112 protein-coding genes and 3 pseudogenes (1 of these 115 running past the window's edge) are annotated in these 115,343 nt (G+C 37.8%); 79 read left to right on the top strand and 36 right to left on the bottom strand.

Annotation, left to right across the window (positions count from 1 at the left end):
- The 19 genes and pseudogenes from ACI3E5_RS09040 to ACI3E5_RS08950 form a co-directional block, all read left to right on the top strand.
- Positions 1-791 carry the 3' portion of a hypothetical protein gene (locus tag ACI3E5_RS09040; RefSeq protein ID WP_498821422.1) on the top strand. The gene continues 601 nt to the left of window position 1, outside the view, so only the last 791 of its 1,392 coding nucleotides appear in the window; its start codon lies beyond the left edge, outside the window; the stop codon is at positions 789-791.
- The gene (locus tag ACI3E5_RS09035) at positions 778-2,610 is read left to right on the top strand and encodes an ATP-binding protein (protein WP_498821423.1); all 1,833 of its coding nucleotides are present in this window, start codon (positions 778-780) and stop codon (positions 2,608-2,610) included. The genes ACI3E5_RS09040 and ACI3E5_RS09035 overlap by 14 nt, the downstream gene beginning before the upstream one ends.
- Before the next feature lie 89 nt (positions 2,611-2,699).
- Positions 2,700-3,132: pseudogene (locus ACI3E5_RS09030) on the top strand (transcriptional regulator); the annotation flags it as partial.
- 126 nt (positions 3,133-3,258) lie between these two features.
- A complete protein-coding gene (locus ACI3E5_RS09025) occupies positions 3,259-3,597 on the top strand; it encodes a hypothetical protein (protein ID WP_498821424.1) in 339 nt (112 codons plus the stop codon).
- Between the two features lie 146 nt (positions 3,598-3,743).
- Positions 3,744-5,324 carry a hypothetical protein gene (locus tag ACI3E5_RS09020; protein WP_498821426.1) on the top strand — a complete coding sequence of 527 codons (1,581 nt, stop codon included), beginning with the start codon at positions 3,744-3,746 and terminating at the stop codon, positions 5,322-5,324.
- A gap of 97 nt (positions 5,325-5,421) precedes the next feature.
- Positions 5,422-8,646: a fibrinogen-binding MSCRAMM adhesin Fss3 gene (gene fss3, locus ACI3E5_RS09015; RefSeq protein ID WP_498821427.1), complete on the top strand. Its 3,225-nt coding sequence runs from the start codon at positions 5,422-5,424 to the stop codon at positions 8,644-8,646.
- 111 nt (positions 8,647-8,757) lie between these two features.
- Positions 8,758-9,072 carry a YdcP family protein gene (locus ACI3E5_RS09010; RefSeq protein ID WP_498821429.1) on the top strand — a complete coding sequence of 105 codons (315 nt, stop codon included), beginning with the start codon at positions 8,758-8,760 and terminating at the stop codon, positions 9,070-9,072.
- A 12-nt stretch (positions 9,073-9,084) separates the two neighbouring features.
- Positions 9,085-9,459, top strand: a complete 375-nt coding sequence (locus ACI3E5_RS09005; RefSeq protein WP_002335604.1) for a YdcP family protein — start codon at positions 9,085-9,087, stop codon at positions 9,457-9,459.
- Positions 9,460-9,813: a hypothetical protein gene (locus tag ACI3E5_RS09000; RefSeq protein ID WP_498821430.1), complete on the top strand. Its 354-nt coding sequence runs from the start codon at positions 9,460-9,462 to the stop codon at positions 9,811-9,813.
- 33 nt (positions 9,814-9,846) lie between these two features.
- Positions 9,847-11,187 carry an FtsK/SpoIIIE domain-containing protein gene (locus ACI3E5_RS08995; protein WP_498821432.1) on the top strand — a complete coding sequence of 447 codons (1,341 nt, stop codon included), beginning with the start codon at positions 9,847-9,849 and terminating at the stop codon, positions 11,185-11,187.
- Positions 11,188-11,265: 78 nt separating this feature from the next.
- Positions 11,266-11,940 (top strand): zeta toxin family protein, encoded by a 675-nt coding sequence (locus ACI3E5_RS08990; RefSeq protein WP_498821433.1) that lies wholly within the window; start codon positions 11,266-11,268, stop codon positions 11,938-11,940.
- The gene (locus ACI3E5_RS08985; protein WP_498821435.1) at positions 11,933-12,097 is read left to right on the top strand and encodes a hypothetical protein; all 165 of its coding nucleotides are present in this window, start codon (positions 11,933-11,935) and stop codon (positions 12,095-12,097) included. Before ACI3E5_RS08990 ends, ACI3E5_RS08985 begins: the two co-directional genes overlap by 8 nt.
- A 77-nt stretch (positions 12,098-12,174) precedes the next feature.
- Positions 12,175-13,317, top strand: coding sequence for a DNA cytosine methyltransferase (locus tag ACI3E5_RS08980; RefSeq protein WP_498821436.1), 1,143 nt, complete (start codon positions 12,175-12,177; stop codon positions 13,315-13,317).
- Complete coding sequence (locus ACI3E5_RS08975; protein WP_498821438.1) at positions 13,307-13,597, top strand: hypothetical protein; 291 nt, start codon at positions 13,307-13,309, stop codon at positions 13,595-13,597. The genes ACI3E5_RS08980 and ACI3E5_RS08975 overlap by 11 nt, the downstream gene beginning before the upstream one ends.
- A gap of 255 nt (positions 13,598-13,852) precedes the next feature.
- Positions 13,853-15,037 (top strand): MobT family relaxase, encoded by a 1,185-nt coding sequence (mobT, locus tag ACI3E5_RS08970; protein ID WP_498821439.1) that lies wholly within the window; start codon positions 13,853-13,855, stop codon positions 15,035-15,037.
- Entirely contained in the window at positions 15,034-15,168 is a 135-nt protein-coding gene (locus tag ACI3E5_RS08965) for a DUF3789 domain-containing protein (RefSeq protein ID WP_498855863.1), read from the top strand. The genes mobT and ACI3E5_RS08965 overlap by 4 nt, the downstream gene beginning before the upstream one ends.
- Positions 15,169-15,172: 4 nt before the next feature.
- Entirely contained in the window at positions 15,173-15,394 is a 222-nt protein-coding gene (locus ACI3E5_RS08960) for a hypothetical protein (protein WP_002298822.1), read from the top strand.
- 72 nt (positions 15,395-15,466) lie between these two features.
- Positions 15,467-16,345, top strand: a complete 879-nt coding sequence (locus ACI3E5_RS08955; RefSeq protein ID WP_498821443.1) for a toll/interleukin-1 receptor domain-containing protein — start codon at positions 15,467-15,469, stop codon at positions 16,343-16,345.
- A 61-nt stretch (positions 16,346-16,406) separates the two neighbouring features.
- Positions 16,407-16,911, top strand: a pseudogene (locus ACI3E5_RS08950) (antirestriction protein ArdA).
- 34 nt (positions 16,912-16,945) lie between these two features.
- Here ACI3E5_RS08950 and ACI3E5_RS08945 read toward each other — a convergent pair.
- Both ACI3E5_RS08945 and ACI3E5_RS08940 read right to left on the bottom strand, forming a co-directional pair.
- Complete coding sequence (locus ACI3E5_RS08945; RefSeq protein ID WP_498821447.1) at positions 16,946-17,518, bottom strand: hypothetical protein; 573 nt, start codon at positions 17,516-17,518, stop codon at positions 16,946-16,948.
- A gap of 15 nt (positions 17,519-17,533) precedes the next feature.
- Positions 17,534-18,148, bottom strand: coding sequence for a hypothetical protein (locus ACI3E5_RS08940; protein WP_498821449.1), 615 nt, complete (start codon positions 18,146-18,148; stop codon positions 17,534-17,536).
- Between the two features lie 76 nt (positions 18,149-18,224).
- Between ACI3E5_RS08940 and ACI3E5_RS08935 the strand changes: the two genes are divergently transcribed.
- The 26 genes from ACI3E5_RS08935 to ACI3E5_RS08810 all read left to right on the top strand — a co-directional run bounded on the left by ACI3E5_RS08935 (position 18,225) and on the right by ACI3E5_RS08810 (position 55,726).
- Entirely contained in the window at positions 18,225-18,614 is a 390-nt protein-coding gene (locus ACI3E5_RS08935; RefSeq protein ID WP_498821451.1) for a conjugal transfer protein, read from the top strand.
- The gene (tcpF, locus tag ACI3E5_RS08930; RefSeq protein WP_498855865.1) at positions 18,598-21,048 is read left to right on the top strand and encodes a conjugal transfer ATPase TcpF; all 2,451 of its coding nucleotides are present in this window, start codon (positions 18,598-18,600) and stop codon (positions 21,046-21,048) included. The genes ACI3E5_RS08935 and tcpF overlap by 17 nt, the downstream gene beginning before the upstream one ends.
- Positions 21,049-21,052: 4 nt before the next feature.
- Entirely contained in the window at positions 21,053-23,176 is a 2,124-nt protein-coding gene (locus tag ACI3E5_RS08925) for an FUSC family protein (protein WP_498821454.1), read from the top strand.
- Entirely contained in the window at positions 23,173-24,123 is a 951-nt protein-coding gene (locus ACI3E5_RS08920; RefSeq protein WP_498821456.1) for a bifunctional lytic transglycosylase/C40 family peptidase, read from the top strand. The genes ACI3E5_RS08925 and ACI3E5_RS08920 overlap by 4 nt, the downstream gene beginning before the upstream one ends.
- Positions 24,124-24,836: 713 nt before the next feature.
- A complete protein-coding gene (gene ltrA / locus ACI3E5_RS08915) occupies positions 24,837-26,666 on the top strand; it encodes a group II intron reverse transcriptase/maturase (RefSeq protein WP_002335621.1) in 1,830 nt (609 codons plus the stop codon).
- A gap of 176 nt (positions 26,667-26,842) precedes the next feature.
- Entirely contained in the window at positions 26,843-27,754 is a 912-nt protein-coding gene (locus tag ACI3E5_RS08910) for a conjugal transfer protein (RefSeq protein WP_498821459.1), read from the top strand.
- A 422-nt stretch (positions 27,755-28,176) separates the two neighbouring features.
- Positions 28,177-28,872 carry a WxL domain-containing protein gene (locus ACI3E5_RS08905; protein WP_498821461.1) on the top strand — a complete coding sequence of 232 codons (696 nt, stop codon included), beginning with the start codon at positions 28,177-28,179 and terminating at the stop codon, positions 28,870-28,872.
- Positions 28,873-29,025: 153 nt separating this feature from the next.
- On the top strand, positions 29,026-30,054 hold the full coding sequence (locus ACI3E5_RS08900; protein ID WP_498821463.1) for a WxLIP family cell surface protein: 1,029 nt from the start codon (positions 29,026-29,028) through the stop codon (positions 30,052-30,054).
- 1 nt (position 30,055) lies between these two features.
- Positions 30,056-30,424, top strand: coding sequence for an LPXTG cell wall anchor domain-containing protein (locus tag ACI3E5_RS08895; RefSeq protein ID WP_498821465.1), 369 nt, complete (start codon positions 30,056-30,058; stop codon positions 30,422-30,424).
- Between the two features lie 252 nt (positions 30,425-30,676).
- Positions 30,677-33,127: a BspA family leucine-rich repeat surface protein gene (locus ACI3E5_RS08890; RefSeq protein WP_498821467.1), complete on the top strand. Its 2,451-nt coding sequence runs from the start codon at positions 30,677-30,679 to the stop codon at positions 33,125-33,127.
- Positions 33,128-33,409: 282 nt separating this feature from the next.
- Entirely contained in the window at positions 33,410-34,828 is a 1,419-nt protein-coding gene (locus ACI3E5_RS08885; protein WP_498821468.1) for a helix-turn-helix domain-containing protein, read from the top strand.
- A gap of 372 nt (positions 34,829-35,200) precedes the next feature.
- A complete protein-coding gene (locus tag ACI3E5_RS08880) occupies positions 35,201-35,995 on the top strand; it encodes a hypothetical protein (RefSeq protein WP_498821469.1) in 795 nt (264 codons plus the stop codon).
- A gap of 1,508 nt (positions 35,996-37,503) precedes the next feature.
- Positions 37,504-37,899 carry a sigma-70 family RNA polymerase sigma factor gene (locus ACI3E5_RS08875; protein WP_498821471.1) on the top strand — a complete coding sequence of 132 codons (396 nt, stop codon included), beginning with the start codon at positions 37,504-37,506 and terminating at the stop codon, positions 37,897-37,899.
- 79 nt (positions 37,900-37,978) lie between these two features.
- Positions 37,979-38,170: a helix-turn-helix domain-containing protein gene (locus ACI3E5_RS08870; protein WP_498821473.1), complete on the top strand. Its 192-nt coding sequence runs from the start codon at positions 37,979-37,981 to the stop codon at positions 38,168-38,170.
- A gap of 156 nt (positions 38,171-38,326) precedes the next feature.
- The gene (locus ACI3E5_RS08865; RefSeq protein WP_498821474.1) at positions 38,327-38,440 is read left to right on the top strand and encodes a DUF3789 domain-containing protein; all 114 of its coding nucleotides are present in this window, start codon (positions 38,327-38,329) and stop codon (positions 38,438-38,440) included.
- A 641-nt stretch (positions 38,441-39,081) separates the two neighbouring features.
- Positions 39,082-40,926: a DNA/RNA helicase domain-containing protein gene (locus ACI3E5_RS08860; protein ID WP_498821476.1), complete on the top strand. Its 1,845-nt coding sequence runs from the start codon at positions 39,082-39,084 to the stop codon at positions 40,924-40,926.
- A gap of 12 nt (positions 40,927-40,938) precedes the next feature.
- The gene (locus ACI3E5_RS08855) at positions 40,939-41,274 is read left to right on the top strand and encodes a nucleotide pyrophosphohydrolase (protein ID WP_498821478.1); all 336 of its coding nucleotides are present in this window, start codon (positions 40,939-40,941) and stop codon (positions 41,272-41,274) included.
- Between the two features lie 50 nt (positions 41,275-41,324).
- A complete protein-coding gene (locus ACI3E5_RS08850; RefSeq protein ID WP_498821480.1) occupies positions 41,325-43,067 on the top strand; it encodes a DUF2075 domain-containing protein in 1,743 nt (580 codons plus the stop codon).
- A 102-nt stretch (positions 43,068-43,169) separates the two neighbouring features.
- Positions 43,170-43,535 (top strand): hypothetical protein, encoded by a 366-nt coding sequence (locus ACI3E5_RS08845; protein ID WP_498821482.1) that lies wholly within the window; start codon positions 43,170-43,172, stop codon positions 43,533-43,535.
- A gap of 262 nt (positions 43,536-43,797) precedes the next feature.
- Entirely contained in the window at positions 43,798-44,853 is a 1,056-nt protein-coding gene (locus ACI3E5_RS08840) for a DUF4238 domain-containing protein (RefSeq protein ID WP_498821484.1), read from the top strand.
- 254 nt (positions 44,854-45,107) lie between these two features.
- Positions 45,108-50,126, top strand: coding sequence for a sacsin N-terminal ATP-binding-like domain-containing protein (locus ACI3E5_RS08835; RefSeq protein WP_498821486.1), 5,019 nt, complete (start codon positions 45,108-45,110; stop codon positions 50,124-50,126).
- Between the two features lie 250 nt (positions 50,127-50,376).
- On the top strand, positions 50,377-52,092 hold the full coding sequence (locus tag ACI3E5_RS08830) for an ATP-dependent nuclease (RefSeq protein ID WP_498821488.1): 1,716 nt from the start codon (positions 50,377-50,379) through the stop codon (positions 52,090-52,092).
- Between the two features lie 501 nt (positions 52,093-52,593).
- Entirely contained in the window at positions 52,594-52,785 is a 192-nt protein-coding gene (locus ACI3E5_RS08825) for a DUF3173 domain-containing protein (protein WP_498821490.1), read from the top strand.
- Complete coding sequence (locus ACI3E5_RS08820; protein WP_498821492.1) at positions 52,785-53,933, top strand: site-specific integrase; 1,149 nt, start codon at positions 52,785-52,787, stop codon at positions 53,931-53,933. The genes ACI3E5_RS08825 and ACI3E5_RS08820 overlap by 1 nt, the downstream gene beginning before the upstream one ends.
- 318 nt (positions 53,934-54,251) lie before the next feature.
- Entirely contained in the window at positions 54,252-55,202 is a 951-nt protein-coding gene (locus ACI3E5_RS08815; protein WP_375853319.1) for a zinc-binding dehydrogenase, read from the top strand.
- Positions 55,203-55,474: 272 nt separating this feature from the next.
- On the top strand, positions 55,475-55,726 hold the full coding sequence (locus ACI3E5_RS08810) for a hypothetical protein (RefSeq protein WP_015509648.1): 252 nt from the start codon (positions 55,475-55,477) through the stop codon (positions 55,724-55,726).
- A 213-nt stretch (positions 55,727-55,939) separates the two neighbouring features.
- Here ACI3E5_RS08810 and ACI3E5_RS08805 read toward each other — a convergent pair whose 3' ends face one another.
- Genes ACI3E5_RS08805 through ACI3E5_RS08795 form a run of 3 tightly spaced genes read right to left on the bottom strand, consistent with a single transcriptional unit; the run spans position 55,940 to position 56,889 of the window.
- Positions 55,940-56,335, bottom strand: coding sequence for a hypothetical protein (locus ACI3E5_RS08805; RefSeq protein ID WP_221928418.1), 396 nt, complete (start codon positions 56,333-56,335; stop codon positions 55,940-55,942).
- Positions 56,332-56,445 carry an AAA family ATPase gene (locus ACI3E5_RS08800; RefSeq protein ID WP_221928419.1) on the bottom strand — a complete coding sequence of 38 codons (114 nt, stop codon included), beginning with the start codon at positions 56,443-56,445 and terminating at the stop codon, positions 56,332-56,334. The genes ACI3E5_RS08805 and ACI3E5_RS08800 overlap by 4 nt, the downstream gene beginning before the upstream one ends.
- Positions 56,446-56,484: 39 nt before the next feature.
- Complete coding sequence (locus ACI3E5_RS08795) at positions 56,485-56,889, bottom strand: hypothetical protein (RefSeq protein ID WP_118215235.1); 405 nt, start codon at positions 56,887-56,889, stop codon at positions 56,485-56,487.
- Between the two features lie 406 nt (positions 56,890-57,295).
- On the opposite strand from ACI3E5_RS08795, the gene ACI3E5_RS08790 reads away from it, so the two are divergent.
- The 4 genes from ACI3E5_RS08790 (at position 57,296) to ACI3E5_RS08775 (ending at position 62,716) form a co-directional block, all read left to right on the top strand.
- Positions 57,296-59,359, top strand: coding sequence for a glycosyl hydrolase 115 family protein (locus ACI3E5_RS08790; protein WP_438781322.1), 2,064 nt, complete (start codon positions 57,296-57,298; stop codon positions 59,357-59,359).
- 374 nt (positions 59,360-59,733) lie between these two features.
- Positions 59,734-60,837 carry a hypothetical protein gene (locus ACI3E5_RS08785; protein WP_194185378.1) on the top strand — a complete coding sequence of 368 codons (1,104 nt, stop codon included), beginning with the start codon at positions 59,734-59,736 and terminating at the stop codon, positions 60,835-60,837.
- Positions 60,834-62,033, top strand: a complete 1,200-nt coding sequence (locus tag ACI3E5_RS08780) for a Tat pathway signal sequence domain protein (protein WP_194185379.1) — start codon at positions 60,834-60,836, stop codon at positions 62,031-62,033. Before ACI3E5_RS08785 ends, ACI3E5_RS08780 begins: the two co-directional genes overlap by 4 nt.
- Positions 62,027-62,716: an ABC transporter ATP-binding protein gene (locus ACI3E5_RS08775; RefSeq protein WP_194185380.1), complete on the top strand. Its 690-nt coding sequence runs from the start codon at positions 62,027-62,029 to the stop codon at positions 62,714-62,716. The genes ACI3E5_RS08780 and ACI3E5_RS08775 overlap by 7 nt, the downstream gene beginning before the upstream one ends.
- A gap of 174 nt (positions 62,717-62,890) precedes the next feature.
- Here the strand turns inward: ACI3E5_RS08775 and ACI3E5_RS08770 are convergent, their stop codons facing one another.
- Positions 62,891-63,391: a hypothetical protein gene (locus ACI3E5_RS08770; RefSeq protein WP_005226030.1), complete on the bottom strand. Its 501-nt coding sequence runs from the start codon at positions 63,389-63,391 to the stop codon at positions 62,891-62,893.
- Between the two features lie 331 nt (positions 63,392-63,722).
- A complete protein-coding gene (locus ACI3E5_RS08765; protein WP_194185381.1) occupies positions 63,723-64,652 on the bottom strand; it encodes a LysR family transcriptional regulator in 930 nt (309 codons plus the stop codon).
- Positions 64,653-64,800: 148 nt separating this feature from the next.
- Between ACI3E5_RS08765 and ACI3E5_RS08760 the strand changes: the two genes are divergently transcribed.
- The 5 genes from ACI3E5_RS08760 (at position 64,801) to ACI3E5_RS08740 (ending at position 68,850) form a co-directional block, all read left to right on the top strand.
- The gene (locus ACI3E5_RS08760; protein ID WP_194185382.1) at positions 64,801-65,985 is read left to right on the top strand and encodes a M20 family metallopeptidase; all 1,185 of its coding nucleotides are present in this window, start codon (positions 64,801-64,803) and stop codon (positions 65,983-65,985) included.
- A gap of 18 nt (positions 65,986-66,003) precedes the next feature.
- A complete protein-coding gene (locus ACI3E5_RS08755; RefSeq protein WP_010748307.1) occupies positions 66,004-66,645 on the top strand; it encodes a nucleoside recognition domain-containing protein in 642 nt (213 codons plus the stop codon).
- A complete protein-coding gene (locus ACI3E5_RS08750) occupies positions 66,642-67,136 on the top strand; it encodes a nucleoside recognition domain-containing protein (RefSeq protein ID WP_194185383.1) in 495 nt (164 codons plus the stop codon). The genes ACI3E5_RS08755 and ACI3E5_RS08750 overlap by 4 nt, the downstream gene beginning before the upstream one ends.
- A gap of 83 nt (positions 67,137-67,219) precedes the next feature.
- A complete protein-coding gene (locus ACI3E5_RS08745; protein ID WP_194185384.1) occupies positions 67,220-68,608 on the top strand; it encodes a tryptophanase in 1,389 nt (462 codons plus the stop codon).
- A 26-nt stretch (positions 68,609-68,634) separates the two neighbouring features.
- On the top strand, positions 68,635-68,850 hold the full coding sequence (locus ACI3E5_RS08740; protein ID WP_411814121.1) for a Rid family hydrolase: 216 nt from the start codon (positions 68,635-68,637) through the stop codon (positions 68,848-68,850).
- On the opposite strand, the gene ACI3E5_RS08735 is transcribed toward ACI3E5_RS08740, so the two are convergent.
- Together ACI3E5_RS08735 and ACI3E5_RS08730 are read right to left on the bottom strand one after the other, a co-directional pair.
- On the bottom strand, positions 68,847-69,155 hold the full coding sequence (locus ACI3E5_RS08735) for a hypothetical protein (protein ID WP_034695606.1): 309 nt from the start codon (positions 69,153-69,155) through the stop codon (positions 68,847-68,849). The two genes, ACI3E5_RS08740 and ACI3E5_RS08735, sit on opposite strands and share 4 nt — an antisense overlap.
- 142 nt (positions 69,156-69,297) lie before the next feature.
- Positions 69,298-70,287 carry an AraC family transcriptional regulator gene (locus tag ACI3E5_RS08730; RefSeq protein WP_194185385.1) on the bottom strand — a complete coding sequence of 330 codons (990 nt, stop codon included), beginning with the start codon at positions 70,285-70,287 and terminating at the stop codon, positions 69,298-69,300.
- 176 nt (positions 70,288-70,463) lie between these two features.
- Here ACI3E5_RS08730 and ACI3E5_RS08725 point away from each other — a divergent pair, with 176 nt between their 5' ends.
- The 4 genes from ACI3E5_RS08725 to ACI3E5_RS08710 all read left to right on the top strand — a co-directional run bounded on the left by ACI3E5_RS08725 (position 70,464) and on the right by ACI3E5_RS08710 (position 76,526).
- Positions 70,464-71,741 (top strand): PTS sugar transporter subunit IIC, encoded by a 1,278-nt coding sequence (locus ACI3E5_RS08725; RefSeq protein WP_194185386.1) that lies wholly within the window; start codon positions 70,464-70,466, stop codon positions 71,739-71,741.
- Between the two features lie 73 nt (positions 71,742-71,814).
- Positions 71,815-73,281 carry a glycoside hydrolase family 43 protein gene (locus tag ACI3E5_RS08720; RefSeq protein WP_194185387.1) on the top strand — a complete coding sequence of 489 codons (1,467 nt, stop codon included), beginning with the start codon at positions 71,815-71,817 and terminating at the stop codon, positions 73,279-73,281.
- Positions 73,274-75,517: a beta-glucosidase BglX gene (bglX, locus tag ACI3E5_RS08715; RefSeq protein ID WP_322743854.1), complete on the top strand. Its 2,244-nt coding sequence runs from the start codon at positions 73,274-73,276 to the stop codon at positions 75,515-75,517. Before ACI3E5_RS08720 ends, bglX begins: the two co-directional genes overlap by 8 nt.
- Before the next feature lie 304 nt (positions 75,518-75,821).
- Positions 75,822-76,526: a flavodoxin gene (locus ACI3E5_RS08710; protein ID WP_194185389.1), complete on the top strand. Its 705-nt coding sequence runs from the start codon at positions 75,822-75,824 to the stop codon at positions 76,524-76,526.
- A 212-nt stretch (positions 76,527-76,738) separates the two neighbouring features.
- Here the strand turns inward: ACI3E5_RS08710 and ACI3E5_RS08705 are convergent, their stop codons facing one another.
- Entirely contained in the window at positions 76,739-76,927 is a 189-nt protein-coding gene (locus tag ACI3E5_RS08705; RefSeq protein ID WP_074535879.1) for a hypothetical protein, read from the bottom strand.
- Between the two features lie 289 nt (positions 76,928-77,216).
- On the opposite strand from ACI3E5_RS08705, the gene ACI3E5_RS08700 reads away from it, so the two are divergent.
- The 5 genes and pseudogenes from ACI3E5_RS08700 to ACI3E5_RS08680 all read left to right on the top strand — a co-directional run bounded on the left by ACI3E5_RS08700 (position 77,217) and on the right by ACI3E5_RS08680 (position 79,564).
- Entirely contained in the window at positions 77,217-78,098 is an 882-nt protein-coding gene (locus ACI3E5_RS08700) for a LysR family transcriptional regulator (protein ID WP_194185390.1), read from the top strand.
- 166 nt (positions 78,099-78,264) lie between these two features.
- Positions 78,265-78,546, top strand: coding sequence for an NADPH-dependent FMN reductase family protein (locus tag ACI3E5_RS08695; RefSeq protein WP_228077365.1), 282 nt, complete (start codon positions 78,265-78,267; stop codon positions 78,544-78,546).
- Positions 78,547-78,558: 12 nt separating this feature from the next.
- Positions 78,559-78,786: pseudogene (locus ACI3E5_RS08690) on the top strand (flavodoxin); the annotation flags it as partial.
- A gap of 13 nt (positions 78,787-78,799) precedes the next feature.
- A complete protein-coding gene (locus tag ACI3E5_RS08685) occupies positions 78,800-79,144 on the top strand; it encodes a carboxymuconolactone decarboxylase family protein (protein WP_005226045.1) in 345 nt (114 codons plus the stop codon).
- A complete protein-coding gene (locus ACI3E5_RS08680; RefSeq protein WP_325845198.1) occupies positions 79,145-79,564 on the top strand; it encodes a cupin domain-containing protein in 420 nt (139 codons plus the stop codon).
- 213 nt (positions 79,565-79,777) lie between these two features.
- Here ACI3E5_RS08680 and ACI3E5_RS08675 read toward each other — a convergent pair whose 3' ends face one another.
- Positions 79,778-80,632 carry a LysR family transcriptional regulator gene (locus tag ACI3E5_RS08675; RefSeq protein ID WP_010748320.1) on the bottom strand — a complete coding sequence of 285 codons (855 nt, stop codon included), beginning with the start codon at positions 80,630-80,632 and terminating at the stop codon, positions 79,778-79,780.
- A 117-nt stretch (positions 80,633-80,749) separates the two neighbouring features.
- Between ACI3E5_RS08675 and ACI3E5_RS08670 the strand changes: the two genes are divergently transcribed.
- From ACI3E5_RS08670 to ACI3E5_RS08635, 8 genes are all read left to right on the top strand, one after another.
- On the top strand, positions 80,750-81,664 hold the full coding sequence (locus ACI3E5_RS08670; RefSeq protein WP_498821501.1) for an ACP S-malonyltransferase: 915 nt from the start codon (positions 80,750-80,752) through the stop codon (positions 81,662-81,664).
- Positions 81,665-81,669: 5 nt separating this feature from the next.
- Positions 81,670-83,316, top strand: a complete 1,647-nt coding sequence (gene mdcA, locus ACI3E5_RS08665; RefSeq protein ID WP_194185392.1) for a malonate decarboxylase subunit alpha — start codon at positions 81,670-81,672, stop codon at positions 83,314-83,316.
- A 25-nt stretch (positions 83,317-83,341) separates the two neighbouring features.
- Positions 83,342-83,641 carry a malonate decarboxylase subunit delta gene (locus ACI3E5_RS08660; RefSeq protein WP_005226050.1) on the top strand — a complete coding sequence of 100 codons (300 nt, stop codon included), beginning with the start codon at positions 83,342-83,344 and terminating at the stop codon, positions 83,639-83,641.
- A complete protein-coding gene (mdcD, locus tag ACI3E5_RS08655) occupies positions 83,631-85,313 on the top strand; it encodes a biotin-independent malonate decarboxylase subunit beta (RefSeq protein ID WP_498821504.1) in 1,683 nt (560 codons plus the stop codon). The genes ACI3E5_RS08660 and mdcD overlap by 11 nt, the downstream gene beginning before the upstream one ends.
- Positions 85,314-85,316: 3 nt before the next feature.
- Positions 85,317-85,910: a malonate decarboxylase holo-ACP synthase gene (locus ACI3E5_RS08650; protein ID WP_194185394.1), complete on the top strand. Its 594-nt coding sequence runs from the start codon at positions 85,317-85,319 to the stop codon at positions 85,908-85,910.
- Positions 85,911-85,934: 24 nt separating this feature from the next.
- Positions 85,935-87,020, top strand: a complete 1,086-nt coding sequence (locus ACI3E5_RS08645; protein WP_194185395.1) for an acyltransferase family protein — start codon at positions 85,935-85,937, stop codon at positions 87,018-87,020.
- Positions 87,021-87,032: 12 nt separating this feature from the next.
- Positions 87,033-87,890, top strand: a complete 858-nt coding sequence (locus ACI3E5_RS08640; protein ID WP_194185396.1) for a triphosphoribosyl-dephospho-CoA synthase — start codon at positions 87,033-87,035, stop codon at positions 87,888-87,890.
- 172 nt (positions 87,891-88,062) lie between these two features.
- Positions 88,063-89,112, top strand: coding sequence for an AI-2E family transporter (locus ACI3E5_RS08635; protein WP_194185397.1), 1,050 nt, complete (start codon positions 88,063-88,065; stop codon positions 89,110-89,112).
- A gap of 65 nt (positions 89,113-89,177) precedes the next feature.
- Here ACI3E5_RS08635 and ACI3E5_RS08630 read toward each other — a convergent pair whose 3' ends face one another.
- The 4 genes from ACI3E5_RS08630 to ACI3E5_RS08615 all read right to left on the bottom strand — a co-directional run bounded on the left by ACI3E5_RS08630 (position 89,178) and on the right by ACI3E5_RS08615 (position 92,070).
- Complete coding sequence (locus ACI3E5_RS08630) at positions 89,178-89,654, bottom strand: GNAT family N-acetyltransferase (protein WP_194185398.1); 477 nt, start codon at positions 89,652-89,654, stop codon at positions 89,178-89,180.
- A gap of 177 nt (positions 89,655-89,831) precedes the next feature.
- Positions 89,832-90,056 (bottom strand): hypothetical protein, encoded by a 225-nt coding sequence (locus tag ACI3E5_RS08625; protein WP_005226057.1) that lies wholly within the window; start codon positions 90,054-90,056, stop codon positions 89,832-89,834.
- Between the two features lie 158 nt (positions 90,057-90,214).
- Positions 90,215-91,180 (bottom strand): Gfo/Idh/MocA family protein, encoded by a 966-nt coding sequence (locus tag ACI3E5_RS08620; RefSeq protein WP_121261370.1) that lies wholly within the window; start codon positions 91,178-91,180, stop codon positions 90,215-90,217.
- A 23-nt stretch (positions 91,181-91,203) separates the two neighbouring features.
- Complete coding sequence (locus ACI3E5_RS08615; RefSeq protein ID WP_194185399.1) at positions 91,204-92,070, bottom strand: MurR/RpiR family transcriptional regulator; 867 nt, start codon at positions 92,068-92,070, stop codon at positions 91,204-91,206.
- Positions 92,071-92,274: 204 nt separating this feature from the next.
- Here ACI3E5_RS08615 and ACI3E5_RS08610 point away from each other — a divergent pair, with 204 nt between their 5' ends.
- The 3 genes from ACI3E5_RS08610 to ACI3E5_RS08600 all read left to right on the top strand — a co-directional run bounded on the left by ACI3E5_RS08610 (position 92,275) and on the right by ACI3E5_RS08600 (position 94,814).
- Positions 92,275-93,300, top strand: a complete 1,026-nt coding sequence (locus tag ACI3E5_RS08610) for a Gfo/Idh/MocA family oxidoreductase (RefSeq protein ID WP_194185400.1) — start codon at positions 92,275-92,277, stop codon at positions 93,298-93,300.
- A 72-nt stretch (positions 93,301-93,372) separates the two neighbouring features.
- Positions 93,373-93,813, top strand: a complete 441-nt coding sequence (locus ACI3E5_RS08605; RefSeq protein WP_498855864.1) for a heme-binding protein — start codon at positions 93,373-93,375, stop codon at positions 93,811-93,813.
- A gap of 23 nt (positions 93,814-93,836) precedes the next feature.
- Entirely contained in the window at positions 93,837-94,814 is a 978-nt protein-coding gene (locus ACI3E5_RS08600; protein ID WP_194185401.1) for a Gfo/Idh/MocA family protein, read from the top strand.
- 62 nt (positions 94,815-94,876) lie between these two features.
- Here the strand turns inward: ACI3E5_RS08600 and ACI3E5_RS08595 are convergent, their stop codons facing one another.
- The gene (locus ACI3E5_RS08595; RefSeq protein ID WP_016609355.1) at positions 94,877-95,065 is read right to left on the bottom strand and encodes a hypothetical protein; all 189 of its coding nucleotides are present in this window, start codon (positions 95,063-95,065) and stop codon (positions 94,877-94,879) included.
- A gap of 183 nt (positions 95,066-95,248) precedes the next feature.
- Between ACI3E5_RS08595 and ACI3E5_RS08590 the strand changes: the two genes are divergently transcribed.
- Positions 95,249-96,574, top strand: a complete 1,326-nt coding sequence (locus ACI3E5_RS08590) for a dihydrolipoyl dehydrogenase family protein (RefSeq protein ID WP_194185402.1) — start codon at positions 95,249-95,251, stop codon at positions 96,572-96,574.
- Between the two features lie 242 nt (positions 96,575-96,816).
- On the opposite strand, the gene ACI3E5_RS08585 is transcribed toward ACI3E5_RS08590, so the two are convergent.
- The 5 genes from ACI3E5_RS08585 to ACI3E5_RS08565 form a co-directional block, all read right to left on the bottom strand.
- On the bottom strand, positions 96,817-96,984 hold the full coding sequence (locus ACI3E5_RS08585; RefSeq protein WP_194185403.1) for a hypothetical protein: 168 nt from the start codon (positions 96,982-96,984) through the stop codon (positions 96,817-96,819).
- Between the two features lie 307 nt (positions 96,985-97,291).
- A complete protein-coding gene (locus tag ACI3E5_RS08580) occupies positions 97,292-98,086 on the bottom strand; it encodes a hypothetical protein (protein ID WP_194185404.1) in 795 nt (264 codons plus the stop codon).
- Positions 98,076-98,615 (bottom strand): sigma-70 family RNA polymerase sigma factor, encoded by a 540-nt coding sequence (locus tag ACI3E5_RS08575; protein WP_498855862.1) that lies wholly within the window; start codon positions 98,613-98,615, stop codon positions 98,076-98,078. The genes ACI3E5_RS08580 and ACI3E5_RS08575 overlap by 11 nt, the downstream gene beginning before the upstream one ends.
- A gap of 61 nt (positions 98,616-98,676) precedes the next feature.
- Entirely contained in the window at positions 98,677-99,069 is a 393-nt protein-coding gene (locus ACI3E5_RS08570) for a hypothetical protein (protein ID WP_194185406.1), read from the bottom strand.
- A gap of 302 nt (positions 99,070-99,371) precedes the next feature.
- The gene (locus ACI3E5_RS08565; RefSeq protein ID WP_194185407.1) at positions 99,372-99,857 is read right to left on the bottom strand and encodes an AmiS/UreI family transporter; all 486 of its coding nucleotides are present in this window, start codon (positions 99,855-99,857) and stop codon (positions 99,372-99,374) included.
- Between the two features lie 340 nt (positions 99,858-100,197).
- Here ACI3E5_RS08565 and ACI3E5_RS08560 point away from each other — a divergent pair, with 340 nt between their 5' ends.
- On the top strand, positions 100,198-100,476 hold the full coding sequence (locus ACI3E5_RS08560) for a LexA family protein (protein WP_005226072.1): 279 nt from the start codon (positions 100,198-100,200) through the stop codon (positions 100,474-100,476).
- A gap of 34 nt (positions 100,477-100,510) precedes the next feature.
- On the opposite strand, the gene ACI3E5_RS08555 is transcribed toward ACI3E5_RS08560, so the two are convergent.
- Positions 100,511-101,497, bottom strand: coding sequence for a DNA/RNA non-specific endonuclease (locus tag ACI3E5_RS08555; RefSeq protein ID WP_194185408.1), 987 nt, complete (start codon positions 101,495-101,497; stop codon positions 100,511-100,513).
- 408 nt (positions 101,498-101,905) lie between these two features.
- Here ACI3E5_RS08555 and mgtE point away from each other — a divergent pair, with 408 nt between their 5' ends.
- Positions 101,906-103,270: a magnesium transporter gene (gene mgtE, locus ACI3E5_RS08550; protein ID WP_010748340.1), complete on the top strand. Its 1,365-nt coding sequence runs from the start codon at positions 101,906-101,908 to the stop codon at positions 103,268-103,270.
- A 152-nt stretch (positions 103,271-103,422) separates the two neighbouring features.
- Positions 103,423-104,364 (top strand): ribosome small subunit-dependent GTPase A, encoded by a 942-nt coding sequence (rsgA, locus tag ACI3E5_RS08545; RefSeq protein ID WP_015509693.1) that lies wholly within the window; start codon positions 103,423-103,425, stop codon positions 104,362-104,364.
- A gap of 315 nt (positions 104,365-104,679) precedes the next feature.
- Here the strand turns inward: rsgA and ACI3E5_RS08540 are convergent, their stop codons facing one another.
- The 4 genes from ACI3E5_RS08540 to ACI3E5_RS08525 form a co-directional block, all read right to left on the bottom strand.
- Positions 104,680-105,033, bottom strand: a complete 354-nt coding sequence (locus tag ACI3E5_RS08540; RefSeq protein WP_015509694.1) for a DUF2200 domain-containing protein — start codon at positions 105,031-105,033, stop codon at positions 104,680-104,682.
- Positions 105,034-105,128: 95 nt separating this feature from the next.
- The gene (locus ACI3E5_RS08535) at positions 105,129-105,416 is read right to left on the bottom strand and encodes a hypothetical protein (protein ID WP_005226077.1); all 288 of its coding nucleotides are present in this window, start codon (positions 105,414-105,416) and stop codon (positions 105,129-105,131) included.
- Complete coding sequence (locus ACI3E5_RS08530) at positions 105,413-105,691, bottom strand: hypothetical protein (protein WP_015509696.1); 279 nt, start codon at positions 105,689-105,691, stop codon at positions 105,413-105,415. Before ACI3E5_RS08530 ends, ACI3E5_RS08535 begins: the two co-directional genes overlap by 4 nt.
- 36 nt (positions 105,692-105,727) lie before the next feature.
- The gene (locus ACI3E5_RS08525; RefSeq protein WP_015509697.1) at positions 105,728-106,096 is read right to left on the bottom strand and encodes a hypothetical protein; all 369 of its coding nucleotides are present in this window, start codon (positions 106,094-106,096) and stop codon (positions 105,728-105,730) included.
- Positions 106,097-106,309: 213 nt separating this feature from the next.
- Between ACI3E5_RS08525 and ACI3E5_RS08520 the strand changes: the two genes are divergently transcribed.
- A complete protein-coding gene (locus tag ACI3E5_RS08520) occupies positions 106,310-106,696 on the top strand; it encodes a hypothetical protein (protein WP_128431961.1) in 387 nt (128 codons plus the stop codon).
- 157 nt (positions 106,697-106,853) lie between these two features.
- Here ACI3E5_RS08520 and ACI3E5_RS08515 read toward each other — a convergent pair whose 3' ends face one another.
- The 10 genes from ACI3E5_RS08515 to ACI3E5_RS08470 all read right to left on the bottom strand — a co-directional run bounded on the left by ACI3E5_RS08515 (position 106,854) and on the right by ACI3E5_RS08470 (position 115,142).
- Positions 106,854-107,264 carry a hypothetical protein gene (locus ACI3E5_RS08515; protein ID WP_194185409.1) on the bottom strand — a complete coding sequence of 137 codons (411 nt, stop codon included), beginning with the start codon at positions 107,262-107,264 and terminating at the stop codon, positions 106,854-106,856.
- Positions 107,265-107,404: 140 nt separating this feature from the next.
- A complete protein-coding gene (locus ACI3E5_RS08510; RefSeq protein WP_086338210.1) occupies positions 107,405-107,962 on the bottom strand; it encodes a restriction endonuclease in 558 nt (185 codons plus the stop codon).
- A gap of 662 nt (positions 107,963-108,624) precedes the next feature.
- Positions 108,625-108,777 (bottom strand): hypothetical protein, encoded by a 153-nt coding sequence (locus tag ACI3E5_RS08505; RefSeq protein ID WP_010748347.1) that lies wholly within the window; start codon positions 108,775-108,777, stop codon positions 108,625-108,627.
- A 120-nt stretch (positions 108,778-108,897) separates the two neighbouring features.
- Positions 108,898-109,746 (bottom strand): sce7725 family protein, encoded by an 849-nt coding sequence (locus tag ACI3E5_RS08500; protein ID WP_325845194.1) that lies wholly within the window; start codon positions 109,744-109,746, stop codon positions 108,898-108,900.
- 15 nt (positions 109,747-109,761) lie between these two features.
- Positions 109,762-110,430, bottom strand: a complete 669-nt coding sequence (locus ACI3E5_RS08495) for a hypothetical protein (protein ID WP_498821519.1) — start codon at positions 110,428-110,430, stop codon at positions 109,762-109,764.
- A 211-nt stretch (positions 110,431-110,641) separates the two neighbouring features.
- Complete coding sequence (locus ACI3E5_RS08490) at positions 110,642-111,157, bottom strand: hypothetical protein (protein WP_325845193.1); 516 nt, start codon at positions 111,155-111,157, stop codon at positions 110,642-110,644.
- 137 nt (positions 111,158-111,294) lie between these two features.
- Entirely contained in the window at positions 111,295-113,562 is a 2,268-nt protein-coding gene (locus ACI3E5_RS08485) for an AAA family ATPase (protein WP_498821521.1), read from the bottom strand.
- Positions 113,563-113,580: 18 nt separating this feature from the next.
- A complete protein-coding gene (locus ACI3E5_RS08480; protein ID WP_005235941.1) occupies positions 113,581-114,060 on the bottom strand; it encodes a DUF6530 family protein in 480 nt (159 codons plus the stop codon).
- A gap of 289 nt (positions 114,061-114,349) precedes the next feature.
- The gene (locus ACI3E5_RS08475; protein ID WP_213357119.1) at positions 114,350-114,607 is read right to left on the bottom strand and encodes a TfoX/Sxy family DNA transformation protein; all 258 of its coding nucleotides are present in this window, start codon (positions 114,605-114,607) and stop codon (positions 114,350-114,352) included.
- Positions 114,600-115,142: a GNAT family N-acetyltransferase gene (locus tag ACI3E5_RS08470; RefSeq protein WP_325845190.1), complete on the bottom strand. Its 543-nt coding sequence runs from the start codon at positions 115,140-115,142 to the stop codon at positions 114,600-114,602. Before ACI3E5_RS08470 ends, ACI3E5_RS08475 begins: the two co-directional genes overlap by 8 nt.
- Between the last annotated feature and the right edge of the window lie 201 nt (positions 115,143-115,343).

Raw genomic sequence — 115,343 nt, 5'->3', positions numbered from 1 at the left:
GAGTGCTTGTTGACAATAGTCTTTTAGGTACTATTGAAACTGCTAAAGAATCAGAAAAAATTTGGTCTGAACTTCAAGGGGATATAACTCAAGATACAACTTACTTCTTGCCTTTTAGTGTTGAAATGTTGAAGGATGTCGTATTAGGTAGACCTACTGATGAATTTCTTGGTACATCTACGGATGAATCTATTGATTTAATTAATTATTTTGGTGATAAGTATTATGATAAATTACAAAGTATAAGTGAAAAAATTAGTGAAATACAGATTGTTTTGCCTACAAAAAGAAAATTTCAGTCTACTCTAATGGAAGAACAATATTTCAATATGCTGAGATTCCTATCTTATGAGCTTGAGAAGGAACAATCTGTTTTAATAGCATTTGGTTTTTCATTTTTAGATGAGCATATAACAGATATTGTCCAAAGATCTTTAAATAATCCAAATTTATTGGTATTCATTTTCTGTTATAAAGATGGTACTAAAGGTGAAATAATAAATCAATTTAGCTTTGGAACCAATGCAATCCCATCCAATATTGTGTTTATAACACCTTCAGATTTCATTATGGAACAAACTGAAATCGAAGAAGAGAATCCCTTACAGTTAGAAAAAAATCAAATTAGATCTAATGATGGTACTATTGTCGCTTATTCTGAAGAAGTATCAGTTTACGATAATAAATATGCTGTTATAGATTTTGAATCTTTTAACAGGATTATCGAAGGAAATCTTTCTGAAAAGTATATTGATAGTCAATATACGGAGGTAGAAGATGATGACGAATAATTCTAATATAGAGGTTGCTTTAGTTGTTGAGGTGAACGGAATCAGGTGTAAAGCAGTTACTTTCGATGATATGAACCAAGCGACATATATTAATAATGGTGAAGTGATAAAAAACTTAAGTGTAAATAGTTTTGTAGTTATTCGTCAAAACTTTATTAAAATAATAGGCCGAGTCAATTCTGAATCAATTTGGGATACTCAAAATAATAAGCAAAATTATCAGTTGGATAACAGATTCAGTAAGAATACCATCAAAAGAATTCTTGATATCCAAATTATTGGATATATTTTAGAAGACTGTTTCACTACTGGTACAACATATATTCCAATGATTGGAAATATTTGTTCAATTCCGACATCTGAAGAAACACAAATTATCTATGTAAATAGCTTCGATCATTTTAATGGAGATCAAACAATTCAAATTGGGAAAAGTTTAAATGAGCAAATGGAGGTTAATTTACCAATAAGTTCCTTTTTTGCGTCACATATTGGTATTTTTGGAAATACTGGTAGTGGCAAGTCAAATACGCTTCACAAATTGTACTTCGAGCTATTTAAACAACCGTTCCCAATGCTAAGAGAGAAAAGTAGATTTGTTGTCATAGACTTTAACGGTGAGTACGTGCATGATAACTCATTTGGTGTACCTAGGAGCGAAAAAAATATATATGAATTAACTACTAGAATCGTTTCAAATAAAAAGTTACAGATTAAAAGGGATGTCTTTTTTAGTTCTGAGATCTTGTCTATTCTTTTTTCAGCGACTCAACAAACTCAAAAACCTTTTTTGGAACGTGTTCTTAAAGGGATAAATAAGTTTGGTTTTGGTGAAGGGACCCTTCAAAGGTGGATAAGTTCTTTACTTCGAGAAATATTTACGACTTTTCCCAACAAGGATTTAAAAAATAGACTTGTTAATATTTTGGATGAATTTTATGATTTTGATGGAATTTTAGAGCCAATAAAACAAGCGTGGGTGTATACTGGCAATGATTCTGCAAAATTCGTTGTAAGTAATATTTATTTTGATGGAAATTGGGAGTCCAGACACATTCAAGTGGTTAATCTTGTTCAAATTGAAACTATGATTTTGGGGAGTAAATTGGATATATTCAAAGAATTTGAACTTAGATGTAAATTACAATTAGTCAAGGATTTACTATATCGAAACGTTATATCTGATCATATTGATCCGCTTCTAAAGCGAATTGATAGCCGCATTGATGATTTCCAAAAGTATATTGAGATAGTGGAACAGATTGACAACGTCAAATTTCTTGAGATAATTTCTTTGCGTGATTTGAATCAAGAAGCTAAACAAATTGTAGCGATGTTAACTTCAAAAATGTTTTTTGATGAGCAGAAAACGGGTAAAGATAAGGTTAGTTTCCATCTTATTATCGATGAAGCACATAACATTTTGTCTGATCAATCAAGAAACGACAATACGTCATGGAAGGACTATAGACTTTCTACTTTTGAGGAAATTATTAAAGAAGGTCGAAAATTTGGCTTTTTCCTTACTTTATCAAGTCAAAGACCGGCGGATATTTCACCCACACTTCTCTCACAAGTTCATAATTTTTTTCTGCACAAGCTAGTGAATGAGCGAGATCTTCAAATAATTGATAATTCTTTATCAACTTTAGATAGAGTTTCTAAATCAATGCTTCCAGGTCTATCACAAGGAATCTGTATTATCACTGGAACAGCTTTGTCCTTACCAATGATTGTGAATGTTGATTTTATAAATGACAAAACTTTGCGTCCACAAAGTGATACTGTGGATTTAGTGGAAGCTTGGGTGAATGAATAACATAAATTTTTACGATGAGATCTTCAAAAATTGAAGGTCTTTTTTATATTCAAAGTGAAAAGAGATTTTTATGAATAAATGTAAGATAGAAAATTATCTCGCTTCATACTGATGATGGCAAAGAAATTTTTATGGATATAAAACAGGATGATGGTTCGTTTAAATTCCCCATTGTCGATAAAATAGAGATGGGAAAAAGGCACAAATGTTGCCTATCTTGGGAAAGTGGCTGTCCCTTATATTTTGTATGGAGAGACTTTTAGCAAGATGTTGAAAAGGGGAAATACGATTAACCAATTTGAAAAGTTGGATCCTTTCCGAATGGGACTAAGATTCAGGAAGATTAGAAGGGATTATCGTTTAGAAAGAGAAGACTTTGGAAAATTTTTTTCACCCTCGATTACGAAATGGTCGATGGACAAATACGAGAATGGGAAAGATATCCCAAATACCGATCGCATTATTCAGTATACCTATATAGGAAAAGTCTCTTTGGAGTTTTTGATATACGGTGTTAATTAGCTTCTTAAAAGAATAGTTTGTTTGTATATGAGCTATTTATTTATTGAATGGCTCTTTTAACTGTTCTCATTTTTATGTACTATAATGTAGTAGAAAGCGGTTTCTTTTTTGGGGGAGGTGAGAGAGATGGGGAAATATACAGATGATGAAATTCGTTCTATGCCAAAAATAACTATTAAAATTGCTGCTGACTTTTTAGGTATATCATCAAATATGTTGACTATGGGAATGAGGAATAATCTGTTACCAATTGGTTTTGCAATAAAATCTGACGATAGCTATCGTGCTAGTTGGTCTTATTCAATCGTACCTGAACGATTGATTGCATATAACCATGGTAAAATAAATAGCATTCAAGTAGAGAACATTGAGAATGGGATAAATAAAATCGTGGAACAATTTGAAGAGATTAAAAATGACTTGGTTTTTCTATTAAGCGAAAGCGAAGAATCGGAGGAATCATAAATTTCAGAGCGATAGTCAATGAGACTAATCCCAAACTAGCTGAAATTATACTTCCTAAATTACGAGAAAAAAATAATTCTGATGTTTTCGCAATAGAAGATCGAATAGTCGAGAAAAGCAATTTGGGTGGAAAGAGGGTGATTACTATGGAAAATGTTATCAAACATACTACTACGAGAAAAAAGTTATATGATGAAATATGGGATATTTCTGCTGCTGCGACCGCTAGAAAATATGATATTCCTTATCAACAATTTCTTGCTCAATTAAAAGAAGCAGAGATTCCTACACCACCTTCAGGATATTGGGCTAAGTTAAGTAGCGGTAAAGAAGTGACTGTGATTGAACTAACAGGAGAATTTAATAAAAAAATCGAGTTGTTTGAAAGAGTCAAAAATATTTCTTACGAAGAGAAAAAAATAGATCTTACAGCAATTAAAATAAGTGACAATGAAAAATTAGAAAAAGAGGTTGTCGATTCTCCAGATTTGATTGATATGCGTGAAACTGGATATAACTATTATGATCGTGAAGGACTTTATAAAGAAGTTTGGTCAGACCCAGTAACTGAAGTTGCAAAAAAATATCATGTGTCAGACAATGCAATCAGAAAAGTATGTAAATCATTGAATATTCCCACACCACCAGCTGGATATTGGGCAAAAGTTAGAACGGGCTCTAAAATAAAAAGACCTCCTCTTCCTAAAGGAAATTATCCTAAAGGGAAGTCTGGACTTCGGAATAATAAATGGATTGAACCAGAAAAACAACTTGCTATTGAGGAAAAATTGAACTTTTTAGGAAAAGAGACTTTAGCTGCAATTCTTTCTATAGCAGAACAAATATCGTTATCTGATGAGAATCAAAAGTTTAGTCCTACTGTGTTGAAACAGAAAAAAAGTATTACTAAATGGCAGAAAGAATATCAAAAAAATCTTGCGAAAGGATGGGGAAAACATAATCTCGAAGATCCACCAATGAATGCGGATAATTTATCTGAAGAATGTGTACAAAGAAGAAGTAGAATTCTTGATTCTATAATAAGAGCAATTGAACCTTATGGATGTCAATTATTATCGGATAAAGAAGCTTTTTTAATTAATGATGAGATTGTTTCATTTACTTTTTCTGAAGCCAAGGATAAAATCCCTCATGTTTTAACGAAAAAAGAAAATATGGAAATGTTGGAATATCAGGAAGACAAGAAACGTGGTAGGTATGCTTACGAACCTAGAGTAAGAAAATATGACTATCCTTTCAATGGTAGACTGAGTCTGCGATTATGTAATAATCGTATTTTCAGAGATAGTAAAAGCTATCAATTAGAAGAAAGACTAGGAGAAATTTTAGTTGCATTATACGAAGCATCTGAATCAGTCAGAGTAGATAGACTGGCTCATGAGGAAGCTGAAAGAAAGAGAGAAGAAGAAAGAATTCTTCGAAGAAAGAAAATTGATCGATACAATGAAGAAGTTGAACAAACATTATTTTTATTAAACGAGGCAATTGATTTTGAGAATGCTGAACGTATTCGAAAGTATGTCGAAGCAGCCAGAATCTCTGATAATACGAATAAATACTCCGATGAATGGATTGACTGGGCTAAGAAAAAAGCTGACTGGCTTGATCCCACTGTTGCAGCATCAGATGAGTTTTTTGGAGAAAGAGAGCATTTTAAAAATGAAGAAGCAAAAGTAATTAAAGAAAAAAATTCTTTTTGGTATTAAACTCTTTATATTTCTTTAACTAAATAGCATTAACTAAAAGATGTTCGAATTATCGAATGTCTTTTTTTATTTTTAAAAACGAAAGGAGATTATTTATATGAAAAAATCGAGATTTAAAAATTTGCGATTATTTGCGACTTTAGCTCTGTTGGGTCAAACAATTGGCGGAGCGATTGGTCCAGCTGTTGCCCTTGCTGATGAGGTTATTCACCCTCAGGAAGTAACGATTCACTATGATGTAAGTAAACTTTATGAAGTTGATGGAACCTTTAGTGATGGTAGTAAGCTCTCAGAACGTACTACACCACTATATGCTGAATACAATGGTGAGAAACAAACAGTATTTTGCATAGAACCGGGAGTTAGGATTCCAACAGAAGTCACTCCGGGCTATGAAAAAAATCCATTACCGGCAATGTCTGAAAAAGCGAAGCTAGTTTCAGTTCTTTGGAAAAAAGTAGGAACAGATATGGATACCAATATGGTGGCACAAAAGATGATTTGGGAAGAAGTAAACGGTTATACCCTTCATTCTATAAAACGATTAGGAGGTGCAACAGTTGATATAAAATCGATTGAAGGAAAAATTAACAAGGCAATTGAAGATTATCAAAAAAAGCCGAGTTTTCATGATAGCACGGTAAAAACAATTTTAGGTCAATCGACAACTTTAACAGATAAAAATGAATTAAATTTATCCGAGTTTGATAAAGTGGTTCAAAATACGGCAAATATTGATTACCAAGTAAGTGGGAATCAACTTATACTTACACCGAATCCTAACTCCAAGTCAGGTACATTAACATTAAAAAAATCAGCCGATACTGGAACTCCAGTCGCCTATAAGAAAGCGGGAGTTCAAACAGTCATGGCTGGTGCAATTGATAAACCTAATAGCTATACGATTAAAATTGACGTAGAAACTGAGGGTTCTTTGAAGATAAAAAAAGTCGATAAAGAATCAGGTGATGTTGTCCCAGGGACAATTTTCCATTTAGATTTTGGGAAAACTTTACCCGCAAAAGATGTGACTACCGATAAAGAAGGCATTGCTACATTGGATGGGATTCCCCATGGTACAAAGGTAACCATTACCGAAAAATCGGTACCGGCGCCTTATACGATTGATACTACACCCATGACTGCTACGATTAAAGCGGGCGAAACCATTTCTGTGACTTCAAAAAATACGCGAGAAAAAGGTCAAATCATTCTGGATAAAACTGGGATTGAAACAGGGAGTGATCTTTGGAATGACAACTACTCTTTAGCTGGCAATACGTTTGCCATTCGCAAAGATAGCCCAACCGGTGAAATCGTCCAAGAAATGACCACGGATGAAAAAGGTCATGCGGAAACACCAAAAGAGATTGCTAACGCGTTGGAATTGGGAACCTACTATGTAACAGAGTCAAAAGCATCTAATGGTTTTGTGAATACTTTCAAACCACTAAAAGTCGAATTGAAGTATGCCAATCAAACCGTAGCTCTTGTTACCAGTAATGTCAAAGGGCAAAACCAAGAAATTACTGGGGAAACCACTTTGACAAAAGAAGACAAAGATACTGGAGATAAAACACAGGGTAAAGCAGTCTTCGAGGGAGCTGAATACACCTTGTTTACTGCTAGGGATGGAAAAGCTGTTAAATGGAGTGAAACTTTTAAACCAGAATTAGTGAAAGGAACGCAAGCTTCTGATGAAACCGTGACTTTGACTTTGGATGAAGAGAATCAAGTTGCCGTTAAACATTTAGCCATCAACGAGTATTACTGGCAAGAAACAAAGGCACCAGAAGGATATAGTTTAGATCAAACCAAATACACTGTATCCATCAAAAAGGTTGATGATAACGAAAAAAATGCCGTGATTACCCGAGATGTTACGGCAAAGGAACAAGTGATTCGCTTTGGTTTTGATTTCTTTAAATTTGCCGGTTCAGCTGCTGGGACTACGGAAACTGGCTTCAATGATTTAACTTTTAAACTAACACTATTAGAAGGGACTAGTGAAATTACTGGAGCTGAAGATGAAGTCACCACAGCCTATAATGAGCAATTAGGTTTTGATGGTTATGGTAAGTTCGAAAATCTTCCTTATGGTGATTATTTATTTGAAGAAGTAGAAGCTCCAGAAGGATTCCAGAAGATTACACCACTAGAAATCCGCTCTACTTTTAATGAAAACAAAGAAGACTACACCAAGAGTGAGTATGTCTTTACCATTACCGAACAAGGTCAAAAACAACCGATTAAGACGGTGACCGTTCCTTACGAGAAACTGACTAATAAAGAATTTTCTGTTAGTTTGAACCGTTTGATGCTTTATGATTTGCCTGAGGAAGAAGACAGTGTGACTTCCCTTGCGACTTGGAAAGACGGAGGCAAAGAATTGACTACCCTTGATTCTACTGAGTTAGTTGATAAATTGAGCTATAACTTACATGAAATCAAAGAAGACTGGTATGTGGTAGCTCAAGCCATTGACGTGGAAGCCACTAAAGCTGCCCAAGAAAAAGATGAAAAAGCCAACCCAGTGGTAATTGCCGAAACAACCGCAATTTTGGCGAACAAAGAGAAAACAGGAACTTGGGAAATTCTGCATAAATTGACCGCCGAACAAGTTTTAGACAAAAGCATCGTCTTATTCAACTATGTGTATGAAAACAAAGAAGCCTTTGAAGCGGGCGATGAACCAGTAGCGAAGGATGCTAGTTTGAATAATCAAGCCCAAACTGTCAATTGTACAGTGGAACGTCATGTTTCCATCCAAACAAAAGCGCACTTAGAAGACGGTTCGCAAACTTTCACGCATGGTGATGTGGTAGATATGTTTGATGATGTGTCCATTACCCATGATGTACTAGATGGCTCAAAAGAAGCCTTCGAAACAATTCTGTATGCTTTATTGCCAGATGGTACGAACAAAGAAATTTGGAAATCCGGCAAGATTGAATATGAAGTGAATGACAAAGAATTTACTAAAACCGTGCTTGCGGAAAAAGTAGATACAAGTAAATATCAAGAAGGAACCAAGTTTACTTTTGCGGAAATCAATTATGATAAAGACGGAAATATCAATGGAAAACACAATGAAAATCTAAAAGAAAAAGATCAAACCTTAACTCCAAAAAAAGTTCCAACCACACCAAGTACGCCGGAACAACCAGAAACACCAACTGTTCCAAGTGGCTCTAAAGAATCTAGTCCTACAGTGAAGACCTTCCCTCAAACTGGGGAGAAAAATTCTAATGTGTTACTGTTCATTGGCTTTAGTTTGATCTTTGTGACGGCTGGGTATTACTTCTGGAATCGCCGCAACTAAGGTAATGAGATGAAACAAGTAAATCCTAAGAACTAACATGCGCGACCGCCTCCTAAAAAGTGGTCGCGCTATTTTTGTATCCAAAACTAACAATGAAAAGAGGAAAAAAATATGGAATTGAAATTTGTTGTGCCAGATATGGTCGAGACGTTCGGAAAACTAACATATGGTGGTGAAGGTGAAGTTCTATCGGAAGGGTATGGTCGAAATACTACAATTGTTGGTCGAAGTTACCATCTGTTTTCAAGTAAGCAACGGGCCGATGATATTGAGGTGGTAGTAGCTGCGGAAGCCGGCGAAAAGGATTTTGATCAAGACCAACCGCTAAAAACTGTGAATCCCCACTTGGTTGCCAAAGGCTATGAGATTGAGAATCGTGGGTTTACCGATTACGTGTTGTATGTTGATGATTTAGTGAAAGCATAGGAGGAAAAGAAGATGAGATTAACAGAAGGTATTGTCGTAGATTCAGGATTAACATTTGGGAAATTACGTTTTTCCGCATTACGTAGAGAAGTGCGCAAGCAAAATGAGGACGGAACGGTTAGTAACGAAGTAAAAGAACGGACATATAATTTGAAATCCTCCGCGCAAGGTCGAATGATCCAAGTTAGTATCCCAGCAAATGTACCCTTACGCGAGTTTGCCTATGACGCAGAGGTAGAGTTGGTCAATCCAATCGTGGATACGGTTGCCAATTATGTTTTCCGAGAAGGAACTACTGTCAATTGGTTCATTAAGGCAGATGATTTAGTCTTAAAACGACAACCAAATCAGGGAAATCCTACGAACCAAAATGAAGGAAAGAAATAGGTGAAGAATATGGAAATTAATGTGGAACATATTTTAGATTGTATCAATCAATATGGAAAAGGTGAGCTAACGGAGGAACAACTCACTAACGCATTAACCTATGATGAAAAAATGTTTCTGATTATGCATCAAGGGTTACTGGAAGTAGGTAACGATGCCAAAGAAGACTTTGATGTACTGGATTGGTTAGGGGAAGAAGAGTCCTTCTTTATGGTTGTCGAGGTAAATGAAAGTTTATGTCGTCAAGCAGAATCAGTCTTAGAAGAAATCGGTGTGGAGATGCCGGACGCCATTGAAAGTTTTTTAACGCAATTGGTTGAAAAAAAACAACTCCCCGTAGCAGTAAATGACTAATATAATTTTTGATTGGAGGTGGAAACCATCAAAATGTACAAAGGGCATCGCATACGTGCAGGAGATCAGCACTTAATTTATCACTTTGTTCTTGGCTGGCTAATCGCTTTGTTCATTGGTTGGATGAGCATCTTTTATTTTCAAAAGCTTAGACAATTTGAGATTTCCAAGGTGTCACTTTCTACTATTGAAATCGTTTGGTCCAAGAAAGATTTAATCTGTTTACTAGGAAGTCTCGCTCTTTCAGGAGCTATGATGTTGCTTTATATTCATTTTGTTCCTGAACATTGGCGAAGTCTGTGGCATCGACAAAAGCTAGCCCGGATGATTCTAGAAAACCATTGGTATGAAGTGAAACAAACTCAAAGTGAAGGTTTTTTCAAAGATTTGAATAGGAGTCGAACCAAAGAGACCATCAGTTACTTTCCCAAAATCTATTATCGAATGAAGGATGGCTTACTTTCTATTCGCGTTCAAATTTCACTGGGAAAATATCAAGATCAACTATTGAAGCTAGAAAAAAAGTTAGAAAGTGGGTTGTATTGTGAGTTAATAGAAAAAGAACTCAAAGACTCCTATGTGGAATATACCTTGTTATACGATATGATTGCCAATCGAATTGGGATAGACGAAGTAGTGGCAGTAAATGGGACTCTGCGATTGATGAAAAATCAAGTATGGGCTTATGATTCTTTCCCCCATATGTTAATCGCTGGTGGTACAGGCGGTGGGAAGACTTACTTTTTATTCACCATCATCGAGGCTTTATTGAAATCTGATGCCGAGCTTTTTGTTCTTGATCCCAAAAATGCGGATCTCTCCGATTTAGGTACGGTAATGCCCCATGTTTATTCCCAAAAAGAGGAAATCTCTGCTTGTGTGGAAGATTTTTACGAACGCATGATGGCTCGTAGTAGGACAATGAAAGAAATGCCCAACTACAAAATAGGAGAGAATTATGCCTATCTTGGACTTCCACCAAACTTTTTAATCTTTGATGAATACGTGGCTTATATGGAAATGTTAACAACGAAGGAAAGTGCGGTGATTTTGAATAAGCTCAAGCAAATTGTCATGCTAGGTCGTCAGTCTGGTTTCTTTCTAATTCTGGCTTGTCAAAGACCGGATGCGAAATATCTAGGAGATGGGATTCGCGATCAATTTAATTTCCGGGTGGCTTTAGGTCGCATGAGTGAGCTTGGGTATTCCATGATGTTTGGTGAGGTTGATAAAAATTTCTTCATGAAACGCATCAAAGGTCGAGGCTATGTAGATACAGGTGGCAGTGTGATTAGTGAGTTTTATACTCCGCTCGTTCCGAAGGGGTATGATTTTTTAGACTCAATTAATAAATTAGGAAAGATGAATGATTGAGTGACCTTCAAATGCTGACTTTATACTGATAGTAACGTATAATACTTTTATATAGTAGAAAGAAAGGGGATAACTAATATGGAAAGTAATGATTCTTATTTAGAATATGCAAAAGCAAATAAGGATAAGTTTATTTCTCATATTATCAAAGGAAAATCCCCCGAAGTTGGACGAGACGCAGTCTTTATGGCAGGGAGTCCTGGGGCTGGAAAGTCAGAGGTTGCAATGGGGTTAGCTGAGAATTATGATAATCACGTGATTATTGATGCGGATTACTTTCGCACCCAGTTTCCTGATTATAATGGAAAAAACTCTAGTCTCTTTCAAAAAGCATCTTCTTGGTTGGTAGAGCAGGCATTTAAATATGTCTTGAATCAGGGGTACTCTTTTATTTTGGATGCAACTTTTGCTATATTAAGTGCTGAAAAAAATATTTCACGAGCGCTGAAAAATCATTTTCGAGTGACGATTTTCTATGTTTACCAAGATCCTAAAGTTGCTTGGAGTTTTACACAAAAACGTGAACTTGCGGAAGGACGTCATGTACCGAAAAAGGCATTCATTAACACGTTTTTCAAATCAAGAGAAAATATTGCAAAAGTAAAGAGTAAACATCCAGATGTGCTACTTCATATTATTATAAAAGATTATATAAATAACATTTCCGAAGTTCATTATGCTACGGATAATTTGGATTTGTTTTTGCCATTACAGTACGATAAGGAAGATTTGGAGGTTCAATTACATGACTGAGAAAGAACAAGTAACGAAAATTGTAAAAAAGTATAATAAGAGCATTGCGGATTTGTCGGAGAATGCTACTGCAAAAGAGTTCAAAACGGTGATTAAATATGCTGCCGATCAGGCCAATGAAAAACAACGGAAATTAGTTGGGTTAGATAAAAAATAGTAGGACAAATTAATAATGTATGAGCCAAGAGCAAAAAATGTTCTTGGCTTTTTTCTTTGCAATGAATGAGGTGATGTATGACATTTTTAGATTTATTCGCCGGGATTGGTGGTTTTCGCATAGGTATGGAACAAGCGGGTCACCAGTGTATCGGCTTTTGTGAAATTGATGAATTTGCTCGAAGGAGTTATAAGGCAATCCATAATACAAGTAAGGAGGTGGAGATGCATGACATCACAAGGGTATCAGATGAGTTTATTCAATCCCTCGGACCAGTGGACATCCTTTGCGGCGGATTTCCGTGCCAAGCTTTTTCAATTGCGGGAAAGCGGCAAGGATTTTCCGATACTCGAGGTACTTTATTCTTTGAAATCGCTCGGTTCGCCACTCTTCTCCGACCTAAGCTTTTATTCCTTGAGAATGTCCGAGGATTGCTCAATCACGAAAGAGGGGCTACGTTCGAGACGATCCTCCGAACGCTGGATGGATTGGGGTATGATGTGGAATGGCAGGTGCTTAACTCAAAGGCCTACGTTCCCCAAAGCCGCGAGCGGGTCTTCCTTATCGGACATTCTCGAAATGCATGTACCGAACAAGTATTTCCTATCATTGGATTGTCTCCAACATCTGATCAAAACATCCGAAACTTGGTGAATATCAATCCTTCCAATCGAGGAATGGGTGGACAAGTCTATGGTTCAGATGGCGTAGCGCCAACCTTAACAGGTGATGAAGGAATCAAAATCGCCTTACCAGTAAAGGATGGAATTTCTGTAGCCGGCAGGTTACCGGGAAATTTTGAACAAGGCAATCGGATTTATGAGGTAACCGGAACAGCTCCCACTTTGTCAACAAAACAAGGGGGAACGAAGATTATGATTCGGAAAAATGAAACAGAATATCAAGAGGTGAAGCCAGGGGACAGTGTGAACCTGGCTTTTCCTAATTCCACAAGTCGGCGAGGCCGTCTGGGAAAGCAAAGTGCGCATACCTTATTAACAGGAGACCAACAAGCAGTCGTCACAGATCAATCTCAGATTCGGAAACTTACGCCAAGGGAGTGCTGGCGTCTTCAGGGCTTTCCCGATTGGGCCTTTGACCGGGCCTCTCAAGTCAATTCAGATAGTCAGTTGTATAAACAGGCCGGAAACTCAGTAACTGTTCCGGTCATTTTTGATATTGCCAGAAGATTAAAGGAGGTGGATAGGCATGATTTATGATGAATTGATTGGGGAAATCTACTGGGTGATTGACAAGATTCAGTCTGATTCGGAACTGGAAGAAGAACTGTACCGGCTCAATTTTGATATTCGCAAAAATGGGGTGAAGGTCCCTGGTGATTCGTATGTACTGGACGAGGAAACGGATGCTCGTATTGAGCTGAGTCAAGTCATAAGTGAATTGGAACGGATTGCAGACCTTGCCAAAGAACCAGATATCCGCCAATACTTGTTTGAGATAAAAGCAGAATTGGAAATTGAGGGTATTACCGCGGAGTAACAGCCAAATATACCACTGATAGGCGCTGACCGCGGAGGATTTGCGGAGCAGAAATCCTCCGTGGTGCTGTGCCTGTTCATGGACGGCGCTAGCCGGCCATGATGTCTCACCCCCCGTATCTAACAGGGGGGTACAAAAACACAAAAAATAAGCGAGCAACGATTAAGAATGCTTGTTGTATCAAGGATGGTAAGTGATTTGTTTAGGTGTTAACTCATTTGAAAAAGTTAACACTTTGAATTTGGAGGTGAGAACTTGGCACAACGGAATTTAGATTATCGGTTATTAAAGGATCGACGCAATGAATATGGTGTTTCGCAAAATAAATTGGCTACGGCTTGTGGACTTAGCCGTCCGTATCTAAATCAGATAGAAAATGGTGGCGTAACTGCCTCTACAAAGACCATGAGGAAAATTTTTGATCAACTGGAAAGTTTCAATCCCGATTTACCTTTAACGTTACTGTTTGACTATGTAAGGATTCGTTTTCCCACAACGGATGCACGAAAAATTATTCAAGAAATTCTCCATTTAAAATTTGAGTATATGCTCCATGAAGATTACGCCTTTTATTCCTATCAGGAACAATATGTTATGGGAGATATTGTGGTAATGTTGTCTCACGAAAAAGATAAGGGCGTCCTTTTAGAATTAAAGGGTCGTGGGTGCCGGCAGTTTGAAACTTTTTTGCTCGCTCAAAAGCGTAGCTGGTACGACTTTTTCGAGGATTGTCTTAAAGCCGGTGGCGTGATGAAACGCTTGGATTTGGCAATCAATGATCGAGTCGGCTTATTGGATATTTCGAAGTTAACGAAAAAATGTCAGAAGGAAGAATGTATCTCCTTGTTCCGTACTTTTAAAAGCTATCGTTCAGGGAAACTTTTGAAAGCCGATGAAAAAGATGGCATGGGCAATACGTTATATATCGGTAGCCTCAAGAGTGAGGTTTATTTTTGTTTGTACGAAAAAGATTATGAGCAATATATCAAGTTAGGAATTCCATTAGACCAGACTGAAACGAAAAATCGCTTTGAAATTCGACTGAAAAATGATCGCGCCTATCATGCGATTCAAGATTTGTTAAAAGGTCGCAGCATTGAAAGTACCACATTTTCTATTATCAATCGTTATTTACGATTTGCGGATAAGGTGGAAGGAAAACGGCGAACCAACTGGCCTTTGAATGAACAATGGGGTCGTTTTATTGGGCGGAATCGTAAGGAAATTCAATTAACCTCTGAACCGAAACCTTATACCATTGACCGAACCTTAAACTGGTTAGGCCGACAAGTCGCACCTACATGGAAGATGGCCAAGGAATTGGATCGGTTGAATCAGACAACTTATATTCAAGATATGGTACACAATGCGCGCTTATCAGACCGGCATAAAAAGATTTTGGAGCAACAAAGTATGGCAATTGAAAACTTGATTATATGAAAAGAGAAATCGTAATGGTAATTGTAAAAGATACTTTATTGGTATTTGGTGGCAGTATGCTTGGTGTTACTGTGATCTGCTTGATGAATGCAAGTACAGCAGACCGAGCAATGGAAAAGAAAGGAAAGTAACGAGATGAATTTCGGACAAAATTTATATCAATGGTTTTTAACCAATGCCCAATCTTTAGTCTTACTAGCGATTGTTGTCATTGGTTTATTTTTAGGATTTAAGAGGGAGTTTTCCAAACTAATTGGTTTTTTAGTCATTGCTTTGATTGCGGTCGGACTGGTCTTCAACGCTTCTGGTGTGAAAGATGTCTTACTCAATTTGTTTAACCGAATTGTTGGTGCGTGATTTATAGCTATTTACTATCTAAAAATTCTGGGATAAACTGGTTCTATATCAGAGTTGAGAGGAAATACTTGTATGGAAAAAAATCCCAAAGTTTTTATATCCTATTCCCATGATGACATGGAGCACAAATTATGGGTTAAGGAATTAGCTGCTCAATTAAGAAGTCATGGTGTGGATATTATTCTAGATCAGTGGGACTTAAGGCTCGGCAATGACCTAGCTTTTTTTATGGAGCAGGGATTGAATAAGTCCCAAATGGTACTTTGTATTTGTTCAGAACTATATGTAAAGAAAGCGAACGATAGAACAGGTGGGACGGGTTATGAGAGTACCATAATAACTCAACCATTATTATCGAAAGCTAATTCAGACCATATTATTTGCATTGTAAGGAATAATCCTAATAAAAGTATTCCCACTTCATTAACATCAAAACTATATATTGACTTTTCAAATGATAATGACTATTTTGGATGTTATCAAGAGTTACTTGAAAGAATTTATGATGTAGACCTGACAAAGAAGCCTGAACTGGGTGAAAATCCATTCAGTCAAACAAATGCACAGGAAATTTTAGTACAAACTGAATTGGAATCAATTAAATATTTAAAATCAAATTTGTCAGATATAGTTACTTTTAATTTTACAAATAATGATGGGAAATTTACCATCGGTTGTGGTTCATATGAGTTTGTTACTAGTTGGAGTAAAGCAGGTGCAAATTCAATATACGCTTATAGAGACTCAGTTTTAAAACTGGGGTATATTGAATCAAATTTAGAGTATCCTAAAAAAGATGATTTAGACAAATTTGACTATACTAGCCGTGCAAGGAAAATAAATAAAAATGAAGTTTTTATTTTGATGAATAGACATGGAAACTTTGCTGCAATAAAAGTGGTAAATGTTAATGATAATCTAGTGACATTTGAATATAAGATATATTGCTAAAAGGCTGGAAAGTATTTCAGCTTTTTTATTTTGTCACAAATACAGAAAAGGAAGTATTAAAATGGAACAGATGCGTGTTTATATTGCGAACCTTGGAAAATACAATGAAGGTGAGTTGGTGGGGGGCATGGTTTACCCCACCTGTCGATTTTGATGAAGTGAAAGAACGGATTGGATTATATGACGAATACGAAGAGTACGCAATTCATGATTATGAACTGCCGTTTGAAATTGATGAGTATACACCAATTGAAGAAATTAATCGGTTGTGTGGTTTAGCGGAGGAGCTTGAAGGAACTCCGATTGGTGAAGTTGCTTCTGAGATTCAACACGCTTTCTTCAATTCTTTCGAGGAAATGGTAGAGCATGTGGATGATATTGTCTATTATCCAGACTGCGATGATACGAGTGATGTAGCGTATTTTTTGATTGTAGAAGTTGGTGATTTTGGTGAAGTACCGGAACACTTGAAGACGTATATCGATTTTGATGCGTGTGGTCGAGATTTGGAGATAGGAGGAAACTATTTGATTACGAGTCGAGGAGTTTTTGAGTATACAATATAAAGATATACGCCATTCAAATTGAATGGCGTATATCTCAATTTATTAATGGGAGTTTATCAGTGTTAGAAAGTGCCCAAACAATTGCGTTACCAGCTAAAGTAACAACTTTTGGATGTTTTTCGAGAAACTCAGAAAATCGTTCTAAAACGTTAGGTTTAAAATCTTTTGTTTCAATGATTTCGAAAAGTTCTTTTCCCACTCGCTGGTCTTCAGGTGGTAAAGCATCAATATAATCTTTTAAATCCTCTAGAGAAGTATTCCAGTTGTTTGTGACAGTATTGTTGTTTCCAAACGTTGCTCCTCTATAGTCACCTGAAGAGTTAAAGTTAAAGGTATTTGTTGTCTGAATCGACTGATTATTTTTTTCTGAAGGATGAATTTTCTCAGCTCCAGCTTCTGTCAGTTCGACGTTATCAGTCCAAATGATGGGGGTCATTTTGGTTTTTGTTATAGACGCACCCCGAATATAGTCAGACTTTGTTGCGCTTTCTAATAATGATGCGAATTCTTGTTGGGACAGCTCCAATAAGTTTGATGTAACAGTAGTTCCGTCATAAATGAACTTTAAAAGTTGATTTAACTTCTTTTCTTTGGTTAGATAGTCCATACTAAACTCCTCCAGTTAAGTATTATTAGTTGTGTTATTACTACCAAAACTTGCACCCTTTTGATCCCCGCCATAGATATTGTAGATGTTACTAATGCTTGTATCAGATGCGTCTTTTTTTGGATAGGGGGTATCTAGTACGTCGTATCCTTCTGTAGTAACCCTTGCAAATTGTGATAAAAAGAGATGAGGTTTGTTGCTAGCATATTTAATAGCAATTCCTTTAACTAAATTTGAATCAATAGCATATTTAATTAAGTCGAAGTAGTCAATTTCTCGAACACGATAGTTTGGAGTTCTTAAATCATCGTCTTGATCGTCTAATCGTTTGAGAAATATCTGGAGTTGCTTATATCGATTCTCACGATTCATTCTAATAGGCTTATTCGATTCACTGATTTGCTCAATCAAGGCATATCCTTTATCTGTGATTATTGCCTGACTAGCATCTATATTTGGACCGCTGTAATAATGTTCAATTTTTAGATTATGAACTAATTCTTTAGAAATAATATACTGATAAAGTTCTGCGTCAGATTCAGAAATATCAGCATTTGTGAGTATATCTGCTTCATTTTGGATTTTCAATAATAGCTCATATAATTTAAGATTAAGCTCTTCTTGTTTCAAACCAATCTACCTCCTAACTCCCTTTAATTATAACAGAATTTTCAACATGGATAATAATATATTTGGAGATGATTCAATGAAAAAAATAAAAAGCTATACCAGTATCTGGGCAGTTGAAAAAGTCATTTATGCAATCAATGACTTTCAGCTGCCTTTTCCTGTGACCTTTAATCAGATGGCTTGGTTTGTTTTGTCCTTGCTGTTTGTCATTGTATTTGCCCATGTTCCTCCACTGTCTATGATAGAGGGGGCCTTTTTAAAATATTTGGGCATACCGGTGGCGGTTACTTGGTTCATGTCGCAAAAGACGTTTGACGGTAAGAAACCATTGGGATTTTTACGATCCTTTATCAGCTATCACTTACGAGTTAAGGTCACTTTTGCAGGAAAGAAAGTCAAAGAACAAAAGAAACGATGGGATGAACCCATTACTCTTGTAAGGAGTGTGAATTATGTACCCGATTAAGTATATCGAAAATAATCTTGTCTTTAACCAAGAAGGTGAGTGTTTTGCCTACTACGAGTTAGTGCCTTATAACTATTCCTTCTTATCACCTGAACAGAAGTATCAAGTGCATGATAACTTTCGCCAATTAATTGCTCAGAACAGAGAAGGTAAGATCCATGCCTTACAAATTGCCACAGAAAGTAGTATTCGCGCCACACAAGAACGATCGAAGAAGGAAATTACAGGTAGACTCAAAGAAGTCGCGAAACAACGAATTGATTTACAGACAGATGCATTAATATCTATGATTGGTGATAGTCAGATTGATTATCGCTTTTTTATTGGTTTCAAACTGATTGCTACTGATGAAGAGGTCAATCTAAATAGTCTCAAGAAATCTTTCTTTTCTAGCTTTCAAGAGTTTGTCTATGGGGTGAATCATCATTTAATGGGCGATTTCGTTTCCTTATCCAATGAAGAAATTCGCCGCTATTCTAAGCTTGAAAAACTAATGGAAAGTAAGTTAGCTCGGAGATTTAAAGTCAGACGATTAACACCAAGTGATCTGACGTATTTGATTGAACATATCTATGGTGAAAAGGGCACACCATTTGAAGAATATGAATTTCAGCTACCAAAGAAAAAGATGAAATCAGAAACGCTGGTGAAACGTTACGACTTATTACGTCCCAGTCATTGTTTGATTGAAGAAAAGCCTCGATACTTACGCATGGAACATGAGAATCATGAATCGTATGTAGCATATCTAACAATCAATACGATTGTAGGGGAGATGGAGTTTCCTTCTTCGGAACTTTTCTATTACCAGCAACAACAATTCACTTTTCCGATTGATACTTCAATGAATATAGAGATTGTCACCAATAAAAAGGCACTTGCTACCGTTCGCAATAAGAAAAAGGAATTAAAAGATTTAGATAATCATGCGTATCAATCCGACAATGAAACGAATTCTAATGTTTTAGATGCGTTGGATTCCGTAGATGAGTTGGAAACCACTTTGGATCAATCGAAAGAATCCATGTATAAACTGAGTTATGTGGTTCGAGTGAGTGCTGAATCAGTGGATGAGTTAAAGCGCCGTTGTGATGAGGTTCTAGATTTTTATGATGATACCAATGTAAAACTAGTCCGGCCCTTTGGCGATATGATGGGCTTACATGAAGAGTTTTTACCTTCAAGTAAACGCTATATGAATGATTATATCCAGTATGTTACGTCTGACTTTTTGGCGGGACTTGGATTTGGAGCTACACAGATGCTAGGAGAATTGGAAGGAATTTACTTTGGCTACAATGTAGATACGGGTCGTAATGTTTATCTCAAGCCGGCTTTGGCTTCACAAGGAGTCAAGGGTTCAGTTACCAATGCGCTAGCTGCCGCTTTCCTTGGTTCACTAGGTGGTGGGAAATCCTTTAGTAATAATCTCCTAGTTTACTATGCTGTTTTGTTTGGTGGGCAAGCTGTGATTGTCGATCCAAAAGGCGAGCGAGGTGGCTGGAAAGAAACCTTGCCAGAAATTACGGATGAAATCAATATTCTCAACTTAACTAGTAATCCAGAAAACCAAGGTCTGCTTGATCCTTATGTGATTATGAAGAAAAAGAAGGACTCGGAAAGTCTAGCGATTGATATTCTAACCTTTCTAACAGGAATTTCCAGTCGAGATGGCGAGAAGTTTCCAGTGTTGCGCAAGGCCATTCGAACCGTTACTCAAAGTGAGCAACGAGGATTGCTGCAAGTCATTAATGAGCTTCGAAAAGAGAGCTCACCAGTTGCGGAAAATATCGCGGATCATATTGAATCTTTTACCGATTATGATTTTGCCCATTTGCTTTTCTCAGATGGTTCGATTACCCAGTCAATCAGTTTAGACAAGCAGTTGAATATCATTCAAGTGGCGGATCTAGTTTTACCAGATGCAGAAACGACTTTTGAAGAATACACCACCATGGAATTACTGAGTGTTTCTATGCTAATCGTTATTTCGACTTTTGCCTTGGACTTTATCCATAGTAATCGAGAAATTTTCAAGATTGTGGACCTGGATGAGGCTTGGAGTTTTCTTCAAGTAGCGCAAGGAAAGACTTTATCGAATAAGCTCGTTCGTGCTGGTCGGGCCATGAACGCCGGTGTTTATTTTGTCACGCAAAACAGTGATGATTTATTGGATGAACGCTTGAAGAATAATATCGGGTTGAAGTTTGCTTTTCGTAGTACCGATACTCATGAAATCAAGAAAACGTTGGAATTCTTTGGGTTGGATCAGGAGGATGAAAGCAATCAAAAACGTCTGCGAGATTTGGAAAATGGTCAATGCTTTATGCAAGATTTGTATGGTCGAGTAGGTGTGGTCCAAGTTCACCCAGTCTTTGAAGAACTTTTCCATGCCTTTGATACGCGTCCGCCGGTTCAAGAGAGAATGGAGTGAGGGGATGAAAAAGAAACTTTTTCGGATTGTGGGAGTGATCGCAATCAGTCTCTGTGTCATATTATTTCTTCTCAGTCTGATTGGAACGGTAGCCGAGGCAACAGGACTGGTTGATGATGCAGTTGAAGCGGGAAATTTATATTCCCAATATTCACTGAACAACTATCAACTAGATTTCTTTGTGGATAGCTCTTGGGATTGGCTGCCTTGGAATTGGGGTGATGGCTTAGGCAAGAGCGTGATGTATGGTCTTTATGCCATTACCAATTTTATTTGGACGGTAAGTCTGTATTTATCGAACGCAACGGGATATGTAGTTCAAGAAGCCTATAAGCTGGATTTCATTTCAGATACGGCTGAAAGTATTGGGAAAAACATTCAGACATTAGCAGGTATTACCGAAATTGGACTACAGACCTCGGGATTTTACTTTGGGTTTCTATTATTGATGATTTTAGCTTTAGGAGTTTATGTGGCGTATACCGGATTATTAAAACGAGAAACCACCAAAGCAGTTAGAGCCGTGATTAATTTTGTGATGATTTTTCTACTTTCTGGTTCCTTTATCGCTTATGCGCCCACCTATATCACAAAAATCAATGACTTTAGCTCAGATGTTAGTGAAGCAGCGCTTAGTCTTGGAACAGAGATCGTCGTACCAAATTCAGAAAGCAAAGGAAAAGATAGTGTCGATTTGATTCGGGATAGCTTGTTTTCCATTCAAGTCCAACAACCTTGGTTACTATTACAATTCGATGATTCCAATATAGGAGAAATTGGCGAAGGCCGAGTCAATAAGATACTATCTGTGAGTCCGGATGAAAACAAAGGGAAGGATCGAGAAGAAGCGGTCAAGGCCGAGATTGAAGACAATGACAATGCGAATTTAAGTATTACCAAGACCATGAACCGCTTAGGGACCGTGGTCTTTTTGGTGTTGTTCAATCTTGGGATTTCCTTTTTTGTCTTTCTTCTGACAGGGATTATGTTGTTTTCACAAATTCTCTTCATTATCTTTGCGATGTTTTTGCCGATTAGTTTCTTATTGTCCATGTTGCCGACTTATGAGAGTTTGGGCAAAAAGGCGATTATTCGCTTATTTAATACGATTATGATGCGAGCGGGAGTGACATTAGTCATTACGACTGCTTTTAGTATTTCTACTATGTTTTTCAATATTTCCGCTACTTATCCCTTCTTTATGGTAGCATTTCTGCAAATTGTGACCTTTGCCGGTATCTATTTCAAATTGGGTGACATTATGAGCATGTTCAATCTTCAAAGTAATGACAGTCAGTCAATGGGAAGACGGGTGATGCGAAGACCGCAAATGTTAATGAACCGAAAGTTACGGCAACTCAATCGAAATGTGGGTCGAACTTTGGCTTTAGGTGGTGGTGCAGCAGTTGGGAATAAGTTGGCAAAGGAACAATCAAAATCCAAATTTAAGCCATCCGGTTCCTCTCTACGAAAGAACTCACGATTACCTAACGATCAAGAGGTATCGCCTGTCTCAACTAAGGAAAATCCAACTTCAAATAATAAGAAACAGTCCCGAATGAATTTAGCTGGGAGAAAAATAGGCAAAGTTTTGGATAACCAAGCTTTGGTGAAAGATAAGTCAAAACAAGTAAAAGATCAGGTAAGGAATATGCCAACGAACTTGAAATACAATCTCCATAAAGGTGTAGAAATGACGAAAAAAGCACCGGAAGAATTTAAGCGTGGATTGGTTCAAGAAAAAGCAAATCGAGCGGAGTTGCGAGAAAAGCAACGACAACGAAGAAATGCGAAAATGGACGAAAAACGCAAGATACTGAGTGAAGCAACAAATCGTCAGGGAAAAAGAAGGGCGAATATTCCAATAGATAAAGCAGCTCAACCTCAGAAAGATATGACGCAGAAAAAAGAAGCCCCAAAGCGGATTGTGAGAGCAAATCCGAATCCCGAAATCAAACGAAAACTAACTAGTCACGAGATCATTTCAAAAGGGAAAATCCAATCATCAAGTAAGAAAAATTCTTTCCAACAAGTGAAACAGCGGTCCACTCTGCCAAAGCGGATCAATCAAAAAGTACAAAAAAGAATGACCCATCGTCCAAAATCAAGGTCAGGTGAGAAAAAATGAACTTGAAGAAATTGGGTATTATTTCGTTAACTTTTCTGACCATCTCTTTGATGGGTATTTTGATGTGTGTGGGTTTGTTGTTTGGTGAAGACAGTGAGGGAAGTGGTAGTTCTGGCACCTCTCCTGGCGGAATTAGTGTTTCAGAAGAAGTATTGAAACATCGCTCAATGGTAGAAAAATATGCCAAAGAATCAGACATATTAGATTATGTCCCAATTCTTTTGGCGATTATTCAAGTGGAATCTGGTGGCACAATGGAAGATGTCATGCAAAGTTCTGAGTCAGCCGGCTTACCACCGAATTCATTAAGTACCGAGGCATCCATTAAACAAGGGTGTCTCTATTTTGCGTCTTTAGTTAAGCGCTCCAAAGAGCTGGGGTGTGATCAAGATAGTATCATTCAGGCCTATAACTATGGCGGTGGGTATTTGGATCATGTTGCGAAAAACGGGAAGAAGCATAGTTTCGCTTTAGCTGAATCATTTTCAAAGGAAAAATCGAGCGGCCAAAAAGTTGATTATCCAAATCCCATCGCGATTAAAGAAAATGGTGGGTGGCGCTATAACTATGGCAATATGTTTTATTGCTTATTGGTGAAGCAATACCTAACTACAACACAGTTTGATGATAAAACTGTTCAAGGGATTTTTGATGAGGCGTTTAAGTATGAAGGAACGGCTTATGTATTTGGTGGCTCAAGTCCAGAAACGGGATTTGATTGTAGTGGTTTGACCCAATGGTGTTATGCCAAAGTTGGTTTGAAACTCCCTCGGGTCGCTCAGGAACAGTATGATGTTATGACTCATATTAATTTAAAAGATGCCAAACCGGGTGATTTGATTTTCTTTCATTCAACCTATGATGCCGGTACTTATGTGACTCATGTGGGTATTTACGCAGGAGAGAATCGTATGTTTCATGCAGGAGATCGTGCGAGACGTTCCTAACTGAAAAGGTTAGGCAGTTACAACCTCGCAAAAACAAAAGTTGTAACGAGAACTGATAATTCGAAAAGTCGAATGACGGAGTAACGCCCTGAAAGGCTTTAGCTAAAACTGCGACAGGCGATAAATTATTAAGGATTTCATGGTCTGGAGCTCGCAGAAGTCGACTGAGAAGACGCCCTAATCGTATTTTGAGAATACGAAAGGAAATGCGAACTAGAGGTAGTCGAGTGTCCGATAGGTCGGGCTTCCATAAAATACTCATGGTAAGAATGTGCGAAAAGCACTGACGAAATTCTGAATGTACGTGTCTACACCGCGAAGTTGTCTAACGGCAGCTACTACAAATCGTAGGGTTTGTGGGGTGGAGTAAAACTGGTCACTATGAAACTCCCTATATCGTTACAGGCGATATCAAGCAAACAGGCACAGAGGGATTGCCTAAAAGTATGATGTACGGATAGAATTATCGGAACGTCGTAAGCTGAAAACACGGATACGCTTATTCGTAAATGAAGTGTTTGTAAGGAAAAGCTTTGACTATAACTTACATTAATTTCAGTGAAAGTGGTGGCACAGTACCTACGAAACAGTGATAACAAGCTGTGGAGGGATAGCCACTAGTCAACAGTAATTCAATCTATTTGACTGTTCATGAATTAGGTTCGGGTAAGACTAAGATAGGAAAACTTCATTATTACGGAAGGAACCAACTAATGACAGTCAAAGTTAGTAACAAAAAGGCACTGAGGTTCAATGAGTATTACGATACTCAGAAAATTCAAGACGAACTCTATCAATTATCTGCCGAAGGCAGTCATGTGTTTAGAGATTTAATGAGCTATATCACACAAGAAGAAAATATTTTATTGGCTTATCGAAATATCAAAAGCAATAAAGGCAGTAAAACTGCTGGAACAAATAAAAGAACGATTATTGATGTTGGTGAAGAAAACCCATATCAATTAGTTCAATACGTTCAAAATCGATTTAACAACTTTCAACCTCACTCCATCAGAAGAGTCGAGATTCCAAAGCCAAATGGTAAAACCAGACCGCTAGGAATCCCAACAATTGAGGATAGATTAGTACAGCAATGCATAAAGCAGATCCTTGAACCAATTTTGGAAGCAAAATTCCATAAGCATTCTTATGGATTTCGACCAGAAAGAAGTTCGCACCATGCCATAGCGATATTTCAGCAATGGACATTTAAAGGATTTCACTATGTAGTGGACATTGATATTAAGGGCTTCTTTGACAATGTAAATCATGGAAAATTGCTTAAGCAACTCTGGACAATGAAAATTCGAGACAAGACATTTATTTCAATATTGTCGAGAATGCTTAAGGCAGAGGTAAAAGGCATTGGAAAATCAACCAAAGGAACCCCACAAGGTGGTATTCTTTCTCCTCTTTTAGCTAATGTGGTGCTAAACGAATTAGATTGGTGGATAGATAGTCAGTGGGACGGATTTCCAACCAAAAGAAAATACAGTAGTCTGCTGAGTAAAACTCAATCAATAAGAAAGTATTCAAACTTGAAAGAAATCAAAATTGTCCGTTACGCAGATGATTTCAAAATCATGTGCAAAGATTATCATACTGCCCAGAAAATTTTCCTCGCAACAAAACAATGGTTAAAAGTACGACTTGATTTAGACATAAGTCCTGAAAAGTCAAAAGTAACTAATCTGAGAAAAAATTATTCTGACTTTCTAGGATTCAAGTTGAAAGTGAAAAAAGGAAAAGCAAACGGATATACCAATCGAAGCCGAATGTGTGATAAGGCAAAGATTAATGCGGTAGATAAACTAAAGAACAATATCAAAACAATCGCCGCTAATCCAACTGTAGATAATGTCAATAAGTACAACTCTGTTGTTCTAGGTTTGCATAACTATTATAAAATTGCGACTCTGGTCAACTTAGATTTTGTAGATATTGCTTTCACAGTAAATAAAAGTCTTGATTGTCGAACCAAAAATATTCGCAATAAGCACGGAACGCTAACCAGTACCTATCAAAAATTCTATAAACAATATAACTGGAAGAAACGATTCATAGCGAACATGATTTTATTTCCAATAGCCGGGATAAAATTTACAATGCCAAGAATCTTTCCGAAGGACTGGAATCGATATACGCCTGAAGGTAGGCTGTTTATTCATCAAAGATTAAAGATGGATATGCATACCGTTTATTACCTGCTGGAAAATTCCAATCCGAATAAGTCTGTAGAATTTAACGATAATCGAATCTCTCTGTTCATAGCCCAACAAGGAAAATGTCATGTTAGTGGTGAAAATTTATCAAAAGATAATATGGAAGTTCATCACATTAAGCCGTTATCACTTGGTGGGAATGATAACTATAAGAATCTTGTGATTGTTACAAAAGAAACACACAAATTGATTCATGCGACTAAAAGAGAAACGATAGTTCATTATTTACCTTTGGTATTAAAAAAGGAAAGATCATTGGAAAAGCTGAATAAATTACGTGCTTTAGCTGGGAATAGTGAAATAGAAATGAATTACTGTTGATGGAACGCCGTGTGAGGGGAAACTCTCATGCACGGTGTGAAGCGGGGGAAAAGATGGAGATAACCTCAAAGTCTTACCTATCGCTATCAGTAGGCTGGACGAATCTAACGGAAAGTTATTGGCAGCAGCATCTTATCGGTGCTGGACGGTACAAATAAGAGAAAAGAGGAAAAATAATGAAGATCAAAATTGAACGGAATCGAAAGGAAAAGCCCCCAAAAAAGAAGAGAGAACGAGTGGTATCCGTGGGCAAGCATCGAAAACTGGTGCTTGCCCTTTGGCTTTTATTGTCTTGTAGCCTTGCTTTTGGAATCTATAAAAACTTCACCTCCATTGATCAACACACGACTCATGAAAAAGTGATTGTAAAAGAGAAGATAGTAAATACTTCTGGGATTGAAAGTTTTACGAAGGATTTTTCGAAAGAATATTTTTCATGGAAGAATAATAAGGAAGTAATTGAAAAGAGAATGAATACTCTTGAGCAGTACCTTACAGAAGAAGGAATTACTTTAAGTCAAGATATGGTTCGAACAGATATTCCTACTAGTTCTGAAGTTCAATCAGTAAAAATTCTAGACGTTGAAAAATATTCGGAAGAATTTGTCGTCTCATTTTTAGTGGAGCAAAAGATTACAGAAGGTAAAAAGACACAATCAATTTCTTCTGCTTATCGAGTGACGATCTTTGAAGATGAAAATGGGAATCATATTGTGACGAGTTTGCCTACCATGATTGCAAAACCTGATAAAGCAAAGTACGAGGCAAAACAAGTAGAAAGTGATTCGGAAATTGATGCCAAAACAACAGAAGAAATCACTGAGTTTTTAGAGACGTTCTTTAAATTATATCCATCAGCTTCAGAAAAAGAACTTGCATATTATATAGAGAAAGATGTGATGCGACCAATCAATAGTAATCATAAATTTATTGAATTAGTTCTCCCTGTTTATCACCAAAATATTAATGAGACCCAAGTAAGTGTTGGTGTTAAATATCTTGATGATCTGTCGAAAACAACTAATATTTTTCAGTATAGATTAAAATTACACAAAAGTGGGAATTGGATTATTGGCAATTACGAATAAAAAAATTATCTGAAAGTAATTCAAATGTTTATTAGTGGGATTATTTTTGAACTATGCATAAACCTTGATAAATAAAATCAAAATCAGTATTACCTAAACAAATTTTTTTTAGATCCACTCTATATTGGTGTAAAGAAGGTAATTGAAAAGAGAATGAGTAAACTCGACCATTACCTTAAGTATGACGATGTCTTAAAACCACTACTTTCCAGCCTCTTATTGCTGTACAACTCTTTCTATTTGAATATAGTGGCTTGAGAAATTAGTAATTTATCTCCTATTTGCAAACTAAAGAATGATTATCTATTTTTTTACAATTGGTAAAAAAGCAGATAAAAACCACTTGTTTAATCCTGTATTCTTGAGGAAAGGTGAGGTATGAAAGAAAAAATTAAAATGCATTCAATGAGGAGTTATTAATTATGAAAAAAATGTTCAAGACACTACTAGCAACTACATTATTAGCCACAAGCACTTTAGGAGCTAAATCTGCATTTGCTGCGAACCCCGAACCAGGGACAGCAGAAACTCCAGTTACTGCTGATTTAGAATTAAAAGATGCTGGAACAGTTACTCCACCTATTAATCCCACTGATCCGGATAATCCAGGTGAAGATATTACTCCTATCACCGGGCATTTTGGGATCGCGTATCTTCCTAAGCCATTAAATGCAACTTCGAAACTAGAAGCTACGGGTGAACAAAAAATCGCCTTAAGTAATGGTGTCGGTGTAGACAAATTCAATGTTGGAGTCAGAGATACGTTACGTAAAATGAATAAATGGGAACTGTCAGTTCAACTTGCATGGGCTGGTGCAAATGCTTCATACATGAATGGAACAACTATTACGGGTGAAAACGGAGTAGCTACAGAAAACATTAATGGTAATTTACAAGCTCTTAAAGATGGAGAAGTTACTACAAATGCAGCGAGTCTTACTATTAGCAATACGCCTACAGTTGTATTGGAGACCGTTGATGGAAAACAAACAAACGGAACTTACAACTATGGGTTCGAAAAAGCATCATTGGTAATTCCAGCAACTGAAAAGGTACCTTCAGGATCTTATACAGGAACGGTTACATGGAACTTAGCTGTAACACCAGCGACACCATAACACACTTCAACCTCACCCTACCCCCAATCCTTTATCTATTGAAGGAAAACAATTTGTTTTCCTTCTAAACTATTCTTATTTCTTTGTTTAAAGATCAGAAATAAGAATAGTTTAGAAAGAAAAATAGCAATGATAGGGAGGAAAATGAAGTTAATGAAACGATTACTACTAACGATCGTTCTTTTATTGAATTTGAATTTTATTATGAATGATACTGCTTATGCAGAAGAAACTTCTGAAAAATCAGCAGGTGGTTATACAATTGAAGGAATACCTAATTCTCATCAAATAGATCCTGATTCAGGATATTTTGATTTAGCCGAATCTCCTGGTGAAAAAGATCAATTAAAGATAAAAATAGTGAATGAATCAAATCATGAAAAGAAAATGTCAATAACAGTAACCAATGGAAACACTAATTCAAACGGTTTAGTAGATTATACAGGGGAATTAAAGGATCATTCTTCATTAATAAATCCACTTAAATCCATATTGAAAGCAACCGAGGATACGGTGATAGTCTCTCCAAACAGTGAAAAAGAAGTAATATTAGATTTAACTATGCCAGAGGAACAATTTGATGGGATTATTCTTGGTGGAATCCAATTTTCTGACATAACGAATGCATCGGATAAGAACCAAAAAACTTCTATTGAAAATAAATATGTATACACGTTAGGTGTTGTGATTAAGAATGATCCCAAAACAGAAACTTATAAAAATATTTCTGTAGTATTAGAAGATGTGCAATCTAAATTATCTTACGGTAGGAAAATAGTACAAGCAAATTTATTAAATGAAAATCCCTATATTTTAGGAAAGGCGACAGTTGAAGGAACAATTGTCGATGAAAAAACAAATAAAATTGTTCAAGAACAGCAAAAAGAAAATGTATCAATTGCACCTCATTCGATATATCCCTTTCAGTTCGATTGGAAAAAAGAAGAAATCAAACCTGGAAATTACATTTTCAAAGGGAAGGCTGAAACAAAAGACAATAAATGGGAGTTTACAAAAAAATTTACAATTACTAAGAAACAAGCGAACACGCTGAATAAAAACACCGTATTTAAAGTCTCTATTCCTTATTGGCTACAAATTTGTTCGGTCGTTTTTTCCATGTTAATGGTTATCTCAAGCGGTTGGTTAATTTATCGTAAGCATAAAAGAGGGGTGTCTTAATATGAAGCGTAATAAGTTAGTAAAGATAAAAGCCTGCGTTCTTTGCATAATATGCATGGTAGCATTCTTCGAGAGTTCACCTATGCATGCAGCCGAAAGTGATAACGCATTTTTAAATCAACAAACAAAAATAGAAATCGTTGTACAAAAGGGAATTTCTCCTGGTGTGTTGCCTGGAGGCAAGGAACCAGATGGCACAAACCAAAAGGAGTTTTCGGTTTCTAAACAAATAAGTTATCAATCTGCAAGGGCAGCCTTTCTACCAAAAACGGGATCTACTAGGAATAATTGGATTTTAATTGGAATGCTGCTTTTAGCAACTGTATTTCTGTATATAAAATTCAATAAAAGAAAGACGGAGGCATCATGATGTACCTTATTCCTATACTCCTTATAGCATCAGGCATCGTTTTTTTACTATTGAACATTTTCTATTTCTTAAGTGATTATAAAAAAGTTACTCTAAAACAATTCAAAAGGAAAAAATTGATTGTTAACTGGTTTGCTTTGATCAGTTCCTTTACATTGACTTTGTTAGGTGTTGTTTACTTTTTTATTATTTACGGTCAATTACAAAAGTAAGGAGTGATTAGCAAAGATGCGATTAAAGAAGATTTTATGTATGGCAACAGTATTAACTATATCAGGTGGCTATATTTTTGTAGCACAAGCTGATATGGCACAAGGGGATGAATCAAGTGACTTAAGCCATAAGATAGAAAAAACTGAATACTCTCAACCATTAGAAACAGAGATTAGTAAACAGTTAACAGAAGCTTCTTCAATAGATCAACCAAGTCAATCGACAGAAAGCATCAGTCAAGAGTCAAGTTCAGAAAGTGTTTCAAGTAGTCAAGAAGCATTCACGAAGAATAAAGAAGAAGCTGATAACGGAGCTACACACGAAAGCACTACGAACGAGGAAACCACCGAAACAAGCTTTAATTCCTCAGAAGAAAAACAAATAAATGAAAAAAGCCAAGATGGATGGACGTATGATGTGCGAGGTGGTTTTGCATATATCACTGGTTCAACTTTAAGTGGTAATGTTGAGGTACCTAGTACTTTAGGTGGAAACCCTATCCGATTTAACAACTTGGATTCATCCATTTTTTCTAATTATAATAAGATAACTGATTTAAAGATAAGCGCTCCTTTTTATGCTGATGATGTATCTTTCAAGAACTGGACGAATCTAGAAACTGTAGAAATAAATTTAATTAGTATAAGCAGTACTTCTACAAGTGGGATGTTTGATGGACTGGTAAAATTAAAAAAAGTAGACTTATACGATTTTGATACTTCTAACATAACGAATATGAGCAGAATGTTTGCCGGAGCTGCTACTTTAAATATCTTAGATGTTTCGAAGTTTGACACTTCTAACGTAACAAATATGCAAGGAATGTTTAATGGAGTAAATAATATTAATAGCTTGAACGTATCAAATTGGGATACTTCTAATGTAACGAACATGCAATCGATGTTCCAGTCTACAATTAATCTTACTAATATAGACGTATCAAACTGGAATACGTCAAAAGTCACTAATATGGTAAGCATGTTTAAATCTTCAGGGTTAAGGAGGTTTGATGCATCGAACTGGGATACGTCAAAAGTTACCAGTATGAGAGAGATGTTTTCAAGTATGCTTTCAGTCACTAGTATAAATCTATCTACTTGGGACACCTCGAATGTTAGAGATATGGGCAACATGTTTTATTTTTCTAAATACCTCAACGATCTAGATGTTTCGAATTGGAATACGTCAAATGTGAGGGAAATATCTAACATGTTTAGTACTACATCTCTTTCTAATTTAGATGTTTCGAAATGGAATACCTCTAGTATGACTCATACAATTGGCGCTTTTTCTCATATTTATGGACTTACTAGTCTAGACGTATCAAACTGGGATGTGTCAAAGGTTACCAACATGGAGCATATGTTTAGAAATACCCCCCTTACTAGTATGGATTTATCAAACTGGGATACGTCAAAGGTTACCCATATGTTCAGCATGTTTGCCGATTGCGTTAATCTAAATAATTTAGATATATCGAACTGGGATATTACTAGTGTTGTCAAGATGGACGATATGTTTTACAATTGTCCCAATCTTACTATATTAGACCTCTCGAATTGGGATACCTCCAGTGTTACCAGTATGATAGGTATGTTCAGTCTACCATATGATGATCCTGAAAGGGTGTTGATTGTTCAAACGAATGATCAAAAATTATTAACCTATAAGTATAAGGGGGATAAACGAATACCTGGGGGACCTAATTTTGAACTTAAGGATGGAGAATTTCCAGATGGAACAACTATTACCAAACCTTACTTTTCAAAAGTTGCTATGACTCCTGTGGAATATACGAATAAGATTAAGTTATCCTCTTTGGAAGAATTTGTCAGAACCAATGAACCTACTGCGGATTTGTTTGATTTTGTAAATTGGACGAACTTATCAGGCAAAAATATCGAACAGGTTACCAATATTTTGGATGAACTAAATACAACCTATACTGCCAATTGGCAACGTAAAGTGGTTCCTAATATTCCTGATGGCAGTAAAGAACCAGATAATGTGAATCCTGATAGTGCTTTAGGAATAGCTTACTATCCGACAGGAATATCAGTTCCGAAAACTAAGTTAAATCAGTTTGGAGAACAATCTATTCCGATTCAAACAAACAGTGTACACCTTGGTGTAAAAGATCTATCCGGTGCCTCTTCTTGGACACTAAGAGCTCAATTACAATGGGATAAACCAGGTTTATATGGCAGTTCTATCCGAAGTGACAATACTGGGAAAGTATTCAGAAATGAAAATAATGGAACGGATTCCTTTACTGACAACGATTTAAAGAGTACAACGGAAGTAACAGGTGAAAAACTTCCTACAATTAATGAGACTGGAACACTAATTATGAGTGCTACAGCTAACAAAAGAAGTGGAGTATATGATTATTCTTTGGGAAATCTAACTTTATTCATCCCAGAAGCAAAATATATTGAAGCGGATCAATACAACGGAGTTATCCGATGGGACTTGGTTTCAGCACCGTAATAAATAGCTGAAAAGGTCAAGAATATTTCCAGTTATATTCATCATTTGATAATCCTGTTAAGGCAATATAGGAACACTTAAAGTTGAATTGAATTCTACTTTAGGTGTTCTTATTTAGTAGATTAATAATTTTGTTCTGAGTTTATTAATGATATGAATGGAAGCTGCTTACTATAATTATATAAGGAACAAATGAAATGTTTTTCCTTAGAAAATAAGCTAAGAATTATTTCTGTTCCGTCAGTTTATGGAGTAAGGTTTCAATATATACGGAGGTCTTAGATGCTATTTGTTCTGGGAAAAAATAATGAAAATAAAATAGAGATTTGTAAGATGATACTCTTTCTCAAAGATACTGAAGCGCGTTCTCTAAAAAATATTAGTGAACAATTGACAGTTACTACAGTAACTGTAAGAAACTTAATTAAAGAGATCAATGAAGATTTTTTGGGGAATCTCCTTATTGAAATAAGAAATAATATGGTCAGTTTGAAAGAAAGTAAATTTTCTATTGAAGAAATAGTTAGCTTTTACTGTCTTAATGATATCGGTTTTAAAACTTTGGAAAGTTTACTTATAAGAACTAATGTCTATACAGTTCATAGGCTTGCTCAGACTTTATTTGTCAGTATACCCCAAGTATATAGGATAATTAAATCTCTTAATGAACATCTAGTGCCTTATCGTATTTCTATTATTCTTGATGAAGTGATTCAGTTAAAAGGAACTGAAAAATCAATAAAAAACTTATTCTATGAGTTAATCTCCTTATCAAATAATTTAAGCGAAAATCTATATATGTTTCCTAAAAAAAGTTTGTTGAGAAGACAAGTGAACATTATTTTTGGTCAGTATAGTATAATTTCTAGTTCCTTCAATACTATATGCTTCGGTAATTGGATTTTAACATGCTTAAATTGGAGATATATTTTAAGAAAAAGGAACATCATCATTATAGAGGAAAAAGGCTGTGAATGTTATCCATTTTTCTTAGATGAAGAATTTATGGAAATAGGCAACACCGTAATGAAAAATTTGGGGCAAAAAAATTCTTCCGAGAAAGAGATTAAGGAATTGTATCTGGGGTTTGCTAATCTTGTACTAAAGTTTACTTCACCTACAGATGCTCTATTTTTTCAAGATAAGTTTATCGACCATCATTCAATAAACTACAAATTAAAAGCTTTTGTAACTTCTGTGAAGAAATTGATAGTTGATACAGGTCATCAAGAGGATAAATTATTCCCTATAGATTCATACGTATTGTTTATTTTGAATTATATACCCTATTTTTTTGTTTCATGGAAAAAGAATTTAGACTTGCATCAGTATGTCTATGGAGTGACACCTGCGAATTATGAGAAGATGGACCATTTATGCACAAATTATTTATCGATAGACGATGATTTTGTGAAGGATGTTTATATACGACATTTTTGTGTAATGATTGAATACTATAATCTATGCAACGCTAACGATGTATTAACAAATAAGAAATTTGTCTATGAATCCGTTTTGGGAATGGATACTGAAAATATTATGTTAGCTAAGATAATTTCTTTATTTGATATTAGTGATGATCACTTTGATCATAATTTAGAATATGTTCACATTGTTGATGATATTCGATTAATTAAGGATCCACATAAAAAATATATTCTTTTACAGGACTTTTTAAATTATATCAATGATCTCTTTTGAATTTATATACGTTATTTTGAATTACACAAGTATGACGACTAGGCTTGTAAGAACCATGGAACTTTCTAATCATCAAAAGTTTTTTTCTATATATCGTAAATTCAAATATATTTTGAGAAAATTATTTCTGTTTTGACGCAATGATTGTCGAATCGGTGAGAGCCAGTAAAATTTTAGAATAAAAATTTATGATTTTTCATGTGAGATTTGAGTTCAAGAATCACCCACTATGGTTTATGTAGATAGTAATACTTTGATATAGATTTTGATGTAACGTGAATATTAGTGAATCCTCTATGGAAATTTATTTACGTATTTAGATTCTTGATATCCCGGTTATCTCCTCATTTAATATTAAAGGAGCGATTGAGCATGCAAGAGAGGTATGGTCAATTAATTGTTATTGACACAACAATTCAAGATGGGTATAAAAAATGTTGTTGTATTTGTGACTGTGGGCAAGAAACAGTCGTGTACCTATCTAATCTTCAATCAGGGCGAACAAAAAGTTGTGGCTGTGGGAATATAAAAAATAGACTTAAATATAAGGACTTAACAAATAAAAAATTTGGTGAGCTTATCGCGTTGAATCCTACAGGTGAACGCAGTGAAGGAACTATTGTATGGAATTGTTTTTGCTCATGTGGGAATGAAATATTAGTTTCTTCAAAACGATTGCAGCGTGGAGAAATCAGTAGTTGCGGCTGTCTGAAGAAAAAGAGATTTCATATAAAGAATAAAAAATTTTATAACTTGACTGTTGTTGAATCCTTAACAAACGTATTGAATTGGAAAACTAAATGGAAGTGTAAATGTAAATGTGGTCAAATTTGCGAAGTCAGTTACGGCAACCTTTTATCTGGGCATACGAAAAGTTGTGGTTGCTTGAAAAAAATTGAAAAAAGAACTTGTGACGAAGGTACAATTGTTGAGTGTTTGAAGTCAAAGTTGGCGAAAAACAATACTAGTGGTGTAAAGGGTGTTTATCGCTGTAGGGGAAAGTGGATTGCTTATATCACATTCCGGGGAGAACGCTATCATCTTGGCTCTTATGATGATTTGGCTAAAGCTGCATCGGCAAGAAAGGTGGCGGAAGATCAATTCTTTTTACCTCTGCTAAAAAAGCATTCCTTTGAAAACTCTTTTCGTGGTCCAGTTTGTTCATAGTAGTGTAAGAAAAAGGATAAATATAGATTTTCGTCTTGCAAAAGATCGAACGTGTCTAAAGTGAACATGTTGATGAAGAATAGGAGGATAATATAATGTGGCAATCTAACCTTAGATATCTATTAAAAAAGAAGACTTCTGGAGATATTCTACTTCAAGTATATTCAAATAAACTTTTGAGAGATCTAGATACGCTTATTGAAAATATTTCCTCAACTAATCTCAAGTTAACAATTGCAAAGATTAATGGATAAATGGAAAAAGCAAACTTATTATTTTTCTTTTTAGATTTAAAAGAGGAGGAAAATTTAACGAGTAATAGGATCATAGAATTAATAGAAAATGGATATCAAGACACTTTTTATGAAAAGATATCTTTTGACAACCATCTACGAATAGTTGTTCATTGCTTGAGATAGTGGAGTGATAATTATGTATCTTGGGATATTAACTTGTTATAGTATGCAATGATGAAAAGAAGAATTACAGAGGAAGAATTAACGTCTAAACACACCAGAGTGATTTAATACTTTAAAAGTATTAAAAATCAGGCTGAAGTGTTAACAAACAAAGTAAATAGTAATAACTTTAAAAATATACTTATGCAATTACAAATTTTGGATCTAAAATGCCAAGTAATTTTGAACCATATTGCGGATCTGCATAATAGAATCGGTATGATGAAAAATTTTTGAATCATTTACCAGACTATATTTTAGGAATCTTGAAGGACAAGTACATCGAAGATGATCAAGGAAGTATCTTTGCCCTAATTATCAAAGAAGTTCTTTTTCAAGGGTTACTGGATAATGAAAGTTACGAGATTAATTCTTGGAAAAGAAAATCCTAAGTTTTATTATCTTAAGATGATTTATGTTAATGGGCGATATCGAAAAAAATATACATATTCTTTATTGCTATTTAAATTTTTTTGAATATAGTGTCCAGTTTTGTATTTCTATTTTGTTTTTATTAATGAAAGGGGAAAGCAGAATATGGATATTCGTGATAAAAAATGTCGATTGTATGAGTAGCTGAAATTATTAATGGATGAAAGGAGGAAGCTTTTAAAACGGTATTATGATTTAAAAGAATACTTGGTTAATTTAGAAAATAATCAGAATACGAATAAGTTTAATGAAGAAAGGGATCGTAAAGTAAAGCCGATGAACTTGGAAAATGGAAAAATCTTCAGGATTTCTATACTCGGCGAAAAGCTATCGGCAACTATCAGCGATCTTACAAAGATTATGGGTTTATTATTGCATTGATCTTTAAAGAGGCAGGCAGACTGTTATCAGCTAAACCCATATATCAGGAGTTAATAAAAACCTATGATAGTTATCCTGATTATCGTAATTTTGTAAATAACATCCTTTCAAAAATTAATCGAGATGGTTCAATCCCTGTTGAACGTGTGATGAGAGGATATTGGCAATATAGACTTAAATCTTAATTTGTCCGTATATCTTTTTCCTTTCGAATATTCAAGGGAAGAAGTGACATCAATGAATCAGAATTTTTATGATGCACAAATTACTAGCTATATTCAAAAAACAGTTCATAACGCCGCAATTAATTATTTTTCTAAAAATCGTAGGTTGAACGATGCTGAGTTTACTCCAGGTCAAAAGGTTGTTGATTACTTAATCGAAGACCAATCTATGTTTCCTAAAGAAATTATAACATTGGTATCCGCGAATTTTCCTCTAGTTTTTTCTAATTTTGACTTAGCTAACGAATTTCAAAAACTATCTGAAAAAGATCAATCTCTACTGATTCAAAAGTATTTTTTTGGATATTCAGACTATGAAATTTCTGTTCAGCTATCAATGACAAGACAAGGCGCAACAAAAAAGCGTCAGCGTATTTTAGGGAAAATTCGAAAGCACCTAATTCATTAATTTTTAAAGAGTATATGGTTCGTGATCCTCCACGCTCATTTTGGAAAAATGAGTGATAAGAAAATGGAGGATACGTAAAATGAAATCATTGGCAGAACTCGTTCTTCTTGTTCAAAAGGATGATGAAGAGGCGTTTTCTCAAATTGTGAATAGTTTTAAACCATTGCTAGTTAAAGAATCATGCAGAAATGGGAGTTTTGACGAAGATTGTTATCAGGAATGTATGATCAAACTATTTTTAGCTCTAAAAAAATTTGATATTCGTGAATAATTTGTTCTTAAAAAAGCAGCTTATAGTCTGCTTTTGTTATTGACTAAGAAAGGTAGGTATAGAAATTTATCACCTACCTTTCTTTGCGGAATAAAGATTGAGTCTAAGAAATAATGCTTTTCTATTTGAATTGAAAAGATTATTAAAAAAGGGGAAGTGATTATACTGCAATTTTTATTGGGATTATTTATAGGATCCATACTCGGAGTTATTTTGATGAGTTGTTTAGCTGTCGGAAAATATGATGATATAAATTCGAAAAGAGAGTAGTCTTTATTTAATCACGGATAACTATATAGAAGATAATTAGTTGAGAACTAGTGTTGGTATTTTGAGGGAGTAAGTGAGGAATGAAACGAAAATATATTGTATTGACACTATTTGTATTATTTTTAATGATAGTTTATTCGTCTTTAACACCGTTTTCTAAAGATGTTGTCAATACAGTGATAGTTATAATAGGATTAGCCTTAATAATTATGATGCTTTGCTACATCGCTATCAAAAAGACAATCAAGTGAGGATGTTTTAGATAAGTTTATTGAAATCACGGATATAGTATCAACCTATATAGAGTAATAGGCTGATAGAAAATATTGAGGTGAGAAATATGTTGATGGTACTACGATATTTCTTATAGAATGGATGATTGAAAAGTAAATACAATCCATTTGTTCAAATAAAAAAGAGGAGTAACGAATTCACTTTTGCCCCGGGCATTTATTTCGCTTACTACTCTTTTTTGCTTATTTTATTATTAAGTTTGATTTGGAAAATATAAGAAAATGTAAGGATAACAATCGATTTGTGGAACTGTAGAAAAAGTAATTTGGTCCAATTAATCTTTTCTGAGAATCATATTAAGAGTATACTTAAAATATCTATACAATTTTTGAGAGAGGTGTTTTCCAATGAACTGTTTGATAAATGATCAGATTTCAAATCTAGCATTATTATCGGATGAAGAACTAGTAGATCAAATGCTTCAAGTTGATATAGAACATTCAATTCAGGAACAATTATCCTGGAAAAATTCCTTATACTTACTGATTCAACTTCTTAATAATGAAGGATTTGGCAACTTGTGGTTAGCAGCGGAATATTCACTGACAGCGGATAGAAGAATTGATGCAATTATTTTTGGCTATTCTAATAATCAGCGATCTACCGCAATTATTGTTGAGCTGAAGCAGTGGGAAAATCTTGCTCCAAATATTGATAAGCAAAAAACAAATGTGAATGTTTGTATCGGAAATAGAAATGAATACAGGATACATCCTATTTATCAGACAGTGAATTATACACGAGATCTAAAAGCTCATCATGAGGGTGTTGCTAATAAGAAAATCGATTTATGTGCAATTCAATATTTACATAATTTTATTGGAGACAAAAATGTCTTTTTCTCTGAAATGTATGAGGACTATCAAAAATTATCTTCCAATTTTTTTGTAAAAGGTGATGAGCAATTTTTAGTCAATCATCTGAGGAATTGTTTTGATGTAACGAAAAATGGCCAGAGAGTTGCTATGGATTTTATTGAGGGGAAATACATTATTGGGCAGGTTGGTTTTAATGGTTTGAGAGATGTAATCAATCGGAAAGATAATGCGATTATGCTAGAAGATCAAATTGAAACTTCAGCACAGATTAGCCAGATAATTAAAGAATTCATCCACAGTCCGAAAAATACGGCAATTATTATAAAAGGTGCTGCAGGAACCGGGAAAACAATTATTGGCATTCATTTACTTTTTCTTGCTCAGCAACATGGTCTTAAAATCAATGATATGGTTTTTACTTTCGCTAAAAGTAGAATGTTACGAGAAGTAGTCAAAAATGAAGCGGGGTTGATGCAACACATTCCGTATCTAGACGGTATTGCTTCAAAGGATTATTCGTTAGTTGTAGTTGATGAAGCCCATAGAGATACTGATATCAACAAGACCATTAGGAGTTTATTTAGCCATAGCAGAAGACCTAAAATTGTAGTATTTTTACAGGATGACCATCAAAGAGTTTTATTAGAGGAAGCTGGGACGGTTTCAAATTATCGAAAGGCACTACATGAGTTAGGAATTGAACCATTTATTTTCAATTTGATAGTTCAAAAGAGATCAGGGAATCAAGGGGATTATGTAGATAGAATTCATAATTTATTTTTTGATTGTACTAAAGAAATTTCAAGCAAGAGTACCTTTGAAATTGTGTTATCAGACTCCTTAAAAACAATTGACGAGCAATTATTAAAGATGAAAGACTTAGGTCAAACTGCAAAATGGTTTGCGCCATATGATTGGCCTTGGAAATCTAGAAATAATCTTACCATTAGTAATGATATTGAGATTCAGGATAAAGATGGAACGTTTTTTCAAAAGCAGTGGAACCCTATGAAGAATCAGTATGAATGGTATAAAGATGCTGACAAAACGGCATTTAATCAAGTGGGCTCAGTCTATACAGCGCAAGGATTGGATTATGATTACACTGGTTTCATTTGGTATGATGATTTGAGATGGGATACAAATAGTAATAAGTGGATCTTTGATATCTCAAAAGTAAAGGATCCAACTTTTGTTAAGCAGGTTGAACGTTTTTTAAGTTCACATAATTACTCTGAAACAGCTTGTGATGAAGTTTTGGAGATTTTGTTAAACCAATACTATGTCTTATTAACAAGAGCAAAAAAAGGAATTTTCTTGTGGTTTAATGATAAGGATACCGAAGACTACGTTATGAGTGTTATAAAAAGATAGGTGGGTTCAATTATGTCAGAGATTCAAGAATTAACGGATTTAATTAATAAATTTCGTGATGAGAGAGACTGGCGACAATTTCATAATGAAAAGGATTTAGCTATTTCGATTTCTTTGGAAGCTAGTGAACTGTTAGAGCTATTCCAATGGAAAACAGCAGAAGAGGGAACTGAGAATCTGCTTGATATAAAGGATGAGTTAGCCGATGTTTTAATTTATTCTTTTATGTTGGCAGATAATTTAAATTTGGACATCGAGCAAGTAGTAAAAGAAAAACTAAACAAAAATCAGCAGAAATATCCAATCAGTAAGAGTAAAGGATCAAAAACGAAATATACTAACTTCTAATTATTTGGTTTAGAGTAGAGAAAATTTGATTATATTAAGGTGGTTATCGGATGGCGAAATATGCCTGTGTTATGTTGGATGTGGAAGGAACAACACTTGTTGGATTTAATCAATTACGGAAAGTACAACAAGAAAAACTAAAAAAAGGGGATATTATTTATATCTATAGAAGTACGAAGTCCAATAAAGTGTATATCGGTCAATCAAAACATTTTAAAACTAGACATGAGCAACATTATAACGGGGCTGAAGAAAAATTTAATGATGCAAACTTTGATCAAGTTATCATACTTTTTTCTGCGCTGTTCAATGGCTCTGCTTTAAATGATGTTGAGAATCACCTTATCACTTATTTTTTAGCTGATAATTCTAAATCAAGAGGAAATTTAGTTGAGTATGAAACCAGTGAAGTAATCAATCTTACTAAGGGGAACGACACGAATAGTTATAAAGAACGTGAGGAGATTGCTACTGAAGTTGTTCTACCTTTTTGGGAGGAGCTATATAGCAAAGGTTGGGTAAAAACACCTACTATTAATGAACTTAGAAATCAAGCTTTGGTTAAATATAGTCCAATAAAAGAATTGACTCAACAACAAATGGATCTTATCAATGAAATACTTACAAATCCAGAAAAGAACTTTGTAATCAATGGCGATGCAGGAACGGGAAAAACAGTTCTATTGACACATTTGGTTGCGAAAATTTTGGATGAGCAATCTGGTAAAACTATTGCTGTAGTTGTACAACCAAATTGGATTAAGACAGCTCAAGAAATTTTCAAAGTGTATGGTATGAATGGAAAAAATCTTACTGTAGCAACCTCTACTCAATTGATTAATCAGGATAAGGACTTTGATGTAGTGGTTGTTGATGAGTCTCATAAGTTATCACGAAAATATGCTAAACAAATGGCTTCGTTCAATAATGTATACAAAGGTAGATTCAACTCAGATGATAATCACCTAGAGCCTCTGAAAAAGATTGGTAAGCAACTTGTTCTGATGTACGATGTTTTACAAGCAATTCGACCAGCGAATATGACTCGGGAGCAGTTTAGTAGAGCTACAGAAAATTTCGAAAAGAAATATCTGACTACACAATTTCGAATTCAAGCTCCTGAAGGTAAATCGTATACTTCAGATGATTATATTAATGGTATTAAATATTTACTATATAAAGATACCGACTTATTATCAGAAACAAATTATAATCCTAATTTTGACCGGTCAGTATTTTGCGATAGGGATATCGATGCTTATTTCGGATTTTTTGAAGATAATCCTCTAGCTAATTTGTTTGATTGGATAGAAGATGACAGAAATTATCATAGTGATCATGTCAATAGAGTTTTGGGGGGATTGGTTGAACCTTGGAAACAATCAGATGGTAAGGATCCAGAGATTACCCATTGGCACGAAGGGAATCTTCACAAACGATGGAATTCTACACAAGAAAATTGGATTAATTCGAAAGATTCCGATGCAGAGGACCAAGTCGGATCGGTTTTTGCTGTACAAGGAATTGACTTGAATAAGGTCGGGGTATTGATTGGAAATGATTTACAAGTCGATGAGTCAGGACGTCTTTTTGGTAATCCCGATAATTTTCACAATGTAAATGGTAAATTTTCAAAGAATGATGCTAATCCGGAGAACGAAAATGAATTTACACTGTTTGTATTGAACATCTACTATATTTTGCTAACCAGGGGAATTGATGGCGTGCGAATAGGTTTTTGGAAGAATGAATCATTTAAGGAATATTTGAAAGATACATTTCAAATTGAATAAGAGGATATAATACATCTTTTTTAAACAAAATTAGAGTTGTTGATTAAGTGATTCAAGGCATCGGTAGGACTAAAATCAAAATGTATGACGGAGGGAAATAACATGGGGAATTTAGGTTGGTATCAATTAATGACAACTTTAGCAAAAAAAGTTGGTGGACCAAAAATTTTATTAGTACTTGTAGCTACAGGTGGTTACGCAATAATTAGAACTGTAGAAGCAGGGGGGAAGAAAGTAGTTAAATTGGTTAAAAAAAAGAGTGTCTCAAAAATAGAAGAAGCCAGTCTTACAACTTTCATTTTTACAGAGACCGGTGTTGGAGATGGTGGGCTTAAATATTCCGAAGGGGAATCTTTTTTTGTAGCAGCAACTCATGATGATGTGATCTTAATTGAAAAAGAAAACGATAAAGATAATCCATATTTTGTTAGTGGAGATTGGTTGAAAAAAGTTAGCACATACATGTAAATTAGATACTCAATATTTCAGAAATGATAAGAAGAGTGAGAATATGAATTGTCATAGAAAGATAAGGAAAATAGTATACGGAATGAAAATTTGTATTATACTAAGTTGGCCTTTTTACGTATTGAAACAAAAGAAAGACCCATTGAAGTTAAAAAAATTAGCTCTACTAACTTATTTCTTGTTCTGCTAAGTGGATTTTCTTAGAAATTGACACTGGCAATATATATTGGTTAGTTAAATATGTATTTTGAGGGACTCTAAGATGAAAAAATTGAAAACTAAAAATCATTTTGTACCAAAAATTTACCTCAAGCAATGGGCAACTGTAAATAGAATATATGAGTACAAATTACTGGTGTCTCATGAGCAAGTTCCAAAATGGAATAGCGTATCTATAACAAATACGTCCACTGTTGATTCATTATATTTATATGTAGAAGAAGGAGAACTGAGTGATGAGATGGAGGATTACTTTTCAAATGAGTTTGAAATGAAATTCGGAAGTTTTGTTGATAATGTGAACCGTAAGAAGCTAATTTCAGAGCTTGATCATGATTATATTTCAAAATTAGTTGTTGGCCAGTATCTTCGAACTTTAAGAGGATACCAATGGGCACAAAATATTGTGATAAAACAATATCCTAAAATTATTGAGGAACTTAGTCAAAAAATGAATCATGAATTAGCGACCAAAGGTGAGATTCCTAAGAGGAAAATAGACAAATACGACATGTTGCTTCCTCTAAAAATGGATATTAATCCAGCTGATGGAGATAAGTCTTTATTGAAAATAGAATCCTATGCAGGAAAATCTACATGGATAATGGGTATCAAGCATGTGCTTAATTCAACATATAAGGCTCTAAATTCAGCTAGTTGGACTATATACGAAGCTCCATTAAATTTTTACTGGACTACATCTGATGATCCAGTTATTTTTCTCAATTACTATGGAAAAGAGGACTATGATTTTAATGGTGGCTTCGGCAATCCGGGAACAGAAATTATCTTTCCACTTTCGCCACAAAAACTACTTTATTCCAAGATTGGAGATAAGTCCGAGGAAGAGTATTTAGTGGCTACATACAAAGTGGCCGAATTATTTCAAAAGTTGATAGTCGAGCACGCATTTACCAAAGTCTATTCTCAAGACAAAAACCATAGAGTTACCAAAATTAGAAAAAGAACTGTAGACAAAGACAAGTATTCTGATGTCGAACAATCACTTAAAAATTTTCATCGAAGTTATATGGAGAATGAAGTACCTTACCTAGAGTTGAATTTAGAAAATTATTGCACTAGCAAAGACTTAACCTAATTTTACGTAGAACTTTTTTGGATATTCCTGTTTTATTGAGGTTACTTGGCTGTAAAATAATATGTAGATTAGTAGTCACCAGTGTATCTGTATCCAATTACATCATGGAGGAGAACGGTGACTTTTTTTATTATCATAAATACTTAACAAATTAGGGGTTAAAAATGGTTATTTGTTTTAAATGATTCGATGATAAAATGTAGATGATTACAATGAAATATGCATAATTTCTAACTAGAAGGGTCAGATTTCTAATGACATTAAAGCCACAAATACAGGTATTGTTTGATCAAAATTCAAATTATAATGAACCGGGTCAGGCGGTGAACCTAGCGAGTTCTCTTGAAACATTGTCAGGTGATTTATATACTGATTCAAATCGGTTTATTTATGAACTTCTTCAAAACGCGGATGATTCCTATAAAAATGGAGAACCAATAAGGGTATGGATAAAACTATTCGACAATAAACTAGTAGTCGCTCATAGTGGATCAGTGTTTTCAGATAAAGATTTACGGGGGATTTGCAATATTAATAACGGAACAAAGAGAAGTGACATGTCGAAGACAGGCTATAAAGGAATAGGATTCAAAGCTGTTTTTGGTCATTCTCAGAAAGTTATCATTTATAGCGATGGAGAGTATTTTTCTTTTGATGCAGCATACAATCACCCTTGGCTTTGGAAAAGCAATCGAAAAAACTGGGAGGTTCTTAATGATCGACAATTTGTTATGCCATGGCAGATTATTCCAATATGGACAGAGAGTAATAGCATTGACTCAGACATCAGTCGTTATATTAATAATATACGTGCTAACGTTGCTACAATAATTGAGCTTTCAAATGTGGCTGAGACATCTGAAGCACTTGACTTAATTGCAAATAATGCAGACATTTTCCTTTTTTTAAAAAATATTTGTGAGATAACCTTCGAAATTGATAATAACGATATCATTTCAGTAAGTCACGACAATGATAATATTACTGTTCAAAAAAACTCAAACAAGCCTAATAAATGGCTAGTTACTGAAAGAAACATATCAGTTCCAGAGAGAGTTCGTATTCTCTTAGCTGATGAAAAAAATATACCGAACAAGTTGCTGCAGACTACGGAGATTACAATTTCTCTCGCAGCGAAGATTGGTGACGACGGACTTTCAAAGTTGAAAGATGCGGATCAACGAATTTTTGCATATCTTCCAACAGAGGAAAGAAAATATGATATTCCTGTTCTAGTGAATACTAGTTTTTTAACATCTGCTAATAGGGAGAGCCTTCACGTCGATTCAAAGTGGAATCAATGGATATTCAGTGAAGTTGCAAAGGCTATTTTTGAGTGGATATCTGAGCTAGCTCAAGGTGAATATGGAGCACAGGCGTACCTTTTATTACCTAAATATATTAATGGAAACAGCTTAGGATCCAGCTTTAATAGAGGGTATGACGAAGCGCTTAAGAATATACCTTTTGTGCTTACAGAAGAAAGAACTGTGAAAAAAATTGACGAAACAATAGTTGACTTTACTAACATTTCCAAAGAAGACTTTATTGATGGATCCTGTATTAAAAGGTATGTTGAACAAAAGGCTGATACGAGGATTACGGGAAAGAGGTCGTTCTCTTTATTTTCTCAATTCAATCGTGAATTAAAAAAAATGGGAGCAGCCAGTTTGTCTTGGAACGATTTGGATTCTCTCTTCTCATCGAATGACTTTATGAATACTCATTCTCCTGAAGATAATATACAATTGATCATTTTTTTTAAAGAGTGTTTTGATGATCCAAAAATTCAGGAAGTTACCAATCAATATCTAAGAAAGCTATCCTTTGTACTATCACATAAAAATAGCATGTTACCACCCGAACAAGTTTGTTTCCCAGAAATATCAGATCAGAGATGGGATAAACCTCAGAGTGAACTTTCCTTCATTAATTCCGTTTTGTTGGAACAACTTCAATCTGATGTTGCCACTAGGCATTGGCTTGAATCGCTCGGTGTTACTGAAAAAACTGATATTACGTACATTATTCAAAATTTGATCCCGTTCATTGATACTTACGTAACCATTGAAAATGCGATATCGGTTATCTCTGATATATTTAATCTCTACCTAAAAGGGGAACTTCCTGATGAATTATTCACTAAACTAAGCCTTATTAGATTATTAACTACCACAGGAACGCTCGTTCCCGCTAAAGATTGTTACCTTTCAGATTACTATGGTCCCAGATTGATTATCGAAAACATTATAGAGAAAGATATTTTTGTAAATGATTCCTACTTTACAGGAAGTAAGGGAGATAAGGATAACTGGAAGGTCTTTTTTAGTAAGCTAGGTGTAAAATGTGGAATTGAAATAGTTTATGATCCTTTGTTTATAGATCTTAGAAAAGATTTTCTAGAAGCAGAAGATAAGCACTTTAGTCCATTTCTTTCAAGTTTCCTAATAGATAAGTATAAAGGGCTAACCAGTCTTAGTTTCTTAGAGGATACAGAGAACAACTTTACTTTTGCAAAAGTGTTCTGGGAGGACGTTGTTCATAATGTCGATATAGGTAAGCTAACTATGACGGCAACGGGATATTGGGGAAGAACTGGGTATCCTGGGCGAATATCAGGAAACCAAGTAAGTAACTATCTTCCGTGGTTCATAAAGAATATTTCTTGTGTTCCTACTACGCTGAAAACGTGTTCGACAGCAAATAATGTATTTTTAAACTCTGAAGAAATCCTAAAAATTTCTGGTCCTTATTTGCCAATATTTGAAGGTGAAGATTTATCGCCAGATTGGAAATCATTTTTTTCCTTTAAGACATCTTTTTCCTTATCGGATTATTTAGAGATTTTAACAAAAATTTCTCAGGACACCGATGATGGAAAAGTAAAAAAAGAAAATATTGAAAGAATACAGATAGTATACTCAAAAATTCTTGATTTAACAGCTAATTTAAGTAGTGACGAAATTCTAGAAGTTAAAGAATGGAGTTTGAATAGTTCGCTTCTAACCACAACTGGTAATTTTGAAGAATGTGGGGAAATAAAATTCTTTATCGATGGAAATGAGTCCATTTTTCAGGAGCAATTCCAATTTCTTGAACTGAATTCTGAAAATAAGCAGCATCCATACTTGAGAACATTACTCGGGTACTTTGATGTTAGAATTTTAGAACAAAGTCAATTTATAGTAGAGGCGGTCAATGAAGAATATTGTAGTGGTTTAGTGAACAAACTAATTGCAGTGGTACCTGCGCTGACTGAGTGGATATCTTTTGAAGAAAGTCAAAATGTTAAAATTTTAGATACAAATGAATTAATCAGATCCATAGAAGAACTAACTATTTTTGAAGCTGATAAATTAGAAATAACCTATGAGGGTATTGATTTTATAAAGAATGTGAATACACATTTTGATGGGAAAATACTATATGTAACTAAGCCTTGGTATAGTAATAGCGTGTTACTTTACCTCAGTGATTTGCTTGCAAGATACTTTGGATTATTTGGTCAAAATAAAAAAGTTGATTTTCTCCTTCGTTCTACTTATGAAGAAATAGTTGAATACTTTAGTCAAGAGGGTATTCCTCTTTCAGATCAAATAATAAGTAAAATGAAAAATTCCAAAACTGAGACAAGTCCAAAGTCTTTTGCGGAAGTTGAGGGAAGAGTAAAAAAGGGGGTTACATCACCTCAGAATTATCACATCTCAGATCCGGATTACAAAAAGCTATTATACGTACAAAAGATGATAGATAGATCTGTCAAAAATGTTTTAGACTATCTTGAATTATTGCCTGAATATGACTGTTCTGGTCAGTTTCAAATTGCTCCAAGTATTATTGGAGGTATTACTAAGAATGGCAATGATTTAACGATTGTGGCCCGACCATCAGACAATAATCAAGTGATTTTATTTTATACATCAGAGTTTGATGTACTCAAGTATGTTGATGCAGAACTATGGTATGAAGATGGAATAAATGTACCCAAAAAAATGTCTATGGGACAATTACTTGAAAAAACTGGTGTAAATCGAATACCTATCCATAGTATAGAAATTACTGATGAAGAAGTTGTTGAACTAGCTGGGCAAAAAAATTCAGAGACATTTGAATGTTCTCCAGTGCCATTTGCACCTAAAAAGCTTGCACAAATAATTTCATCTTTTGCCAATTTAGCTGGCGGTAAGATCATATTTGGTATTAAAGAAAATCATATTGAAAAAAATGATATTATCGGATTAAGTTCTGATTATCAGATTCAACGAATAATGGAGAAAGTAGCATCTTCTTTTAATATTGTTCCTGTTTTCAAATTTGACTGGATATGGTTTCAAGACAAGAGATTATTAGTAATTGAAGTAGAGGAATCAGATGATGAAATATTATGTGATGGTTTAAAATATATTCGGATTAAATCTCAAACATTATTGGAAAGTGATACCATAGTACATCAACAAAAGCTTTTGCAAGCTGATTTTAATCGAACAAAAGCGATAATTATTGCTATCGAAGAATATTATCCAAGCAGCCTAAATCAAATAAGAAACGTGGATTATGCTCAAGCAGATGCACTTGCTTTTAAAGATATGATCCTAAATACCATGGGTGTAAAAGATGAAGATATGTTGATTTTCATAAATGAAAAAGCGTTACAAAATGTACTCGAACAAGAAATTGATAAATTTGTTCAAACGTTGAAAGTTGATGATAGATTGATTTTTTACTATGCTGGACACGGGTTTCATGATGGATTGACGAACTATTTATCTACTTATGATACTTATCCAACTAAATTACTTGAAACATCAATTTCTTTGGATAAAGTCTTGCTAGATCCCTTGAAGAAATCTGACTGCAAAAACGCACTATTATTTATTGATGCTTGTGCTCAAAGACTACATTCTGACGTTGAAAGATCGGTAATATCTGATTTGCAAGACGCTGAATTTGAGGCTCTGACAACTGCATTCCCATACTATGGTGTATTCTTATCGTGTCAGGTTGGAGAAACATCTTATGGAAGCAATGTATTAGGTCATGGAATTTGGACCTATCATTTAGTAGATGCAATGAGTGGTAAACATAGCGAAATACTAAGAGATGGAAAATATTTAACTGATACTATGCTACTCCAATTTCTTTCTGATACTGTGCCGGAATACACATTGAAAGAGCTAGGGAGAAGTCAAAACCCTAAAACAATTTTAGACTCTACTCGTGAAAATATCATTACTAATTTTGATAAAGAAACTTTTCGAACAAAAGAAGAGTAACATTAACAATGAAGATGATGAACAGAATTTGTTGTCGTTTTTTTATTGGGGAGTTGTGTCAATTATTGGAATTATATTTGATAAGTTTACGATACAATCACTTGCTCCAGAAAAAGGCTATTTCGACATTGCTAATCTAGTATTTTAAAGCTTAGTGTAGTTACCTAGACTTTAAGCGAAAGATACTTTATGTACATTATCTTAAATACTGTTTTTTGTTATGCTGTATTATTTTAGGAGGAATATTTTTATGAGGATAAAAAAGGTAACTATTAGAAATTTTCGTGCTATTAAAGAAGCTGAAGTATATTTTACAGATTTAACTGCATTAATAGGTGAAAATAATAGTGGAAAATCCAGTTTTCTAAAAGCACTAAATGCTTTCTTTAATTACTCTGATGAAAAGAAATCATTCCAGGCTGGCGAACATAGATATAGAAGTAGAACCAGACCTGTAGTGCAGATTGAATTTGAACTCTTAAGAAGAAATGCTGAATTTGAAAATTATATGTCAAGTAATAATACGATGGAAATTCTTGTTAAATTTTCAAATGATCCCCGAAAATCAGTTAGAGAAGTAAAGTATTTAAATAGAACCAATTCGTTTGAATCTATAAAAAGGCCAGAAGATTTTTTCAAAGTATTAGAAAAACATTATAAATTCATTGTGATACCGGTAAATAGAACAGGAGATGAACTCGATAAATTCATACAAAAAATTTCAGGTGATTACTTAGATAAAATAACTAAAAATAGGGATAGAATTAGTTCGAAAATGAATGCTGTAGTAGAATCGATTGACGTGAGACTAAATCATATTAGTAAAATGATTGAAGAGGGTTATCCCTTAGGGAGAGAGTTCGAGTTAATTATAAAGATGCCAAGGCTAAATTATAAGGTATTATTGGATAAATTAGATATCTCCCTGAAAGAAAAAGATAAGGCATATTCTGTACATGATAGCGGTACTGGTATCCAAAGTTTACTAGCCGTATCAATTTATACTCATATAGCAAAAGAGATAGGTGTTAATGTACTATTTGCAATTGAAGAACCAGAAACAAATCTTCATCCTCAGGCACAAATAAAATTCATTAAATCACTAAAAAAAATGGAAGAAAATAATCAAATTATACTTACAACACATTCGCCAACGATGGTAGACCAATTGACTCATTTAGATATAGTATTATTCAGAAAACTACATGAAAGTAAAAATATTGAGACAAAAGTGACCCAAGTATCCAGAGATTTTTGGGAGAAAACAGGTTTAGAAGAGCAAAGAACTATGAAATTTTACAGATATAAAAATAGTGATTTTTTCTTTGCAAAAAAAATTGTTGTTGTGGAAAGTTCAATTGATGGTGAAGTCGTTGAATTTATTTTAAACAATGCTGCAGGTGTATCAAATGATGATTTGGCTATTTTGGATTTAGGCGGGATAAAATCATTGAAATATCCTGTATATCTTTTTAAAGAATTGGATTTACCATTTGTAACTATCGTAGATAAAGATTTTTTTGTTTATTATTCTGACAATGATAATAAGAAAAACTTGAGCAGAGGAGAAGATGGATTCTTCAGATATAGATATGATAGATTTAATTCTAGTTCACAAGAAATAATTGATATATTGATTCCTGATACTAACATTCAAAAACTTCTATTAAATCTTTTACGCGAGGGGCATCATAAAAAGGTATTACAACTTTTAAGTGATTATAATATTGTTGTAATGAGATACTGTCTTGAAATGGATTTATTGTCAACAAAAAAAGGAATCGAGAAAATGTATGATATTCTTGAAATAGAAGAGCATTCAGGCAATAGAAACTCAAAGTATGTTTTAAATAATAAACAAAAAGCGACAAAGGACTTTAAAAATATCATGCAAATTTTACAGAATATGGAGAGAAGAAACTATCCATTAAGCTTCAGTAAAATAATTTCTCTGGTAAAAAAATAGAAGGTTGCATTATATTTTAGAGAATCATTACTTTAAGTCGAATAAAAGTTATTTTTTCAAATAGTAGTAATTAAATCCATGGATAATAAAACTCGTACAGATAATACTTAATTCTTCATTGAAAAGCAACTTTCTTTCAAAGAGAGTTGCTTTTTTGTATTCTCAATTGTCTTTATTAGTGTAAAGAAAAATGACCTTTGAAAATTGAATACAAAATCTATCAGTACTTTCCATTTGTAGGGAGCATTTCTCAATTTCGCCATGACGAGTAATGACTAACCGGAGCGATAAATAATTGAGAGAAGAATTGTCGAATTCGAGCCATGATCTGCAAATGTAATAATGATACTTCCGTAACTAAATTGGCTCGCCATCACTGGGGAGAGGTGAAAATCCTATGTGCTCTTTGACAGGAGCAGCTGGTAGATAAATAAATGTTTTTATGATTTGTAACTTATGTTTTTTCGTGAGACGCTGACATAGGAAAGAGAAGGCGGTAGAATGAAGACAGCCACTCGGCAAGATATTATCAAGTTGGGATTTTCACGGTATTACGCTGACAAGATCTTCAGGGAATGCAAAGCTCTTTTGGTTGATAATGGGTATTCTTTTTATCGTAATAACAAGATTAAGAGGATACCTGTGAGTGTCATTGAAGAGGTCTTACACATTTCTTGGGAGGATGAATACTGATGAGAAGAGTTGCAAATGTGTACAAAGACGAGAAGAGAGGAACGTGGTATTTTTCATTAACTTTGGGTTATGATCGTTTCGGAAAGAGAATTCAACCCACTAGAAGAGGATTTAAATCGCAAAAAGAAGCAAAAGATGCGATGGAGGAATTGAAAAAGAATTATTCTGATTCTCAAGAAATTTATTTACAAGGGATTACTTTCCGTGAGTTTTATAAGAAGTATTTTTTTCCATGGTATAAACTTGGGACGATTGAGAAAACCTACGTAAAAACCGATAAGACTTTAAAACGTGCTTTAGCTTATTTTGGAAAAATGCAAATGGAAAAGATTCGACCAATTCATATTCAAGAGTTTCAACAATTTCTTGTTCAAGAATGTTCTGTCACGAATAAAGAAGGGAAAATACGTCCGCTTTCGAACAATTATATTAAACAGATTTTTAATAAGTTACGGATTATTTTTAAACGTGCGGTGGTTTTAGAAGTCATTGATGAGAATCCGGTAGACACTATTGGGAAAATCAGAACTCAGCGATCGGTTGTGGCTTTTTGGACTGTTGATGAATTTAAGAAAGTATACAATTGTTCTTATCGCTGTGATTTCCAAGAAGCCTTTTATAAACGAATGACGCGCTTTTTATTTGTGACAGGACTTAGAAGTGAAGAACTTTTTGCGCTACAATGGCCAGATATTGATTTTCGTAAAGGAACTTGTAGTGTGAGTAAATCACTCTACATTCGAACAAGAACGGATTATGATTTCTCAGATACTAAGAATACTTCAAGTATCCGAACGATTACTTTAGACAAGCAAACGATAGAAGACTTAAGGGAATGGAAAGAAACTCAAAAAACGATTGGGGATGACTTGAGCTTTATTTTTACCTTTGATGGCTTACCACCATCTCCAAAGACATTTTTAGGTCGAGTAAAAAAATTAGCTGAAGTAGCTGGTGTCAAACCGATTCACTTACATGGATTACGGCATTCTCATGTGGCATTTTTGATTGAACATAATAACAATATCTATGCCGTTTCAAAGCGTTTGGGGCATTCTTCTGTTAAGACAACTTTAGATAAATATGGGCATCTTTATCCCGATACCAACCAAACTTTAGCAGATGAATTTACCAAATTTGAAGTGTAATTTTTTTGCGATTTACTGCTGTCAAATTACTGTCACGAACCGTTTTTAGCCGGTTTTTGAATTTTCGATGTTGATATACCAGGCTTTAGAGGCTAGTTGTCGGAATCGAAAATGGATGAGGACGAACCGAAGAAATAATCTGTTTTGACGGAATTCATCAAGAGGAATAGAATGAAAGTACCTTCGAGAGAAGGTGCTTTTTTTGAATAAAAGGAAAATCTAGAATGACCGAAGGGACATTCATCGGTTGTTTAGTAGATAGTTTCAATCGATTGATGCGTGGCTTTTGATAGATTGAAGATCGGAGATGATTTGCGCATGAAGGCGTTGTATTTTAATGAATTCGGTGATTCAACTGTTTTAACATATGGGGATTTGCCTGATCCCATCATTCACGAAAATGAGCTAATGGTAGAGATGATGTATATTGGGTTGAATTATGCTGATATTTATCGGAGAAAGGGTAACTATCATATTGAATCCCGAGACCCTCTTATTAATGGCTATGAAGGGGTAGGGAGGATTGTTCAAAAAGGAAGATCTGTCTCCAAGTTTCAGCTAGGAGAAACGATTCTTTTTGTGGATGTTCCTTTTGCTAATGCAGAATTGGTGGCTGTCCCTGAGGAAAATGCTATCCGTATTCCATCAGGTATACCACCTAAATTAGCAGCCAGTATCGGTCTGCAAGGGTTGACAGCTGATTTTTTAGCTCATGATCTTGGCAATAATGTGAATCATAGTAAGGTCTTCGTCCATGGGATAAGTGGTGGCGTCGGACAAATTTTATCGCAACTATTAACCGCAGATGGCCTAGAAGTGTATGGCGTCACTTCTACGGAAGAAAAGCGACAACTGGCTTTAGACCAAGGAGCAAAACAAGTCTTTTTAAGAAATACAGAATGGCAAGATACCTACACTTCTTTCTTTGATACCGTTTATGATGGCATTGGGCATACATTAGCCGAAAGTGTCGACTTGCTCAAAAATAGAGGGAAGGTTGTCTTTTTTGGCATGGCCGGCGGAAATCCTCCAGCGATCGACTTTATTCCCTTGCTATCTAAATCAAAAAGTATTTTGACAGGAGATCTCTGGGATTACTTGACAAGTTTTCAAGAGCGGGAGAGAAGAAGCTCTCGATTGTTTGACTACTTTAGCAAGGATCAAATGAAAATCAGTCAACCAACCATTTTTTCATTAGCTGACGGAAAAGCTGCCCATGATTATCTAGAATCTGGAAAAAGTATCGGTAAAATTCTGCTGCAACCATAAGAAGGTAAAAAACTAGATGTTTTTATTGCAAACGATACACCGAATGTTTGATGTTTCACTAAGACATTTTTTTATACAATCGATAGTTCTCTTATGATACATCTTTAAGGATAAAAATAAATGTAAAATGAATAGAATATTGCAAAAAAATTATAGTTTTTATCTATTCAGTGAGAATAAGATAAAACTTTGTGATACACAGTACATTTAATTTGAAAATATTTAATTACAGCAGTAAGATAAATATATCAAATACTTAAGGAGTGATATCTATGACAAACTATGAAGAAAAGGAAGCAAAAGCATTGGTAAAAATTGCAGAGGTTCTTGATAAGTTAGATGAAAATTTAGCTGAATTAGACACACTAGATGCAGATGCAAAAAAACATAGTATGAAGAAATGGATCGTTGAGAAAAAAGCGATTCATGAAATCAAAAAGATCGCACACGAAGCCGGTAAGTATGAAAAGTACGATGAAAAAGCACTACAAAAAGAAATTGATGAAGTTGAGAAGTATATGTAATTGAAGAATAATAAGAAATTGTCACCATTATTCAGCAATTGAAATCTGAATTGATAAAAGCCAGATTTCAATTGAAGATTTAGAATTGACAATGATCTCAATAAGCCCATGCTCTTATGAGTGTGGGCTTATTTGTGTCAGTCACAAGAAGTAGCTCTCTGATAATAGTTGCGTTAAAAAACATGGGCCAAAATTTACTAATTGAAGGAATATTTAAGAAGATGCTAAAATTATTTTTCTTATTTTTGAAACGGTCTCCGCAACAGAGTAATGGGAAATATCAATTTTTCTTGAACGCAATTCAGTATATTTTGGTAACCTATCCAGTGAACGCTGTAAATCAGATAGTGTTCGTTTCCCGGTGGTTATATCTCCTTCAAAGTTTTTCTGCAATTTTTCTGGCGAGGCAATTAATGAGAAGTGTTGCACGTCAATATCTTCCAATGCGATGCCGTTCAAGACTCGATCCACAATTTTTTGCTCATCCATAACCCAGCAAAAATAAATGACGTTGATCATAGAGTTATTGATAAAAGAGTTTAACAGAAAATGGATATTGTTGATCACCATATCCTTATTCTCTTCATTGACGATAAACGGATTCATCATCCAGCACCAATCCCCGTCAAGGTAAACAGACTGCTTTGTTTGGATAGTTCTTCAGTTATAGTTGATTTACCAATTCCCATCGTACCACTGATCAATATAAGCTTTTTCATCAGACTACCGCCAGCTTTCATATAAAAAGTATTTTTTTCTCAATCCAAAAACGTGTTTAGATTTTTAACTGTGATCCAACCATTCTCTTTCCACAGCCCAATCTCTTCAGAGCAAGCTACTTTTTCACTCGGTTCCTCATGCAAAAACAATTGGATTTTCTGTCCGTACAGTAGTTTTCGAGTCAAAGCAAAGGTTGCTTCCGCAAAGCCAGCTGCACCGATATAACCGCAGATGCCATTTTTTTCTGTGTTATATAAATAAAAAATCTCGGCTTTTTCTATGTCTTTATAAAAGTCTACGAATAAGGTTGGAAACTGAGTAGAAAGATCGTCCGTGGCTTTTGGATAATTGATCACCTGATGACCATTTTCAGTAAGTGTATTCGTCAGTTCTTCAAAATCCTTTTGAAAAGCGATACTTCCAGAAATAATTATTTTTGACATGCTATGGCTCCTTGTCGTTGATTTACTTCATTATATCAGGATGAAGGTGCTAAGCGAGGGAAATTTAAGCTAACTTGTATCGCCAATCTAGTAATGGGAAGGACGAAATTATTGATTGAATTAAATTAATCTATCTATGAGAGACGTGTTTACTTAAAAGAAGACGATTAAAACCACAATACGAAAAAAGTCTGTTTTTTTAATTTTTTCATCGATTTTCTCTATTTTTTTGGGGAAAGGTTTCGTTTATTCTATACTTGTAAACGATCTCAAAGTGTTTAGATGGGGATTATTAGAATGATTTTTAGAATGTGGTCCTATTTTTTCTAAGAGCGAATTGACTATCAAGTTATAGATAGAATATTAGTTACAGTACAGTAGTTGGATTTTCATTAGAGTTAAAATAATGAAAGAAAAAGATGAAACGGGTGATTACATGGAAACAACATTTTTCATTTCGAAAAATACTTCTGTCACGTCAAAACAGTTGAAAAATGAAGTGATTGGACATGCTTGCGAGATCTTGCAGCGTGACATTTTAACCGTTGTGACAGACACGAGGAAGGCAAATGAAATTGAATTGGTTTTACTTGATGGAAAAAATGAAACGGATGCTTTTCATATGCTTTTCGTATCGTCAGATAAAGTAAAAGTGTGTGCTGAAACACCGTTAGGATTAATGTATGGGGTTCTTGAAATCTCACATAAAATTTTAGATGTTCAACCTTTTTGGTATTTTATGGAGATTCCCCCAATAAAAAAGCCGTTTATTAAATGGACAGATTTTGACTTAACATTGCCTGATTTTGCAACGGACTATCGGGGCTGGTTCGTTAATGATGAGTTGCTGCTGGATCAATGGGAAGATAATGGTTCAAATGAATATGTATGGGAACGTATTTATGAAACATTGTTACGTTTAGGCGGAAATGTCATCATCCCTGGAACAGATAAGAACAGTCATAGACATCGAGAAAGTGCGCAAGCGATGGGGTTGATCTATACACATCATCATGCCGAGCCACTAGGCGCTGAGATGTTTGCTAGAAGGTATCCTGGTTTGAAGGCTTCATATGAGGAACATTTTGCGTTGTTTCAGGAATTATGGAAAAAAGCCTTACACGAGCAAAAGGGTACCAACGTTATTTACACACTCGGTTTTCGGGGACAAGGGGATTGTCCTTTCTGGGCAGAAGATCTTGATCGACAGTTGTCAGCAGCGGAAAAAGCAGCAGTGATCAACGAAGTCGTCCATCTGCAATACCATATGGTTAAAGAAATCGATCCTCATGCAGTATGTTCAGTGAACATTTATGGGGAGATGACGGAATTATTTAATCTTGGCTTACTTGAGCTTCCAGATGATGTGATTGAGATTTGGGCGGATAATGGTTATGGCAAAATGGTTTCTCGTAGACAAGAAAATCACGATCCACGAGATGAAGTGTTAACAAACACATCAAAACCAAATCAATCAAGAGGAATCTATTATCACGTTGCCTTTCATGATTTACAAGCATCTAATTTCTTGACGATCTTGCCTAATAGCCCAGAATTTGTTTCTAGAGAGTTAATGGCGGTTAGAGAAGTCAAGATGGATAAGTTTGTCTTAGTCAATACAGGCAACATAAAACCGCATATTTTGTTCTTACAAGAAATAGCGAATTTCTGGCGAGCAGATTATCAGTTACGAACCAATCAAGAGATAATTTCAGAGCATGTAACACAATATTATCAAAATCAGCAAGAAGAGATCCAAGCTGTCTATGAAGCTTACTTTGAAGCGATTATTCGCTATGGAACACAGGAGGATCAAACCGCTGGGGACGAGTTTGCCTGTTATTTGATTCGAAAAATTATTCAATCTTGGCTCAAGCAAGAAACAAAAATTCCGAGGATAGAATGGTTGACGGGTGATCGGAAAATCAAGGAGCAAGTCACAGAAATTTTCTCTATGGTAGGAGAAAAGATAGCAGCCTGGGAGAATCTATTGCTGAGATGCCAGCAGATTACATCATCCCTTCAGGATAAACGTGCGCAAAATGCTCGCTTTTTTAATGATATTTACCTCTCAGTAGCCGTTCAATGCAAAACGTTAAAAGCATTGCTCCATTTGTTAGACGCTTATCAGATGATTGATCGGGAAGAAATGGTTTTTGTATTTGTAATAGTTTTCGATGCGTTAGAAGAAATCTATCAACTAATTCAAATACTGAAGGAAAATCCTAGTGATACATGGTATGATTTTTATGAAAATGATGGCTATACCAACCTAACATTGACAAAAGAGATGATCAAAAGTCTGTTGTCTTACATTCGTATCATTGGCGATGGTCCAGATCAAGATCAGTGGGAGAGAAAATATATTATGGATCCCACTGAATCAAGAGTTATGTTGCTTTCAAATACTAAAAAAGCGTTGACGGATGAAAAGTTAGCAAGAAAAATCAGAGTAGCCTTAATGTATTGAAATAAGTACTTTTAAAGACGCGAGTAGATCTCTTTACATTTTTTATTAATAATTTTAGTCATTATCTATGGATATATAGCCATGCAATTTTGGCCCGGATTTAGCGAACTTTCCAATTTCATAAAATAATTGTTCTTAAGCATCTTTTTGAGAAAAATTTCAAGTCATATATTTATAAACGGTTTTACGACAACTTCCTAGCCTACAGTGTTAGGAAGTTTTTGTGTAGAAAATCGATTGACTACAATAGCAAAAAAAGTTAATGTTTATTTATATATAATCATAAAAACGAAAATATATCTTGCAAAATGAATGTTTTATGGGCTTTTATGTAATAATGAACTTTCTAAAAATGATTTATTGAGGAGCGTCTTTTGAAAAACACCTTACTCTTTTACCTAAAATTAGAAACAAACAGCCTAAAGCATCGCTTTATAGTAGTATTCTTGCTGTTATTGCCGCTATTTTTTGTTTTCATTCAAAAAAATGTGACAGAAACGGTCGCAGCTATTGCTCAGGCACGACTATCATCTATCGATATCGCCTTGCAAAGTTATCAAAAAATTGATTTGACCGATGTCGAGAATACTGATGAGCGTTACCTTAGTCTTATTGATCAATCCAACGCTTTAGCAACCATGACACAATCTGCTATGTTAGAAAATCGCCAACGGTATCTGTCTGCCAGTATAGATTATGGTGAAAAAATGGAAACGTTCTATGAGCAATATGCCGCTGAAAGTGACCAATCCTTGTTTCCAAAACAGGCAAAAGTGGTTCAAGAAACAAGTGAGTTCACACAAGTACTTGCCAAAAGCAAAGAATTTCATTGGAATCAGCAAGGATTCAGTGACTACTGGAAAACCGTCTTTTTACTCTATAGCGCACTACTTTTTTATTTGACTGTTTTCTGGTCAGCAGATCTTTTTCTTTCAGAAGTGAAACGACCGCAGTTTTCCAACAGCTTACCTTTTAGAAAACGAGACCGAATTTTTATTCCTATCATCATTCGACTGGCAATTTGCACCATAGGGACCAGCTTGTTTTTGATCAGTGCTGTTTTTTGTTCTTTCTTTTTTGATCATGTTGATTTTTCATATCCTTTTGCCTATTGGTTGCGGGAAATTCAAGCAGTTGAATTTCTTCTCTTTTTGCTCTTGTATTTTCTGATGACGATTGTCATCACTGGCTTTGCCATTTGTTTAACCTCGTTCATTTTTACTGTAACGAAAGACGTCTTACAAACCTGCTTACTTGCTAGTTTACTTGGGGCATTACCGCTGATTGTTCCTAGTCGGATCTGGTTGCTTACACCATTTCAATTTCTGAATGTCTTCCAGCTGCTTCAAGGAGACTATGCTTTTGCCAGTGATTGGTCATTCTATTCTTTCTATTTCGCTCTGATCCTCTTGCTCATCTATACGGTCGCTCTTTTTTGGTTGACCACACAACGATTGAAAGGGGGATTAAGGAAATGACTATCTGGATGTTCGAATTAAAGCGACAGTTTCGCCAAAAAAGAACGTATGTCTCTTTTTTCCTGCTTTTCTTCTTAGGTGTCTACTATACGTTGCAGGTCGCATCCACTTTCGAGCCGATCGATAAAATCAATCGACCTGTTATCAACACCAGAGTTGCGGAAAGGCAGACATTTCTAGAAAATACTACTGTGGATGAAAATACTCACTTTTATGTTCATTATGCGCTGAGTGTATTTCCGATTTGGAACAAATGGGATCAAATGCGATTAGCAGCGATCGATGATCATGATTGGCGGCAATACGCTGAAGCCACGAGTGAATGGTATCGATTTTCTGACGAGCAGCTATTCGCAAACGATATTGGGGTTCTTCGTTACGACATTCCTTATTATTTAAACAATAATCCGAATGCAAAAATCGATGGACATTACGACTATCAAAAAAATATCTTGAAATATCAGGAATTTGCCCGCTATGAGGGGGAGGTGACAGCACAAGCCTTGGAGGAAAAAACGGCTTTGCAGGCCTTGCTCAGAAGCAGTGAAACGATCTTGCCAATGGCTTTGCTTTTCTTTTTCATTTTAGGAATTAGTGATAGTTTTACACGGGACCAAAAACATGAGACACTGCTTGCGACATTTCCATTGCGCAAGTCTCGCAGATTTTTAGCCAAAGCTGCAGCTGGGTTAGCGTATGGACTCAGCTTGCTTTTACCAGTCATGGCTTGCGTTTTTCTCTATAGCTTTACCCATGAAGTTGGGCGCTTAGATTATCCAGTGGCGGTTTATTGGACGAGTGGTATCGAAGTGAATTTTGTTTTATCGACGTTGGGAAACGTGTTGCTTCGTTGCCTTGCTCTCTATGTGTTGTTCCTGATTCTTGGTTTTCTATTTACGTTTTTACTAAATAAGTGGTTTTCTTCCCAGATTATTAGTGCGATGTTTTCATTGCTGCTGCTTGTTTCCAGTAATTTTTATCTGGTTCGAGGTGGCGGAGCATACAATAGCTGGCATTTTTTCCCCACTTCTTTTGTTAGTATTGGGAAGGTCGTATTGGGGAGAAGCTGGTTTGATTATTATGATCCTCGGATGCGTTTTGATTTCGGAGTCAGGGTCTTATTAGCCTGGATCGTTAGTTTAACGGGTTTGCTTCTGCTTACCTATCTGATTGAAGGGAGACGAAAAAAATGTTGAGCATTCAGAATTTATCCGTCAATTTTGGAGATAAGCAGATCCTAAAAAATATTTCCTTTGAATTGCCAGAAAAGGCGATTATTGGTTTAGTAGCGCCAAATGGTACTGGCAAGACCACAATGATGAAAGCAATCATGGGACAAGTACCGCGTTTTTCTGGTGAGATAACATTAAACGGCGAAGATTACACTTCGCTAAAGAAAAAAAGCCGCTTATTAGAAAATGTATCTCTATTACCAGATCAAAGTGAATTGTTCGAGGAATTTACCGGTATTGAACATCTTGACCTATACAAAAGTATTTGGAAGTCATCAAAGAAGGTTGAAACGATCGTTAGTCTGCTACAAATGGAAGATTATGCAAAAAACCGCGTAGCGACCTATTCATTAGGCATGCGTCAACGGCTCTGTTTTGCGATGCAAGTAATCGGGGATACGTCATATATGTTCATGGACGAAGTGATGAACGGACTGGATCCTACCAATGTTTTATTGGTTTCGACTATTTTGCAGCAGCTGGCTGCAGAAGGAAAAGCGATCATGGTTTCTTCTCATATTTTGTATAATTTGGAGGAGATCTCTCAGCAGATCTTATTTCTGAAAGATGGGGTTATGTTTGAATACAATGATCCTAAAAAATCATTGATGGAAAAATATCAGGAGATTTATGTGAAGGGCCAATAATAAAAGGACAACCGTCAATTAAAAAGAGAGAAGCAAAAGACAACTCTTTTTTGCTCTCTCTTTATTCATTTTGTTCTTCGAAAAATGAAAAACATATCCAACTATTCGGTTCTGGGGATGTTGAAATCCGCAAAACTTTTTAATAGTAACTTTGAATCATTAAGAACGGATGATTTAGTAAGGATTTCCCGATGAGTCGGTATCGATCACAGCACCTTCAGGTGTTACTCGGAAAAATCCTATTGTCCCCGATCCGCCTTGATTACGAATCGAAATGCTTGTACCTCGGAAAAGATAATCAGCACCAACCATCCCGAAAAATGCGAATGTATAATCGTCATTTTTCATTTCTGGTCTAGCGGCATACAGCATTTCTAATGCTTGATCTTCCATAGAAAGCGTACCGTCAGCATTCGCTTGTGTATTTGAATCAGTCGCAATATCTGATGATTGGATTTGTGTGTTCTGTGTAACAGATGATTGGCTGGGAATTGTTCCAGTTGTTGTTTCAGCTATTGATTCATTTGTAGAAGAGGAACTGGAAAGAGTACTTTCACTTGTAAGCGAAGTGCGAGTAGTGCTTTCTTTGGTTGATACACTATCCGAGGTACCTGTGCTACAAGCTGCAAGACCCAACATTGAACATAAAAAATAGGCAATAAATATTTTTTTCATGTATTTTCTCCTTTTAAGTAAAATTATACCAACTTATTTCTTTTATCTTAATAATACATCTATCTCATTCTAATTACTAGTAAATAGAATGAAGAATCTCAGATTTTTTTTACTATGTCTCAGTTGCTTAAACAGTATTCTCGCTTCCTCAGGTTTCCCGTATGAAATGATTATTGAGCTCTTTAAAAGAAATTTTCATAGTTTCTTATCCGTAATTTAATTATCTTTTCTAAATCATCATTTTAAGGCATTCCTGTATTATCAAGATTTTGATATCACAGGGAAAAAGGTTAATTATAGAAAGGTATCAAAGGTTGCGTTTTTATCCTAATCAAAGTAATAAATTTTCACTGTTTTTTTCACAAATTTCTCTTTTAAAGAACTCTATGAATGACTGTGACTCGTTACTTAAAATTTCTTTTTTTCGTTTAATCCAACCGATTCTTATGAATACCTGGCAATTCTTGATAGGAATCGTTTTTATTCCATATTGGTTGAACTCATTTTTGCTGATCGACGGTCCAAAACGAAAAACATCTGTTTTTTGCAGCATTGTAATGATACTGGAATTGTCATTTGTATATATTACTTTATCCAACTCGGCAAGGCGGATACCGTCAATTTCGAGATAAAAACTTAAACTGGAATAGTAATCATCTGGTTTTCGTATGACAGGGAAGCTTCTTAACTCTTCCATTGAAATCATTTTGGAATGGTATAACGGATTCTTTTTTCCGAGATTAACATACCAAGTATCGGTCATCCATTCAGTATAAAGCAAGTGCTTGTGTCTCAAAATGTTTTTTATTTCTCTTGACTGTGCTTCATTGTACATAATGATTCCAATTTCAGCATCCGATTTTTCCACTTTTTCAATTACATCATTAAGCCGACATTGTTCAAAATTGATTACAAGGGGATGGAAATCATATACATTATAAAAATCTGCAATAACTTTTTCGACTGTAATCAAGGGATAAGAAGCAATGTTTAAGACTTTACGGGATTTTTCTTGCGGAATTTTTTTGATCATCTCTAATTGTGCCAAAATCGTTTTTGAATATTGAGCGAGCTTTTCGCCATTTTCTGTGAGTATAACCCCTTTATTTGTACGAATAAATAACTTAGTACCGATTTCCTCTTCAAGCATTTGCATCGATTTACTTAAACTCGGCTGTGATAAATATAGATTATTCGCTGCTCGATTCATGCTTTTTGCTTTAATTATTTCATTGAAATAAATTAATTGCTGAAACTGCATGGTTTCCTCCTCTTTGGTATAACGAATAGTTATACCCAGACTATAACAAATTGATTATGCGAATTGCAAGAAAATTCTGATACTATTAAGTTAAGATAACGAGAACGTTCTCAGATGTGTTCCTATTTCAACCTAAGGAGGCAACAATATGGACAAGCTGCAAACAAAAAATAAAATGATTATGAAGCAAATCGACACCTATGTGGAGAGTAAAAGAACCGAGATGATTGAGTTATGGGAGGAACTGGTCAACATTGAAAGTGGGCCAAAGCAAAAAGAAGGAGTGGCAAAAGTAATCAGCGTAATTAAGTCAGAGCTGGAAGATATTGGATTAGAAACAAAGGTCCTCTCAATGCCTAACGCGGGAGATGTGTTCACAGCCTTTTGGAAAAATACCAACAAGGAAAAACCAATCATCTTTCTTGGGCACACGGATACCGTTTTTCAACCAGGAGTAATAAAAAAGTTTCCATTTTCTATCGATGATAATGGCTTTGCACATGGTCCCGGTGTTCTCGATATGAAAGGCGGACTGGTTATCGCTCTTTATACGATCAAAGCATTAAAAGAAATCGGCTACACACGTTACCCGATAAAGTTAGTCCTTGCGGGTGATGAAGAAACGATGCACAAGGACTCCACAGCAGCCGAAGTGCTGGCTTCTGAAATAAGAGGGGCTGCCGCTGCATTGAACTTCGAAACAGGTTACCAAGATGATGGTATAGTTGTTGGACGAAAAGGCGGAGGGATCATATCCTTAAAAATCAAAGGTATAGCTGCCCATTCCGGCATTGAGCCCGAAAAAGGAAGAAGTGCCATCTTGGAAGCAGCGTATAAAATTATTGAGCTTGAAAAAGAAAACGACATCTCGGTAGGAAAACTGCTGAATTGTGGAATGGTCAACGGAGGGATAGGTGAAAATACGATTCCAGAAGAATGTGAGATCCGTATTGCTTATCGATTTCCAACCATGAAAATTAAAAATGAGATTGTTTCAGCTGTAGACCGAATTGCAAAAACAAGCTTTATTGATGGAACAACAGCAAAAATAAATCTTGAGATGGGCATGGATTGTATGGAAACTACCCCTGAAGTAATGGCATTATTTGAACACTTTAAACAAGCAGCTCTTGATTCAGGATATGGATCGATTCATCCGTTTTCTGTTGGAGGAATTTCTGATTCAGCGATCGCTGTAGTTAATGGCGTCCCAACTTTATGCGGATTGGGATGTAAAGGGAAGAATAATCACACATTGAATGAATATGCCGAGGTTGAATCTTTATTTTCAAGAACAAAATTAGCAGCTGCAGCTGTCTATCAATATCCATAAGAGATGGGAGAGGTCCGAATGAAAACGAAGATCAAAAGTTGGTTGTCACTGATTTTGTTAGTTGTTATTCTGTCTGGCGCATTTAGAGAAAGTGATTCATTCTTGAGAGTTTTCGATTTTACCAATCTCAGCGGGCAATTCGGTTTGATTGGTGATACGAATACAAACTTTTTGGGAACTGGCGGTTTTGGTGCAAGAGAGGGATTCTTAGTGGGCTTGAATTTATTGCCGGCGATCATGCTCTTTTGCGGATTACTTGATGTATTCGAGCATTTAGGTGTTTATGAAGCTTCGCAAAAACTATTCAGTCCAATACTCAAACCTTTATTAGGCATTCCAGGAAGTGCAGGCGTTGCATTTATCAGTAGTTTTACAGGTTCTGATGTAGCTGCAGTAATGACTCGGGATTTAGTAGAAAAAAAAGAAATGACAGATGGGCAAAGAACCGCATTTGTTGCTTACCAATATGCAGGATCGGCGCCTATCAACAATACAATAACTGGCGGCGCTCCATTACTTTTGATCAGTCCAATCGCATTAGGACCTATCTTGCTCGTTCAAATCATTTGTAAAATAGTTGGCGCCAATCTTGTTCGATACCTTATAAACAAACAAGACAAGCGTAAAGTTTCTATGGAGAAGAGAGGAAATCAGACATGACAGGAAAACAAAATGATATTGGGATGACACCTTCAGTGGTTGATATTTTTTTAAAAGATTGTGCCAAGGGATTTCAAGTTGCTGTAAAAAATATTATTCCCGCAATGATACTTGGCTATACATTGATTTATGTTTTGACCGAAACAGGCCTGTTAGATATCTTGGGAAACATTTTTTCTCCAGTTATGGGCTTGTTTGGTCTGCCAGGTGCGGCTGTCGCAGTTCTAATTTCGGCTTTTTTCGCCAAGGCATCTGGGTGTGCTACAGCTGCTACTTTATACGCTTCCGGCGTATTAACAGTAGGACAAGCAACGATGCTATTTCCCGCATGCATCTTGATGGGGACTTTGATTGGTCATTACGCAAGAATTGTGTTAGTCGCTGGAACGAATAAAAAATGGCACTTATTTATGCTGTTTATTCCTGTTTTTGATGCGTTTCTATCTTTACTGATTATGCGTTTTATTTTGTCGCTTATGAATATTCAATAATGTATTAATTTGATAATATACTGTCCGCTCATCATAGATCGATAACCGGGGTATTTTATAAATCATATCTAGGAGGTTTTATGATGGAAAGAAAATATGTTGCAGAACCATTTAGAATCAAAGCAGTAGAACCGTTAAAGATGTTAAGTCGTGCCGAACGGGTTAAAAAAATCAAAGAGGCAAACTACAATCTGTTTCACTTACGAGGAGAAGATTGTTACATTGACCTTTTGACTGATTCAGGTACAAATGCTATGAGCCAGACCCAATGGGCAGGTGTAATGCAAGGAGACGAGGCCTATGCCGGTTCATCCAGCTACTATAAATTAATCGAAGCTGGAAAGGACATTTTTGACTATGGGTATATTCAACCTGTACACCAAGGTCGTGCGGCAGAAAAAGTGCTGCTTCCATTGTTTTTATCAGAAGGAATGTTCGCTATTTCCAATATGTTTTTCGACACGACACGAGCTCACGTGATCTTAGCAGGAGCCAGACCCATTGACTGTGTAATTGAAGAAGCTAAGAATCCGCATATTCGAGCGAAGTTCAAAGGGAATATGGATGTTGAAAAACTGGAGAAAACGATTCTCGAAAAAGGATCAGACAATGTCGGATTAGTTGTAATGACAATTACGAATAACTCGGCAGGAGGACAACCTGTTTCAATGAAAAACTTGCAAGAAGTGTCAGATATTTGTAAAAAGTATGAGATTCCACTTTGTATTGATGCCGCTCGTTTTGCTGAAAATGCGCACTTCATCAAACGTGATGAAGAAGGATACCAAGACAAAGCGGTGAAAGAAATCGTTCGAGAGATGTTTCAATACGGAGACATGTTTACAATGTCAGCAAAAAAAGATGCCATTGTCAATATGGGCGGCTTGTTAGGGATCAAAGAGAAAGAATCACCACTTGTTCTTAAAGTGAAAGCAAACTGTATAAGCTATGAAGGATTTTTCACTTATGGTGGATTAGCAGGTCGTGATCTTGAAGCGATGGCAATAGGTTTGTATGAAGGAATAGATGAAAATTATTTGAAGTATCGGATCGGACAAATGGAGTATTTGGCTTCGCGACTAGATGAAGCGGGGATTGCCTATCAATCTCCAGTTGGCGGACATGGTGTTTTCATTGATGCAGCAGAGATGTATCCACAAATTCCTTATTATGAGTATCCAGGACAGACATTGTGTATTGAGCTCTATAAAGAAGCAGGTATACGTACCTGCGACATTGGGTCGTATATGTTAGGCAACGATCCAGATACGAACAAACAATTAGAAGCCGACTTTGAATTCAGCCGTCTTGCAATTCCAAGAAGAGTCTATACGCAGTCTCATCTGGACACTATAGCAGATGCGTTGATTTCAGTGAAAAAACGAGCACATACGATCCAACAGGATTATAAGATAACATGGGAACCACCAATTCTTCGCCACTTCCAAGCGCATTTAGCTCCTTTAAACTGAGGCGCTTGAAATGAAAAGAATTATTCATACAAAAGAAGCACCGCAAGCTATCGGCCCATAATCCCAAGGAATCACAACGAAAGATTTGTTTTCCTTTCTGGATAGTTCGGAATCAACCCAAAAATAATGAACTGACCAAGGGCATTATTGACCAGACAGAGCACATATTCACAAATATTCAGCGGATGCTAGCAGCTGTTGATCTTCAATTCAGTCATATTCTAAAAGTCACTGTATTTTAAAGGACATCAAGCATATGAGTGATGTGAATGCTGTTTTTATCCGGTATCTTATCTTTCAAAACCCTATCCAGCACGCAGTGCATTTCAAATTGCTGAGCTGCCGCTAAATGCTTTAATTGAAATTGAAGTGATAGCGGGAAATCCCGTAAAATATTTATCCTAGTTTCGAAGCAAAAAAATCCAGCGATCAGCTGGATTTTTTGTTTAGTGAATTTATCTGGTTTGCAATTCCCTCCATCAAACGTTAAAAATAGAAGGGAAGATGAGAAAGAATGCTTACTCTTAAGTATTTGATCTATACTCATTACGAATCACCAATCTTCCATTTTAGTCCGGTTGAGCAGACAGACCTCCTTGTAAAATTACCAAGCGGAGTTGGACGATGCCAGTCATCGAAGAACAACGGACAAAACGAAGACAGTTTTCTCAGTCAATCCTAGGCGTTGATCAAAAATGTAATTTTCTCCTCATACCCGGAGTGACACCGTAAACTTCTTTAAATTTTTGGTAAAAGAAATTAATATTCTCAAAGCCGACTTGCTGCGAAATATCAACGATATCCATGTCGGTTGAAAGTAAAAAACGATCTGCTGCCAAGATACGTTGATTGATTACAAGTTTTTTGTAAGAATAGCCGGTATGTTTTTTTAAAAGATTGGACAGATAATTGGGATTAAGGTTGAATTGTTCCGATAATTCTTTCAAAGTCAAATTTGCGTAATTTTTCTCGATGTATTTCAAAATTGGAACAATCGGGCTCTTTCGATATTGATCGGAACGGTCCGTATAAGAATCTTGATAGATATTCACAAGATCCGAAATGATCAAACTCAACAATCCTTCACAAATGTCGGTATATGCTGTGGAACGATCAAACCATTCGCATAACAACTCTTTAAAAAAGAACTGTAGACGTGTCCTTGTTTCTGAAGCAAAATGAATAAATCGATCATGTTTCATTCCATGAGTGATGGCTTCAATAAAAAATGAAGTCAAAACGCTGTCCGAGGAAAAACGGTTGAAGAAATTTGCAGTTAAATAGTACTTGGGAATAATCAAATTAATGAGAATATCATCTTCGCCAAGCGGTTCAATCTTGTGAACAGTATTTGCATCCATCAGCAAAATTTGCCCTTCATACAGAAAATGTGGTTCATTGTTAATGATCTGCTGACATTTTCCAGCATACATATAGTTAAATTCAATCCAATCATGACAGTGAATAGGATAATTCTGAAAACGAGAATGTCGTTTTATAAAAAACGGCTGATCTTTAGTAATCATCTGTGAATCTGTCAGTTCCATACAAAGAACTTCTTGATCGTTAACAACTACTTTTTTAAAATCTGAATAGTCGGGTTTTAAATTGCCGTCACGGTAAGCTTCTTCATGAGAAGAAACTTCACGGATCAAGTTGTCTAGCGCTAAATGGTCCATCGTTTTACTCCTTTTTTTCGATTTTAACAATCCGTTATCGAGTAGTCAAATCTGTGTTTTTGTTAAAAAGAAAGCGTTTATTGATATTCGCGTCAGTAGAATAATTTGTTATATTGAAAACAAGTTGAAATTGAAGGCGCTATCAAATCAACAATAAATGATTGGAAGGAAATATTATGAAAGAAAAAATCACAGGTTATTTCGATAAATTAAGTCCTTTTTTTGACAAATTAGGCAACAATGCTTATTTAAAATCGATCTCCGGTGCGATGATGGGGACACTAGGTCCTATTTTGATCGGCTCGATCGCTGTTTTACTTCTAGTATTACCTAATAGTCTTCCAGCACTTTCATTTTTAGCTGGTTTCGCAAATGTTTTTAGCAAACTAAATCAAATAACTATTGGCTCGATGGCTGTTTATGTCGTGGTATTAATGGCTTATCATTTAGTGAAAAATCTACGTCCGTCAGAAGATGGTATTTCCGCTGCTATTATCGCATTGCTTTGTTTCTTTATCATTACCCCTCTAGGTACAACGACGGACGAAGTCAGCGCGATTCCAGCTACTTGGCTAAGTGCACAAGGAGTATTTTCCGCAATGATCGTTGGTTTGGTAAGTGGAAGAGTATATATTTGGCTGAAAGACAAAGGTTGGACGATCAAAATGCCAGCAGGTGTACCTCCTATGGTAACAAAAGTATTTGAATCAATTTTGCCTACGGTTCTTATCAGTGTGCTCTTCATTGTATTAAATTCACTCTTTGAAGCAACCAGCTTCGGCAACATGCATCAGTTTGTTTACAGTATCATACAAGAACCGCTTCAAGGGATCGGAGGATCAATCAGTGCAGTCATTCTGATCTCACTGATTCAACAGGTTTTGTGGTTTTTCGGTATTCATGGAACAAATGTCGTTATGCCGATCGTTCAAGCCCTGTGGATGGCAATGGACGTCGAGAACTTAAACGCTGTTGCGGCAGGCCAAACACCGCCAAACATTACTGGCTATGCATTCTTTATGATCATAACTTGGAGCGGTATGGGCTTAGGATTAGCATTATTAATGCTGCGAGCGAAAAGCAAGCAGTATCGAGAAACAGGGAAAGTCGCAATTGTTCCAGCTCTTTTCGGAATCACTGAACCATTGATTTTTGGTACGCCTTTGGTATTAAACTTTAAATTAGCGGTACCATTCATTACCAATAATAGCATTGCTTTAATTTTAGCTTATGTTTTAACACGTTTTGGATTTGTCGCTCGTTTTACTGGTGTTACTGCCATTTTCGGTTTACCAATTGGGTTCCATGCAGCTGTTCAAGGGAAACTATCGATTATCATTCTACAGTTGTTCATTCAACTGATTTTGTCACCGATATTATGGTATCCGTGGTTTAAAAAGCTGGATAAAGAAACCTATCAATTGGAACAAGCCGCATTGAAGGAGAAAGTGTAAACTCGATGAAGAAAGCGGCTAGTGTCGCTTTCTTCTTTTTACATGTGGCACTAAAAGAGAAAAGAGGAGCACAATGAAGTATACCAATCCGATTATCAAAGGATTTCATCCTGATCCGAGTATCTGTTTCGATGGGAAATCCTACTATATAGTCTGTTCAAGTTTTGAATTTTTTCCTTGTCTGCCGATTTTTGAAAGCCAGGATCTGCTCAATTGGCATTTTAAGCAGTATGCGATTGATTGTCCGAATCATATCAATCTGAAAGAAATCAGCAACTCGATGGGACTTTTTGCCCCAACGATCCGCTTCTTTGAGGAAACATATTTTCTAGTATGTACAAATGTCACCCAAGGGAATTTCATCTGCCATACGAAAAACCTTGACCATGGTTGGTCTGATCCAATCTGGATCGATTGTCCTTTTGGGATCGATCCCTCAATTTCATTTATTGATGGCCGATTTTTCTTCCAACTTGCTGCATCAATGAAAGGGAAAAACAGCATTCTACAATTTGAAATCGATCCTTACAGCGGGAAAATGCTGACAGATCCGGTAGAAATCAGCCAAGGTTGCGGTGGACGCGACGCAGAAGCACCGCATCTATTCAAGAAAGACGAATGGTACTATCTTGTATTGGCAGAAGGTGGCACAAGAGAAGGCCATATGGTAACGATTCAAAGAAGCAATTCAATCAATGGTCCGTATGAAGGAGCTAATACGAATCCTATCCTCTCTAATAGAGATATCAAATCGAGGCTTCAAGCCGTAGGGCACGCAGATTTTTTTCAAGACAAAAAAGGTTCTTGGTGGCTGACAGCTCTTGCGACTAGGCCCAACCGTCATTTCACCCTGCTTGGTCGTGAAACGATTTTATTACCTGTAGAGTGGATAGATGGTTGGCCAGTTGTCAATCAGACAGGGAATGCATCGGTTGAAGTTGAAACAGATCGTTTTTCAAAAAGCGTTAAGCAGCGGAATGAACTAGTACCTTTTCTCTGCAAGAAGTTGCAGAGTGTACGTTTGCCAATTGATTATACGTATGATACTGATTTGATCATTGATAACTTACCGACTCGTTTAGGAACTTCTAAGGACGAGCCCATTGCCTTTTTGTCCTTATGTCAAGCTGATACTACCTGCTGCTTTGAAACCACTTTGATGGTCGACGAATGTCAGGAGGGGACTTTTGGTATAGCAATCTACAAGGATGACTTGCATTTTTGCCAATTTGGATTGCGAAAAACAAAACACCAAACAGAACTTTTTGGCAGGAAAAACATCTTTGATTTACTTCTGTATCGATCCAATAATTTAAAAGATAGAGAGCGGTTGACTCTGAAATTGTCTGGAGACAGCAACAGCTACCACCTGCTGATTTTAGATGAAACGAATACAGTAGTGTTCAAAGATCAAATCGCTGTACGTCATTTTACAAATGAATGTTCTGACTCAAAATTTACCGGTGTCCAGTTAGGAGTCTTTGCAGAAGCAGCTACAGGAAAGACTCGATTCATCACACCAGAACTAAGATATCAATAGAAAAAACTATGCGAGGAGTAATAATATGAAAAATCAAACACTGGTACAATTAGTCAACCAACTGACCTTAGACGAAAAAATCGGCCAATTGGTGCAGTTATCTGGAGAATTCTTTCACGGAAGCGATTTGTCTTTGGGTCCTCAGCAAAAACTTGGCATCGAACAACAGACCATCGATGTTGTCGGTTCGGTATTGAACGTCACAGGTGCCCAAGTAACTCGAAAGATTCAAACAGACTACTTAAGAAAAAGTCGACACAAAATCCCACTATTGTTCATGGCAGATATCATCTATGGATACCGAACAGTCTTTCCGATCCCTCTGGGATTGGGAGCAACATGGAATCCAGCATTGATCCAAAGCGCCTATCAAGCCGCAGCACAAGAAGCAAGAGCGGCTGGCGCACACGTAACATATGCACCAATGGTCGACTTAGTACGCGATGCTCGATGGGGGCGATGCTTGGAGTCGACAGGAGAGGATCCGCTGCTAAATGCTGATTTTGCGAAAGCAATGGTAGAAGGCATTCAGCAAGAAAAAGGGGGAACACTGCTCGGAATCGCTGCCTGTGTTAAACATTTTGCTGCTTATGGTGCAGCAGAAGGAGGACGAGATTATAATACAGTTGATATGAGCGAACGCAAACTGCGTCAAGACTACTTAAGCGGCTATAAAGCGGCTGTCGAGGCTGGATGCAAACTAGTCATGACTTCTTTTAATACGTATGATGGTATTCCCGCTACTGCTAATCAATTTTTGATCAAACAAATTTTAAGAGAAGAATGGCAGTTTGATGGAGTCGTTATTTCGGATTATGCAGCTGTTCAAGAATTAATTCCTCATGGGATTGCTACGGATGATCGAGAAGCGGCCAAATTAGCGATCGAAGCAACAAATGACATCGATATGAAAACCCGATGTTATGCGAAAGAGCTTCGTCCGCTGCTGGAAAGTGGTGCGATCGATCAGCGATTGATCGATGACGCTGTGTATCATGTCTTAAAACTTAAAAAGGATTTAGGGCTGTTTGAAGATCCCTTCCGTGGCAGTTCAGAAGAAGTAGAAGCTCAAATACTTTTATCCGAAGAGAACCGGAAACTTGCACGAAAAGTTGCCTCCGAAGCGATCGTTTTATTGCAGAATAAGCAAGAGGTACTTCCTCTTACTCCAAAAAAAGAGAAAATATTACTCGTTGGTCCATATGGTGACAACCAAGCAATGATTGGTTTATGGGCAGTACACGGAAAAACAGAGGATGTCCCAACATTAAAAACGGCGCTCCAAAATACAGTGTCGGAAAAATATGTTCATTACGAACCAGGTTGTCCGCTTTTAGAAGATGATTCTATACTTGGAGACTTTGGCTATACTGCCAGTGGCAACTCCTCATCAGCTGCACAGCAAGATCTTTGGCTGAAAGAAGCGTTGAAAGCTGGCACTGAGGCAGACATTATACTTTTTGCTATGGGGGAACACAGTTTGCAAAGTGGGGAAGCTGGCAGTCGAACGGACCTTCATTTACCAGCTGTTCAAAGAGCTTTTATTAAAAAAATGACCGCTCTTGGTAAAAAAAATATCTTGATCAATTTCAGTGGTCGCCCACTGGTGTTAAAAGAAGAAACAAAACAAATGGATGCAATATTACAGGCATGGTTTCCCGGTACAGAAGGAGCACAAGCAATCGTTGACATACTTTTTGGGAAGGTCAATCCTTCTGGTCGTTTAAGTATGAGCTTCCCAGAAGATGTAGGGCAGCTGCCACTTTACTACAATCACTTCAATACTGGAAGACCATTGAACAGCAAGACACATACAGGACGTTTCGTTTCGAAGTATCTGGATTGCTCAAACGAGCCGCTCTTTCCATTTGGTTATGGGTTGAGTTTTGGGGAAGCATCATACCATTCGTTAAAATTGAGTGATTCAACCATGAATGAAACGTTGGAAGCTGAAATTACGATCCGCAACAATTCTGCTTACTCAAGATTGGAGACAGTCCAGCTTTATATCAGAGATCACGTTGGATCGGTAGTTAGGCCAGTGAAAGAATTAAAAAAATATAAAAAAATTCCGTTGTCTCCATACGAAGAAATAACCGTTTTGTTCACGATAACTAAAGAAGATCTTTTTTACTATCAAAAAGATCTGACTTTTGGCGTCGAACCTGGATTGTTTACTTTGTTTATTGGGAAAAATTCTGCAGAAGGTGAAGCAGCGACTTTCGAACTTCTATGAATATATGGTCATTTTCTGACACGAAACGCTTTCTGATCCTTTAACTACTTCTAACATTTCAAACAAGGTACTGTTTTCATTAGGTATAACCTTGTAAAAATATAGATCACGAGGAAAAATGAAAGATAAGACAGGGGAGAGCCGTAAAGCTACGCTTAATGTTTTAAGGTTTCTTATAATGTGCTGATTCTGTGAGAGAAAGGGAAAGGAAACCCTAAAAATCTTTTTTTGCCTTGCCTTAAAGTCCACTTCAAGAATTATACTGGAACTACCATTTTTGATGGGAAAAGAAAGGAGTAATTCAATGAACAAATGGACAAAAGGACTTTTTCTGACAATGATTTTTCTAGCAGGATGCAGCAGTGATTCAATGAATGACGAGCCAGACATTGGTACAACGGAAACAAGTACTAGTGACACCGTTACGCAACAAATGAGAGAAACAGGGATTGATGGAGAGGCGGATATTTTGATCGCCTACTTCACAAGACCAGAAAATTTAGAGCATGAACCAGCGGTCGAAGCAGTTTCTGGAAGTAGTTTTAATGTAATCGATGACACCTTGGTAGGAGATGTCCAGGTGATAGCAGAAATGATTGCTGAACAGACCGGCGGTGCGTTGTTCTCGATTCAAACAGAAGTAGGTTACCCTAACGTTTACGATGAACATACAGCTTTTGCGACTAGAGAGGTGGAAGAAGATGCCCGACCAACGTTGATGACTGACGTTGCCGAAATGACTGAAGTGGATGTTCTCTTTATCGGCTTTCCCGTTTGGTGGAACCGTGCCCCAAGAGCCGTTTTATCATTTCTTGAAACCTATGATCTTACGGATAAACAAATCATTCCTTTTGCAACCCATGGGGGAAGTGGACTGACCAATAGTCAAAACGAACTTCAAACGTTGTATCCAGCGTATGACTTTCTGGAAGGCTTTGCAGCAAGAGCGGGAAGTGTTGAAGAGGCTGAACCGAATCTGTTGAATTGGCTCGATGAACTAGGATATTAGCAAAATTCAAGTTTAGTAGCCGTTTCTCAATTGGCTACATGTTCATGATGTACCACAAACCGAAATAATCATAATATAATTATGGTAAACTAATGAAGTTGATTTATGAATCATTTGGGGATGCGCTGATGGATTAGAAGCAAAAGCTCCTACTTATTCCCGAGAATAGTCAATTTTTCCAATTTATTCGTTCTAGGTTGACTACAATTCTGTTATTTCGGATAAGAAAGGTAGATCATGACCAAAGAGACGATGAAAAGAATCACACCAATAACCGACAATGGCAATACAGGACCATTCCACGGACGTTTATTCAGCAACGCACGCACTCTAAAGATGAATCCTGCAAGTCCGAGTAAAGCGATCGCTACACAAAATAATAGAATTGATAAATTTAACATTGTATTCCTCCAAATCATTGTATGAGGACTCATACCAAGATACTCATATATCCTACGCCAAAAGCCGTAAAAAGCAAGCAGCTGACAAAACTGTTCGTTTAAGCGAACAGTTTTTACATGTGGTTGACGAATCTTTTTACAATTCTGCAATTTCCTACGCTTTTTTAGCTAGATTCGCTGGAACAGTGATTCTTTGTTATCATAAGAATTGATAAGGAGACTGGAGAGGGAGGTTCTCTTTTGTTTCGAACACCTTGAATGCAAAAGAAAAAAATGAGGAGGAGATTTTGTGGAAATTCGGTTATTAAAATATTTCTACACGATTGCGGAGGAAGGGACGATTTCTCAAGCTGCAGAAGTGCTCCACATCACACAACCGACATTGAGTCGACAATTAAAAGAATTAGAAGACGAGTTAGGGACGGCACTATTCACTCGTGATAGTCGTAAAATGGTTTTAACGGAAGCGGGGCGTTTTTTAAAAAGCCGTGCGGAAGAGATTTTGAGTTTGACAGACCAGACAATGCAAGCGTTTGAAGATCGTAAGAAACATTTATTTAGCGGTCACTTCACGATTGGTTGTGTGGAAGCAGATAATTCCGATACGCTTTCCTTGATGTTGGAAGAATTTATCAATGATTATCCTGATGTTCGCTTTCATATTCATAGTGGTACAGGAGATGACATCAGCGATTGTCTGGAAAAAGGCTTGTTGGATCTAGCGATCTTGATCGAACCGATTGAAATCGAGAAGTACGAAAAAATCGTTCTTCCACGAAAAGAAACATGGGGCTTTTTGACATCGGCTGATTCTTTTCTTGCGCATAAAGAAGAAATAACACCCGAAGACATCAAAGGTGTGTCTTTATTGATCTCCAAGCGTCCAGAAGTACAGCAAATGTTCAGTCAATGGTCGAAGACACCAGTGAAAGCATTGCCGATCGTAGGCACCTACAATTTAATATTCAATGTCTTTTCCTTAGTAGAAAACCATGTTGGTTCGGCATTGACCATCAGCGGAGCAGTCGGAGAACGAAGGAATGAGGCAATCAAGTTTCTGCCTTTAGTACCACAAATCGAGACCAGCTGTGTATTGGTCTGGAAAAAGAATCGTGTGCTGTCACCAGTCGTTATCGAGTTTATTCGGCGTTTTCGCGATTCCTTTCAATAGTCTCAGTGTAAACATCAAAAGAAGCGGTGATATCCGCTTCTTTTTTGTGTTTTGAAACCAGCTATGCTTTGTAAGCATAAGGTCTTGTGTGAAAAAGCATTAGCCAATCCAACTCGATTGGCTTACCATTAAATCTATCAGGAAACAAAGAGTAGGAGGTGACACAATGGCGGCAATACTTGTTTGTTCACGAGCTGGTGAAAATCTGATTGAGGGACAGCTCAAAAAACTGGGCATAGGAAATACGCAGATTCTAGCAGAGAAGCTGTCAGAGCAGCTGCAATGCCCCCTTTATACTCTTGACCCTGTGGAACCTTATCCTGAAAGTTATCGGGCGATGGTCGAACATGCAAAAAAAGAAAAAGCTGCTAATGATTTTCCCCGCTATCAAACAGTACCGTCTGCGTTTTTTAAAGAACGGGTACTATTTGTTGGATTTCCCAACTAGTGGGGGACCTATCCGATGATCGTGGCGAGTTTTTTAAAAGACCATCATTTCGATGGGAAGATTATTTTTCCCTTTTGTACTCATGAAGGCTCAGGATTCGGCAATAGCCTAGAAGACTTTAAAAAAACTTGTCCTGAAGCCCTCATTTATCCTGGATTAGCCATCCGTGGTTCACGAGTGAATAAGGCGGATACTGCCATTGAAAATTGGGTGAGCCAGCATTTTATCACAATAGAATAAGGAGTCGATCGATATGGTAAAGAAACAAACTGCAGGAAGAGATAATCTAGGGACATTTGCGCCGAAATTTGCGCAATTAAATGATGATGTGTTATTTGGTGAAGTTTGGTCACGTGAGGAAGAATTGGCTCCTCATACAAGAAGTTTATTAACGATATCTGCCTTGATTTCGGGTGGCAATTTTGAACAATTGACTGCCCATCTGACGATTGGCAAGGAAAACGGGATCACAGTAGAAGAAATTGCAGAAGTAATCACTCATCTGGCTTTCTATGTTGGCTGGCCCAAAGCTTGGTCTGCTTTTAACATCGCCAAAACGGTTTATCAAGAAGAGCTAGCTGAATTGGAGGAAAAATAAATGTCAGAACTCGATGCAGCAAAAGAAGCTGGAATCTTTTCATTAGGCAATACAAATGACGCCTATGCACAATATTTTAGCGGTCAGAGTTACTTGAATTCTTTAGTAGCTGATCCAGCGATTCCAGTCAACGTTGGCAATGTGACTTTTGAACCAGGTTGCCGCAACAATTGGCATCGGCATATCGATGGTGGGTATCAATTGTTGTTGGTGACTTCAGGAGAAGGCTGGTACCAAGAAGCAGGCAAGAAACCGCAAAAACTTACTGTTGGTGATGTCGTAGTCATTAAGGAAGGGGTCAAACATTGGCATGGTGCAGCAAAAAATAGTTGGTTTGCCCATGTAGCGATTACTGCTGGTGCTTCAGAATGGTTAGAAGCAGTCAGTGATGAAGAATACGATCAATTGCCTGATGCATAAGCGATGATAAGGCAGCCGTACTGGAAGGCGTGTAACAAATCTTATGGGGTCTCACCTGACTAGGGCAGCCAATAGTGTGGCGAGTCAAAAGAGATCGGAGTGATCAATGTGAATGAATGTACGGTCGAGCCGATGATTCAACCTTTGTAAATAGGAGAGAAAAAAGAAGCGTCCACTTGCACAGCTAACGTGCGAATGGACGCTTCTTTTTGTTTAGCCAAGATAAAATTCAATCAACGTTTTTGCAATTAGTTTTGTCATGGGATGACCTTTAGTAAAGCTTGATGCTAAATAGATCGTCCTTGATAAGGGGAAATCTGCTAGTTCACGTAAAACGAAAGGTGCCTCATCTTCATAGCCCCAAGTAATTTTAGGAAAGAACGTGATTCCTAGTCCTTGATTGATAAGGGAGCGCAACGTCGCCGGATCGTCCGTCGTTGAACCGATAGCCAAACTGATTTTTTTTGCTTCAAAAGCTTCGTCGATGGTTCTACGCAGCGGGCTGTTTTCAACCAGCATCAGCAAAGGCACGTGTTGGATATCGGCAACTTGCAAGTCTTTTTTTTCTGCCAAGGGATGCTTTTTGGGGATCGCCAGTAAGATGGGTTCCGTGAATATTGGCAGATTGGTCAAGCCGTTCTTTGGCTCAGAGGTAATGTAGAAGGCTTGTTCTTTGTTGGTCTCCTTACTGCCGTGCTGCTTGATCGAAAGTTGGATCTCAGGGTGCTTTTCAACGAATGTCGCCACCAAGTTGGGCAAGGAAACAGAAGCGACTTCAGAGTAAATCGTCACTGCAGGGACCATTTCTCCATTTAAGGCTTGGATCGCACTCATTCCTTCGTCGAAACGTGCTAACGTCTCAACGACATAGGGATAAAATTCTTCAGCATACATCGTCAACTCGATATGCCGACCGGCATGATAGAACAAAGGAACGCCTAGTTCACTTTCTAGGTGTTTCATGGCACGGCTCAAGGCAGGTTGTGAGATGTATAATTCTTGTGCAGATTGGGTAATATTTTTCGATTCGGCTACTTTTTTAAAGTAGCGTAAATGATCAAGGTTCATCAGATACTCCTCTTTCCATACCTTTTGGTTATGGATATTCACGAAACTGGTATTTTTTATTATAACAAACTTCCGTTATTATGACACAGGAAAGAGAAATTGTTTAGGAGGTGTTTCATGAGTACAGGTTTCTTATACCCAGGACAAGGCAGTCAGACCAGCAAGATGCTTGAGAACGTGCCTGCCAGTTATTTCCATCGGCTAGAACAGGCGACAGGCTTTGATTTACACCCTGTATCGGGGGATCTCAAACAAGATACCGTCTCTATTCAGTTGGCCCTTTTAGTAAAAGCGGCTTTTTACACGGACCAGATGAAAGCATCTGGTGTGCAACCTCAGCTTGTGGCGGGGCATTCGATTGGCGCTTTTTCCGCTGCGTTAGCTTGTGAAAGCTTGAGTTTCGAAAATGCCGCTAGCTTGGTCTATCATCGGGCGACATTGATGAAAGAAGCCTATCCGACTGATTATGCCATGGGGGTACTGGTTGGTGTAACGAGAAGTGAAGCAGAAGCGCTCGTGGCAAAAACATTTGATCCTGCTGCTCCCGTCTATTTATCAAATGAAAATTGCCCCATGCAGCATACGATCTCTGGTCATATCAAAGGCTTGCGCAAGACGCTAGCTCAAGCGAAAGATTATCATGCGCAAACCGCCAAACTTTTAGCAGTGCCTGTCCCGTCCCATTGTGTGTTGATGGCAGAACCCGTGAAACGGTTTGCGCCATTTATGAACACGGTATTCCTTGATGTGCCTATCTGTCCCTACCTCAAAAATACGGATGGTCGGATGACCATGAACCCTGAAGAGATCCGTCGAGATTTGCTGCAAAATATTGCTTATCCGGTGCAGTGGAACAAGATCATGGATGTTGCCTACGAAGCAGGACTTGATTTGGCTCTTGAATTTCCTCCTGGCAATACCCTAACAAAACTGATCCAAGCAAAATTTGGTGAAAACAAAGCGATCCGTGTGATCAATTTGGATCAACATGGCTTGGATGATGCTTTATTCCTATATCAAAAATGGAGATGAATAGAATGGAAAAACCTGCAAGAAACTGGGCAAGTAAACGTGAAAAGAAGGCCCAAACCATGAAAAAAATCGAGCATCTTCTCGATGGAAACTATGTCCCAACGGAAGCGATCATTGAAGTTTTAGAACAGTTGATCCGTCCGGGAGACAAAGTGGTCCTTGAAGGCGACAATCAAAAACAAGCAAGCTTCCTATCAAAAAGCTTAGAACAAGTCGATGCTCAAAAAGTCAATAATTTGCATATGATCATGTCGAGTATCTCCCGTCCAGAACATTTGACGATATTTGAAAAAGGCATTGCAGCGAAAATCGATTTTTCTTATGCAGGCGCACAAAGTACGCGCGTTGCCCAAATGATTGAAGACAAAACTATGAAATTAGGGGACATTCATACGTATTTGGAATTATATGGCCGCTTATTTATCGACTTGATTCCGAATGTGGTCCTTGTGGCGGCGGACAAAGCCGATCGCCAAGGAAATCTTTATACAGGTTACAATACGGAAGAAACGCCAACGATCGTCGAAGCAGCAGCCTTTAAAGATGGGATTGTGATCGTTCAAGTTAATGAAGTGGTCGATCGTTTGCCGCGGGTCGACATTCCCAGCGATTGGATCGATGTCGTCGTGGTAGCAGACCAACCGTATCAATTAGAAGCCCTCTTTACGAGAGATCCGCAAAACATTACGGAATTACAAATTTTGATGGCGATGATGGCATTAAAAGGAATCTATGCAGAACATGAAGTACAATCGTTGAATCATGGGATCGGTTTTAACACCGCTGCGATCGAGTTACTTTTACCAACCTATGGAGAAACGCTTGGAATCAAAGGAAAAGTAGCGAAAAACTGGGTCTTGAATCCTCATCCAACGATGATTCCAGCTATCGAATCTGGTTGGGTCGAAAGCATCCACAGTTTTGGTGGGGAAGTTGGTATGGAAAAATATATTGCCGCTCGACCCGATGTATTCTTTGTCGGAAAAGACGGCACGATGCGCAGCAATCGAGCATTATCCCAAACTGCAGGTCAATATGCCATCGATATGTTTATCGGTTCGACCTTACAACTAGATTATCAAGGAAATTCTTCTACAGTGACGAAAGGCCGCTTATCTGGGTTTGGTGGTGCACCAAATATGGGGCATAATCCGGGGGGCCGTCGGCATTCGACTCCAGCTTGGCAATCCTTGCGGGATGAAACAGATCCTTTAGCAAAAGGACAAAAATTAGTCGTTCAAATGGTTGAAACGTATGGGTCCAATAAAAAACCTGTTTTTGTAGAAACGTTAGATGCGTTGGCTGTCCAAAAGCAAGCTGGTTTAGCCAATGCCCCAATTATGATCTATAGCGAAGATACGACGCATATCGTGACAGAAGAAGGCATCGCTTATCTTTATAAAGCAAAATCAAAAGAGGAAAAACAAGCAGCCATCGCAGCCATCGGTGGTGTAACCCCACTAGGAATGACCAGCACAAAAGCTTCTCTGGATGCCCTTCGCAAAGCGGGGATCGTGAAATTACCAGAAGACTTAGGGATCAAACGCAGTGATGCCAAACGATCATTGCTAGCAGCTCAAACCGTTGATGATTTGATCGAATGGTCCGATGGGTTGTACGAACCGCCAATGAAATTCAGAACGTGGTCTTAATAAGAGCAAGAGGAGAGAAGAAGAGATGGAAAAATTAGCTTATACGTATCAAACAACGAAACCAGTCACCAAAAAAGTCCATGTTGGCGTGGTGGGTTCTGGTGACTTGGAAATTCTGCTTTTTCCAACAGACAAACAAGAAACCACCGTTTCAGTTTGTACAGGAAGTGACGGCTTTGGCGATGTGTGGCAAAATGTCTTGACGCGTTTTTTTGAGCGCTATCCAATCAGTGCGCAAATAGTGATCAACGACTTTGGCGCCACTCCCGGTGTGGTTTACCTACGATTAACCCAAGCAATGGAGGAACTAGCAGATGAAGAATAGTTTTGTAGAATTAAATGCTCGAGAACGGGTGCATGCATTATTGGATGCCAAGAGCGGTCGTGAATTGATCGATCCATTCGACCAAATGATCGCACCCAATCTGGTGGCTCAAGACATCGTGCCACAAAGCGATGATGGGATCGTTGTGTGTCGTGGAACGATTTCTGGAGAAAACGTGGTCGTGATCGCTATGGAAGGGAAATTCCAAGGTGGCGGTATCGGTGAAGTTTCTGGTGCTAAAATCATCGCTGCATTGACGCATGTGTTGGAAGAAAACCAAAAGGGCAATCAGATCACACCGATCATCATCCTCGATACTGGTGGGGTACGCCTCCAAGAAGCGAATTACGGCTTATTGTCGATCGCAGAAATCGGCAATTTGATCGTTGCAATAAAATCGTATGTGCCAGTGATTGGCTTAGTGCCAGGTCGGGTGGGTTCTTTTGGCGGTATGTCGATTACCTCAGCACTTATGAGCTACTTGATAGCGACGAAGAAAGCCCGTATCGGTTTGAACGGTCCTGAAGTCATCGAACAAGAAGCTGGCGTGAGAGAATTTGATTCCAGTGATAAAGATTTGATTTGGAATACCATTGGCGCCAAACAACGTTTGGAAGCACAAATGATCGATGAACTAGTGACTGACAGTGTCGAATCGATCCAAGAAGCTGTGATTGCGGCGATGGTTGAAAAGAAAGACAGTCATCGCAGCGAAAAAAGTGGTTTTTATCTTTCTCTTTTAAACGAACTTGATCTATCAAAGCCGCTGACTATCGAGGCATACAATAAGGCTCTTGCAACGCATAAAGCAACTGAAGTGGCACCTATTACTGTAACAGAAGGCCAAGAAGCTGCTGCTGACAGTATCGGTTATCATTGGTTTTCAGCATTGACGAATCTGCAGTTCCCAACCTCAACTAGTGCAACAGTCTATGCAGCTGCATCTGACCTTTTTACTGAAGAAGTCGTTGTTACAGCGATCGTGCCAAACGCAAATAATCCGATGTATCGGGTACGCAATGGAGAAGTTGGTTTAGTCGAAGGGTACGAGATGGGCCATCTGTTAGAAACTGTTTATCACGAAGACAAAGAGAAAGCAATCAAACGGCCAATCGTTGCGGTCATCGATGTCCCTAGCCAAGCGTATGGCTATAATGAAGAATTGATTGGTATTCATGCAGCTTTAGCAAATAGTGCGGCAGCTTATGCCAAACTACGCCAAGCGGGTCATCCAGTGATCGGTTTTATCGCTGGTAATGCGATCTCTGGGGCTTTCTTAGCGCATGGCTTGCAATCAAGTCGTCTGATCGCATTAAATAGTGAAAAGATCACTGTTCAAGCAATGTCAAAAGAAAGTGCAAGTCGAGTCACCAAACGGTCGATTGCAGCGATTGAAGCCGCGGCGGAAAAAGTACCAAGTATTGCTTATGATATCAAAAATTATACGAAACTTGGGGCAATCTTCACTTTCTTATCCTCCATTACGGATCAGTCTGTCACCTCTGAAAGCAAAGCGACTGTAATTGAAGCGATCAATGAGGCGATTGATGATGTGCGTAAAACGAATGACACGATGTTGACCAGTCGCTACACCAATCCGATCGCTAAAAAGAGCGGCCGGCTGGAAACGAATAACGTATTTGAAAAAATGAATGCAGAATGGAATGAGTAACGAATGAACCGTGCCCACGATATCGTTCAATTAGATAAAGAAGTTCTTGATATGATTGATATTCCCAAATGGTTTTCTGAAAAAGAACAGCTTTTTGCGGCCGTCCGTCGTGGGAAACCCCGTAACCCCAGCTATTTACCAGTGGGGTTGCGCGGGGAAAAGCGGCAAGAACGGTTTGCCTTTGAGGCACCCTGCAACATGATCAAACGAACGATCCATCCTTGGGAATTGATCACTCGTGAGAGCTTTCGATTCAATGAAGTAGCCAATTATCCAGTTTACCGCAGCTATCAACAAGCACGGCTTTTATTGAAGCACTATTCTTGGGGAATCGGTGGCAGCTTGGGTTTTGAATTGGCTGCAAAACAGGCAGCAATCAAGCCGACCAGTGATTTAGATCTGTTGCTTTATGCCGACACGAAAGAAAAGCTGCCACTGGAACTATTGGAAAAGCAGGCAGCCTTTTTTCAACAGATCGATGTTCAAGTTATCACAAAACAAGGCGGGTTTGCCTTAAAGGAGTATTTGGAACATCCATCAAAAAAAATCTTAGTAAAAACAGACGAAGGGCCAAAACTCACCACTGAGATTTGGTAATTATTAGAAAAGTGAGCGAAAAACATGTTTGAGAACAACGATTTAAAAATCAACATCAGTGATTTCCAAAAAGTATTTGCCGTGACAGCAGTAATGATGCAAACGATTTTGACTTTTGCCTTATCCAATACCCAAGATGAAAAGACTGCAGCATTCATCGGTACCTTTTATGTCTTGGTGAAATTTACCGCACCCCTGTTTATTTTTGCTATTGTTTATAACATGGTTAAGACTAGTCAACATCTGTCTTATCTAGAATTTTTGAAAGAAAAGTTTTTTGAACTTGTCGTGCCATATGTGCTTTGGACGACGGCTTATTTATGGCTGTTTCCCGCTGTCCAACAAGGAAAACCTTATACTGACACAGCAACGTTTTTACTGAAATATGTGACGGGGGATGCGGCGCCACACTTGTGGTATACGATCATGATGCTGCAGATCCAATTGTTGATGCCGTTTTTTGTCTGGTTAGGCTACAAAGTGTTGACGAAGAAAAAAGCTGTTTGGCCAGTATTGATCGTCGCAACTGCTTTGTATGTCGTTTGGTATGTATTTTATGATCGCCAAGTTTTTGAAGGACCGCATCATGAAAGCTGGTATTTATTGGATCGGTTTGTCTTTAGCTTTGTGATCTACGGGATCTATGGCGAAGCCGCTTTGATTTATCACGAAACCGTTTATCGCTTCCTATACAAGATTCGCTACGCTTTCTTGCCAGTGGGCTTAGCATTAGGGCTATTATCTGCCAATCATCTGCTACATTATGCAGGTGATCTAAGTTTCGCTCATGCACCGTATTTAAATACATTGCAAAGCTTATATAGCTTAGTATTGATTTTTGCAGTCTTTATGTTTGGATCAACCATGATCAAAAACAATGCCCCACAGTTAGGGACGTTTAAGTGGCTGTCTACTTATGCGTATCGAACCTATCTTGCCAATGTTTTTGTCTTTCAAGTCTTGTTGCTATGCTTCAAAGATTTGATGCTGCAACTGCCAATGGGCATCATGATCATCGTCGCTTATTTGGCAACTGCCAGCTGTGGTTTTTTAACAAGCTATGTTTTGCATGTTTTATGGGTAACGATCAAAGGTCAAATCAAAAACTAGAGGAGGAGTTGGATGTTTGCATTAGCTGTAGAAGAAAATTGTCGACGACTCGCCCAATTGGTAGAAGAAGCCTTGATTGCAGAAGTGACATTGTCCCCAAAACCTGGGTTAGTGGATGCCATTGATTCAGGTGCCCATCACGATATGGATCAAGCACTCTTTCTACGATCAGCTCGAGCATTGACGCCATACTTTGAAGAAATGGCCTTGGTGTCTTGGGGAAGCAGCATGTCTCAAGAGTTGCGGGAAGCAATCGCTGCAATCGGTCGGAAGGCAGAACAGGCGATGTTGGCAGCCACTGGTGGCATCAACACTCATAAAGGAGCCATCTGGGCATTAGGCTTGCTCATCAGCGCCGTCAGTAGCCAACTTAGTCGCAAACAGCGGATTTTTTTACCAGAAGTCTTTTCTGACATCCAGCTTCTCACTGCATTTCCTGATCGCGCGCTGATTCAACAAACAGAAAGTCATGGCAAAACGGTTCAAGCCAAATATGGACATCTCGGTGCGTATGGGGAAGCTGCTGCTGGGTTCCCTCATGTTCAAATCGCTCTAGCAGATTATTTTTCTCGGGATTGTTCCAATGAGACCAAAAAAAGGCTCCACATGCTGTTGGCGATCATCGCTACGCTGGACGATACGTGTATTTTATACCGCAGCAATCAAGAGGTACTGGCACTGGTTCAGCAACTCGCACAAAAAGCCAATCAGCAATCGTTGCCGAACCCAGCATTTCACGCACTAGCAGCCTTCTGCCAGTCAGAAAATGTGTCTCCAGGCGGCAGTGCTGATCTGTTGGCTGCCAGCTTCTTTTTATTGTCCATCAACTCGGTTTTACCCGTAAACGAAGGAAAGACCGTTTACCAATAACTCTTTTCCTTAGAAGAAAGGCAACGATTCTTCTAAGGATTTTTTGTTTCATTTTTTCGCTCGATTAAGAAAAATAAAATCTCTTGCTATTTGCATAGTTTAATGATTAGATAATTCTTAGGCACTACTGAAATGCTTCGTTGCTCCATTGCAACGAATAAAGGAGTTACAGATGAAATACTATAATGCTTTTCTTCAAAATCTTGTGTTGCGGCGCTGGACGGTCCTGTTTATGCTTGCGGGCATTCTTTTTTTGTTTCGCAGTCTGATGACCATTCTTTTGCTGACCTTTATCTTTACGTATCTGATTTATCGGCTGGTTCTTTTGCTCCATCGAAAAAGCCATCTGCCCATCAAGCTTACGAGCATCCTGACTTACAGCTTGATTGTCTTTATTCTTTATTTAGTAGCAACAAATTATGTACCTATCATCATCAAACAATCCGTCCAATTAGTCAATTCCGTTGCTGATTTCTACCAACGGACAGACTCCAATAATGAATTGATCGAATATGTCTTGAATTTATTGCAGACCAGCGAATACATCCAGAAATTACAAAGCGGCGTTCTGGTCGTGATCAATTATCTGTATAATTTCGGTGAGTTGGCGTTGACTGTGCTGATCTCCTTTCTGCTTAGCTTCTTCTTTATGATCGATAACAAAAAGACCGTTGCGTTTTCTCGGCTGTTTTTGCAAGGGCGAGGGGCGTGGTTCTTTGAAGATGTTTACTATTTAGGAGCTAAGTTTACGCGGGCTTTCGGAAATGTGATCGAGACGCAGTTGGTGATCGCCTTAGTCAATACAGCGATCACTGTTTTCGCCTTAGCGGTGATGGGCTTTCCGCAGCTGTTGAGTTTGGCGTTGATGATTTTCTTTCTCAGCTTGATTCCTGTTGCTGGTGTGATCATCTCGTGTATTCCATTGACGTTTATTGCCTATTCTATCGGCGGATTTAATGACGTGATCTACATTCTATTGATCATAGTGTTTGTTCATGCGTTGGAATCCTATATCTTAAATCCGCGCTTGATGGCTAATAAAACAGAGATCCCGATGTTTTACACGTTTATTCTCCTGTATCTTAGCGAACATCTCTTTGGCTTGTGGGGCTTGATCATCGGGATCCCATTGTTCACTTTCTTTTTAGATTTAATGAATGTGAAAGAGATTCCGCGATTGCGTAAAAAATCCGATGACACCTTGCAGGACCAACAAAAATGATTGCTGTAAAGGATGGCAATTGATAGAAAAAACCATCTCTGCCGATGAAAGGCGAGATGGCTTTTTTATTTTGCAGCAATTTTTTTCGTAAAGGAGACAAAGCAGATTGCTGAAGAGGGGCTTTGAAACCTGTCTGTTGGGAAATACCCCAAAGAATGATAAAAGTGAACCAGTTTGGATTCTTGCAGGATCGTATTCAAACGAATCGTATCTGTTTGTACGTTCCTTTCAATCAAGATCATTGCTTGTCTACCAATCCCGCGGTTCTCGTAGGAGGGAAGAAGGGCGATGGAAGATAGCTTCGTCGTATGTTCCTGCTCAACCGTCAGTTTTATAAAGCCCACGGTTTTCTGAGCGGTCATGATTAAATAATAAGTGGTATTCGACGCAGAAAACTTTGCGTTTAGCTTCTCGAAACTTTGTAAATAGGGAGAAGTTTCTTTGTCTTGATAACGGAGAAAGAGGGATTTGAAGGCCGCTTTTTGTATCAAGTAGATTGAAAGCAGATCGGAAAGCTTCGCTTCTTTAAGCTGAATGAGCATGCACACCTCCATAAAAAATCAGACATCATTTATTGAAAGACATTGATTCGGCTTAGCAGATCCTGATGGAAAAGCCATCGATTAGCAGTCTTTCATTGGCTCGTTTCTGTTTTGATCCTTCCCTCAACCACAGGTTCACAAACGAAGAGATCCGCTGGGGTTCGTGCCGTCGTTGTTTTATTGAAAAAGATCATTTATCGATGTCACTAAGTCGTCATAGGTTTGACCGGTTGCGATTGCATAAACGGAAAGCAAAAAGACGAGTGCTGCTGCCAACACGTAAAAAATACGGAGGCGATAGCCGTCACCTGTCCGACGATTTTTTACAAAAGTAAAAACCGTCACAGCTAGATAAGCGAAGGTCAATAAACAAATAAGATACGTTATAATTTCTGGAGTCATAAGCGTTTTCCTTTCTTTTTTTATTTGTATAAAAATATACTCAATAAATATAATATAACCATTTCAATAGCGTCAAAGAAAGCGCTCAATTTTTGACAAAAAAACTGACCGAGTGGCAACCACTGGTCAGTTCTATTCAAAAACGATGGGGCATGATCTTAATTGTCTTTTTTTTCCGCATCTAGTAAGCTTCTTAGTTCATCAGCTAAAGCGATACAGGCAATACTATCCGTTAAGGACATCAGGGGATTTTCGAGTTGTCCTTGTGCAAGAGCGGTATGAACTGCTTGAATCTCCGAATGGAAATCATCGATCTCGTACCCAATATCATAGACCGTGTCTTCTTGGTCAATCGTCACGGTAAAAGAAGCGGGGCGATGGAAGTTGGGGATCGTGATTTTCCCTTTTGTTCCTTGTAACTCCGCCACCGTCTCTTTTGTTTGGTCAAATCCAGTCTCAATCACTGCAACAAAGTCTTCACTGACAAAGCGTGCTTCAACATAGGTATCAACCCCAGTTTCATACAGGCTGTAATCGATCAGTTCGGCAGTTAAATTTTCTGGTGAAAAATCTTGGATAAAGGCTAAGTTATAGATCCCCATATCCAATAAAGCACCCCCTTGTTTTGGCAGATAATGGTAAGAACTGCCTTCGACTGGTAAATGGCGGCGAAAAGTAGTCGTGACACTTGTTAGCTCACCGATATGACCACCATCCACAAGTTCTTTTAGTTTGCGATACGCTGGGGTGAAGCGTGGCTTCATGGCTTCCATAAAGAAGACTTCGTGTGCTTGAGCTTGTTTTTGTACATCGCGCATTTCTTGTGCAGTCAAGGTTGCTGGTTTTTCACATAAAACAGCTTTTTTCGCTTGAAAGGCTTTGATGATCCATTCATAATGATACAAATGTGGCAAAGCAATATAAACGACATCGATAGTTGGATCATCTAATAGGTTTTGGTAGTCATCAAAGACGGCATCACACGGAAATTTTGCTTGAAACGCTTGCGCTTTTTCCATCGTACGACAAGCAACCCCATAAAGCTGGGCGTCTTGAAAATTTTCTAAACTTGCAGCAAAGCGATTGGCGATATTTCCGGCACCAATAATTCCCCAATTGATCATTTCATTTCCCTCTTTTCTTCAGTTTACGGGTATTCTGAGAGAATCCCTGATTCCAAAACAGTTTGTTTTTTTCTTAACTCGACAATATTTTTTTGGTATTCTTTGGCATACAGCAATGCAAACAGTGAATCTAAAATATACTCAAAGGCGACCTGTGAAGAAAAGGTGCCGACTTTGAGAAAATCACGTTCATCATGAGAAGCGATGATCGCATGGGTCGCTAATGGGATGATTTTCGCATGGGCGTTGCCAGAAATCACGATCACTGGTACCCCGACATCACGAAAGTGCTGCATGATTTTTTCGTATTGCGTATTTTTCCCACGGTAGGTAATAAACACGGCACAATCATTTTGCGTGACGTTCGATGCATTCCACGCATCATCCCCATATTCATCAGCAACGATCAGATACTTATTGATTTTGACCAACTTATTTTGAAAACTTCTTGCCCGGATCTGAGAATCGCCGCGAGCAAATAAGAAAATCCGTTGCGCAGCTTCCAACGATTGCACCACTGCTTCCATCATTTCTGGAGCGACCTGAGCATGGGTTTTGTGGATCGAGTTGATCGTTAGATCGGCCATTTTTTTCAAAATGTCAGGTGTTTGATCCTTAGGCGAAAAGGGAAAATTCGCGTCAACAAAGGTTGGGTTGAACATCTGATTATGGGCAATTTCAGCCAGACCTAAGCGAAAACTTTTAAATCCTTCATACCCCATCTTTTTGGCTAGACGAATGACGGAAGAGTGGGATGTGTATGTATGCTTAGCGATGACTTCAATCGTCAACGAAGGCACATCATTGATATTTTGCAAAATATAATCGGCAATCCGTTTCTCCGTATTGGTCAATCCTTCTTGAAGCCGTAATTTATCTCTTAATAACATCAAACCACCTCTTTCTAATCATAGCCTAGGACAAAGAAAACCAAAAGCAAAAACTGTACCTTTTTGGCAATTTGGTAAAAATGTTCAGAACCACTGAGCAGTGTGCGAAAAAGTCTGGTCAAAAGAACCTGTTTTTGGCAAAAGACTTCTCATTTCGAAGGATATCAGCAATAATCAAGCTATCAATTCATAGGAGGCGTCACAATGTTAACTATCGCATATCTCGGAAACGGAAAAAGCACCAATCGCTACCATCTGCCTTTTTCAACCAAGCTACAGGATAAGATCAAAGTAAAGACGATCTATTCACCAAGCGGCAAGCTGACCTGGCCAACACTAGAAGGCGTTCATTACACCTCTGACTTAGAGGATATCTACCGTGATCCTGAAATTCAATTAGTTGTGGTCACGACCCCCAGTCATTCGCATTATGAATTAGGCAAGGATGTCTTGCTCCATGGGAAAAATGTCTTGATCGAAAAACCTTTTACGGAAACTTCGGCACAAGCAAAGGAATTGTTCGCACTGGCGCAAGAGAAAGGCTTGTTTGTGCAATGCTATCAAAATCGCCGCTTTGATTCCGATTTTTTGACCACGCAAAAAGTGATCGAAAGCGGCGTGCTCGGAGATCTCTTAGAAGTAGAGATGCATTATGATTATTTTCGTCCAGAGATTCCACGGTCAGTGACCGAATTTTCATTGAATACTAGCTACTTGTACGGACACGCTTGTCATACACTGGACCAAGTGATCTCCTATTTTGGACAACCAGACGATGTCCATTATGAGGTTCGGCAATTGCTTGGAAAAAATCGCATGAATGATTACTTCGATTTGGATCTGTTTTATGGTCGAATGAAAGTCTCAGTCAAATCTAGTTACTTCCGATTAAAAGAGCGGCCTAGTTTTGTCGTTTATGGCGAAAACGGCGTTTTTGTAAAACAAACCAAGGATCGACAAGAAGAGCATCTAAAACAGTTTTATCTCCCAGATCATGCCGATTTTGGGATCGATTTGCCAGAGCACTATGGCACACTAACTTATATGGATGCTAACGGGAACTACCATGAAGAAAAAGTCATCTCTGAAATTGGTGATTATAGCCGTGTGTATGAGGGCGTCTATGAAACGATCATCCATGGCAAAGAGAAAATCGTGAAAGACGAAGAAACGATTTTACAAATCGAAATGCTAGAAACAGGCATCAATCAAGTGATCACTGAGTCATAAGGCAGAGTGATTATGGGGCTTTTGACAAACAAAGCGTCTAAAGGCATCAACTGACTCAACGTAAAGGAGTAGATCCGAATCGAACCTTCAGAAATCCTGGAAGAAGAACAGCAGCTGCAGTTTGCTCATTTTGACAATGACCTCGCATTGCGGTTGGTTATTGCCATCGATCAGTACGTTAAAAGGAACTACCCGAAGCCGGTAGGGATCAAAGTTGTTCATCAGGGCTTGCCGATCATTCGATTTTTAATGGCAGGGCGAAAAGAGAGCCCTTGGCTTGAAAGAAAAGAACGAACGGTACTAGAAAGCGGGCATAGTTCACTGTACGTCTATGCGCAAAAAGATCGAGATATACAATTTGCTAAATGGGCACAAGACGAACATTATGCAATTTGTGGTGGTGGTTTTCCAATTATCGAAGACAGAAAAGTCACGGGTGCTATCTGTGTGTCAGGTTTGGCTCATTTAGAGGATCATAAAGTGATCACCGAAGTATTGAAACAAATGATTTAAGAAGATAGAAAAGGGGAAGCAAGATGAACTTAGCGATTTTAGGGGCAGGCATGATCGTCCATGATTTTTTAACGGTGGCAGGGGATGTCCCACAACTTGAACTGTCCGCTATTTTTGGGACAGAAAATGATTTAGAAAAAATGAATCACTTAAAACAGCAATACAAGATTCAAACCGTCTACACAGAGTTAGGGGCATGTTTGGCGGATCCATCCGTTGACACCGTGTATGTCGCACTGCCCAATCATTTGCATTATTCCTTTGCCAAAGAAGCGATCCTCGCTGGCAAACACGTCATTTGTGAAAAGCCATTTACGTTGCAGACACGAGAATTAGTAGAATTAGCAGAATTGGCTGCTGCCCACAAGGTGCTTTTGATCGAAGCCATCACAAATCAGTACTTAGCCAACTATCAAGGAATTAAAGCGCAGCTTGAAACATTGGGAGAGCTGAAAGTGATTGAATGCAACTATTCGCAGTATTCTTCTCGTTATGATTTATTCAAAGAGGGAACCGTTTTACCTGCATTTAACCCGAAAATGGGTGGTGGGGCATTGATGGATATCAATATCTATAATATTCATTTTGTCGTCGGGCTTTTAGGAAAACCAAAAAGTGTCCGCTATTTTGCTAATGTCGAACAGGGGATCGATACTTCTGGCATGCTGTTTTTAGACTATGAACAAACAAAAGTCGTTTGTATCGGCGCCAAAGATTCGACAGCGACGATTCGTTCAACGATCCAAGGGACGAAAGGATCGATCATCGTCAATGGGCCGACGAATATGCTTGCCAGTTATGACGTTGAACCGGTTCATGGGGCAAAAAGCCATCAGGATCGCAGCGTTCACGGACATCGTATGTTTGAAGAATTTGTCCGTTTTGCACAAGCTATTCACGAAAATGATCACGCCTTTGTCAAGGAACGCCTTGCCCATAGCAAGCTGGTGATGGAAGTCGTGGAAAAAGCATTGGCAGATGCCCAGATCGTATTAGGATAATCGCATCAATGAGGAAAGACACCAGCTTCTTAGAAAAGTTGCTGGTGTCTTTGTCTGTTGTCTTATTTTTTCTTCTTTAAACTCAATAAGGTTAGTGGGATACCCAAGGTGAGGTAGCCGACAATCGTCATCAAACAGACCGCCAGCCAAAAGTTATCTACTGCTAGAAATGCAATCAGGCCATATGCCACCAGAATCGAGAGAAAATAAAAAAGAAAGAGCTGAAAAAAACGTTTAAAACTCACAGTCATTCATTCTCCTTTGTCGTTAAACTGACAAGAAAAGTATACCACATCAAACGCAACTTCAAGGGCTGAATGTGATCTTTCGCAGGAGCCGCTAAAGGCGAATTGTTTTGTCGACTGGCCGTGATTCGCTATACTTGAAGGGAAGAGAAAGCGCAGGAATATTTTTTTAGGAGAAGGAGGAGACAGATGAAAAAGGTGGATGTACTGATTATCGGAGCGGGTCCAGCTGGAACGGCTGCTGCCTACGGGTTAAAAGCCAAAGGTAAGACAGTGGCGATCTTTGAAGCCGATTTATGGGGTGGCACTTGCCCCAATCGCGGGTGCGATCCGAAAAAACTACTGATGCGAGGCGTAGAAGTCAAAACAGAGGCGAAACGTATGCAAGGCAATGGTGTTCAAGGACAGGTAGCCATTGATTGGCCGGCACTGATGGCGTTTAAGCGCTCGTATACCGATCGGGTGCCAGAGTCAACCAAACAAGGGTTACTAGCAGAAGGGATCACTACTTACTACGGACAAGCCGCTTTTCGTGATGCCCATACGGTCGTCGTGGACGCAGAAGAGATTCAAGCAGAAAAAATAATCATTGCGACAGGACAGCGTCCAGCCGTACTGCCCATCGTCGGCAAGGAGCATTTACAAAGCAGTACTGATTTTCTTTCCTTTGAAAAGATGCCAGCAACGATTGCTTTCATAGGTGCTGGGTATATTACCTTCGAATTGGCGATGATCGCTCAAGCAGCAGGTGCTGAAGTTCATGTGATCCATCATAATGACCAGCCGCTAAAAGGATTTGATGCTGAATTGACCGCAGAAATGGTTCGTTCAATGCAGGACCAAGGCGTTTCGTTCCACTTTAATCAGAACACGCAGCGAATCACGAAAGAACAAAACCACTATACGATCCAGACACAAGCATTGTCTCTCACCGTAGAAGCAGTGATTGGTGCCACGGGACGCAGACCCAATAGCGACCAGCTGCAATTGGAAAAGGCAGGGGTAGAAACGTCAAAACAAGGGATCGTAGTTAATGAGTTTTTGCAGACTAGTCAAAGACACATCTATGCAATCGGGGATGTGCTAGCGAAAAAGCAGCCCAAACTGACGCCTGTTGCCAGCTTTGAAGCCGCCTATCTTGTCGAGCATATAGATGACCAGAAAACACCCATCCGCTATCCGCTGATCCCTACGCTGGTTTTTGGTGCGGAAAAACTGGCAAGAGTCGGGATCAGTGAGCAAGAGATTGCCGATAATGCCTCAGAATATCATAGCGAGGTGATGGATCTTTCTTCTTGGTATACCTATCGACGAATCAATGATCAAGATGCAAAAATCAAATTGGTTTATGACACATCTGATACCATCGTTGCTGTCACAATTGTTTCTGCATTGGCCGATGAGTTGATCAACCACTTCGTTTTTGTGTTGGAGAATCAGCTATCGAAAGAAGCGCTGGCCCAAATGATTTTTGCCTACCCAACACCTGCTAGCGATTTGTCCTATTTTCTATAAATAATCAAACAAACCTGCGCTAGTTTCCGCTAGCACAGGCTCTAAATTATTATGTCCGTATTGACTATAGTCCGTGAACCTTAAATGAACCTTAAAGTTAGGCTGGGTTTCATTTAAGCAATATCTTTGTTTTCTAGTAACCCTAGGTTTAGGCTTTTTTTGACAGCCGACGGACAGCAGCAATCAGTAAGATCGCCGACAAGAAGAGCCCGACCAAATAGATGATGAAAACAGAATCTGGCTCATAATGCCGATAATTGAATATTTTTACCATAAAAAAGAGAAATGGGATCGCTGCAATAAGGGTTGAAACGAAACGTTTCCGCCATTGTATGAAAAACGATCCAATCACTAGAAAAAGACAAAACGGGATCCAAAAGACCAAATGTCCGATAAGTTCGATTTTTCACACCTCCTAGCAAGTAAAATCATCATAACGTTTCTTCCTAAAAAGCAAGCGTGAAGGAAAAAATAATCCCATTAGGCATGTATGAAATTATGAGTGGAGTCTTCTGAAAAGTTCACAAGAAATCTGAGAATTTCAAAAGGAAATGAAAAAACGAACGGTTAGGAATATCCCAATAGTCCGAGACAAAAAATACCTCTTGCAGCATTCATTTTGACTTGAATCCTGCAAGGGGTACTCTTTTGTAGAAAATCTGGTGCTTTATTCAATTGATATAAAAGAAATGCCTAGGAAGGAGCAGCAATCCTTTTTTATGGCAAGATGTTCTTACTATAAAAAAGGGAAATGACTATACCAATGTCCAACAGATCCTTATAATAAAATCCTTTTAGTGGACCAATGTGTAAGAAAAATCCGAGAATCATTAATACAAACAGCAGCAGGAAAAGCAGGTTGAAAGCGGTCATCAAGCGAAAACTGAAATGCCAATTACTCAGGAAATACTGATATTTCGCTGCTCGGTAAACTTTGTTTTGAATCGGAATTTTCTTGAGTGCAGGGATCGATTCGTGATAGGACGTAAATAATTCGTAGTCTTTTTTCGTCAGTACTTCTGAGAAAATGTGCGTCCCTGCCTGAAAGTCGAAATAGCCCCAATGGAATTGTTCTTTATCCTCTGGTGATTCGTGCTTCATCAGCTTTCTTGGCTTGATCGTGAACGCCTTGATGGTCTCATAGGGGTAACTGAAATAGGTGTTACTTTCTAAATAGTCGATGATGACCAGAAAAAGCATTCGGGTTTCTGTGAAAACCAACAAACGATTCCCGCGGGTATCATGAAAGATGTCACGGTATGCTTTTGCTTTCTCGGTTGTTGCATAGGCATAGGCGCCAAGCCCTTGATTGGCGAAGGCGAGGTTTCCATCTGGCGTCAAAGGCAGATAGCCAAGAATCGTTTCGTCTTTTGCTAAAAGCGTCTGAAGCTCCTCTAATAGATCTTGCAAGAAAACATATTGTTTGGACAGCTCGAAGGTTGCTGCTTTTTCTTGTTCAGATATTTTTGTCAGTGAATTGTTTTCATTTAAGACTAACTGTTTAAAATCCATCGATAGTTATCCTTTCTTTTAAGCGTTTGCGGCCACGGGAAAGACGATTGTAGATCGCTGAGACATTTAAGTCCGTCTGCTCTGCGATGGTTTCGGGTGACTCTTGGTAAAAATAGTAGAGCAGAAAAATCCTTTGATCGAGGGCTTCAAGGTCTTCAATAAAGCCCAAAAAGGTTTCCTTTGTCAAAGGTGATTCTTCAATAGCTAGTTCCTGCTCATCAACAGGTTTTTCTTCAAGTGAGCGCTTGTTCAACTTCCGCTTGTGGTCAATCGCACGACTACGACTGATCAAAAGCAGCCAAGTAATCAAGCGGCTTTTTTCTGGTTGGTACGCAGCAATCTTTTGCCAAACCTCGTAAAAAACTTCGTTCGCTACATCTTGGCGCTCGCTCACTTCATGCGGTTGGGAGAGGACACTATGAATCGTCCTCAGCATGCTATCACCATAAACAGCTAACAGTTCTTCTAAGCCGGCATAGTCTTTCTTTTTGATTCGTTCAATGATTTCTTCATCCTGCACCTTTTTCACCCCTTCACACTATATACGAAGAATGTTTGCCTTTTCTATCAGAAAAAGAAAAAAACCTCTGTTAACGAGGTTCATGTTCTTTGGCCAGAAGATCTGTTGCCAAGCGCTGGGCCAAATATTCCCAAAGAATGCCGCCAAAAAAAGCGCCTATCATATAAAGAATGACTGTTTGCAGCTCCAATGGATTATTTGCTAGCCAGAAAGAAAATAGCGAGCCGATGATGAATAGGTAGCTGCCAAAAAGCACTTGCCGCCACGAGCGTTTTTTAACAAACTTGCTAATGAGAAAGGTTGAAAGGATCATCAAGAGAATTTGGATGAATGCCAGCGAAGGCAAAAGTGCAAAGTCAGAAACAACCATTTCCCAAAATTGTTGAATCAAGAAAAAGAAAGCAAAGAGAATGAGCCCGCTTGATAATGTACTAAGCCGCAAGGAAGATATTTTTTTTCGCATTGGTTTACTCCTTGAAAGGTTTTCTTTATTATAGCAAATTTTTAATTAAATAATGTAAAAAGATAAACGAGAAGATCTGCAAAAAAACTTCTCCTACATGTGCCTACTTTTAGTATACTTGAAAGAAACGAGTGGATGGACTCGATACATAAGGAGGATTTCATGCCAACGATTCTTTTTGCGCCTGCCAAATGGTCCTCAGAAAGCGATGCAGGAGATTGAACACTTTTTAGAAAAAAAACAATTTTCCTAAATTTTTCTATTAAAAAAGAGCGATTATCATTGAGATAATCACTCTTTTTTTAATAGATATCTACTAGCATCAGCAAGCCTGGGACCCACGTAGTGAAGATACCACAAGCGATCGCAAAATAATGAATCTTACGACCAAAGTTTACCTTCACGATCGTATCCAAAAAGCCGCAAAACCATAACGCTCCCCATGTTAACCAAATCAATGCAAAGAGGGGATCTTGCTCCCATTGCCAAGAGACCCAAGCAAAAGGTAAGGTATTGATGGCTACGAATAGCGCAAAAATCCCATAAATACGTAGATCTAAATCAAAAAGGTAAATGATCCCTACCAACAAATACGTGAAGGCAAAGAGAAAGCCAGTGCCTGCTTCATAATAAGCGCCCTGAAGTATATAGATTAGATTGATAATAAAAGATAACGAACCTGTAAAAAGATTGATCAAAGCAAGTGAGCGGTAGTCAATGTGAAGTAAGCTGCCCCAGCCGTTGATTATCAAAGTAATTCCTACAAAAAATAAACCGATCCCTAACATAAAATCCTCCTTTACTTAAATTTAGAATAACAAATTCTAAGAAAAAATAATAGCTCTATTTATTTTTAGGTCAATAAAAAGGAAAATATTTTTGAAATTTACTATTTTTTGCTGCTAAATTTGATAAAATCAATACCAAAGAGCGTTGCTAGCCGATGCTTTTCTCGTTAAGGGGAAAATTTCAGCGTATAAAAAGATCTTTTACTCGTTGGAAGAAGGGGAAAAGAGACAGATCAATAGATTTTCAGTGTATTGATCGGACAAAAAGCAGACCAGGCAGCAGTTTATCGGTTTTTACGAATTTGCAGCAGTGAAGACTGTTTTGCGGAAAGGAGGACTTATGCCTAGAAAAGATCGAATCTTACTTTTCATTGATGAATATATGCAAGCTCAAGGTTGCGCACCTACCATACGAGAAATCTGTGCCAATGAAGAAATAAAAACGACCTCTTTGGTTTATCGTCATTTGCTGCGTCTCGAAAAAAGAGGCCTAATTTACCGAGCTTATCGCTTTAAGTCACGTTCGGTTCGTTTTACAGATGAAGGGAAGGCCTATGTCAAAGCGTTGCGACAAGCACTTTTAGCAGACGAAAAACAAACGCATGGCAATGAAGAATAACTTAACACCAAAATAAAAAAGCCTAGAGGCTTTTTTATTTTGGTGCACGGTAGCCAGCAGCTTCCGCTTCAGCGATCGTTTTGAACCATTCTTTCGGATTCGTCGTATCATCATAGTATTTAGATCCTGGCAAATGATAGATGCCGCTTCTTGATCCTTTGATCAAACCATTTCCTTGTTGATCGACATATTCTTTCTGTTTCTCCTCTGTTTCACTGTTTTGAGAAGTGGCTGTTGTCGTGTTGTTCTCACTACTTGTCGCATTCTCCTGTTGCGTCATATCTTCGTTTGAAATCTCGCTGCTGCCATCCGCATAGTTGATCGTGACACCATCTTGGATGTTGAAGATATAATAGTTGAATTGGATCGTATCGTCGCCAATAGATTGGGCTTGCATCTGTACCCCACGGGCAACCAGCTCGTCATCACGATAGATTGGAGTGACAGAATATCGAACATAATGGTTTTTGTCTTGTTTGAGATAGTAGTTGATATCCATTTCTAAGCGCAACATCTCTGGATTGTTCAATTGACTAGTTCCCGTGATCAAATTCTTCCAGTTTGCATTTTCGCCAGCTAAAGCAAACCCAATCAAATGTGTCCGATTATATAAATATTTCCCATTGGGGAGCTGTTTATTACGCCAGCCTGTCGGTTTCACGCTGGAGATATCGCCACGTTTTTCCGTAGGCATTAAGGATTGATTCAACATTGCTTCAGCCGAAGTCGCTCGATTGAGGTGGTCAAGGTCGCCGTATGCTTCCCAGGCACCATTTTCAAGTGAAAGGTCGTCTTCTGAAAACTCAGGGATGTTTTGATTGACTTCAATTGTTTGGATGCCTTGGTAGGTTAGCTGTGCCAATTCGTCTGCGCGAATATCTTTAGCAGAAGGGGTGCTTACCTCTGATTGTTGCGTTTCCTGCTTTGGAAATAGGTCATTGTTTTGTAGGAAACCAAAGCCAACTGCTGCGAGTGCGAGAAGCGCAGTGATCGATCCAATCAATGTTTTTTTCTTTGCCATCTCTTTATTGCCTCTCTTTTCATTGATATAGGTTTAGAATAAACGGTGAGTAAAAAAATCACAACTAGTTTATCATACCATTTGCGGGGGATGTTTTACAGCGTCTGCTAGCTTCTTTTGCCTTTTGTTCTTGACAAACTTCAGTCAATTTTCTTTACAAGCAACATCCTTTAAAAGAATTTTTCGTCTGCGAGTGATATTTTTCATATTTTAAAAAAACTATGTGATATAATGAATAAAGTTGCTGCTCTATCCCTTTGATGCTTGTTTTAATAACAGTCATCTCCAGCTGCGGAACAAACTTTCAGCTGTCTAGCAGACAACGTTCAAACGAAAGAAAACTGGACAATTTTCTGAACGATTGCCTTTCTTTCTTTGACCAAAATTATAGGAGAAGGAGTGTATCCCATGAACCAGCAAGAAACCATCTTACATTATTTAAATAAGAAAGACTCTGAAAAGTTAAAAGAACTCGTATCAGGAATGGAAGAGCTGCCGCTATTACAATTATTCAGCAACTTATCCGCGGATGAAAAAGTGATCGTTTTCCGACTGTTACCGAAAGACAAAGCCCTTATCCTGTTTGAAGATTTGACACCAGCTACCCAACAACATTTATTACGCTCTTTCACCGATGAACGAGCAACCGAATTTGTGAATGAGATGGCGCCAGATGTTCGTGTACGGCTTTTGGATGAGTTGCCAGCGACCGTAACACAAAAACTTTTACAATCGTTGGCGCCTGATGAACGAGCTGCAACAAACCTCTTACTAGGGTATGAAGCCGAAACTGCGGGTCGCTTGATGACACCGGAATTCATTACATTGAAAAAAGATATGACAGTCAATCAAGCATTGGAAAAAGTGCGAATGCAAGCCAAAGAAAAAGAAACGATCTATACACTTTATGTTACTGATCAAACGAAAACGTTAGAAGGTGTTTTGTCGCTGAAAGATCTCTTAATAGCACAAGGGGATCAACGCATCAGTGAGATCATGTCCCAAAAAGTTATTTATGTGACCACTGACACCGACCAAGAAGAAGCAGCCCGTCTGCTAAATGAACTAGATATCATTGCGCTGCCAGTCGTAGACAAGGAATCAAGAATCGTTGGGATCATTACCGTCGATGACGCGATCGATGTCATCGAGTTGGAAACAACGGAAGACATGTTTAATGCCGCTGGTTTGGTCGATGTCGCCTCCAACGAAGCAGACCGTAGTAATGTTTTGATCAATGGCAGCCTGTGGCAAATCTGGAAAGTCCGCTTGCCATTCTTAGTGATCACTTTAGTGGCTGGACTTTTAGCTGGGGTCGTCATTGATGAATTTGAACAAACGTTAGAGTCGGTGGCAGCCGTTGCGATTTTTATTCCTTTGATCATGGATATGGGTGGAAACGTTGGTACACAATCCTCTACTGTATTTGTTCGGGGGATGTCGTTAGGGCATATTGATCTTTCAACCTTCACCAGACATTTCTTTAAAGAAGTTTGGATCGGTTTGAGTCTAGGCTTGATCGTCGGGATCATCTCAGGAACCGCTGCTTCACTTTGGCAAGGGATCCCGATGTTAGGGGTCGCTGTTGGGATTTCATTAGTTTTTGCTATGACCTTAGCCGCAGCACTTGGCTTTTTAGTCCCGTTTGTACTTATTAAACTAAACATCGACCAAGCAGCCGGTTCGGCACCGATCATCACCTCGATCAAAGATATTGCTGGCTTGTTTATCTACTTCGTTTCAGTAAATGTTCTTTTGGGTCATTTGCTTTAGCATACTGTCCGTTCCAGTGGTATAATAAAGCGACATCACATGATGAGCACAACATAGAAAGGGGAAATGTCCTATGACAAATCAAATGAAGCAACATCAACTCGGAGGTTTCTCTTTTTAAGTGCGGCCTCCTAATTAACTGGAGGGAAATCATGGAAAAACAAGGAATCGTGGTCTTTCAGGCTAAGGATATCGCAAAAGTCCGCCTGACCACAGGAGAAGAATGTTTAGCAACCGTTTCAGGAAAATTTCGTCAACAGGCAAGAGCGCCAAAGGATTATCCTATTGTTGGTGATTTTGTCCAAGGGCAGGTGTATGATCAAGATCATTTCTTGATTGATGCTTTGCTACCACGAAAGAGTTTTTTACAACGAAAAGTAGCCGGAAATCGGACGGATGAACAAGGGATCGCTGCGAACATAGACACGGTTTTTATTGCAACTAGCGCCAATGAAGAATTTAATTTCGCTCGGTTAGAGCGCTTTGTCACGATCGCTTGGGACAGTGGCGCAAACCCAGTGATTCTCTTGACCAAAGCCGATCAAGTCACAGCTGATGAAAAAGCAGAGCTGCTGCAAGCATTAAACGATGCTTTTGGTGTGAAAGCATTCGCTACTTCTATTTATGAACCGAACGAATTGCTGACAGAAGCCTACTTTTCAGACGGAAAAATCAGTGCATTTATCGGTTCGTCAGGCGTCGGGAAGTCCAGCTTATTAAATCAGCTCATGGAACAAGCCGTTCAAAAAACCAATGACATACGAGAGGATAGTCGAGGACGACACACGACGACGAGTCGCCAGTTGTTCACACTGCCCTCTGGCGCAATGATCATCGATACTCCTGGCATGCGGGAAGTTGGCATCAGTACCGTTCGGTCAGCTTCGATCGAGCAATCCTTTGAAGCGATCAGTCAATATGCTGAAGGTTGTTTCTTCAGAGACTGTCAGCATGAAACAGAACCGAAATGTGCGGTAAAAGCAGCTATTGCTGCCGGTGAGCTTTCAGAAGCAGCCTTCGCTCGCTATCGCAAAATGGAAAAAGAGCTGGCGTATTTGAAACGAAAAGAACAGATCAAAGAAATGAAAAAGTAATAGTTAGCACTCCTTTCTATAAGAGGAGTGTTTTTTTGTACGTGTCAAGAGCGCCTTGTTGAGTAAAGAAGAGGAGAGCCGCAGCCAATGTTCTTGTGTTTTCATGAAAAGGCGGCCAATTTCAAAGGGCACTACATGCTAAGTGGTTGAACTAAACTAAGATCGCCTGCCTGGTTACAAGCTGTCGTCAAGAAAAGCAGGATAAAAAAACACAGTGGGGTGTTGTCCCACTGTGTTTTGAGCAATGATTTGCCCCTGCCAAGGTATTTCTAGTATAAAGCGTTGATTCTTAAATAGCAACTCGAAAAAAACGCCTCATTCAGCAGAGCGCAGAATTTTCGTCATGGCTTTTCCTTTCGCCAATTCATCGATCAGTTTATCTAGGTAACGAATTTCTTGAACTATTGGCTCTTCGATCTCTTCTACCCGAATCCCGCAAATCACACCAGTAATCTGTTTTCGTGCAGGATTGAGCTGAGGGGCTTGCTTAAAAAAGCGTTCAAAAGAAACATCATCAGCCATCTGTTGGAGTGTTTCTTGGTCATACCCAGTCAGCCAGGTAATAATCTGATCTACTTCTTCTTTTGTCCGATTTTTCCGTTCTGCTTTGGCAATATACAGAGGATAGACTTTCGCAAAACTCATTTGGGTAATCTTTTGATTTTTCATGATAAACTCCTTTAGTCTTTACACAAAGTATACTTCATTTTTTTCTTTTTGCCGAGATTTTCAACGTTTGTTGTGTGCCAAAATAGGCGAGGGGACTAAAGGATGATTTTTTCTTCTTGTTCACGAAACCCCAATACCTTTTGTCGTGACTCGCCATCCCAATAGAGCAAGTCCAAATTCTTATGCAGCATTAGCTGTGTATATAATTCTTTCAGAGTCAGAGCAGGCTTTTTGGGTTCGAAAAATAAAATCAATTGGTTATGACTATCTTGTGCGATCGTCGTAAAAGGAATCAGGTTTTCTTTGTAAGTTAAATAAATTCCTTGGTAATCTGCTGCACTCGACGACGTTGTCAGTGCTGTCAAGAGGTCTCTTGCTCTCATAGTGAACCCGCCTTTACTGTTTTTTGTCGATAGGCATCGATATCCAACATGATTTTTGTTTTGCCGTACACCGTATACTTTTGCACCACGAATTGGTGGCGCTTATTCCAATAGCCACCCACAGTTAGAAACATGCCCTCATCAACATCCCCTAAAAAATTCAAACTGTGCTTCGCAATCAAACAGTTGGTGGTGCCTAGTGTAAAGCGGACCAAAGGGGAGGGGGCAAAGGAGACGATCCTTAGTTTTGAGACAGCGCCTTTTTGTGTTTGCATCAGGTATTCCTCCTTTAGTAAGTAGTAAAAAGCGGATCATTCGTTGAGATCAAACCATTTTTTCTCTTCATAAAAAGCAACATGACGAATCTCATCATAATGGATTTTTTCTGTGGTTTCTCCCGTCAAATAAATGCCCAATGTGTCGTATCCGCTGATTTTTCCGACAATATCTGGGGGATAGCCGCCTTCTTCATTGACTTCTTCTCGTTGGATCGCCACAGTTACGTTCTTTTTCATCGCTTCGAATAAGCATTGATTGATTTCTTCCGTTGTGAGTGACGGCTTAGGTGGACAATCAAACGTGCGTGTCGGCTCTTCTTCAATTTCAGTTGTATGCTCAGATAAAAAGAATCCTTGCCACTTTAGCTTTTTCCGATCTTCATATGGTTGCAGCATACCCATAGCAATCACCTCTTATCTATATAATACAAACATACGTTCCCTTTTGTAAAGCGAACAGATTTTTAAATTTCTGATTCTTCTATGAAACATCTAAAAAGTGCATCAAACAAGGGGATAGTGGCGGGTATCGTTTTTTTATACTATATATGTTATAATTTATCCTGAAGGAATCATGAACGTTTTATAAAATAGCTGGCGAAAAAGGAGAATAGTATGTCTGGATTAATCGTGGTCCTGCTTACGATCTACTTTGCAAGTAGGAAAGATAAAGAACAGTGGCTTTTTGATCGCAAACGATTGACTATTCTGGCGCTTATGTTTGTGATCGTCGGCATAAGTTGGGGCTTAAATGACAAAATAATGAAGGATCCTCTGAACCAAAATATTAGAAGTGATTTACTGTTTAATTATTCGTTCCCCTTATTGATAGGTATGCTAGGTCTATTTATCAAAGAAATACCACGGTGGGGACGGATCGTGACTTTGTCATTTGGCTTTATGATTTTCGGGTATTTAGCTATGCACTATTTGATAGGGTTTCACAACCCGTATTGGGAAAATCTACAGCTAAGTCCATTGTATTGGCTACCAAGTGACTAGCCATACGAAAGTATCGCCAATGGAACCGAAAAAAGCACTCCCTTTATTGAGTGCTTTTTTCGGCTAAATAACTGCAGCAAGATGTTTCTTTTCCCAAAAAATGGGCTGAACCTAGGTAGCGAAGGTATCATATAAGGAGAAGTCACGACTGTTGAAATCAAAACGATTGATTCTTGACTAAACCGTGTCTTTTGATCATTGCCAAAGTAAAATATGCGACGAGCGTTCCTGCAATCCCAAAAAGTAAATCGATTCGATCAGGGGTGTTCATAAAGCCAAAGATAGTCTCGCTCAATAGATTGGCAATGAGTAAGAGCAGGGTCAATAGTGTGACGGCTTTAAATGGCGCACCTACGAGAAGCCAAAAGTACCCCAGTAAGCCAATAATCAAACTAATCGAAAAATTGGAGATATGAAGATAAAAGTCAGGATACATCGAAGTAAAGAAAGAAATGTCCAAGTACTTTGACAAGTAGAGGAAGAGGGCTGTGAACACGAAAAGCAAGTAGAGGAGTGACGCCCAGATTTTTGGTAAAAAGACTAGCTTTAATTGCTTCTTCTTTTTCATTTTTATTCTCCTTAATAATTGTTATCTTATAGTAAAGCAGATCTATGTATCCCTAAACTTATTTTATGTTCTTATCGCCTTTGATTTTGACTGTTCGGACTAAATGGGTGTATGTAGGTTTTAAATATTCCTATAGAAAATTAGTTCTTATCGTTCGTGTGCACAGTTTCAATCATTTTGATCAATTTAGAACGGTCCCAAAGCTCAACATCCAATTTTGCTGCTAATTGTTTTGCGGATTCAGTAAAATAACTATTTGTCAGTACAATCGCTTTATCTAACGAATAATAACCAATCCCTGCGTAAACTTCTTGAACTGCTTTGTTGCCAACTTTATTTTTCCAACGTTTGCACTGAATACCATGCTTGCACCCATTTTTAGAGGCGATTACGTCAATTCCTTGATCACCAAACGCTTTGGTCATGCTAATCCCGTTAAATTCAAGTTTTCTTAACAAAAATGCAGTGTATTGCTCAAATTCCTTTCCAGACATTTTATCGATAGTATCTAACTGCGCTGAAGCAAAACGTTTGCGTTCGCTAACTATTGGATAAATTGCAGAAAATAAACCTAAAACGCTGATTACGAGTCCAACATACAATATGGGAGCAAAGTGCCAATCAAAAACAAAATAGCCAATGGTCATTAAAATTCCCACAATAAATAATTTTAAACTTTCATTTTCATGGTTACTCATTTAAAAATCCTCCTGTTTCTTCATTATATCATAGGAAGGGAGGGCAAAATGAGCAAAAATGCATCCTTTAGTAAACAAAAATGAGCTGCATTTTATTCTAAACAACTTTGTATAATATATATTATGTAAACTAAAATATAAAATTTTTCGAACACCGTATTTGGCTGGTAATTTTACGGCTCTCCTCCCTCTTATTTAGGATTATTTCCTTCAAATTCACCTAATTGGCAGCATAATCCAAAAAAATGGTCATTTGAGCGATAGTTTTAGATTTTGTTTGTTCTACAACTGATAAGAAAATCAACTGGCAAATTATATCTGTACCTTTATCTGTATTTGATTTTGTTGATTCTTGAATCTTTGAATTCAAGCTTTGGTTTGCAGCTGCTGGCCAAACTCAATGAATCAGTCAAGTAATCGTTGTTCACGATCTTATCAGTACTGATTCGTACTTAACCCAGCAAATTTGTGCTAACTAATAGCCTAATGGGAATCTTGATCACAGGCAAACCAGCAGCGATAAATAAGAAACGTTTCGTGGCGTTCAGTTTTCACCTAAACGGATCAGATTCCCATAGCGAGTCCTAATCAAGGGTTCACAGTCATCTAAGTACAATTTTCGTTTTATTGCTGCCAATAAAGCAATGACCGCAACAAAAGTTTCAAACTATGTAATACAGGATCGCTGAAAAGACAATGATCAAAATGACCAAGACAACAATTAGTTGATTTAAACGTCGAATAAGCAGGTTTTTCTTATTTTTTTCAAATTCTTTTCCTTCATTTCGATAATATTCTCTATCTTTTGTTCCCACGAGCGCCAACTCCTTTTCCCTGATTTTATCACTATCCTGAAAACAATGGGTGCAATCAAGGTGTTTTGTACAATAAATGGCAGTATTTTGTTAGAGCCTACAATCGTATGCGTATAGCGACTACATAAGACGACTGACGAGTTCCAAGTGATTCATAACGGCAGCTTTCCGAATAACGCCCATACCAGGAAACGACCTTTGCTGATAGGCAGCAACTAATAGCTGCAGCCCAGCTGTTTGCGTAGGATACTCTTCCTCATGCTGTAACAAAGCTTCCATGACTTCGAAAAACTTTTCTTTCTGACTTGGTAATTCTTCCTCAGAAAATAAGTGAACGATTCGCAAGTCTTGCTCTGCTGTTGGATAGATCCAATGCAAAACCAACCGTTTTGAGGGATAACTGTGCTCATAATAAATTTTGCTATCGACAGAAAAATCACTAAATCCCGCATAGCCCAATTTATGATAAAGATGATGGGTTTTTGAAAATCCTTCGTCTGGACATTCTGTATAAAAACTATTTTTAGGTAAACGGGTAAACGGATCTTCCATCAGTAGTTTCGGGCCGTTGATTTTATTTAACAAACGAAACTCTTTGCTTACCAGTACCGGCAGTGTATTTTCCCGCCAATCACTAGCGAGTGCTTGGTCCGCTTGATGGATGATCCAAAAATCAGGCTTTTCTTCCACTGTTTCAATGGGACGATCTACGATCATTGCTTTAGGGGCAGCAACATTTTGCAACTCTGCTAACCCCTCTGCCGTCAGAAAAGCCCCCGCCTGGGGATTGCGAACCAGATAAAAAGGATGCTGCTTCCTTTGAAACAGGTCAATGGTCGTCCAAAACGTTTTTGATTGCTTGACTGGTTCAATGATCGGCTGGATCGCGTCTGACAAACAATCTTGTTCCAACAGTGCTTTCAACGCCAATAAATCAAATTGTTTTCCACGAATATACGGGAAGTACATCTTCTTCTCTCCTTCTTACTCGCTTGATAAAAAACGTTTTTCCAGTGCTTCATAGGCTGCTCTCGTAGCGGCCAATTCTTCTTTCAAGGCTTCGATCGCTTGCAGCTGAGTATCTTCAATAAATCGATCATAGTAATTGACTCCACCACCGAACAAGTCATACTCAGGCTGACGTTTCTTCAGTTCTTGGTACAAACGTTCTGTTGAAAATACCCGCAATCCGCGAGCAGTCTGTTTTGCTTTGCCGACTTCTCGCGCTTGTGCCGAAATCAACCGAAACAATAAGGCATTTTCTGGAACCTGTAGCTCTTGCCGTTGGGGCTTCTTTTCGACACTGAAATACCCTTTGCTGCCCGTTTCTTTTTCAAGAAATGCATGATAGACCAGAACACCAATTGTAGGTCCAATCTGATCTTTGACTTTCTCGTACAATGCCTTGGGTAAGACAAAATAATTATAATTCCCAATAAAGGATAGTTTTGCTTTTGAGCGAAAATCTGCCAAACTAACTTTGAGTTCGTAGCAACGCCATTCAAAGGTATTTTCAGTCGTCAAGCGACAACTCAAAGTATCCACGATGCCGTGATCATCTGGCATGACTACCTCTTCTACCACAATATCACTGTTTTCCCGACAATAATAATAAAGTGCCTCTTCCATTTCTAAAGTTAAGGATGTCTTCACAAATTCACGACCTTTGTCTTGTTTCACCTATTATAAAACATATGTTCGCATTTTGGAAGAGGGAAATAAAAGCAGCCTATCATCCCCTCACCCATTCGGACATCCGTTAACGAGAATCTCTTCAACCGTCCTCTTTGTACCGCGGAATCGTAACAAAAAAAGCAGCAAGAGCACACCAAGTTGAGCGATTAATAGACCTTTAAAGGGAAATTCAAAAAGTAAAGCCTGCGGGAAGATGAAAGAAATGGAAAAAATCCTGCAGTGCTTTTTGACTAAGCCACAAACCGCTGACAAGCCCTATCAAACTAATAACAATGCTTTGAATGCCTACAAAGAAAAGTTCTTCTAAGGTGATTAACAACGGAGACTGTCCTAACAACAACCGAATACTCAGAGATTGCTGCTCCTCCCCCATCAAATAAAAACGATACATGTGATTGCAGTGCCATAAAAAGGCGGCGATCAAGCCTACAGTTAGAACGCCTAGTACGAAGCGTAGCAACTGCAAAAAGAAAAGCCAACTGGCATACGTGAGATCCATCTGATTCTCACTGCTATTTGTTTCATATTGTAGCCATTGATGAAAAAACACTAGCCAATGCTCTGCAAAGATGGCGATGATCAGTAAAAGAATCGCCAACACACCACTCATCAGCAAACTGCGCCTACGAAGAGCCGCGTGCCAGCCGAATTGGCAAGGATAGTAGAAGTACCGCCATTTGTTCATGATATCTCTCCTTTTGGCGTCTATTTTACAGAACTATCCAAATTTAGACAAATATCATCTTGTTTACATAATATAATTATGATCAAAAAAAGAGTGCGGCACGAAGTCCACACTCTTTTCCTTTTACCTATCGACGTTTACAAATACCTTGTTAGTAGCTGCAACAAACGCTGCGGAAATTCTGTTAGATTGGAAAGATCAATAAAGCGTTCTTCCCCATAAATCGCTTTGATCACCTCTTTGTCTTGCCCAATAGCAGCTGCAAGAAATAGCATCCCTTGTCGTTCATAGTCAGCGATCACCTGCTGAATATCTTCTTTGGCTTTTCCCCCTGTATAATCAGGAAGAGCTTTTGGCTGGCCATCACTGATATTCAAGAGTAATTTAGTGGTTGCCGGCTGATGAGCCAGCTTTTCAGCTAGCACGCGCAAGACAGCTCCATCACGGTTATTTTGCCGAGGCTTCATTGTCATGAGTTTCTCTGGCACAAATTCAAAGCCTTCATTAAATTCTTTGTATGCAAAAAGCGAGGTTTTTTCACGAGCGGTCACGTCCGCTGTATCGCCATAGATCATCAATGGCAAAGATAAACGTTCGGCAAAAGCATTCACCGCTAAGACCGCCTGTTGGGCATACAATATCCGATCTTCTCGAATCATCGAACCTGATTCATCGATGCGCAAAGCAAGAGCTAAGGAAGGCTGTTCGTGAGGTGGATTCTTCTTGTCAAAGGTCCGAAAATCCTGATAAGCAACCTTGCTGGCATCAAAGCGTGTACCGCTGTACTTACCTTTACTGTATGCCGAAGCTTGTTCGTTTTCCAATACTTCTTGGGTTTGCTTGATCAATGACTCTACGATCGGCAGCAACGGCTGCAAACGCTGTTGGGCTTCAGTCGCTTTTTCTAAATCGACGGGTGGTCGATGAACGATCAGCCCTTCTTTGGCATGGATCGATTCTTTCAATGCTTGACGTGCTGCCTTTGATGCCGTGGTTTTCTTTTCTTTCTCCTGGGCTTCATACGCTTCGATCGACAAAGAATGAGAAGCAGGAGCTGCCTCTTGTGTCTCACTCCCAGCTTTTGCTTGGCCATCATGACTATTGCGTTCTAGTTCTTCTGAAAACGTCGCCTCAGTTGCTGCGCTTTTCGCTTCTTGTTTGTCAGAATCACTGGTTTCCATCGTTTCCGCCTCAGTTTCTTGATTGGCGGTCTCAAGGACTTGCTCATTTTTTAGGATGGGCGTGCCTTCTTCCACTACATTGCGTTGGTCAGCCTCTTCGCTGCTGATTCTGCGTCCTTTGATTTGTTCTTTAAAGGCATTTAGCGGTTGTCCAGAAAACAAAAGCCGCAATTGCGCCAATAACCCTGAAGCTTCTAACGCCTGTTGTAACAGAGAAAGCTCATTTGGATCGGTAGTGATTTTGTAGAGCACTTTGCTATCAATTGCTGTAAAGGGATCTTGTCCTTGTTTGACTGCATTTAACCAATAAAAATAAGAACGCATGCCCGCCACCCCTTTGATGGCGTTGGCTTTAGCGGTCACGTCTAGTAAGCGGATGATTTCAGCCATTTTCTCTGCAGTCGTTTTGTCCGGATAATTGGTTTTGGCAATGCCTCGCTGCACCATGACTGCTAGCTCAGGTAAATCCATTTTTTCAGCATGCTGCATCCGATCTCGCAAGGATTCGTTCAAGGGGCGGTTGCCTTGGTAATTCCGATTCGTTGTGATGATCACCACACAGTCAGGGTGTCGTCGAACAAAGCCAGTCGGGATATTCAGCATCCCGTTTTGTTCAAGGGCCGAGTTTAGTGCCACTAGTACCGAAGCATCACGAATGACCGTTGGTTCTTGAATCTCAAGCAAATAGCCTTTTTCCAGCGCCCGTACGATTTCGGAGGGATAAAATTTGTATTGAATCGTCGGTTGCTGATCACTGGTTTCAATCCGTTCGATCAGTTCCGCAAATTTCGCCCGTGCCCGCTCACGAGTCAAGGAAAAATGCCGCTGGATCAATGCCAAGACATCTTCAAAACAATCACTTTGATAAATCGCATCCAGCAAGTCCTTGTCCTCTTCTTGGTCGGTATTGATCACTGGTAATAAAGCACCAAATACATCTGACTTATCCATATCCGCAAAGCAGGTGATTTTGGTGTAGGGCAGTTGCAAGTCGGCAGAAAGTGCCTTTGCCAACTGAGTCTTACCCGACCCAGCATCGCCTTCCAGCAACACATTGAAGATCTTCATCTCTGGATCCGCCCAATTCAACGCGATCTCTGAAGCAATTCGTAGTTCTTCAGCACTGGTCTGATGACTTTGTGGTTTTTTCCAAATCATGGTTTGTTCTATTTTGCTAAAAGCGCGTCCTTTCGTTACGACAAAAGACGGTTGATGTTGTGTCATGGCAATCTGCTCCTTTTCTTAATAACCTAGCTCATCTAAAAGCCGCTTTAGGATTTTGAAGCGTTCGCCGTATAGCTCGCCATCTTTTTGCAAGGAATCATAAAAAAGCAGAATGTCTTCATCGATTTTAGGATTTTCGGTGTCTACTTCAACGGTCATCCGATTTCCTTGCAGGCCAATGATCTCGATCAACGGATTTTCAGGATCGTAAAACTTTTCATGGCGATAGGCCTCTTGAAAATACAAACTAGATTGCGCCACTAAGATTGCTAGATCTAAGATTCTAGTGAGGGGTAGTTCTTCTGACTGACGAGACCATTTTTCACCTGTATGGCGCCAAACCTTGCCTGAGATATCGACTTTTCCGCGATCATTCCATTGTGCTAATCCGAGGGAAAGGCCTTTTGCATCTGTATGTAACGCATTTTTTCCGTCAACAGTATCATAGTCTTCCACTTTAATGACGGGCTTATGTTTCAAGTTTTCTGGTATTTTCATTATTCTCACTCCTTGTTTAGTAAATTAGTAATTTACTAGATAGAGTAAGTATAATGAGGAAGCTGGTTTGGAACAAGCAAAAGGTCTTTTCTAGTAGCTAGGGACAGATGTCTAGTTGATTTTCAGTGGCAAACGATTCTGTCCATGACTGCGGCGATTTCAGGAACCAATACCAATGTGACCAATGTGTCTTCGCTGAATGAGGAAACAAGTCGTAAAAAAGCACTTGATAAGAAGCATCTAAAAACAAACGCTCTTAAAAAGTACTTTTTTATGACGCATTACTTTACTAACTCAATTGATTGAAAAAAAGGCGCAACGCTTGTTTTCTCTGATATGTAAGCTGCGCTTTAGGAATGCCTTGGATCGCCCCTTCAATGCCGTAGAGCATATGCAAGCAAGCGTCCGCATCACATTGGTGGCGGATAGCTAGAAAAACCTCTTCGGCCGTTTTTGTGCGTAGTTGTTCAGGGCTATTGATGCCGATACGAACCAGGTGATCCGCTAAAACCTGACCTACGTTTGGTAATTTTTGCAGTTCATTCATAGGTTTCTCCTTTTTGATTGTGGTCATTCTGCCCGTCTTTCTCTTGACGAATCAGCGCATAGAGCTTCATGTCGAACAGCTGTTGGTTTTTCTCCGCATGCTTTCGCAAAACGCCTTCTAACGTAAAACCTGCCTTTTCCAACACACGACAAGAGGAATGATTCTTCGCAAAAGATTCAGCAGAAATACGAACAATAGTTGATGTAGTAAATACATAGTCACATAGTTGCCGAACAGCTTGGGTCATCAAGCCTTTTCCCCAATACTCTTGTGCAATCGAGTAGCCAATCTCAGCCGTTCTATAATGGATATTTTCTTTGCGAACAGCACGGATACTGCCGACTGCTCGGTCATCCACAGTGATCGCAAAGGCAAATTCTGCTTCCTCCACAGATCGAATATAGGCTTGTGCATCTGCGACCGTATAGGGGAATGGCAACCCATCTCGTAAATAATCGTGGATGGTTTGATTATTTAAGGCATGGGCTAAATCTTGCGCATCGCTCATTTGCCACCTTCTTAAGGAACACTTCATAGCAATTCCTCCTTTGTCAGTCCTTTATTTTGATCCTATTGTACGAGTTTGTGTGATTTTTTACAAGCGAATCTCAAAAAAGCAGAAAAAAGAACCAGCTAGACAAAGGTCTAACTGGTTTTTAGGCTCTATAATTTATGGGACTGATGAATCAGAATTGATTCTTCAGCCCCATTTTCATTTTAGGTATTAAAAAACATA

The organism is Candidatus Enterococcus avicola, assembly GCF_047470845.1.
Lineage (GTDB): Bacteria > Bacillota > Bacilli > Lactobacillales > Enterococcaceae > Enterococcus_D > Enterococcus_D casseliflavus.
This window is presented reverse-complemented; position numbering and strand designations above follow the sequence as displayed.

Excerpts from the sequence above, each read along its gene's own strand:
- ACI3E5_RS09035 (WP_498821423.1), top strand. The coding sequence starts at position 778 with ATGATGACGAATAATTCTAATATAGAGGTTGCTTTAGTTGTTGAGGTG.
- ACI3E5_RS09025 (WP_498821424.1), top strand. The coding sequence starts at position 3,259 with ATGGGGAAATATACAGATGATGAAATTCGTTCTATGCCAAAAATAACT.
- ACI3E5_RS09020 (WP_498821426.1), top strand. The coding sequence starts at position 3,744 with ATGGAAAATGTTATCAAACATACTACTACGAGAAAAAAGTTATATGAT.
- fss3 (WP_498821427.1), top strand. The coding sequence starts at position 5,422 with ATGAAAAAATCGAGATTTAAAAATTTGCGATTATTTGCGACTTTAGCT.
- ACI3E5_RS09010 (WP_498821429.1), top strand. The coding sequence starts at position 8,758 with ATGGAATTGAAATTTGTTGTGCCAGATATGGTCGAGACGTTCGGAAAA.
- ACI3E5_RS09005 (WP_002335604.1), top strand. The coding sequence starts at position 9,085 with ATGAGATTAACAGAAGGTATTGTCGTAGATTCAGGATTAACATTTGGG.
- ACI3E5_RS08995 (WP_498821432.1), top strand. The coding sequence starts at position 9,847 with ATGTACAAAGGGCATCGCATACGTGCAGGAGATCAGCACTTAATTTAT.
- ACI3E5_RS08990 (WP_498821433.1), top strand. The coding sequence starts at position 11,266 with ATGGAAAGTAATGATTCTTATTTAGAATATGCAAAAGCAAATAAGGAT.
- ACI3E5_RS08985 (WP_498821435.1), top strand. The coding sequence starts at position 11,933 with ATGACTGAGAAAGAACAAGTAACGAAAATTGTAAAAAAGTATAATAAG.
- ACI3E5_RS08980 (WP_498821436.1), top strand. The coding sequence starts at position 12,175 with ATGACATTTTTAGATTTATTCGCCGGGATTGGTGGTTTTCGCATAGGT.
- ACI3E5_RS08975 (WP_498821438.1), top strand. The coding sequence starts at position 13,307 with ATGATTTATGATGAATTGATTGGGGAAATCTACTGGGTGATTGACAAG.
- ACI3E5_RS08965 (WP_498855863.1), top strand. The coding sequence starts at position 15,034 with ATGAAAAGAGAAATCGTAATGGTAATTGTAAAAGATACTTTATTGGTA.
- ACI3E5_RS08960 (WP_002298822.1), top strand. The coding sequence starts at position 15,173 with ATGAATTTCGGACAAAATTTATATCAATGGTTTTTAACCAATGCCCAA.
- ACI3E5_RS08955 (WP_498821443.1), top strand. The coding sequence starts at position 15,467 with ATGGAAAAAAATCCCAAAGTTTTTATATCCTATTCCCATGATGACATG.
- ACI3E5_RS08945 (WP_498821447.1), bottom strand. The coding sequence starts at position 17,518 with ATGGACTATCTAACCAAAGAAAAGAAGTTAAATCAACTTTTAAAGTTC.
- ACI3E5_RS08935 (WP_498821451.1), top strand. The coding sequence starts at position 18,225 with ATGAAAAAAATAAAAAGCTATACCAGTATCTGGGCAGTTGAAAAAGTC.
- ACI3E5_RS08925 (WP_498821454.1), top strand. The coding sequence starts at position 21,053 with ATGAAAAAGAAACTTTTTCGGATTGTGGGAGTGATCGCAATCAGTCTC.
- ACI3E5_RS08920 (WP_498821456.1), top strand. The coding sequence starts at position 23,173 with ATGAACTTGAAGAAATTGGGTATTATTTCGTTAACTTTTCTGACCATC.
- ltrA (WP_002335621.1), top strand. The coding sequence starts at position 24,837 with ATGACAGTCAAAGTTAGTAACAAAAAGGCACTGAGGTTCAATGAGTAT.
- ACI3E5_RS08910 (WP_498821459.1), top strand. The coding sequence starts at position 26,843 with ATGAAGATCAAAATTGAACGGAATCGAAAGGAAAAGCCCCCAAAAAAG.
- ACI3E5_RS08905 (WP_498821461.1), top strand. The coding sequence starts at position 28,177 with ATGAAAAAAATGTTCAAGACACTACTAGCAACTACATTATTAGCCACA.
- ACI3E5_RS08900 (WP_498821463.1), top strand. The coding sequence starts at position 29,026 with ATGAAACGATTACTACTAACGATCGTTCTTTTATTGAATTTGAATTTT.
- ACI3E5_RS08895 (WP_498821465.1), top strand. The coding sequence starts at position 30,056 with ATGAAGCGTAATAAGTTAGTAAAGATAAAAGCCTGCGTTCTTTGCATA.
- ACI3E5_RS08890 (WP_498821467.1), top strand. The coding sequence starts at position 30,677 with ATGGCAACAGTATTAACTATATCAGGTGGCTATATTTTTGTAGCACAA.
- ACI3E5_RS08885 (WP_498821468.1), top strand. The coding sequence starts at position 33,410 with ATGCTATTTGTTCTGGGAAAAAATAATGAAAATAAAATAGAGATTTGT.
- ACI3E5_RS08880 (WP_498821469.1), top strand. The coding sequence starts at position 35,201 with ATGCAAGAGAGGTATGGTCAATTAATTGTTATTGACACAACAATTCAA.
- ACI3E5_RS08875 (WP_498821471.1), top strand. The coding sequence starts at position 37,504 with ATGAATCAGAATTTTTATGATGCACAAATTACTAGCTATATTCAAAAA.
- ACI3E5_RS08870 (WP_498821473.1), top strand. The coding sequence starts at position 37,979 with ATGAAATCATTGGCAGAACTCGTTCTTCTTGTTCAAAAGGATGATGAA.
- ACI3E5_RS08860 (WP_498821476.1), top strand. The coding sequence starts at position 39,082 with ATGAACTGTTTGATAAATGATCAGATTTCAAATCTAGCATTATTATCG.
- ACI3E5_RS08855 (WP_498821478.1), top strand. The coding sequence starts at position 40,939 with ATGTCAGAGATTCAAGAATTAACGGATTTAATTAATAAATTTCGTGAT.
- ACI3E5_RS08850 (WP_498821480.1), top strand. The coding sequence starts at position 41,325 with ATGGCGAAATATGCCTGTGTTATGTTGGATGTGGAAGGAACAACACTT.
- ACI3E5_RS08845 (WP_498821482.1), top strand. The coding sequence starts at position 43,170 with ATGGGGAATTTAGGTTGGTATCAATTAATGACAACTTTAGCAAAAAAA.
- ACI3E5_RS08840 (WP_498821484.1), top strand. The coding sequence starts at position 43,798 with ATGAAAAAATTGAAAACTAAAAATCATTTTGTACCAAAAATTTACCTC.
- ACI3E5_RS08835 (WP_498821486.1), top strand. The coding sequence starts at position 45,108 with ATGACATTAAAGCCACAAATACAGGTATTGTTTGATCAAAATTCAAAT.
- ACI3E5_RS08830 (WP_498821488.1), top strand. The coding sequence starts at position 50,377 with ATGAGGATAAAAAAGGTAACTATTAGAAATTTTCGTGCTATTAAAGAA.
- ACI3E5_RS08825 (WP_498821490.1), top strand. The coding sequence starts at position 52,594 with ATGAAGACAGCCACTCGGCAAGATATTATCAAGTTGGGATTTTCACGG.
- ACI3E5_RS08820 (WP_498821492.1), top strand. The coding sequence starts at position 52,785 with ATGAGAAGAGTTGCAAATGTGTACAAAGACGAGAAGAGAGGAACGTGG.
- ACI3E5_RS08815 (WP_375853319.1), top strand. The coding sequence starts at position 54,252 with ATGAAGGCGTTGTATTTTAATGAATTCGGTGATTCAACTGTTTTAACA.
- ACI3E5_RS08810 (WP_015509648.1), top strand. The coding sequence starts at position 55,475 with ATGACAAACTATGAAGAAAAGGAAGCAAAAGCATTGGTAAAAATTGCA.
- ACI3E5_RS08805 (WP_221928418.1), bottom strand. The coding sequence starts at position 56,335 with ATGATGAATCCGTTTATCGTCAATGAAGAGAATAAGGATATGGTGATC.
- ACI3E5_RS08800 (WP_221928419.1), bottom strand. The coding sequence starts at position 56,445 with ATGAAAAAGCTTATATTGATCAGTGGTACGATGGGAATTGGTAAATCA.
- ACI3E5_RS08795 (WP_118215235.1), bottom strand. The coding sequence starts at position 56,889 with ATGTCAAAAATAATTATTTCTGGAAGTATCGCTTTTCAAAAGGATTTT.
- ACI3E5_RS08790 (WP_438781322.1), top strand. The coding sequence starts at position 57,296 with ATGAAAGAAAAAGATGAAACGGGTGATTACATGGAAACAACATTTTTC.
- ACI3E5_RS08780 (WP_194185379.1), top strand. The coding sequence starts at position 60,834 with ATGACTATCTGGATGTTCGAATTAAAGCGACAGTTTCGCCAAAAAAGA.
- ACI3E5_RS08775 (WP_194185380.1), top strand. The coding sequence starts at position 62,027 with ATGTTGAGCATTCAGAATTTATCCGTCAATTTTGGAGATAAGCAGATC.
- ACI3E5_RS08770 (WP_005226030.1), bottom strand. The coding sequence starts at position 63,391 with ATGAAAAAAATATTTATTGCCTATTTTTTATGTTCAATGTTGGGTCTT.
- ACI3E5_RS08765 (WP_194185381.1), bottom strand. The coding sequence starts at position 64,652 with ATGCAGTTTCAGCAATTAATTTATTTCAATGAAATAATTAAAGCAAAA.
- ACI3E5_RS08760 (WP_194185382.1), top strand. The coding sequence starts at position 64,801 with ATGGACAAGCTGCAAACAAAAAATAAAATGATTATGAAGCAAATCGAC.
- ACI3E5_RS08755 (WP_010748307.1), top strand. The coding sequence starts at position 66,004 with ATGAAAACGAAGATCAAAAGTTGGTTGTCACTGATTTTGTTAGTTGTT.
- ACI3E5_RS08750 (WP_194185383.1), top strand. The coding sequence starts at position 66,642 with ATGACAGGAAAACAAAATGATATTGGGATGACACCTTCAGTGGTTGAT.
- ACI3E5_RS08745 (WP_194185384.1), top strand. The coding sequence starts at position 67,220 with ATGGAAAGAAAATATGTTGCAGAACCATTTAGAATCAAAGCAGTAGAA.
- ACI3E5_RS08735 (WP_034695606.1), bottom strand. The coding sequence starts at position 69,155 with ATGAGTATAGATCAAATACTTAAGAGTAAGCATTCTTTCTCATCTTCC.
- ACI3E5_RS08730 (WP_194185385.1), bottom strand. The coding sequence starts at position 70,287 with ATGGACCATTTAGCGCTAGACAACTTGATCCGTGAAGTTTCTTCTCAT.
- ACI3E5_RS08725 (WP_194185386.1), top strand. The coding sequence starts at position 70,464 with ATGAAAGAAAAAATCACAGGTTATTTCGATAAATTAAGTCCTTTTTTT.
- ACI3E5_RS08720 (WP_194185387.1), top strand. The coding sequence starts at position 71,815 with ATGAAGTATACCAATCCGATTATCAAAGGATTTCATCCTGATCCGAGT.
- ACI3E5_RS08710 (WP_194185389.1), top strand. The coding sequence starts at position 75,822 with ATGAACAAATGGACAAAAGGACTTTTTCTGACAATGATTTTTCTAGCA.
- ACI3E5_RS08705 (WP_074535879.1), bottom strand. The coding sequence starts at position 76,927 with ATGTTAAATTTATCAATTCTATTATTTTGTGTAGCGATCGCTTTACTC.
- ACI3E5_RS08695 (WP_228077365.1), top strand. The coding sequence starts at position 78,265 with ATGGCGGCAATACTTGTTTGTTCACGAGCTGGTGAAAATCTGATTGAG.
- ACI3E5_RS08685 (WP_005226045.1), top strand. The coding sequence starts at position 78,800 with ATGGTAAAGAAACAAACTGCAGGAAGAGATAATCTAGGGACATTTGCG.
- ACI3E5_RS08680 (WP_325845198.1), top strand. The coding sequence starts at position 79,145 with ATGTCAGAACTCGATGCAGCAAAAGAAGCTGGAATCTTTTCATTAGGC.
- ACI3E5_RS08675 (WP_010748320.1), bottom strand. The coding sequence starts at position 80,632 with ATGAACCTTGATCATTTACGCTACTTTAAAAAAGTAGCCGAATCGAAA.
- ACI3E5_RS08670 (WP_498821501.1), top strand. The coding sequence starts at position 80,750 with ATGAGTACAGGTTTCTTATACCCAGGACAAGGCAGTCAGACCAGCAAG.
- mdcA (WP_194185392.1), top strand. The coding sequence starts at position 81,670 with ATGGAAAAACCTGCAAGAAACTGGGCAAGTAAACGTGAAAAGAAGGCC.
- ACI3E5_RS08660 (WP_005226050.1), top strand. The coding sequence starts at position 83,342 with ATGGAAAAATTAGCTTATACGTATCAAACAACGAAACCAGTCACCAAA.
- mdcD (WP_498821504.1), top strand. The coding sequence starts at position 83,631 with ATGAAGAATAGTTTTGTAGAATTAAATGCTCGAGAACGGGTGCATGCA.
- ACI3E5_RS08650 (WP_194185394.1), top strand. The coding sequence starts at position 85,317 with ATGAACCGTGCCCACGATATCGTTCAATTAGATAAAGAAGTTCTTGAT.
- ACI3E5_RS08645 (WP_194185395.1), top strand. The coding sequence starts at position 85,935 with ATGTTTGAGAACAACGATTTAAAAATCAACATCAGTGATTTCCAAAAA.
- ACI3E5_RS08640 (WP_194185396.1), top strand. The coding sequence starts at position 87,033 with ATGTTTGCATTAGCTGTAGAAGAAAATTGTCGACGACTCGCCCAATTG.
- ACI3E5_RS08635 (WP_194185397.1), top strand. The coding sequence starts at position 88,063 with ATGAAATACTATAATGCTTTTCTTCAAAATCTTGTGTTGCGGCGCTGG.
- ACI3E5_RS08630 (WP_194185398.1), bottom strand. The coding sequence starts at position 89,654 with ATGCTCATTCAGCTTAAAGAAGCGAAGCTTTCCGATCTGCTTTCAATC.
- ACI3E5_RS08625 (WP_005226057.1), bottom strand. The coding sequence starts at position 90,056 with ATGACTCCAGAAATTATAACGTATCTTATTTGTTTATTGACCTTCGCT.
- ACI3E5_RS08620 (WP_121261370.1), bottom strand. The coding sequence starts at position 91,180 with ATGATCAATTGGGGAATTATTGGTGCCGGAAATATCGCCAATCGCTTT.
- ACI3E5_RS08615 (WP_194185399.1), bottom strand. The coding sequence starts at position 92,070 with ATGTTATTAAGAGATAAATTACGGCTTCAAGAAGGATTGACCAATACG.
- ACI3E5_RS08610 (WP_194185400.1), top strand. The coding sequence starts at position 92,275 with ATGTTAACTATCGCATATCTCGGAAACGGAAAAAGCACCAATCGCTAC.
- ACI3E5_RS08600 (WP_194185401.1), top strand. The coding sequence starts at position 93,837 with ATGAACTTAGCGATTTTAGGGGCAGGCATGATCGTCCATGATTTTTTA.
- ACI3E5_RS08595 (WP_016609355.1), bottom strand. The coding sequence starts at position 95,065 with ATGACTGTGAGTTTTAAACGTTTTTTTCAGCTCTTTCTTTTTTATTTT.
- ACI3E5_RS08590 (WP_194185402.1), top strand. The coding sequence starts at position 95,249 with ATGAAAAAGGTGGATGTACTGATTATCGGAGCGGGTCCAGCTGGAACG.
- ACI3E5_RS08580 (WP_194185404.1), bottom strand. The coding sequence starts at position 98,086 with ATGGATTTTAAACAGTTAGTCTTAAATGAAAACAATTCACTGACAAAA.
- ACI3E5_RS08570 (WP_194185406.1), bottom strand. The coding sequence starts at position 99,069 with ATGCGAAAAAAAATATCTTCCTTGCGGCTTAGTACATTATCAAGCGGG.
- ACI3E5_RS08565 (WP_194185407.1), bottom strand. The coding sequence starts at position 99,857 with ATGTTAGGGATCGGTTTATTTTTTGTAGGAATTACTTTGATAATCAAC.
- ACI3E5_RS08560 (WP_005226072.1), top strand. The coding sequence starts at position 100,198 with ATGCCTAGAAAAGATCGAATCTTACTTTTCATTGATGAATATATGCAA.
- ACI3E5_RS08555 (WP_194185408.1), bottom strand. The coding sequence starts at position 101,497 with ATGGCAAAGAAAAAAACATTGATTGGATCGATCACTGCGCTTCTCGCA.
- mgtE (WP_010748340.1), top strand. The coding sequence starts at position 101,906 with ATGAACCAGCAAGAAACCATCTTACATTATTTAAATAAGAAAGACTCT.
- rsgA (WP_015509693.1), top strand. The coding sequence starts at position 103,423 with ATGGAAAAACAAGGAATCGTGGTCTTTCAGGCTAAGGATATCGCAAAA.
- ACI3E5_RS08540 (WP_015509694.1), bottom strand. The coding sequence starts at position 105,033 with ATGAAAAATCAAAAGATTACCCAAATGAGTTTTGCGAAAGTCTATCCT.
- ACI3E5_RS08535 (WP_005226077.1), bottom strand. The coding sequence starts at position 105,416 with ATGAGAGCAAGAGACCTCTTGACAGCACTGACAACGTCGTCGAGTGCA.
- ACI3E5_RS08530 (WP_015509696.1), bottom strand. The coding sequence starts at position 105,691 with ATGCAAACACAAAAAGGCGCTGTCTCAAAACTAAGGATCGTCTCCTTT.
- ACI3E5_RS08525 (WP_015509697.1), bottom strand. The coding sequence starts at position 106,096 with ATGGGTATGCTGCAACCATATGAAGATCGGAAAAAGCTAAAGTGGCAA.
- ACI3E5_RS08520 (WP_128431961.1), top strand. The coding sequence starts at position 106,310 with ATGTCTGGATTAATCGTGGTCCTGCTTACGATCTACTTTGCAAGTAGG.
- ACI3E5_RS08515 (WP_194185409.1), bottom strand. The coding sequence starts at position 107,264 with ATGAAAAAGAAGAAGCAATTAAAGCTAGTCTTTTTACCAAAAATCTGG.
- ACI3E5_RS08510 (WP_086338210.1), bottom strand. The coding sequence starts at position 107,962 with ATGAGTAACCATGAAAATGAAAGTTTAAAATTATTTATTGTGGGAATT.
- ACI3E5_RS08500 (WP_325845194.1), bottom strand. The coding sequence starts at position 109,746 with ATGTACTTCCCGTATATTCGTGGAAAACAATTTGATTTATTGGCGTTG.
- ACI3E5_RS08490 (WP_325845193.1), bottom strand. The coding sequence starts at position 111,157 with ATGAACAAATGGCGGTACTTCTACTATCCTTGCCAATTCGGCTGGCAC.
- ACI3E5_RS08485 (WP_498821521.1), bottom strand. The coding sequence starts at position 113,562 with ATGACACAACATCAACCGTCTTTTGTCGTAACGAAAGGACGCGCTTTT.
- ACI3E5_RS08480 (WP_005235941.1), bottom strand. The coding sequence starts at position 114,060 with ATGAAAATACCAGAAAACTTGAAACATAAGCCCGTCATTAAAGTGGAA.
- ACI3E5_RS08475 (WP_213357119.1), bottom strand. The coding sequence starts at position 114,607 with ATGAATGAACTGCAAAAATTACCAAACGTAGGTCAGGTTTTAGCGGAT.
- ACI3E5_RS08470 (WP_325845190.1), bottom strand. The coding sequence starts at position 115,142 with ATGAAGTGTTCCTTAAGAAGGTGGCAAATGAGCGATGCGCAAGATTTA.